89 protein-coding genes, 2 tRNA genes and 1 pseudogene are annotated in these 88296 nt (G+C 67.4%); 48 read left to right on the top strand and 44 right to left on the bottom strand.

The genetic code is table 11. The annotated features are described in order from the left end of the window. Positions 1 to 436 (bottom strand): 5-deoxy-glucuronate isomerase (locus ST3T6A_RS0118170; RefSeq protein WP_019834387.1); only part of this gene is annotated, 436 nt, incomplete at its 3' end. A gap of 305 nt (positions 437 to 741) precedes the next feature. On the opposite strand from ST3T6A_RS0118170, the gene ST3T6A_RS0118165 reads away from it, so the two are divergent. From ST3T6A_RS0118165 to ST3T6A_RS20595, 6 genes are all read left to right on the top strand, one after another. Next, positions 742 to 1539 carry a 2-keto-4-pentenoate hydratase gene (locus ST3T6A_RS0118165; RefSeq protein WP_019834386.1) on the top strand — a complete coding sequence of 266 codons (798 nt, stop codon included), beginning with the start codon at positions 742 to 744 and terminating at the stop codon, positions 1537 to 1539. A 25-nt stretch (positions 1540 to 1564) separates the two neighbouring features. After that, positions 1565 to 2851, top strand: a complete 1287-nt coding sequence (locus ST3T6A_RS0118160; protein WP_019834385.1) for an MFS transporter — start codon at positions 1565 to 1567, stop codon at positions 2849 to 2851. Between the two features lie 45 nt (positions 2852 to 2896). Beyond that, positions 2897 to 6661 (top strand): LamG-like jellyroll fold domain-containing protein, encoded by a 3765-nt coding sequence (locus ST3T6A_RS0118155; RefSeq protein WP_019834384.1) that lies wholly within the window; start codon positions 2897 to 2899, stop codon positions 6659 to 6661. Then, on the top strand, positions 6658 to 8100 hold the full coding sequence (locus ST3T6A_RS0118150) for a DUF885 family protein (protein WP_019834383.1): 1443 nt from the start codon (positions 6658 to 6660) through the stop codon (positions 8098 to 8100). Before ST3T6A_RS0118155 ends, ST3T6A_RS0118150 begins: the two co-directional genes overlap by 4 nt. Then, positions 8097 to 9692, top strand: a complete 1596-nt coding sequence (locus tag ST3T6A_RS0118145) for a family 43 glycosylhydrolase (protein ID WP_026359851.1) — start codon at positions 8097 to 8099, stop codon at positions 9690 to 9692. The genes ST3T6A_RS0118150 and ST3T6A_RS0118145 overlap by 4 nt, the downstream gene beginning before the upstream one ends. 345 nt (positions 9693 to 10037) lie before the next feature. After that, positions 10038 to 10535 (top strand): helix-turn-helix domain-containing protein, encoded by a 498-nt coding sequence (locus tag ST3T6A_RS20595; protein WP_162140547.1) that lies wholly within the window; start codon positions 10038 to 10040, stop codon positions 10533 to 10535. Between the two features lie 3 nt (positions 10536 to 10538). Here the strand turns inward: ST3T6A_RS20595 and ST3T6A_RS0118135 are convergent, their stop codons facing one another. After that, positions 10539 to 11459: a cupin domain-containing protein gene (locus ST3T6A_RS0118135; protein WP_019834380.1), complete on the bottom strand. Its 921-nt coding sequence runs from the start codon at positions 11457 to 11459 to the stop codon at positions 10539 to 10541. Positions 11460 to 11610: 151 nt separating this feature from the next. On the opposite strand from ST3T6A_RS0118135, the gene ST3T6A_RS0118130 reads away from it, so the two are divergent. Continuing rightward, positions 11611 to 13074, top strand: a complete 1464-nt coding sequence (locus ST3T6A_RS0118130; RefSeq protein ID WP_019834379.1) for a catalase — start codon at positions 11611 to 11613, stop codon at positions 13072 to 13074. Between the two features lie 54 nt (positions 13075 to 13128). Here ST3T6A_RS0118130 and ST3T6A_RS20590 read toward each other — a convergent pair whose 3' ends face one another. Further along, a complete protein-coding gene (locus ST3T6A_RS20590; protein WP_019834378.1) occupies positions 13129 to 14505 on the bottom strand; it encodes an aminotransferase-like domain-containing protein in 1377 nt (458 codons plus the stop codon). Between the two features lie 96 nt (positions 14506 to 14601). On the opposite strand from ST3T6A_RS20590, the gene ST3T6A_RS0118120 reads away from it, so the two are divergent. Continuing rightward, a complete protein-coding gene (locus ST3T6A_RS0118120) occupies positions 14602 to 15045 on the top strand; it encodes a DUF983 domain-containing protein (protein WP_019834377.1) in 444 nt (147 codons plus the stop codon). Position 15046: 1 nt separating this feature from the next. Then, the gene (locus ST3T6A_RS0118115; RefSeq protein ID WP_019834376.1) at positions 15047 to 15349 is read left to right on the top strand and encodes a hypothetical protein; all 303 of its coding nucleotides are present in this window, start codon (positions 15047 to 15049) and stop codon (positions 15347 to 15349) included. Between the two features lie 299 nt (positions 15350 to 15648). Here ST3T6A_RS0118115 and ST3T6A_RS0118105 read toward each other — a convergent pair whose 3' ends face one another. Next, on the bottom strand, positions 15649 to 16689 hold the full coding sequence (locus ST3T6A_RS0118105; protein WP_019834374.1) for a LacI family DNA-binding transcriptional regulator: 1041 nt from the start codon (positions 16687 to 16689) through the stop codon (positions 15649 to 15651). Here ST3T6A_RS0118105 and ST3T6A_RS22215 point away from each other — a divergent pair. Continuing rightward, a complete protein-coding gene (locus ST3T6A_RS22215) occupies positions 16646 to 17890 on the top strand; it encodes a MucR family transcriptional regulator (RefSeq protein WP_328285305.1) in 1245 nt (414 codons plus the stop codon). The genes ST3T6A_RS0118105 and ST3T6A_RS22215 overlap by 44 nt on opposite strands. A gap of 120 nt (positions 17891 to 18010) precedes the next feature. On the opposite strand, the gene ST3T6A_RS0118095 is transcribed toward ST3T6A_RS22215, so the two are convergent. Further along, positions 18011 to 18217, bottom strand: coding sequence for a hypothetical protein (locus tag ST3T6A_RS0118095; RefSeq protein ID WP_019834372.1), 207 nt, complete (start codon positions 18215 to 18217; stop codon positions 18011 to 18013). 272 nt (positions 18218 to 18489) lie between these two features. Between ST3T6A_RS0118095 and ST3T6A_RS0118090 the strand changes: the two genes are divergently transcribed. From ST3T6A_RS0118090 to ST3T6A_RS0118080, 3 genes are read left to right on the top strand one after another with little or no spacing between them, the layout of a single operon-like run. Next, on the top strand, positions 18490 to 18996 hold the full coding sequence (locus ST3T6A_RS0118090) for a DUF1993 domain-containing protein (RefSeq protein WP_019834371.1): 507 nt from the start codon (positions 18490 to 18492) through the stop codon (positions 18994 to 18996). A 12-nt stretch (positions 18997 to 19008) separates the two neighbouring features. Then, positions 19009 to 19473, top strand: coding sequence for a nuclear transport factor 2 family protein (locus tag ST3T6A_RS0118085; protein WP_019834370.1), 465 nt, complete (start codon positions 19009 to 19011; stop codon positions 19471 to 19473). A 56-nt stretch (positions 19474 to 19529) separates the two neighbouring features. Further along, positions 19530 to 19898, top strand: coding sequence for a hypothetical protein (locus tag ST3T6A_RS0118080; protein ID WP_019834369.1), 369 nt, complete (start codon positions 19530 to 19532; stop codon positions 19896 to 19898). Positions 19899 to 19907: 9 nt separating this feature from the next. On the opposite strand, the gene ST3T6A_RS20995 is transcribed toward ST3T6A_RS0118080, so the two are convergent. From ST3T6A_RS20995 to mgtE, 4 genes are all read right to left on the bottom strand, one after another. Next, complete coding sequence (locus ST3T6A_RS20995; RefSeq protein ID WP_019834368.1) at positions 19908 to 20834, bottom strand: class I SAM-dependent methyltransferase; 927 nt, start codon at positions 20832 to 20834, stop codon at positions 19908 to 19910. Positions 20835 to 20856: 22 nt separating this feature from the next. Beyond that, positions 20857 to 21042: a hypothetical protein gene (locus ST3T6A_RS21735; RefSeq protein WP_019834367.1), complete on the bottom strand. Its 186-nt coding sequence runs from the start codon at positions 21040 to 21042 to the stop codon at positions 20857 to 20859. Positions 21043 to 21054: 12 nt separating this feature from the next. Continuing rightward, positions 21055 to 21267, bottom strand: a complete 213-nt coding sequence (locus tag ST3T6A_RS20575; RefSeq protein ID WP_019834366.1) for a hypothetical protein — start codon at positions 21265 to 21267, stop codon at positions 21055 to 21057. A 121-nt stretch (positions 21268 to 21388) separates the two neighbouring features. Then, a complete protein-coding gene (mgtE, locus tag ST3T6A_RS0118060; RefSeq protein WP_019834365.1) occupies positions 21389 to 22756 on the bottom strand; it encodes a magnesium transporter in 1368 nt (455 codons plus the stop codon). 263 nt (positions 22757 to 23019) lie between these two features. On the opposite strand from mgtE, the gene ST3T6A_RS0118055 reads away from it, so the two are divergent. From ST3T6A_RS0118055 to ST3T6A_RS0118000, 11 genes are all read left to right on the top strand, one after another. Next, complete coding sequence (locus ST3T6A_RS0118055; protein WP_235785854.1) at positions 23020 to 23889, top strand: TorF family putative porin; 870 nt, start codon at positions 23020 to 23022, stop codon at positions 23887 to 23889. Between the two features lie 107 nt (positions 23890 to 23996). After that, the gene (gene kdpF / locus ST3T6A_RS20570; RefSeq protein WP_019834363.1) at positions 23997 to 24086 is read left to right on the top strand and encodes a K(+)-transporting ATPase subunit F; all 90 of its coding nucleotides are present in this window, start codon (positions 23997 to 23999) and stop codon (positions 24084 to 24086) included. Positions 24087 to 24099: 13 nt separating this feature from the next. Further along, positions 24100 to 25803 carry a potassium-transporting ATPase subunit KdpA gene (kdpA, locus tag ST3T6A_RS0118040; RefSeq protein ID WP_019834362.1) on the top strand — a complete coding sequence of 568 codons (1704 nt, stop codon included), beginning with the start codon at positions 24100 to 24102 and terminating at the stop codon, positions 25801 to 25803. A 14-nt stretch (positions 25804 to 25817) separates the two neighbouring features. Further along, a complete protein-coding gene (kdpB, locus tag ST3T6A_RS0118035) occupies positions 25818 to 27884 on the top strand; it encodes a potassium-transporting ATPase subunit KdpB (protein WP_019834361.1) in 2067 nt (688 codons plus the stop codon). A 10-nt stretch (positions 27885 to 27894) separates the two neighbouring features. Further along, positions 27895 to 28485 carry a potassium-transporting ATPase subunit KdpC gene (gene kdpC, locus ST3T6A_RS0118030; RefSeq protein ID WP_019834360.1) on the top strand — a complete coding sequence of 197 codons (591 nt, stop codon included), beginning with the start codon at positions 27895 to 27897 and terminating at the stop codon, positions 28483 to 28485. Further along, on the top strand, positions 28482 to 28889 hold the full coding sequence (locus tag ST3T6A_RS0118025; protein ID WP_157602971.1) for a hypothetical protein: 408 nt from the start codon (positions 28482 to 28484) through the stop codon (positions 28887 to 28889). Before kdpC ends, ST3T6A_RS0118025 begins: the two co-directional genes overlap by 4 nt. 68 nt (positions 28890 to 28957) lie before the next feature. Continuing rightward, entirely contained in the window at positions 28958 to 29281 is a 324-nt protein-coding gene (locus tag ST3T6A_RS0118020) for a polyhydroxyalkanoic acid system family protein (RefSeq protein WP_019834358.1), read from the top strand. A 302-nt stretch (positions 29282 to 29583) separates the two neighbouring features. Further along, a complete protein-coding gene (locus ST3T6A_RS0118015; protein WP_019834357.1) occupies positions 29584 to 32787 on the top strand; it encodes a TonB-dependent receptor in 3204 nt (1067 codons plus the stop codon). Between the two features lie 185 nt (positions 32788 to 32972). Beyond that, the gene (locus ST3T6A_RS0118010) at positions 32973 to 33731 is read left to right on the top strand and encodes a SapC family protein (protein WP_026359847.1); all 759 of its coding nucleotides are present in this window, start codon (positions 32973 to 32975) and stop codon (positions 33729 to 33731) included. Positions 33732 to 33735: 4 nt separating this feature from the next. After that, the gene (locus ST3T6A_RS0118005; RefSeq protein WP_019834355.1) at positions 33736 to 34767 is read left to right on the top strand and encodes a cupin-like domain-containing protein; all 1032 of its coding nucleotides are present in this window, start codon (positions 33736 to 33738) and stop codon (positions 34765 to 34767) included. 20 nt (positions 34768 to 34787) lie between these two features. Further along, a complete protein-coding gene (locus ST3T6A_RS0118000) occupies positions 34788 to 36272 on the top strand; it encodes a tryptophan halogenase family protein (RefSeq protein WP_026359845.1) in 1485 nt (494 codons plus the stop codon). Between the two features lie 61 nt (positions 36273 to 36333). On the opposite strand, the pseudogene ST3T6A_RS20565 reads toward ST3T6A_RS0118000, so the two are convergent. Further along, positions 36334 to 37035, bottom strand: a pseudogene (locus tag ST3T6A_RS20565) (UdgX family uracil-DNA binding protein); the annotation flags it as partial. 80 nt (positions 37036 to 37115) lie between these two features. Here ST3T6A_RS20565 and ST3T6A_RS21640 point away from each other — a divergent pair. The 3 genes from ST3T6A_RS21640 to ST3T6A_RS0117980 all read left to right on the top strand — a co-directional run bounded on the left by ST3T6A_RS21640 (position 37116) and on the right by ST3T6A_RS0117980 (position 38336). After that, entirely contained in the window at positions 37116 to 37280 is a 165-nt protein-coding gene (locus tag ST3T6A_RS21640) for a hypothetical protein (protein ID WP_019834352.1), read from the top strand. Positions 37281 to 37296: 16 nt separating this feature from the next. Further along, a complete protein-coding gene (locus tag ST3T6A_RS0117985) occupies positions 37297 to 37827 on the top strand; it encodes an MgtC/SapB family protein (RefSeq protein WP_019834351.1) in 531 nt (176 codons plus the stop codon). Positions 37828 to 37904: 77 nt separating this feature from the next. Beyond that, a complete protein-coding gene (locus ST3T6A_RS0117980; RefSeq protein ID WP_019834350.1) occupies positions 37905 to 38336 on the top strand; it encodes a low affinity iron permease family protein in 432 nt (143 codons plus the stop codon). A gap of 4 nt (positions 38337 to 38340) precedes the next feature. Here ST3T6A_RS0117980 and ST3T6A_RS21635 read toward each other — a convergent pair whose 3' ends face one another. The 7 genes from ST3T6A_RS21635 to cyoA (ST3T6A_RS20560) form a co-directional block, all read right to left on the bottom strand. Beyond that, positions 38341 to 38499 carry a hypothetical protein gene (locus tag ST3T6A_RS21635; protein ID WP_019834349.1) on the bottom strand — a complete coding sequence of 53 codons (159 nt, stop codon included), beginning with the start codon at positions 38497 to 38499 and terminating at the stop codon, positions 38341 to 38343. Positions 38500 to 38770: 271 nt separating this feature from the next. Beyond that, positions 38771 to 39490, bottom strand: a complete 720-nt coding sequence (locus ST3T6A_RS0117970) for an SURF1 family protein (protein WP_157602969.1) — start codon at positions 39488 to 39490, stop codon at positions 38771 to 38773. A gap of 17 nt (positions 39491 to 39507) precedes the next feature. Beyond that, complete coding sequence (cyoD, locus tag ST3T6A_RS0117965; RefSeq protein ID WP_019834347.1) at positions 39508 to 39876, bottom strand: cytochrome o ubiquinol oxidase subunit IV; 369 nt, start codon at positions 39874 to 39876, stop codon at positions 39508 to 39510. Next, the gene (gene cyoC, locus ST3T6A_RS0117960) at positions 39873 to 40511 is read right to left on the bottom strand and encodes a cytochrome o ubiquinol oxidase subunit III (RefSeq protein WP_019834346.1); all 639 of its coding nucleotides are present in this window, start codon (positions 40509 to 40511) and stop codon (positions 39873 to 39875) included. Before cyoC (ST3T6A_RS0117960) ends, cyoD (ST3T6A_RS0117965) begins: the two co-directional genes overlap by 4 nt. 1 nt (position 40512) lies before the next feature. Next, positions 40513 to 42510 (bottom strand): cytochrome o ubiquinol oxidase subunit I, encoded by a 1998-nt coding sequence (gene cyoB / locus ST3T6A_RS0117955; RefSeq protein WP_019834345.1) that lies wholly within the window; start codon positions 42508 to 42510, stop codon positions 40513 to 40515. A gap of 21 nt (positions 42511 to 42531) precedes the next feature. Further along, positions 42532 to 42894 carry a COX aromatic rich motif-containing protein gene (locus ST3T6A_RS22080; RefSeq protein WP_019834344.1) on the bottom strand — a complete coding sequence of 121 codons (363 nt, stop codon included), beginning with the start codon at positions 42892 to 42894 and terminating at the stop codon, positions 42532 to 42534. Beyond that, positions 42894 to 43709: a ubiquinol oxidase subunit II gene (cyoA, locus tag ST3T6A_RS20560; protein WP_235785853.1), complete on the bottom strand. Its 816-nt coding sequence runs from the start codon at positions 43707 to 43709 to the stop codon at positions 42894 to 42896. Before cyoA (ST3T6A_RS20560) ends, ST3T6A_RS22080 begins: the two co-directional genes overlap by 1 nt. A gap of 166 nt (positions 43710 to 43875) precedes the next feature. Here cyoA (ST3T6A_RS20560) and ST3T6A_RS0117945 point away from each other — a divergent pair, with 166 nt between their 5' ends. Next, the gene (locus ST3T6A_RS0117945; protein WP_019834343.1) at positions 43876 to 45207 is read left to right on the top strand and encodes an MFS transporter; all 1332 of its coding nucleotides are present in this window, start codon (positions 43876 to 43878) and stop codon (positions 45205 to 45207) included. Between the two features lie 49 nt (positions 45208 to 45256). Here the strand turns inward: ST3T6A_RS0117945 and ST3T6A_RS0117940 are convergent, their stop codons facing one another. Beyond that, positions 45257 to 45640, bottom strand: coding sequence for a hypothetical protein (locus ST3T6A_RS0117940; protein WP_019834342.1), 384 nt, complete (start codon positions 45638 to 45640; stop codon positions 45257 to 45259). A gap of 311 nt (positions 45641 to 45951) precedes the next feature. Here ST3T6A_RS0117940 and cynR point away from each other — a divergent pair, with 311 nt between their 5' ends. Then, positions 45952 to 46875, top strand: a complete 924-nt coding sequence (cynR, locus tag ST3T6A_RS0117935; RefSeq protein ID WP_019834341.1) for a transcriptional regulator CynR — start codon at positions 45952 to 45954, stop codon at positions 46873 to 46875. Between the two features lie 3 nt (positions 46876 to 46878). Here the strand turns inward: cynR and ST3T6A_RS0117930 are convergent, their stop codons facing one another. Further along, a complete protein-coding gene (locus ST3T6A_RS0117930) occupies positions 46879 to 47580 on the bottom strand; it encodes a Bax inhibitor-1/YccA family protein (RefSeq protein ID WP_019834340.1) in 702 nt (233 codons plus the stop codon). Between the two features lie 3 nt (positions 47581 to 47583). Further along, positions 47584 to 47820: a YdcH family protein gene (locus ST3T6A_RS20555; RefSeq protein ID WP_083937593.1), complete on the bottom strand. Its 237-nt coding sequence runs from the start codon at positions 47818 to 47820 to the stop codon at positions 47584 to 47586. Between the two features lie 304 nt (positions 47821 to 48124). Between ST3T6A_RS20555 and ahpC the strand changes: the two genes are divergently transcribed. After that, positions 48125 to 48688 carry an alkyl hydroperoxide reductase subunit C gene (gene ahpC / locus ST3T6A_RS0117920; protein WP_019834338.1) on the top strand — a complete coding sequence of 188 codons (564 nt, stop codon included), beginning with the start codon at positions 48125 to 48127 and terminating at the stop codon, positions 48686 to 48688. A 128-nt stretch (positions 48689 to 48816) separates the two neighbouring features. Next, positions 48817 to 50400, top strand: a complete 1584-nt coding sequence (gene ahpF / locus ST3T6A_RS0117915; protein WP_019834337.1) for an alkyl hydroperoxide reductase subunit F — start codon at positions 48817 to 48819, stop codon at positions 50398 to 50400. 106 nt (positions 50401 to 50506) lie between these two features. On the opposite strand, the gene ST3T6A_RS0117910 is transcribed toward ahpF, so the two are convergent. Together ST3T6A_RS0117910 and ST3T6A_RS20550 are read right to left on the bottom strand one after the other, a co-directional pair. After that, positions 50507 to 50581 (bottom strand) — tRNA-Gln (locus ST3T6A_RS0117910). A gap of 58 nt (positions 50582 to 50639) precedes the next feature. Beyond that, positions 50640 to 51347 (bottom strand): HAD family hydrolase, encoded by a 708-nt coding sequence (locus tag ST3T6A_RS20550; RefSeq protein WP_019834336.1) that lies wholly within the window; start codon positions 51345 to 51347, stop codon positions 50640 to 50642. 84 nt (positions 51348 to 51431) lie between these two features. Here ST3T6A_RS20550 and ST3T6A_RS0117900 point away from each other — a divergent pair, with 84 nt between their 5' ends. Together ST3T6A_RS0117900 and ST3T6A_RS21630 are read left to right on the top strand one after the other, a co-directional pair. Next, the gene (locus ST3T6A_RS0117900; protein WP_019834335.1) at positions 51432 to 51923 is read left to right on the top strand and encodes a MarR family winged helix-turn-helix transcriptional regulator; all 492 of its coding nucleotides are present in this window, start codon (positions 51432 to 51434) and stop codon (positions 51921 to 51923) included. A 140-nt stretch (positions 51924 to 52063) separates the two neighbouring features. Continuing rightward, positions 52064 to 52783 (top strand): hypothetical protein, encoded by a 720-nt coding sequence (locus ST3T6A_RS21630; RefSeq protein ID WP_157602968.1) that lies wholly within the window; start codon positions 52064 to 52066, stop codon positions 52781 to 52783. 552 nt (positions 52784 to 53335) lie between these two features. Here ST3T6A_RS21630 and proC read toward each other — a convergent pair. The 8 genes from proC to ST3T6A_RS0117845 form a co-directional block, all read right to left on the bottom strand. Then, the gene (gene proC / locus ST3T6A_RS0117885) at positions 53336 to 54151 is read right to left on the bottom strand and encodes a pyrroline-5-carboxylate reductase (RefSeq protein ID WP_019834332.1); all 816 of its coding nucleotides are present in this window, start codon (positions 54149 to 54151) and stop codon (positions 53336 to 53338) included. 25 nt (positions 54152 to 54176) lie between these two features. Beyond that, complete coding sequence (locus ST3T6A_RS0117880) at positions 54177 to 54689, bottom strand: YbjN domain-containing protein (protein ID WP_019834331.1); 513 nt, start codon at positions 54687 to 54689, stop codon at positions 54177 to 54179. A 102-nt stretch (positions 54690 to 54791) separates the two neighbouring features. Next, on the bottom strand, positions 54792 to 55052 hold the full coding sequence (locus ST3T6A_RS0117875) for an accessory factor UbiK family protein (protein WP_019834330.1): 261 nt from the start codon (positions 55050 to 55052) through the stop codon (positions 54792 to 54794). A 36-nt stretch (positions 55053 to 55088) separates the two neighbouring features. Beyond that, the gene (locus tag ST3T6A_RS0117870) at positions 55089 to 55643 is read right to left on the bottom strand and encodes a TspO/MBR family protein (RefSeq protein WP_037539059.1); all 555 of its coding nucleotides are present in this window, start codon (positions 55641 to 55643) and stop codon (positions 55089 to 55091) included. Positions 55644 to 55718: 75 nt separating this feature from the next. After that, complete coding sequence (locus tag ST3T6A_RS0117865) at positions 55719 to 56474, bottom strand: TlyA family RNA methyltransferase (RefSeq protein ID WP_019834328.1); 756 nt, start codon at positions 56472 to 56474, stop codon at positions 55719 to 55721. A gap of 405 nt (positions 56475 to 56879) precedes the next feature. Next, on the bottom strand, positions 56880 to 58808 hold the full coding sequence (gene dxs, locus ST3T6A_RS0117855) for a 1-deoxy-D-xylulose-5-phosphate synthase (RefSeq protein ID WP_019834327.1): 1929 nt from the start codon (positions 58806 to 58808) through the stop codon (positions 56880 to 56882). An 80-nt stretch (positions 58809 to 58888) separates the two neighbouring features. After that, complete coding sequence (locus ST3T6A_RS0117850) at positions 58889 to 59389, bottom strand: Fur family transcriptional regulator (RefSeq protein ID WP_083937589.1); 501 nt, start codon at positions 59387 to 59389, stop codon at positions 58889 to 58891. Positions 59390 to 59399: 10 nt separating this feature from the next. After that, on the bottom strand, positions 59400 to 59840 hold the full coding sequence (locus tag ST3T6A_RS0117845) for a MerC domain-containing protein (protein ID WP_235785852.1): 441 nt from the start codon (positions 59838 to 59840) through the stop codon (positions 59400 to 59402). A 132-nt stretch (positions 59841 to 59972) separates the two neighbouring features. On the opposite strand from ST3T6A_RS0117845, the gene ST3T6A_RS0117840 reads away from it, so the two are divergent. The 4 genes from ST3T6A_RS0117840 (at position 59973) to ST3T6A_RS0117825 (ending at position 62815) form a co-directional block, all read left to right on the top strand. Beyond that, positions 59973 to 61052, top strand: coding sequence for a COX15/CtaA family protein (locus ST3T6A_RS0117840; protein WP_019834324.1), 1080 nt, complete (start codon positions 59973 to 59975; stop codon positions 61050 to 61052). Between the two features lie 141 nt (positions 61053 to 61193). Beyond that, positions 61194 to 61673, top strand: a complete 480-nt coding sequence (rplM, locus tag ST3T6A_RS0117835) for a 50S ribosomal protein L13 (RefSeq protein ID WP_019834323.1) — start codon at positions 61194 to 61196, stop codon at positions 61671 to 61673. After that, complete coding sequence (gene rpsI / locus ST3T6A_RS0117830; protein WP_019834322.1) at positions 61673 to 62206, top strand: 30S ribosomal protein S9; 534 nt, start codon at positions 61673 to 61675, stop codon at positions 62204 to 62206. Before rplM ends, rpsI begins: the two co-directional genes overlap by 1 nt. Before the next feature lie 93 nt (positions 62207 to 62299). Next, complete coding sequence (locus ST3T6A_RS0117825; protein WP_019834321.1) at positions 62300 to 62815, top strand: GNAT family N-acetyltransferase; 516 nt, start codon at positions 62300 to 62302, stop codon at positions 62813 to 62815. A 6-nt stretch (positions 62816 to 62821) separates the two neighbouring features. Here the strand turns inward: ST3T6A_RS0117825 and ST3T6A_RS0117820 are convergent, their stop codons facing one another. From ST3T6A_RS0117820 to ST3T6A_RS0117790, 7 genes are all read right to left on the bottom strand, one after another. Next, positions 62822 to 63817 carry a DUF2279 domain-containing protein gene (locus ST3T6A_RS0117820; protein ID WP_019834320.1) on the bottom strand — a complete coding sequence of 332 codons (996 nt, stop codon included), beginning with the start codon at positions 63815 to 63817 and terminating at the stop codon, positions 62822 to 62824. 397 nt (positions 63818 to 64214) lie between these two features. Further along, the gene (locus tag ST3T6A_RS0117815; RefSeq protein ID WP_019834319.1) at positions 64215 to 65774 is read right to left on the bottom strand and encodes a peptide chain release factor 3; all 1560 of its coding nucleotides are present in this window, start codon (positions 65772 to 65774) and stop codon (positions 64215 to 64217) included. Beyond that, positions 65771 to 66946 carry a S41 family peptidase gene (locus tag ST3T6A_RS20990; RefSeq protein ID WP_019834318.1) on the bottom strand — a complete coding sequence of 392 codons (1176 nt, stop codon included), beginning with the start codon at positions 66944 to 66946 and terminating at the stop codon, positions 65771 to 65773. The genes ST3T6A_RS0117815 and ST3T6A_RS20990 overlap by 4 nt, the downstream gene beginning before the upstream one ends. Then, the gene (locus ST3T6A_RS0117805) at positions 66943 to 67845 is read right to left on the bottom strand and encodes a hypothetical protein (RefSeq protein ID WP_019834317.1); all 903 of its coding nucleotides are present in this window, start codon (positions 67843 to 67845) and stop codon (positions 66943 to 66945) included. The genes ST3T6A_RS20990 and ST3T6A_RS0117805 overlap by 4 nt, the downstream gene beginning before the upstream one ends. Positions 67846 to 67904: 59 nt before the next feature. Beyond that, positions 67905 to 69845, bottom strand: coding sequence for a M1 family metallopeptidase (locus tag ST3T6A_RS0117800; protein ID WP_026359840.1), 1941 nt, complete (start codon positions 69843 to 69845; stop codon positions 67905 to 67907). 91 nt (positions 69846 to 69936) lie between these two features. Further along, on the bottom strand, positions 69937 to 70689 hold the full coding sequence (locus ST3T6A_RS0117795; protein ID WP_019834315.1) for an HAD-IIB family hydrolase: 753 nt from the start codon (positions 70687 to 70689) through the stop codon (positions 69937 to 69939). Between the two features lie 23 nt (positions 70690 to 70712). Next, positions 70713 to 71486, bottom strand: coding sequence for a class II aldolase/adducin family protein (locus ST3T6A_RS0117790; protein WP_019834314.1), 774 nt, complete (start codon positions 71484 to 71486; stop codon positions 70713 to 70715). Between the two features lie 146 nt (positions 71487 to 71632). Between ST3T6A_RS0117790 and ST3T6A_RS0117785 the strand changes: the two genes are divergently transcribed. Genes ST3T6A_RS0117785 through ST3T6A_RS0117760 form a run of 6 tightly spaced genes read left to right on the top strand, consistent with a single transcriptional unit; the run spans position 71633 to position 78127 of the window. Beyond that, positions 71633 to 72742 (top strand): DUF47 family protein, encoded by a 1110-nt coding sequence (locus tag ST3T6A_RS0117785; RefSeq protein WP_026359839.1) that lies wholly within the window; start codon positions 71633 to 71635, stop codon positions 72740 to 72742. Between the two features lie 18 nt (positions 72743 to 72760). Continuing rightward, positions 72761 to 73765 (top strand): inorganic phosphate transporter, encoded by a 1005-nt coding sequence (locus ST3T6A_RS0117780; protein WP_019834312.1) that lies wholly within the window; start codon positions 72761 to 72763, stop codon positions 73763 to 73765. A 2-nt stretch (positions 73766 to 73767) separates the two neighbouring features. Then, the gene (locus ST3T6A_RS0117775; RefSeq protein WP_019834311.1) at positions 73768 to 74085 is read left to right on the top strand and encodes a DUF167 domain-containing protein; all 318 of its coding nucleotides are present in this window, start codon (positions 73768 to 73770) and stop codon (positions 74083 to 74085) included. An 11-nt stretch (positions 74086 to 74096) separates the two neighbouring features. After that, on the top strand, positions 74097 to 74951 hold the full coding sequence (locus tag ST3T6A_RS0117770) for a D-amino-acid transaminase (RefSeq protein WP_019834310.1): 855 nt from the start codon (positions 74097 to 74099) through the stop codon (positions 74949 to 74951). A 32-nt stretch (positions 74952 to 74983) separates the two neighbouring features. Beyond that, positions 74984 to 75778, top strand: coding sequence for a DODA-type extradiol aromatic ring-opening family dioxygenase (locus tag ST3T6A_RS0117765; RefSeq protein WP_019834309.1), 795 nt, complete (start codon positions 74984 to 74986; stop codon positions 75776 to 75778). 21 nt (positions 75779 to 75799) lie between these two features. Then, the gene (locus ST3T6A_RS0117760) at positions 75800 to 78127 is read left to right on the top strand and encodes a GH92 family glycosyl hydrolase (RefSeq protein WP_019834308.1); all 2328 of its coding nucleotides are present in this window, start codon (positions 75800 to 75802) and stop codon (positions 78125 to 78127) included. 118 nt (positions 78128 to 78245) lie between these two features. Here the strand turns inward: ST3T6A_RS0117760 and ST3T6A_RS0117755 are convergent, their stop codons facing one another. Then, complete coding sequence (locus tag ST3T6A_RS0117755) at positions 78246 to 79142, bottom strand: LysR family transcriptional regulator (protein WP_019834307.1); 897 nt, start codon at positions 79140 to 79142, stop codon at positions 78246 to 78248. Between the two features lie 112 nt (positions 79143 to 79254). On the opposite strand from ST3T6A_RS0117755, the gene ST3T6A_RS0117750 reads away from it, so the two are divergent. Then, positions 79255 to 80040, top strand: coding sequence for an SDR family NAD(P)-dependent oxidoreductase (locus ST3T6A_RS0117750; protein WP_019834306.1), 786 nt, complete (start codon positions 79255 to 79257; stop codon positions 80038 to 80040). A 76-nt stretch (positions 80041 to 80116) separates the two neighbouring features. Here the strand turns inward: ST3T6A_RS0117750 and cyoD (ST3T6A_RS0117745) are convergent, their stop codons facing one another. The 4 genes from cyoD (ST3T6A_RS0117745) to cyoA (ST3T6A_RS20540) are packed head-to-tail and all read right to left on the bottom strand — an operon-like array spanning position 80117 to position 83991. After that, positions 80117 to 80467, bottom strand: coding sequence for a cytochrome o ubiquinol oxidase subunit IV (gene cyoD / locus ST3T6A_RS0117745; RefSeq protein WP_019834305.1), 351 nt, complete (start codon positions 80465 to 80467; stop codon positions 80117 to 80119). Further along, positions 80464 to 81084: a cytochrome o ubiquinol oxidase subunit III gene (gene cyoC / locus ST3T6A_RS0117740; RefSeq protein WP_019834304.1), complete on the bottom strand. Its 621-nt coding sequence runs from the start codon at positions 81082 to 81084 to the stop codon at positions 80464 to 80466. Before cyoC (ST3T6A_RS0117740) ends, cyoD (ST3T6A_RS0117745) begins: the two co-directional genes overlap by 4 nt. 1 nt (position 81085) lies before the next feature. Continuing rightward, complete coding sequence (cyoB, locus tag ST3T6A_RS0117735; protein ID WP_019834303.1) at positions 81086 to 83068, bottom strand: cytochrome o ubiquinol oxidase subunit I; 1983 nt, start codon at positions 83066 to 83068, stop codon at positions 81086 to 81088. Positions 83069 to 83073: 5 nt separating this feature from the next. Next, positions 83074 to 83991: a ubiquinol oxidase subunit II gene (gene cyoA, locus ST3T6A_RS20540; protein WP_051103497.1), complete on the bottom strand. Its 918-nt coding sequence runs from the start codon at positions 83989 to 83991 to the stop codon at positions 83074 to 83076. A gap of 490 nt (positions 83992 to 84481) precedes the next feature. Here cyoA (ST3T6A_RS20540) and ST3T6A_RS21625 point away from each other — a divergent pair, with 490 nt between their 5' ends. After that, positions 84482 to 84745, top strand: a complete 264-nt coding sequence (locus ST3T6A_RS21625) for a hypothetical protein (RefSeq protein ID WP_157602966.1) — start codon at positions 84482 to 84484, stop codon at positions 84743 to 84745. Here the strand turns inward: ST3T6A_RS21625 and ST3T6A_RS0117725 are convergent. Continuing rightward, entirely contained in the window at positions 84713 to 85645 is a 933-nt protein-coding gene (locus ST3T6A_RS0117725; RefSeq protein WP_026359838.1) for a glucosamine inositolphosphorylceramide transferase family protein, read from the bottom strand. The genes ST3T6A_RS21625 and ST3T6A_RS0117725 overlap by 33 nt on opposite strands. 162 nt (positions 85646 to 85807) lie before the next feature. Here ST3T6A_RS0117725 and ST3T6A_RS0117720 point away from each other — a divergent pair. Then, positions 85808 to 85881, top strand: a tRNA-Gly gene (locus tag ST3T6A_RS0117720). 10 nt (positions 85882 to 85891) lie between these two features. Here the strand turns inward: ST3T6A_RS0117720 and ST3T6A_RS0117715 are convergent. Beyond that, positions 85892 to 86650, bottom strand: a complete 759-nt coding sequence (locus ST3T6A_RS0117715; RefSeq protein WP_019834300.1) for a competence/damage-inducible protein A — start codon at positions 86648 to 86650, stop codon at positions 85892 to 85894. Positions 86651 to 86698: 48 nt separating this feature from the next. On the opposite strand from ST3T6A_RS0117715, the gene map reads away from it, so the two are divergent. Together map and ST3T6A_RS0117705 are read left to right on the top strand one after the other, a co-directional pair. After that, positions 86699 to 87526: a type I methionyl aminopeptidase gene (gene map, locus ST3T6A_RS0117710; protein WP_019834299.1), complete on the top strand. Its 828-nt coding sequence runs from the start codon at positions 86699 to 86701 to the stop codon at positions 87524 to 87526. Positions 87527 to 87564: 38 nt separating this feature from the next. Then, positions 87565 to 88107 carry a peroxiredoxin gene (locus ST3T6A_RS0117705; RefSeq protein WP_019834298.1) on the top strand — a complete coding sequence of 181 codons (543 nt, stop codon included), beginning with the start codon at positions 87565 to 87567 and terminating at the stop codon, positions 88105 to 88107. Positions 88108 to 88296 lie beyond the last annotated feature (189 nt).

The raw sequence follows: 88296 nt of genomic DNA, 5'->3' as shown, positions 1-88296 counted from the left end.
CCGCGATCGACAGCTTGCGGGTCCGGAAGCCCTGATGCGCCGGGCAGGACGCCAGATAGAAGCGCGCGCCTTCACCGGAGAACAGCACCTCCTTCGCGCCCATCGTCACATAGAGGCAGTCCTTGTTGCCAAGGACGAACGCCTCGCCGTCGACCGTCACAATGCCTTCGACCCCGCCGACATTGACCACCGCCAGCTCGCGCCGCTCCAGGAAGGGATGGCCCACAGCCGACGCCGGCTCGCTCTGGTCGGGCAGCTTCACCGTGCTCCCCGCCACCTCGACCCCGCCGATCACGAAGCGGTCCGCGTGCGTGTAGTTCAGAACCACCTCGCCACGCCGGAACAGGCCCCCGATCAGATAACGGTCCCGCAGCTCCTCGTTCGACACGCACTCCATCATATCCGGATGCGTCGCGTAATACGTCCTCTCGAACATCTCTCTCGCCTCTCGAATCGCGGAGCGGCCATAGCGGTGAACGGCCATCATGCCAGTCTCGCGCCTGCAGCCTTTCCTCCGCCGTCACCACAATCGGTAACCGGTGTCAGATAGAAGTGCAAGACAGCCGGTGGAGCCGTTCCGATGCCACCTTATGCGATCAGGCGGAATATCCGCGAATAACGTCGACTTCCGCCACGCCTCCACCGCACCGCCAGCTCCGCCTTCGCATGGGATGATCTTGACACCGGTTTCCTCATGCGCTGGATAGCAGCGAGAACAAGCATTGGCCGGAGGGGCGTCGCGTGCAGCCTGACGACAAGGAAGAGAATTCAGCACGCATCGCCCGCGCTTTCGTCGGCGCGCGGCAGGCGGGGATCGCCCTGCCCGACTATCCGGGCGACATCCCGGCCGCGCTCGGGCAGGCCTACGCCGTGCAGGATGCCGCGATCGGCCTGACGGGAAGGCCTGTGGCCGGCTGGAAGGTCGGCAAGATCGAGCCTCCGGTCGAGGAGATGAACCGCCTCGCCGGCCCGATCTTCGCCGATCAGGTGGTCATCGCGACCGACACCGGCGACCTCGCCATGCCCGTGTTCGTCGACGGTTTCGCGGCCGCCGAGGCGGAGTTCCTGCTGCGCATCGGTGTCGCGCCCGACCCCTCGCAGCGCCACTTCACCATCGACGAGGCGCGCGCGCTGATCGATGCGGTGCATGTCGGCATCGAGATCGCGAGTTCGCCTTATCCCGGCATCAATTCCGGCGGGCCGACCGTCACCATCTCCGATTTCGGCAACAATAACGGGCTGGTCGTCGGCGCGCCGATCCCGGACTGGCGCGAGGCGGACATCTCGGGCTGGCCGATCGAGCTGTGGATCGAGGGCAAGCGGGCGGGCGCCGCCACCGCCGCGACCATGCTCGACGGCCCGTTCGGCGCGGCGCGCTTCCTGTTCGAGCATATGGCGGCACGCGGCATCGCACTTAGCCCCGGCCAGTGGATTTCGAGCGGCGCCGTCACCGGCGTCCATCCGGTGAAGCCCGGCGAACGGGTGGAAGCCCGCTTCGATGAACGCTACGCCGTCCGGTGCAGAATCACGGCCCTCTGAGAGGCCAACAGGACAGGAGAGGGGCATGGCGAAGATGCAGCAGCCCGAAATCATCGCGGCGGCCGAGCGGGTCGGGCGCTATCGCTGGGCAATCTGCGGGCTGCTCTTCGCCGCGACGGCGATCAACTATGTCGACCGCCAGATGATCGGGCTGCTGAAGCCGACCATCTCGCACGAACTCGGCTGGTCGGAAGAGACCTATGCCGACGTGATCTTCTGGTTTCAGGCGGCCTATGCGGTCGGCTATCTCGGCTTCGGGCGGATCGTCGACCGGCTGGGCGCACGCGTCGGTTATGCCATCGCCTTCCTGATCTGGACGGCGGGACACATGCTCTGCGGCTTCGTCCATTCGGCGACCCAATTCTCGATGGCGCGGGCCGTGCTCGGCATCGGCGAATCGGGCAACTTCCCCTCCGGCGTCAAGGCGGTGACCGAATGGTTCCCGGCTCGCGAGCGCGCGCTGGCCACCGGCCTGTTCAATGCCGGCTCGAACGTCGGCGCGATCGTGACGCCGCTGGTGGTGCCGGCGCTGACCGTCGCCTTCGGCTGGCGGATGGCCTTCGTCATCACCGGCATCGCCAGCCTCGCATGGCTGGTCGCGTGGATCGCGCTCTATCGCCGCCCGCGCGAGCATCGCCGCGTCTCGATGGCCGAGCTGGCGCTGATCGAGAGCGATCCGGCCGACCCCTCGCAGCCGATCGGCTGGCGCCGCATCCTCGGCTATCGCGAGACATGGGCGTTCGCGCTCGGCAAGTTCCTCATCGATCCGATCTGGTGGCTCTTCCTGTTCTGGACGCCGGATTTCCTCGCCAAGACCTATCATCTCGATCTGCTGAGCTTCGGCCCGCCGCTGGTGGCGATCTATCTGATCTCCGATCTCGGCAGCGTGGCGGGCGGCTGGGCATCCTCGCGGCTGATGCGGCGGGGGATGAGCGCGAACCTCGCGCGCAAGCTCACCATGCTCGTCTGCGCCTTTCTCGTGACGCCGATCTTCTTCGCCCAATATTGCAGCAATCTGTGGATGGCGGTGGCGATCGTCGGGCTGGCGACGGCGGCGCATCAGGCCTTCTCGTGCAATCTCTACACGCTGCCGTCGGACATGTTCCCGCGCGCGGCGGTGGGATCGGTGGTCGGCATCGGCGGCACGGTGGGCGCGATCGGGGGCATGATGATGGCCAAGTTCACCGGCTACATCCTCCAGACGACGGGCAGCTACACGCCGATCTTCGCGGTGGCGGGCAGCGTCTATCTGATCGCGGTGCTGGTGATCCACCTGCTCAGCCCCCGCCTCGCGCGGATCGACGCCGGCTGATCCGAAGACGGGCCTCAAGCCCGCGTCCATCAGGGAGAGTATGTCATGCGTTTGAGCTCGATCTCGATGCTGGCGATGGCGGCTGCGCTCGCGACATCGCCCGCCATGGCCGCGCCGGACGCGACGGGGCTGCTGTTCCGCGCCTCGGCGGACCATGACCTCACGGCCGATCATGCCAAGGGCGATCCCGTCCCCAACTTCCTGAGCGGCGTCACCATCACGCCCGACGGCGCGATGGGCGGGGCGGCGCGCTGGGCCGACGACGGCTATGTCGCTTGGAAGGCGCCGGGCAACATGCGGGCAGCGCGGGGCACGCTCTCCTTCTTCTGGCGGGCCCGGACGCCGGTGGGCGAAGCGCCGTTCTCGATCTTCCGCGCGGGCTTCGCCGATCATTCGAGCTGGGACATGGCGTTCCTGCGCATCGACTGGAACGGCCAAGGCTTCGACGCCTTCGTGACGGACGCCAACCTCTCGCGGGTGCGCGTGTCGTGGCGGATGGAGGCGCTCCCCGCGCCCGATGCGTGGCACCATATCGCCTTCGGCTGGGACGAGACGGCGGGTGTCCGCCTGTTCGTCGATGGGCGCGAGGTGGCGCGCAAGGACCAGAAGGCCGATCTCGACTCCGGCCTCGACCAGTTCGGCATGGCGGGGCGCGTGCTCTCCCCGCATCAGGTGCAGAGCCGCTATCACTTCATGCGCGGCAGCGATCTCGACGAGATCCGCGTCTACGATCACATGCTGGGCGCGAGCGACGTGGCGGCGCTGGCCGACAAGCGCGAGCCCGGCCCCGCGCCGGCCCCGGACGCCACCGCCGAGCGTATCGCATGGCTGCACCGCTATGGCTGGGACCACGCTTCCCCGCCCGTCCTCGACGCCGCCGTGACACGCGTGCGCAAGGTCGAGTTCGCCGATGCGCGCGACCTCAAGGAGCGGATGTGGAAGGGCACCGACGGCATCGCGGAGACGACATGGCCCGGCGTCTACAACCGCTCGCGCCTGCTCGGCCGGGACGATTATTTCGAGCTGCCGGACTGGAACGTCTATGTCGAGGGCGGCAGACGCTACGACCTCACCGTCCCGCCCGGCGAGCGCTTCAACCGCGTCGAAATCCGGGGCGCGGCCTATGGCCGGCTCGACTGGACGGGCGACGGCAAGCCCATCCCCCTCGCCCGCCGCCCGCAAGGCGTGGTGCGCAGCTTCGACACGGTCGGCGAACGACAGGGCGGCACGCTCAGCTTCACCAATGTGATGCAGGAGCAGCCGATCCAGGAAATCTGGGCCTATGACATCACCCCCGGCAGCGAGCCCGCAGGCAGCTTCAAGCTCTCCTACACGGTCGATACGAGCGCCTCGCCCAACATTGCGGCGCTGGATACGCTGAACGGCTTCATCGCCGGCCGCTACCCGCCCGACGAGCGCAGCACGGTGATCGCCATGCCCTCCTCCGGCGTGAAGGCCGCCATCGGTGCCGGAAGCGCGGGCGTAGGCGTGAAGGTGCAGCGTGCTCAGGGCGGCGCGCCGATCGTCCATATCCTCATCCCGTCGAGCTTCGGCCCCGCCCATGCGGACCAGCCCATCGCGCGGGCGTGGGATTATGGCTGGGAGAATGTGCATGACGGTCTCGACGGCATCGCGCTCGATATCCCCGCGCTCCATGCGAAGCCCAATGCGGCGGGGCTGATCCCGCTCGACATCCGCGTCAAAGACCCGATCTGGCCCGCGCGCGACATGATCGACCTCTCGGTCTCGGTCCGCCCCGGCGAGGCGCGGACCTTGTGGCTGGACCTGCGCGACCGCATCCTGCCCAACGACAGCCTCTATCTCAGCATTGCGTCGGCCGCGCCGGACTTCGACGCCGCATCGCTCGACGGCGCGCGCATCCGCCTCGTCTTCAAGCCGCGCGCCGAGGCGCTGAAGGAACATGTCGCCGACCGGCTCAACCAGGTGAAGGACAATTGGGCCTTCCTCGTCGAGGAGCATACCGCCTCGCGCCGGGCCGCGCTCTACCAGCGGCTCTATGGCGACATCACCGATCTGCTGCGCGTCGATCCCTACAATGCGGAGGCGCGCACCTATTGGGCGGATATCGATTACCGCCCCGAGAACCTGCCGCCCTTCACCCAGCCCAAGCCGCCCGCCGGCGTGCCGCTCTGGGCCTTCCGCCAGCTCGAAGACCTGAAGCTCGTCCGCCGGTTCGTCGACTGGTGGATCGACAAGAGGCAGGTGCCCTATGGCGATTTCGGCGGCGGCATCTCCGACGACACCGATCTCACCCAGCAATGGCCCGGCCTCGCGCTGATGGGGGTCGAGCCCGATCGCATCAACGCCTCGCTGCGCGCGCTGTCGGATGCGGTCTACAAGAACGACATGATCGTGAACGGCCTCGGATACATCACCACCGACGAGCTGCACGCCTATGAGGAGGGGCTCAATTCCAACGCCGAGCGGCTCTATCTGAACTGGGGCGAGCCCAAGACGGTCGAGCGCCTGATGGACAATGTGCGCGGGCTGCAACGGGTGATCCTGCGCAATCCCGCCGGCCATGTGCATTTCGCCAGCAACTGGTACGGCGGCCGCAAGATCTACCGCGAGGGGCCGTGGGAGTGGCAGAAGCCCTATGGCTATTCCGTGATGCACGTCCCGATCCTGATCGGCCTCTACAACGGCAATCCGGCGGCGCGCGGGCTGGTCACAGGGCTGATGGACGGCTGGCTCGCCCACGGCAAGCAAGGCGCGGACGGCCGCTGGAGCTTCCCCAACGAGATCAACTGGCGCACCGATGCCGAACGTCAGGGCGACGGCGGCGGGGCCACGCTGCCGCTCCAGACGGCATGGGCGGCGTGGCGCTTCACCGGCGACGCGCGCTATCTCCGCCCGATCGAGGCGCGGCTCGACAAGGCGGGGCCGGCGGCGCTCTCCGAGTTCAACGAGAATGGCTTCGCGGCGCTGCCCGACGGCGCTGCATGGCGTGCGAAGATCGGCCGGCCGGGCAATGCCTTCACCCGCTATGCCGCGTGGGACGGTAGCGGCGACAGGCACTGGCTGGAGGAACTCCACGCCGACGCCATCGCCGAGAAATCGCAGCGCATGGGGATGATGACTGAGGGCCATTGGTGGTCCGACCGGGTGGAGCAGCCCAACGAGATCCTCCAGCGCGAGCGTCTCGGCGGCATCGCCAACAGCCGCGGCCAGAGCTGGCCCGGCAACACGGTGAGCTGGCGCTTCGAGGAGCCCGACGCCGCCGAGGCGGTCGCGATCCTGATGCCGGGCGCGACGCCCGACCGGTTCCGCGTGATCGCCTACAACACCACCGGCCGCGTCCAGCGCGCGACGATGACGGGGTGGAGCGTCACCGCCGGCGAATGGGCGATGACCGGCGGCGCCGCGCCCCGGACGCTGACGCTGGAGCGCAGCGCCTCCACGGAGGTGGCGTTCCCGCCCGGCGAAACCACGCTCGACTTCGCGCTGACCAACGCCGCGACGCCGGTCGAGCAGCGGCCCGATCTCGGCATTGGCGCGGATGATATCGCGCTCGCCGGGCGGCGGGTGACGCTGACGGTCCACAGCCTCGGCGCGCAACCGACGACGGGCGGGCAGGCGATGCTCGTCGCCGCCGACGGGCGGCCTGTGGCAACCGCGCCCCTCCCCGCACTCGACGCGCCGACCGACCTGCTGCCCCGCACGACGACCGTGCGGCTGGCGATCCCGGCCGGTGTCGATCCCGCCACGCTGTCCGCCGAGGTGACGCTCCCCGGCGGAGCGGCGGAGGTGACGCGGCTCAACAACCGCATGGCGCTGCCCCGCCGATGAGGATCGCCCGGCGCGAGCTGCTGGCGGGGGCCGGCGCGGCGTGGTTCGCCACCGGGGTCGCGCGGGCCGCCTCGCCCGCCGATCTCCGCGCGGCGCTGGACGAGGCGGCGCATCTGCCGCCGGATGCCGCCCTCGCGAAGCTCGCGCCGTTCGAGGCCCCGACCGGGCCACTGCGTCTCGATCTGGAGGCCGCCCGCGCAGGCCTCGCGATCGACGTGGCGCTGCTCCGGCATATCCCGTCGGGTCGCCCCTATCGCGTCACGCCCCGATCCGGCGCATGGCGCTCGCCCCAGCCGAACGCCGACGCCATCGACGCCGACACCGCCGCCCTGCGCGCGGATGCTGACGCCGGCATCCTCCCGCCCCGCCCGCTGATCGAGCGGACCATGGCCGGCCTCGCCAAGACCCGCGCCGAGACGCCCGCCGCCGCCGCGCTCGACCGGCAGGCCGCCTTACTCGACGCGCTTCGCCCCAAGGCTCCCGCCGAAGCCGGTCTGGGCCGCCTGCCCGGAGGCGCCGAGGCCTATACGCTGCTGCTGCGCCGGACATCGGGCAACGCCGCCGACCCGCTCGTCCTCGAACACCGCCTCGTGGAGGAACGGGACGCGCTCCACGCCCGCGCCGCCCGGCTGTTTGATCGCATCGGCGTGGCAGACAACGAGATCGGCGCCCGCTATTCCACGCTCTGGCGCGACCCGCGCTGGCTCTATCCCGATGACGACACCGGCCGCGCACAAGCCGTCACCGACATGCGGCACATGCTCGCCAAGGCCCGCGCCCGCCTCCCCGCCGCCTTCGGCACGCTGCCGCCCTGGTGCGCGGATGTCGATGTCCGCGCGCTCAGCGCCGAGGAGATCGCAGCAGGCCGCAACGGCTATCGCGAGGTGCCCACGCCCACCCGGCGCGGCGCCTATATCGTCGATCTCAAGGCGATCCGCCGCCGCCCGCGCTGGACCTTGCCCTCGGTGGTCGCGCACGAACTGCTGCCGGGGCATATGGTGCAGCTCGGCCTTGAGGCGGAGACGCCGCCGCACCCGCTGCGGCTCACCTATGCGGCCGCCTTCGTCGAAGGCTGGGGCATCCATGCCGAGCAGCTTGCGGGCGAGGAAGGCGCCTTCGCCGATCCCCGCGACGAACTGGGCCATATCCACTGGCTGCTGTTCCGCGTCTGCCGCGCGCTCGCCGATATCGGCATCCACCTCCACGGCTGGACCCGCGCCGACACCCTGAAGCGCCTCGTCGCATGGCAGGGCGAGCCCGCTTATTTCGCCCCCTTCGCCACCGAACTCGACCGCATCGCCGTCGAGCCCGCCAGCCGCCTCGCCGAGGCGACGGTCTGGCTCGCCCTCGCCGACCGGATGCACGGACCCGACGACATCGCCCGCCACCGCGCCCTCCTCGACGGCGGCCGCATTCGCATGGAGCAATGGCCGATATGACGATGACCCGCCGCGAGGCCTTCGCCGCCACCGGAGCCGGAGCCGCCCTGCTCGTGCCGGGCGCGGCCTCTGCCGCCCCGACGCCACAGCCGGAAGCCTTCCCGTGGCGCCGCGGCCTGGATGGGCAGCGCATCGCCGATCTCGGCGACGGGCGCTTCCTCAACCCCGTCATGGCGGGCGATCGCCCCGATCCCGCCATCCTGAAGGACGGCGCGGATTATTACATGACCTTCTCCAGCTTCGATTCCTATCCGGGGCTGGTGATCTGGCACTCGCGCGATCTGGTGAGCTGGCGGCCGATCGGCCCGGCGCTCCACCGCAATATCGGCGCGGTGTGGGCCGTCTCGCTGGCGAAGCATGACGGCCGCTACTTCCTCTATATCCCGGTGAAGGCCGAGCCCAATTCGATCTTCGTCATCCACGCCGACCGCATCGAAGGCCCGTGGAGCGAGCCGGTCGACCTCGGCCTCCATCACCATATCGATCCCTGCCACGTCGTCGGCGAGGACGGGAGCCGCTGGCTGTTCCTCTCGGGCGGGGATCGGGTGCGGCTGGCCGACGACGGGCTCTCGACCGTGGGGCCGATCGAGCATGTCTATGATCCGTGGCATTATCCGGCGGACTGGGTGGTCGAGGGCTTCTCGCCGGAGGGGCCGAAGCTGGTCCGTCACGATGGCTGGTTCTATCTCATCACCGCCGTGGGCGGCACCGCCGGGCCGCCGACCGGCCATATGGTGATCGCGGCGCGCTCCCGCTCGATCCATGGCCCGTGGGAGAATTGCCCCGCCAACCCGCTCGTCCGCACCACGAGCAGCGCCGAGCGCTGGTGGTCGCGCGGCCATGCCTCGCTGGTCGAGGGGCCGGCGGGGGACTGGTGGGCGCTCTATCACGGCTATGAGGCAGGCTACTGGACGCTCGGGCGGCAAACGCTGCTCGATCGGGTCGAGTGGACGCCGGACGGCTGGTTCCGCATGACCGGCGGCGATCTCTCCCGCCCGCTCCCCAAGCCGCGCGGCGGGCAGGCGGTGCCGCACGGCATGGCGCTCTCCGATCCGTTCGACGGCCTAGACCTCGGCACACGCTGGAGCTTCTTCCGCCCCCGCCCCGACGAGGCCGCGCGCGCTCGGGTAGCAGGCGGAACGCTCCACCTCGCCGCGAGCGGCACCGCGCCGGTGGATTCCTCGCCCTTGCTCCAGATCGCGGGCGACACTGCCTATCGCTTCGAATGCGATATCGAGATCGATCCGGGCACGACCGCCGGCCTGCTGCTGTTCTACGACGACCGGCTCTATTGCGGGCTCGGCTTCGACGGCGAGCGCTTCGTCACTCACCAGTATGGGCAGGAGCGCGGCCGCCCCGCCAACCCGCACGGGCGGCGGATGCGGATGCGCGTCACCAACGATCGCCACATCGTCACTTTCGACACCAGCGGCGACGGCGGCCGGACATGGCGGCGCTTCGATCGTGGCATGGAGGTGTCGGGCTATCATCACAATGTGCGCGGCGGCTTCCTGATGCTGCGCCCCGGCCTCTACAGCGCCGGCCGGGGCGAGGCCCGCTTCCGCGATTTCCGCTATCGCGCGCTGGGCTGAGCGCCCGGCCGCCGCTTGCCCGACGTTACGGGGGCGGCACCCATACTAAAGTCTAGACCCGCTATACCCTGTGCCCGAGCACCCATACCAATGTTCGATAGAAGGCCTGTCCTCACTGACGCTATTGCTAACGCAGATCATCAGTTACGGTTCTCCTGTGTCATGGCGTTTCGATGTCTTTGCAAGGAGTTGGTCATGATATCGAGCACTGCCATCCTGGATCTGGAGAGCCGGAACGAAGCATCGGGCGGCCATATTTCATCCAGCCCGACCACTTTTTTCGGAAGCCCGCTTCCGATCATTTCCAATGATCATGGGCAGGCCACCGAACAGAAGCTCGCAACCTTGAAGCTCGTCCTGACCCAGGCGCAGCAAACCGTGTCGAGCGACCCGATGGGCGCCAAGCGCTTCGTCGATCGCGCCCTCGAACTCCTGTCCGCCATGGCCGGCAGGACTGTCGCGGATGACAGCGCTTACGACAGCGGCGGCCTTGCTTCGTGGCAGGTCCGCCGGGCCAAGTCGATGATCGAGGCGCGGCTGAGCGGCCGGCTCCTCGTTTCCGATCTCGCCTCCACGGTGCGGCTGAGCCCGAGCCATTTCGCGCGCGCCTTCAAGCGGACGATGGGCTGCTCGCCGCACCATTATCTGCTCAAGCGCCGGATCGAATGCGCCAAGGAGCGGATGCGGACGACCGACGAACCGCTCGCCCAGATCGCGCTCGCCTACGGCTTTTCGGATCAGGCCCATTTCACGCGCTGCTTCAAGCGCCACGAAGGGGAGACCCCGACCGCTTGGTATCGCCGCGTGACGAGCGAGAGCGCCCGCAGCCGGGTGCTGGCCTGACGCTCAGCCCGCGCCCAAGGCCCGGAGCGCGCCCGGCCGCACGCCATAATGGCGATGGAAGGCCCGGCTCAGCGCCGCTTCGGACTGATAGCCCACGTCGGCGGCGATCTGGGCGATGGTCGCCCGGCCGCCGAGAAGCTGCTGCCGCGCGAGGCCCAGCCGCAATTCGGTGAGGAAGGCGAGCGGCGCCAGCCCCGAGGCGGCGCGGAAGGCCCGCACCAGCGTCGCGCGGGACGACACGGCGCGTTCGGCCAGTTCCTCCAGGCTCCAGTCCCGCGCGGGCTCGCGCAGCATCGCCATCATCGCGCGCGACGTCGCCGGCTGGCCGAGCAGGCGCAGCACGCCCGACGAGGTGCCCGCCGCCTCCAGATGCCCGCGCAGCAGCATCATGAACAGCGCGCTGGCGAGATCCGTCGCAATCGCGGCGGCACCGGCGGCGTCGATATCCAGCTCGTCGCGGATGCCCTCCAGCATCGCATGGTGCCGCTCGGTCGCGCGGAGCACCACCACCTCGGGCAGCACCGCGACGATCAGGCTCTGCGGCGCCGCCTCGAAATGGAGGCGCCCGCAGACCAGCTCGGTATCCGTCTCGACGCCGGGGCTCCTCTTGATGCGGATGGCGTTGCGATATTCCACCACCGGCGCGCGCCGGCCGCCGCCGCTTCCCGTCCGCGCGCGCACGACATGCGGGTCGCCGTGGGCCAGCAGCAGCACGTCCCCGATCCCGAGGCGCAGCGCGCCATGGCCGGGGCGGTCCAGCAGGCACTCGCCCCGCGTGACGATGTGGAAATAGGCCCAACCGGGGCCGGCGGCATCGTGCGGCGCCGCCCAGTCGCCGCCGAAGCGGCAGAGATCGTCGAGAATGGGCCGCACCCTGAGCAACGGCGCCAGCACGCTCAGCGGATCGTCGATGCCGGCCTCCATCCCGTCCCGCCTCCCGTCATACGCCGCACTTTCCCGCCATTTGTCGAAAAGATGCTCGGCGTGCCGGATAAATTCAATACGTCTCCGAATCGGGTTAATAACGATCTGCCCTCAAGGGATTTGAGCTGCACCGTCTTCGAGGAGGTTGATGATGGACGATCGTAAGACAGGCCTGACGCACGCCACCGGTGCGCCCGTGGCCGACAACACCAACATCCTGACCGCTGGCCCGCGCGGCCCGGCGCTGCTTCAGGATGTGTGGCTGATCGAGAAGCTCGCCCATTTCGACCGCGAGGTGATCCCGGAGCGACGGATGCACGCCAAGGGCTGGGGCGCCTATGGCAGCTTCACCGTCACCCACGACATCACCCGCTACACCAAGGCGAAGATCTTCTCCGAAGTCGGCAAGAAGACCGATCTGTTCATGCGCTTCTCGACCGTCGCCGGCGAGCGCGGCGCGGCCGACGCCGAGCGCGACATCCGCGGCACGGCGATCAAATTCTACACCGAGGAAGGCAATTGGGACATCGTCGGCAACAACACGCCGGTGTTCTTCTTCCGCGATCCGATGCGCTTCCCGGACCTCAACCATGCCGTCAAGCGCGATCCGCGCACCGGCCTGCGCTCGGCCGACAACAATTGGGACTTCTGGTCGCTGCTGCCCGAGGCGCTGCACCAGGTGACGATCGTGATGTCGGATCGCGGCATCCCGAAAAGCTTCCGGCACATGCATCTGTTCGGTAGCCACACCTTCGCGATGATCAACGCCGCCCATGAGCGCGTCTGGGTCAAGTTCCACTTCCGCACCCGGCAGGGCATCGAGAACCTCTCCGACGCCGACGCCGCGCAGGTCGTGGCCGGCGACCGCGAGAGCCATGGCCGCGACCTGTTCGAGAGCATCGAGAAGGGCGACTTCCCGCAATGGACCCTCTTCATCCAGGTGATGACCGAGGAACAGGCCCGCACCCACAAGCACAACCCGTTCGACCTCACCAAGGTATGGCCGAAGGCGGACTATCCGCTGATCGAGGTCGGCGTGATGGAGCTGAACCGCAATCAGGACAACTACTTCGCCGAGGTCGAGCAGGCCGCCTTCTCGCCTGCCAACATCGTGCCGGGCATCGGCTTCTCGCCCGACAAGATGCTCCAGGCCCGCCTCTTCTCCTATGGCGATGCCCAGCGCTACCGCCTCGGCGTCAACTTCAACCATATCCCCGTCAACGCGCCCAAATGCCCGTTCCATTCCTATCACCGCGACGGCGCGATGCGGACGGACGGCAATCTCGGTGCGACGCTGAGCTATCATCCCAACAGCGCCGATCTCTGGGCCAACCAGCCCCAGTTCGCCGAGCCGCCGCTGGCGCTCGACGGCCAGCCCGCCGAGCATTGGGATCATCGCGTCGATGACGACCATTGGGAACAGCCGGGCAATCTGTTCCGCCTGATGTCGCCGGAGCAGCAGCAGGCGTTGTTCGACAACACGGCGCGCGGCATGGGCGACGCGGCACTCCACATCAAACAGCGCCACATCGCCAACTGCACCCGCGCCGACCCCGCTTATGGCGCGGGCGTCGCGGCGGCTCTCGGCCTCGCGCTGAGCGAAGCGGCGGAATAAGCCACGCGCGGGGGGCTCCGTTCGATCGAGCGGAGCCCCTCTTCTTCTTCCGCCTCAGACGAGCGGAGCGCTCTGCCCGCCCCGCGGGTGGAGCATCGCCTCCAGCAGGCGCAGGTTGCGCTCCAGCCGCTCGCGCCCCAGCCCGCCGCCGATCGAGACGCGCAGCCGCCGCTCGGCCAGCGGCTCCACCGCGAAGGCGTCGCCGGGCACCACCGACAGCCCTGCCGGGCGCAGCGCGTTGAGGATCTCGTGGATCATCACCCCATCCTCCAGCCGGAGCCAGAGGTGATAGCCCTCGGGGTGCGCGCGCCAGTCGATGCCGTCGAGGATATCCGCCGCCAGCCCCCGCCGCCACGCCGCCTCGGCGCGCACCTCTTCGATCAGGCGGGCATAGGTGCCGTTCTCCAGCCACGCGGTCACCAGCGCCGCGTTGAGGGGGGCGGCCATCACCGCCGTCGCGTGCAGATCGATCGCGGCGCGCATCGCGTCCTTCACCGAGGGCGCGCGCAGATGCGCGATGCGCAGGCTCGGCGAGAGGATCTTCGAGACGCTGGCGATATGCCATGTCCGCTCGGGCGCGAGCGCCGCGAGCGGCGGGAGAGGCTCGGCGGGAAGCTGGCCGTAGGCGTCGTCCTCGATGATCGCCAGATCGTGCCGGCGCGCGATCCCGGCGATGGCGCGGCGGCGTTCCGGCCCCAGCGTCGCGGTGGTGGGATTGTCGTTGGTCGGCACGACATAGATCGCCCGCACCCGCTCCGCCCGGCAGGCGGCGTCGAGCGCATCGGGATCGATCCCCTCCGCGTCGCCCGCCACCACGCGCAGCGTCAGCCCATAGGCCCGCGCCAGCGCGAGGAAGCCTGAATAGGCATAGCGCCCGACGCAGACGACATCGCCCGGCCGGAGCTGCGCCCGGATCGCGGCGTGGAGCGCGTGCTGACCGCCCGCCGTCACCAGCACCATGTCCGGCCCGGCCTCGACGCCGCGCGTCTCCAGCAGGCGCGCCGCCGCCTCGCGATCCTCCATCGCGCCGCCCGCCGGCTGATAATGGAGCCGTGACGCCGCCCCGTTCTGGAAGAGCATCGCCGTGCCCTGCGTCCACGCCTCGGCCAGCGCCGTGCGGGGGACGGGCGGCATGTTCATGCCGGTATCGGCGGGAACGGCGTCCTCCTCCCCTCCGAACGCGGCCGGGCGCGCGCGCACGAAGCTCCCGCGACGGCCGTCCGCCTCGATCAGGCCGCGCCGCCGCGCCTCGTCATAGGCGCGGGTGATCGTGGTGAGGTCCACGCCCAGCCGCTCGGCCAGCGCCCGCTGCGGCGGCAGGCGATCGCCCGGCGCCAGCCGCCCCGCCTCGACATCGCGCTCCAGCTCCGCCGTGATCGCCAGATATTTCGGCCCTTCCGCCTTCTCCAGATCGGGATGCCAGTTTTGCATACGGACATAACCTTGACTTTGCACGGCAACATATCCATACAAACAACCGTACAGAGTTGCAATGCTTTCCATACAGCATGAGTCGGGATTTTCGACATGACTGAGGACGCAGGCCGCGAATGGCCCAAACTGGAACCGATCCGCACCGGAATCCGCGGCCGCTGCCCCCGTTGCGGCAAGGGCCATCTGTTTCAGGGCTTCCTGAAGCTCCGCTCCCACTGCGAGTCCTGCGGGCTCAGCTATGACTTCGCGGACCCGGCGGATGGGCCGGCCTTCTTCGTGATCTGCTTCGGCTGCGTGCCCAGCGTGATCTTCGCGCTGATGCTCCAGATCCTCTACGATCCGCCCTTCTGGGTGCATCTGTTCACGACGCTGCCGATCCTGCTCCTCACCTGCGTGCTGCCGCTGCGCCCGCTGAAAGGCTGGCTGGTATGCAGCCAGTTCTTCTACAAGGCGCGCGAGGGCCGGCTGGCCGCGCCGTGGACGCCCTTCGCCGGCGGCGCCGAGGTGCCCGCGCCGACCCAGTTCCTGGATCGCTGACATGGACATCCGGAAGGCCCGGAAGGCCGCGGCCTCCTATCTTGCCGCGCAAGGCAAGGCGGTGGACGCCGAGATCGTGCGCAAGGGCGGCGGGGATGACTTCCCGGAGGTCGCCATCGCGGTGGCGCTGCTGCGTCAGGACGGGGACGAACTCGGGCGCTACGAACGCGCGCTGCGATCCTATGCCGACCCCGGCTTCTGGGATGCCGAGATCGCGGAGGCGGCGCTCGCCTATCACGATCAGGGCCTGATCGCGCGCGCCGCACTCGACGGGCGCGAGTTGTTCGCGATGCATCGCGACTAGGGCGCATTTCGCCCGGAAACGTCCAAAGCAGAGGGAGTCGTGCAATCTTCGGCGCGGATTCCGCTGCACCGTCACAGGCTTCCTCATGACGGGAGGCAGGCCCACCATGTCATTCCTGGGTATCGTCGGCAGCCGGCACGGCCCGGCATTATCCGCGTCCTCGCAGGAGCCCGACTTCAGCCTTTTCGTCACGCTCGGCCTGACGACCTTCTGTCACGTCCCAGAACGGGGATGGCGGGGGAACGATAATGCCGGGCGGCGCGGCGCCATGCTCAGCCTGGTGCCCTCCGCCGACTGACTCAGGCCCTCGGCGCCGCCACCGAAGCGCGGCGGATCAGCGAGGAGTGGAAGAGCGACGGCTCATCCTCCGCCCCGTCGCCGAAATCCCCGATCAGCTTGAGCGCGGCGGAGCGCGCCATCGTCGCGATCGGCCAGCGCACCGTCGTCAGCGGCGGCCAGATATGGGCCGCGACCGGCGTGTCGTCGAACCCGATGATCGACAGGTCGCCCGGAACGTCCAGCCCGCGCACCCGCGCCGCGTGGAGCACGCCCGCCGCCATCTCGTCGTTGGAGGCGAAGATCGCGGTCGGGCGCGGCAGCAGGTCGAGCAGCTTGTCGGCGGCGGCCACGCCGGATTCGAAGGTGTAGTTGCCCTCCACCACCAGCCCGCGCGGCAGCTTGATGCCGGCCTCCTGCAACGCCGCCTCGAACCCCGCGCGCCGCTCGGCGCCGGACCGGAAGCCCGATGGCCCGGTGACGAGCCCGATCCGCTTATGCCCCTGCGCGATCAGGAAATGCGTCGCCTCCTGCACGGCGTCGCGATCGTTGGAGGCGACCATATGGTCCGCATCGTCCAGCTCGGCCGAGCCCATGCGGACATAGCGGCAGTTCGCGTCGCGGCAGAGCTGCGCCAGCCGGTCGTCCTCCGAGATCGGCGGCAGCAGCACCACGCCATAGAGCCGGTGGCGCTGGAGGAAGGCGTGGATGTCGTCCAGCATCGTCCGCGAGCCGCGATCGACCGGGCGGACGATCAGCTCGAACTCGGTGTCGCGCAGCGCGTCGAGAATGCCCTGCTGGGCGTTCATCACCATCTGCGCGTTCGGATTGTCGTGGACGAGCCCGATCAGATAGTTGCGCCCCAGCGCCAGCGCGCGCGCCTGAGGATTGGGGATGTAACCCGTCTCGCGGATCACCTCCTCCACCCGCTTGCGCGTCTCTTCATTGAGCAGCGGCGAGCGGTTGATCACGCGACTGACCGTCTTCTTGGAGACGCCGGACAGCCGGGCGATGTCGTTGATGGTCGGTTTGACGGACGGCTTCGCGGACGCGTCGCGGATCATCGATATCCCCTTTCCCGCCGCTCTAGCGCCCTTCGCCGGATCACGCCAACATCCTTTCGCCGGTGCGATGCCACCGGTGACAGGAAAGGCTCCCCGCGCCCGACGCGGCACATCCGATGAAAGGAGCCGCGAGCGTCAACCGATTTGCCGCACCGCATCTTCCCGCGCGCCGATCTTCATTTGCCGCTTCAGAAAAGCGCCGGATGGAACGACGTTTTGCACTGCCGTCATATTATTGCCGGGGCCGACACACGGGAAAGAATATCGGCACAGATTTCCGGAGCCGCGCGGAGCACGCGCCGAAACAGCGCCCACGTCGAATCTGCTGTTCTATTTTGGGTCGATCGCAGGATGTCCGCGATCGTCATTTTTCGCGGTAGAACGGCTGAACATCGCTCGTTTCCGGCATGTCTGCATCAGCCGGAAATCGGGCGATCTCTCTCCCCATCCTGTCTTACGGATTTCTCGCGAGAGTATTAACGAATTGAGGCCTATTGACCGAGGGCTTGAACAATTCGATCAGCATATTAGTATTGATCTTCTTCCAACGCATCCGATCTCGGAGATACTCGTGAACGACAGCGATTTGATCGGCCTGACCGCAGATATTGTTTCGGCACATGTCAGCCACAACAATGTCGCGGCCACCGATGTGCCGCAACTGATCCGCAGCGTCTTCGAAGCGCTCGACAAGGTCGGCAAGCCCGTGGTCGTCGCCGAGCCGGAGCCCGAGCCCGCGGTGTCGATCCGCGCCAGCATCAAGCCCGATTATCTCGTCTGCCTGGAAGACGGGAAGAAGCTCAAGATGCTGAAGCGCTATCTGCGCACCAACTACAATATGTCGCCCGAAGAATATCGCGCGAAGTGGGGCCTGCCGAAGGATTATCCGATGGTCGCCCCCTCCTATCGCGAGACGCGGAGCGCGCTTGCGCACCAGATCGGCCTCGGCCGCAACAAGGTCGCCGCGCCGGCTGCGCCCGCCGCCAAGGCGCCGGCGAAGAAGGCCGCCGCGAAGCAGGCCCCGGCCGCAAAGGCCGCCGCTCCCGCCCCTGCGAAGAAAGCCGCGGCTCCCGCCAAGGCCGCCGGGAACGGAACGAAGAAGGCCGCCAAGACGACCGCCCCTGCCGCCGACGCCGCGCCGCGCAAGCGCCTCGGCATCCGCACCGCCAAGGCCGCCGCGAAGGCGCACCTGAACTCCTGATCCGCCCGAGGCGCCCGGCCGCATCGTCGTGCCGGGCGTCTCGTCGGATAGCGGTGTCTGGAAGGCGGACGTGCCTGCACGGCCATGGGGCCGCATTGCGCGGACAGCCATAGGACGCGATTAACGAGTTGCGTGGCGTTTCCGGATGCTTTCCGAGATTTCCCGCCAGATCTCGGATACGGCGACGACATTGCCCATGCTGATCTGGCGCTCGCTCACCTCCAGCGCGCGGTCGCCAAACAATTCCATCAGGGATATCGCCAGCCGGTCGACCTTTCCGGCGCGATCCTGCTCGCCCGGCTTCTCCGTCCCCCCGTCGGCCAGCATCTCTTCCCTCCAGATATTTCGGATGGCCAACAGGGCGGATCACCACATTTACTCGCGGCATCAGGCTATATCCGCCGTACATGTCCGTCCAGCTACCAACAAAGCGGGGTTCCGGCGTATCGTCGCAAGTTGAGACAGCTTAATCCGAAAGTAGGATGCATCCACCCGGCCGGCATTGATTTCGCGGTTCCGGGCGGGCGCGTCCGCGCTTGCGGGCGGACGGGCGGGCCGGGTACGATCGCGCGGTCTTCGTTCCGTATCCGGGAAATCCCATGGCCCTGTCCCTCTACGACGTCAGCGTTCCGGTCTTCATCCGCTCGCTCCGCAATCTGTCCGCGATCCTCGAAAAGGGCCGGCTTTACGCCGACGAGAATGGCCTGCCGCACGGCACGCTGCTCGACGCCCGGCTGATCGAGGACATGTCCGCCTTGCCCGCCCAGATCCAGCGCGCGAGCGACGCCGCCAAGTTCGTGGCGGTGCGCGTCGGCGGCCTCGCCCCGGTTGCGATGGAGGACAATGAGGCGAGCTTCGACGATCTCCAGGCGCGCATCGCCGCCACCATCGCGCTGCTGGAGCGCGTGCCCGGCGATGCGATGGACGGCCGCGAGGAGGACGACGTGACCGTCCAGACGCCCAAGCAGACGCTGCACTTCAAGGCGCGTGACTATGTGCTGCATTTCGCGCTGCCCAACTTCTTCTTCCATGTGACGACAGCGTACGACCTGCTGCGGCACAAGGGTGTGCCGATCGGCAAGATCGATTTCCTCGGCCGCCCCTGAAGGAGTCCGCTCATGTCCCGTCCCCCTCTCCCGCCCTTTACCCGCGAGACCGCGATCGAGAAGGTGCGCCTCGCCGAAGACGGCTGGAACAGCCGCGATCCCGAGAAGGTCGCGCTCGCCTACAGCGAGGACAGCCGCTGGCGGAACCGCGCCGAGTTCGCCACCGGCCGCGCCGAGATCATCGGCTTCCTCTCCCGCAAATGGGCGAAGGAACTAGATTATCGGCTCATCAAGGAGCTGTGGGCGTATGAGGGGAACCGCATCGCGGTGCGCTTCGCCTATGAATATCATGACGACAGCGGCAACTGGTTCCGCGCCTATGGCAACGAGAATTGGGAATTCGCCGCCGACGGGCTGATGATCCACCGCCATGCCAGCATCAACGAGCATCCGATCGCGGAGCGGGATCGCGCCTTCCACTGGCCGCTCGGCCGCCGGCCGGACGAGCATCCGGGGCTGAGCGACTTCGGCTTCTGAGCCCCTCCCCCGGAATTGCCGGTTCGGGAGCGGCGCGGCTGTGGCATGGTGCATCCATGCCGCGCCGCCCGCTCCTGCTCCTTCTCGCCGCCGGCCTCTGCGGGGCGAGCGCCCCGGCGGACAAGGCGCCAGCCCGCCATTTCGCGGCGCATTGCGAATCCGCGACCCTTCCGAATTTCGTGGTTCCGCTGAAGCGCATCGCGGGCCGGTCGAGCCTCGACTATGGCACCAGCACGCCCGATGCGTCGGGCACGCCGACGCTCGCCACGCTGGCGCGGCCCGGCATGCGGATCGAAACCCGCTTCGGGCAGCCGCGCGCCAATGACGTCGACGTAACCGAATATGGCAGCGCGCCGAACCATCAGGACGATGTCGCCTTCGGCCGGATCGTCGCGCTGTTCCGCTTCTGCGAGCCGGTGCGCTGAGCCGAAGCCTCAGCCCGTCCGCGCGTGGAGGAAGGCGTGGGCGGCGCGGTCGATCAGCAGCGGATCGTGGGCGCAGAGATGCTCCAGCCGATCGAGGCTGTCGCGGATGGCGAGCGTGGTGACGCCAGCCGGGTTCCACCCCGGATGCGGCGCGAAACGGCCGTGGAAGAGGTCCAGCCCGGCCAGCTCCGACACCCGGCAGCGCGGGAACAGCGCCACCAGCTCGCGGGCGGTGAAGAGGTGCGAGCTGAAGCCGATATGGCGTCCGTCCGCGAGATCGATGTCGAGCCGGTCCTGCTCATTGTCCTGCCGGAAGGCGCGCGCCGCGTGCAGGTCCGCGATGTAGATCGACGGCTGGCTCCCCACGGTGCGCACCGTCACGAACAGGTCGCCGTCGGTGACGCGGGTGAGCGCGGCGGCGGCCGTCTCGCGCTCCTCCGGTCCGAGATGGTTGAGCACGCCATAGAGGCAGAGCGTCAGGTCGAACGAGGCCTCTTCCTCCTGGTCGAGCGCGTCGAGCAGGTCGCCCACCTCGAAGGTCACGCCGATGTGCGGATCATCCGCGAGGTCGAGCCGCTCGCCCGCCAGCGCGATCATCTCGGGCGAGATGTCGATCCCGCGCGCGTCGATCGCGGTGAAGCCGAGGTCGCGCGCCCGCAGCACCAGCCGCAGCAGCCATGTTCCCGGCCCGCAGCCGGCGTCGAGGATGCGGATGGCGTGGCGGCCGCTGGTGCGCAGGCGGATCAGCGCGGCGTCGAGCCGCGCCCAGATCTCGCGGTCGGCGAAGGCATAGCCGCCGCTGAAATCGAACAGGGAGGCATGATCGCCGTCCGCATAAGCAAGATAATGCGCGCCCGCCGCGTCATAGGCGCCGGCGGCTTCGGGCGCGGTGCGCGGTGGCTTGGAGACGGGACGCAACTTGGCACGAAGGGCCATGGCGTTGTTCCTTGTGCAGGAGTCAGAGTGGCCGCGCGGGGTCGCGCAGGCCGGCGGTCGGGTCCGGCCGGTGGGTGCGGAGCGGGCGGAGCGGCGCATAGCCGGTCGGCTGCCGGTTCCGCCGGTAGCGTCCGCGGAACAGTCTCGCGCGGCCCGGCCGGGTGATGGCGATGACGACGAAGATGGCGGCGAGTGCGAGGAGCAGCATCGTCCCCTCCCCTCAAAGCCCGATGCGCGCGATGAGCGGCGCTTCAACAAGCTCGATGCGGCCATGGAAGAGATCGCATTCCGACTTTGCGAAGCCGAGTGCGGTCTCACGCGATCGGAAGCGGCCTTCCACGCGGCCGGCGGTGTCCTGAACCAGCCACCGCCCCCGCTCGTCCTGTCCGACGAGCAGGAGCGAGGACCAACTGTCGGGATCTTGAAGTTCCATAGGATGCCTGTCCCCTTGCCACCGATATGGCGGCGTGGAGATGGCGAAATAGGCGGGCGCGGCATTGGGATTCGAGAGGGCGGAAACCGCGCCCGCATTAGCTTCGCATAAGATCGGGCGCCTAGAGCAGCGTCCCCGACAGGATGACGAGCGCGATCGAGAAATAGATCACCAGCCCCGTCACATCGACCAATGTGGCCACGAACGGCGCCGACGCGCTCGCCGGATCGAAGCGCAGCCGCTGCAACAGGAAGGGCAGCATCGACCCCGCGAGTGACCCGAAGGTGACGATCCCGACCAGCCCCGCGCCCACCGTCGCCGCGATCAGCGGCCAGTGCGGTCCGTAATCGTAGAAGCCGAGATATTGCCACGCGCTGATCCGCACGACGCCCACCGTGCCGAGGATCGCGCCCAGCACCAGCCCCGCCGGCAGCTCGCGCAGCGCGACGCGCCACCAGTCCTTCAGCCGCACCTGCCCGAGCGCGAGCGCGCGGATGATGAGCGAGGTCGCCTGGCTGCCGCTATTGCCGCCCGAGCTCATGATGAGCGGGATGAAGAGCGTCAGCGTGATCGCCTTGGCCAGCTCCGACTCGAAATGCTGCATGGCGCTCGCCGTCAGCATCTCGGAGAGGAAGAGCGCGCAGAGCCAGCCCGCCCGCTTGCGGATCATCGCCAGGAAGCCGGTGTCCAGATAAGGCCGGTCGAGCGCCTCGACGCCGCCGAAGCGCTGCGCCTCCTCGGTATGCTTGTCGACGATCGCGTCGAGCACGTCGTCGACCGTGACGATGCCGAGCACGCGCTTGCCCGCATCCACCACCGGCACAGCGAGCAGGTCGTGCCGGCGGATCAGACGCGCGACGGCGCGGCGATCCATCTCGGGCGAGGCGACGACGGGATCGCGCTGGCGGGTCAGCTCCAGCACGGGCAGCGCGGGGTCGGCCGTCACCAGACGGCGCAGCGACACCGTGCCGACCAGCGCGTCCGTCTCGGGATCGACGATATAGATCGAATAGATCGTCTCGCGGCTGCGCTCGATCGTGCGGATATGGTCGAGCGTCTCGGCCACCGTCGCGGTCACGGGCACGGAGACGAACTCGGTCGTCATCATGCCGCCGGCGCTCTCGGGCGGATAGGCGAGCAGCCCGTCAAGCGTCGCGCGCGTCTCGCGGTCGAGCAGCGCGAGGATCGCCTCGCGCGGCGCGTCGTCCATCTCGCCCAGCACGTCGGCGGCGCGGTCGGCCGACATGGCGGCGACCAGAGGCACCGCCCGTTCGGGCCGCATCTCGGCGATCGCGGCCGAGGCGCCGAGAAATTCCGGCCGGTCGAGCACGATGACGGCGCGCGCTTCCGTCATGCGCGAGAGCGCACCGGCGGCGGCCTCCGGTTCGAGATGGCTCAGGGTTTCGGCCAGATCGGCGGCGCGCACATGGCGCAGATCGTCAGCCGGAGTCCGGGCGAAGCCGCCCGCTTTCACTTCTTCGTTCATCATTCACCTACCCGCCCGCACACCTGAGGCGGACAGCGGCAAGCGAATGCTTAGGCGGTCCCCCTCGGGCGTGCGGCGCTACTGGAACTGTCGCTGGACATGGGATCCTTCCCGAGGACGAACCGACGATAGCGCCGGTCCAAGGCCGCCCCTGAACCAGCCCGCACGGCCTGTCAACCAGGCGTCTTGCGATCGGGGGCCATGCTTATGGGAATCATATGCGAGCGGCGCACCGCGCTCTCGAATTCCAACGGCGGCGGCCCCTAATGGAGCGTCCTCGCGTGGGCATGGCGACCGGCATTCCGGCGTCCCCCGCGCACATGGGGACTATGATGACCAGCTTTCGAATGTTGCCGCTTGCCGCCTGCCTCCTCGCCTCGGCCCTCGCCGCGGCGCCCGCGCTGGCGGACGATGCGCCGGCCTCCACCTCGCCCTTCACCATCACCGGGTCGGCCGGCGTGTGGTCGCAATATCGCTTCCGCGGCATTTCCCAGTCCGACAACAAGCCCGTGTTTCAGGGTTCCGTAACGGTAGCGCACGCGTCCGGTTTCTATCTCTCGGCGTGGGGCTCGAGCGCGTCCTCTAACGACGCCGTCAACATCGGCGGCACCGAGATCGACGTCTATGGCGGCTACACCCACGCGCTCGGCAAGAGCGGCGTCACGGTCGACGGTGGCCTCTATGGCTACATCTATCCGGGCAGCAAGCGCGCGGTCGGGATCAGCGAGAACTATTATGAAGTCTACGGCTCGCTGGCCAAGACGCTCGGGCCGGTGACGGCGAAGGCGGGTGTGAACTGGGCGCCGAAGCAGGCCTATTTCGACGATTTCGCTACGGCCAGCCGGTACAATATGTACGTCTATGGCGAACTCGGCTTCGCGCTGAAGAGCCTGCCGGTCTCGTTCCACAGCCATGTCGGCCATACCGGCGGCGGGCTCGATTATGCCGGCCACGACTATGTCGATTACGCGGTCGGCGCGACCTACAAGTGGAAGGCGCTCGCCTTCGACCTCTCGGTCACCGGCACCAACCTGTCGAAGAGCGACACCCGCCCCTTCGACCTCGCCCTCAACACCGATGACTTCCACCGCGCGGCCAAGGCCGTGCTGGTCGGCTCGGTGAGCGCCTCCTTCTGACGGGAGCCTACCCATGCAGGACCTTCTCTGGATCGCACTCATGCTGGGGCTGGTGGGCATCACGCTCGCTTACGTCAGCCTCTGCGACAACACGTGAGGACAAGCCCATGACGCTCGACCTCTGGCTCGCCGCGATCACCGCGATCGGCCTTCTCTTCTATCTGGTCGCAGTGCTGCTGCGGCCCGAGCGCTTCTGACCGGAGCCCCGCCATGACCATCCAGGGATGGACCCTCATCATCGCCTTCTTCGGCGTTCTGCTCGCGCTCACCAAGCCTGTCGGCTTGTGGCTGCACGCGCTCTACGAAGGCCGCCGCACGCCGCTCCACGCCGTCCTCGGGCCGGTGGAGACGGGCTTCTACAAGCTCGCCGGCATCAACCCCAACGAAGAGCAGAGCTGGCGCCGCTACGCGATCCACATGATCGTGTTCAACGCCGTGCTGATGGCCTTCACCTATCTGATCCTGCGCGCGCAGTTCTTCCTGCCGCTCAACCAGAACCATTTCGCCGGAATGCCCGAGCACCTCGCCTTCAACACGGCGGTGAGCTTCACGACCAACACCAACTGGCAGAGCTATGCCGGTGAATCGACGCTGTCGAACCTGTCGCAGATGCTCGGCCTCACGATCCACAACTTCCTCTCGGCGGCGACGGGCATCGCGCTCGCCTTCGCGCTGTTCCGCGGCTTCGCGCGGCGCGAGACGACCGGCCTCGGCAATTTCTGGGCGGATGCCACGCGCATCACCCTCTATCTGCTGCTGCCGGTCTCGGTGGTGGTGGCACTCGTCTTCGTGGCGTGCGGCGTTCCGCAGACGCTGGCGGCGTCCACCGACATCACCACGCTCGAAGGCGTGAAGCAGACGCTCGCGCTCGGCCCGGTGGCGACGCAGGAAGTCATCAAGATGGTCGGCACCAATGGTGGCGGCTTCTTCAACGCCAACTCGGCGCACCCGTTCGAGAATCCGAGCGCCTTCACCAACTTCCTCCAGATGCTGATGATCCTGTGCCTCGGCTCGGGCCTGACCTGGTGCTTCGGCAAGGCGGTCGGCAACACCAAGCAGGGCTGGGCGATCCTCTCGGCGATGCTCATCATGCTGATGGCGGGCGTGGCCGTCTGCTACAGCCAGGAAGCGGCCGGCAATCCGGTGCTCCATCATCTGGGCCTCGGCGGCGCCAATATGGAGGGCAAGGAAGTCCGCTTCGGCGCGGCGGCCTCAGCCCTGTTCGCAGTGGTGACGACGGCGGCCTCGTGCGGCGCGGTCAATGCGATGCATGACAGCTTCACGGCGCTGGGCGGCCTCATCCCGCTGTTCAACATGCAGCTTGGCGAGGTCATCATCGGCGGCGTCGGCGCGGGCATCTACGGCTTCCTGCTCTTCGCCATCCTCGCGGTGTTCGTCGCTGGGCTCATGGTGGGCCGCACGCCCGAATATGTCGGCAAGAAGATCGAGGCCCGCGAGGTGAAGCTCTCGGTGCTGGCGATCGCGGTGCTGCCGCTCATCATCCTGGGCATGACCGCGATCAGCTCGGTGCTGCCGGGCGGCCTTGCGGGGCCGCTCAACAAGGGGCCGCACGGCTTCTCGGAGATCCTCTACGCCTTCACCAGCGGCGTCGCGAACAACGGCTCGGCCTTCGCCGGGCTCACCGCCTCCACGCCTTATTATGACGGCATGCTGGGCATCGCGATGTGGCTCGGCCGCTTCTTCATCATCGTGCCGATGCTGGCGGTCGCCGGCTCGCTCGCCGCGAAGAAGTACACCCCCGAGACCGCCGGTTCCTTCCCGACGACCGGTCCGCTCTGGGTCGGCCTGCTGGTCGGCATCGTGCTGATCCTCGGCGGGCTCACCTTCCTGCCCAGCCTCGCGCTCGGGCCCATCGCTGATCATCTCGCGATGATCCGCGGTCAACTCTTCTGACAGGACGACGCCCCATGGCTCGCACCGACAAGAAATCGCTGTTCACGGCGGACCTGATCCTGCCCGCGATCGGAGATGCCTTCCGCAAGCTCAACCCGAAGGAGCTGATCCGCAACCCGGTGATGTTCGTGACCGCCTGCGTGGCGGCGCTGCTCACCATCCTGCTCGTCGTCGGGCATGACAATCTGACGACCGGCTTCAAGCTGCAACTGGTCGTGTGGCTGTGGCTGACGGTGCTGTTCGGCACCTTCGCCGAAGCCCTCGCCGAAGGGCGCGGCAAGGCGCAGGCGGCATCGCTCCGCGCCACCAAAGCCGAACTGACCGCCAAGCGCGTCAAGGGGAGCGGCGTCGAAGCCGTCCCCGCCAGCGCGCTCCGCGTCGGCGACGTGGTGGTCGTGCAGACCAACGACCTCATCCCCTCCGACGGCGAGGTGATCGAAGGCGTCGCCTCGGTGAACGAAGCGGCCATCACCGGCGAGTCCGCGCCGGTGATCCGCGAGGCGGGCGGCGACCGCTCGGCCGTCACCGCCGGCACGCGCGTCATCTCGGACGAGATCAAGGTGCGCGTCACGGTGAACCCCGGCCAGGGCTTCCTCGATCGCATGATCGCGCTGGTCGAAGGCGCCGAGCGGCAGAAGACGCCCAACGAGATCGCGCTCACCATCCTGCTCGTCGGGCTGACGATCATCTTCCTGATCGCGGTCGGCACCATTCCGGGCTTCACCTCCTATGCGGGCGGCGCTGTGCCGATCGCGATCCTGGCGGCGCTGCTCATCACGCTGATCCCGACGACCATCGCGGCGCTTCTCTCCGCGATCGGCATCGCCGGCATGGACCGCCTCGTCCGCTTCAACGTGCTCGCCAAGTCGGGCCGCGCGGTGGAGGCGGCGGGCGACGTCGACACGCTGCTCCTCGACAAGACCGGCACGATCACCATCGGCGATCGCGCCGCGACCGAGTTCCGTCCCCTCGCCGGCGTCCGCGCGGAGGAGCTGGCCGAGGCCGCGCTCCTCGCCAGCCTCGCCGACGAGACGCCCGAAGGCCGCTCCATCGTGGCGCTGGCGCGCGAGAAGTTCCGTATCGCCGCGTCCGCTCTGCCAAGCGATGCGGAGGTGATCCCCTTCACCGCCCAGACCCGCATCTCGGGCGTGAAGATCGGCGCCACCGCCATCACCAAGGGCGCGGTGGACTCGATCCTGAAAGCCCTCCACCGCGAGCTGGTGGCGGCCAATGGCGACGACGCCGTCGACAAGCACGACGAGCGGGCGGAGCAGGAACTGCGCCGCACCACCGACGAGATCGCCCGCGCCGGCGGCACCCCGCTCGCAGTGGCGCGCGACGGCAAGCTGCTCGGCGCGATCTACCTCAAGGACATCGTCAAGGCCGGCATCCGCGAGCGCTTCGGCGAGCTGCGCAAGATGGGCATCCGCACGGTGATGATCACCGGCGACAATCCCCTCACCGCCGCCGCCATCGCGGCCGAGGCAGGCGTGGACGACTTCCTCGCGCAGGCGACGCCCGAGGACAAGCTGGCGCTGATCCGTCAGGAGCAGCAGGGCGGCAAGCTCGTCGCGATGTGCGGCGACGGCACCAACGACGCCCCTGCCCTCGCGCAGGCCGATGTCGGCGTGGCGATGAACACCGGCACGCAGGCCGCGCGCGAGGCCGGCAACATGGTCGATCTCGACAGCGATCCGACCAAGCTCATCGAGATCGTGGGCCTCGGCAAGCAGCTCCTGATGACGCGCGGCGCGCTCACCACCTTCTCGGTGGCGAACGACGTGGCCAAATATTTCGCGATCATCCCGGCGATGTTCATCGCGATCTATCCGGGCCTCGCGGTGCTCAACGTGATGGGCCTCAGGACGCCGCAATCGGCGATCCTCTCGGCGATCATCTTCAACGCGATCATCATCCCGATGCTGGTGCCACTGGCATTGAAGGGCGTGAAATACCGTCCGATCGGGGCCGGGCCGCTGCTCCGCCGCAACCTCGCCATCTATGGCCTCGGCGGCATCCTCGTCCCCTTCGTCGGCATCAAGCTCATCGACCTGGCCGTGAGCGGCCTCGGTCTCGCCTGAGGATTTCATCATGGCCAAGGACTTCACCACCTCATTGCGCCCCGCCTTCACGATGACCGCCGGTTTCGCGGTGCTGTTGGGGCTCGTCTATCCGCTGGCGATCACCGGCGTCGCGCAGGCCGTCTTCCCCCACCAGGCCAATGGCAGCCTGGTGACGGACAAGGCCGGCAAGGCCATCGGCTCCGAGCTGATCGGCCAGGCCTTCGCTTCCGATCGCTACTTCCACCCCCGCCCGTCGGCGGCGGGCAAGGGCTATGACGGCACGGCCTCGTCCGGCTCAAACTACGGCCCGACGAGTCAGCCGCTCGCCGACCGCGTGAAAGGCGACGTCACGAAGCTCTCCACCGAAGCCCCCGGCCGCGCGATCCCCGCCGACCTCGCGACCGCCTCGGGATCAGGCCTCGACCCGGACATCTCACCGGACGCCGCCTTCTTCCAGGTCGACCGCGTGGCGAAGGCGCGCGGCCTCGGCGTCGACGTGGTGCGCCAGCTCGTCACGCGCAGCATCGATACGCCGGCGATCTCCTTCCTCGGAGACCCCCGCGTGAACGTGCTGGCGCTCAACCGCGCACTCGATGCGCTCGGCCACCCCGAGCCGTGACGCGCCTGCCGCCCCTGCTTCGCGCGGGGGCGGCGTTCCGCCCGGCAGCCTGGGAACGGATGATGGACCAGAAGAACAAGCGCCTCCTGCGCTGGACGCTGCGACCGTTCGGCCTACTCCTGCTGGCGGCGGCCTATGGCGTCGGCCACATCCTCGTCGCGATCAGCGCGCCCGTTCCCGCAGAGCAGCCACCGCTGGTCTATCTTCTGTCACTGGTTGCCTTCGCGCTGGGCAGTGCCGGCGCCGCATTGCTTCTGGAAGGGCATCACCTGTTCGACCGGGTCCGCATCTCCGAGCGCTGGATCTCGCGCGCGCCGGCCGCGCTTGAGGAATCCCGCTGGTCGTCCGACGATCCTCCGGTCGATCCCGAACCAGCCGCCCCCCATGGCCGGATGACCGCCTGAGCCCCGGAACCGTCGCCTCGCCCCGCCTGTTTCAGCAGTGATACGATCAACCCGAAAGGCGAGGCGCCATGGCCAGCGGGCCGACGATCGAAATTCCCCATACGCTCGGCCGGCAGGAAGTGCGCCGGCGGCTCGCGAACCGGATCGGGGAACTGCCGCAGCACATCCCCGGAGGCGTCGCGCAGATGACGACCGCCTGGCCGGGCGAAGATCGCATGACCGTCCACATCGTGGCGCTCGGGCAATCCGCGAACGCGACGATCGATATCGAAGACCGAATCGTGCGCGTTGGTCTCATTCTACCACCGATTCTTTCCTTCATGTCCGGAGCCATCTCGGCAGCGATTCAGCGTGGGGGAGAGGAGCTGCTGCTGCCCGATCATTCGGGGTAAGCCTGCTGGCGCGTGTCCGGATGTTGCAGCGCCCACCTCTTCCCGGACCCCGATTTTCGCGATCAACGCGCCTCGGAAGTACGGCTCAATGCGGTTTTCCGAGTATTGATGTGATAAATTAAGAACAGGTCAAAACAGGCCAAGTCATGGTGCTGTTGCACAGATGCACATCCTAGGATTTTAGCGGATGACAGCATTGACAATTGGTGTCTGGATGGTAGCCCTACCATCGGGCGGCGTAAGATTGCCCGAGTGAAAAATGAGGCCGGTATCAGGGACCGGCGCCAGATGGAGGGGGTTTCATGAAGGGCTTCGGGCTCTTGCCGACGCTTGCGCGTTCGGCATCGACGATTGCTGTCGCCACCGGTCTTGCGATACCGGGCGTCGCGATGGCGCAGACGGCCTCGGGGCCGTCGGACGCAGCGGCACCCACGCTCGCCGCACCACAAACCGCCGCCGGTCCGCAAAGTGACGCCGCCACCGCAGGCGTCGGCAGCGAGATCGTCGTCACCGGCATCCGCGCCTCGCTGGAACGCTCGATCGCGATCAAGCGCAACACGCTCGGCATCGTCGACGCGATTTCGGCGGAAGATATCGGCAAGTTCCCCGATACGAACCTCGCGGAATCCCTCCAGCGCATTCCCGGCGTGTCGATCGACCGCGTCAACGGCGAAGGCGCGCAGGTCACCGTTCGCGGCTTCGGCCCGAGCTACAACCTCGTGACGTTGAACGGCCGCACGCTGGCGTCCTCCTACGACCAGACGGTCGGCGGCGACGAAAGCGGCGACGGTTCGCGCGGCGTCACCCGCTCGTTCGACTTCTCGAACATCGCGACCGAAGGCGTCAAGACGCTGGAAGTCTACAAGACCGGCCGCGCGGCCGTTCCCTCGGGCGGCATCGGCGCCACGATCAACGTCGTAACCCGCTCGCCGCTCGACGCCAAGGATCCGGGCTTCAACGGCTCGATCGGCGCCAAGGCCAACTGGGACACCAGCGCCGACGACTGCGTCCATTGCGGCTCGAAGGTCACGCCCGACATCACCGGCGTCCTCAACTGGAGCAATCCGGATCAGACCTTCGGCGTCTCGCTGTTCGGCAACTATTCGCAGCGCCATTTCTCGACCGTCGCCGCCACGTCGAACGACTGGAACATCCGTACTCTTTCGGACTTCCTCGATCCGGCCAACGGCTTCGTGAAGAGCGACGGCACGACCAAGATCAACAACATGCCGTCGAACCCGAACGAGCTGGTCTCGGTCCCGAACGACAGCCGCTATCACTTCTCGGACGACAAGTATGAGCGCTTCAACACGCGCGGCGTCGTGCAGTGGAAGCCGGTCGACACGCTGACGCTGACGGCGGATGCCCTCTACGTCCAGACCAAGCAGAAGGAAATCCGTTCGGACGAATCCAACTGGTTCAACCGTCCGTTCGACGAAGTCACCTTCGACAACAACCCGACCGTCGCGACCACGACCTACCTGCATGAAACCATCGCAGGCGTGAAGGACGTCGACTTCGAACAGCAGGCTCGCGCCCAGAAGAACACGCTTCAGGATTACGGCCTGAACGCGAAGTGGGACGTCACCGACCGCTTCACCTTCTCGGTCGACGGCCACTACGGCAAGTCGTCGGTTCTGCCGGACAACAAGAACGGCACCAGCTCGACCCTCGTCGGCCTCGGCGCCAACGTGATCGCCGCGCACTCGGTCGATTACAGCGGCCCGATCCCCGTCCAGGACGAGACGATCGACGATTCCCAGAAGGGCAACAACAACGGCGTGCTCGACGTGGGCGACGTCGGTTCGTCGATCGGCCGCACCTTCACCACCAGCCAGCGCCAGACGGTCAAGGAAATCCGCGCCGACGGCGGCTGGGATCTGGGTGGCGGCAGCCGCTTCGACTTCGGCGGCCTGTATCGCGACACCAAGACCAACGAGAAGCTGCTGGCGACCCAGCAGACGCTCGGCAACTGGTCGGTCGACAATCCCGGCGACGTCGAGGCGATGTCGCCCGGCACGCTTCATGACTTCTGCCTGCTCTGCAAGTTCAACTCCTATGATCCGCACGCCACGGGCGCGAACCTGATCGCCTTCCGCGGCGATCCGCTGACGCTCTACAACGATCTGTCGCAGGGTTATCTTGCGGTCGACTCCGCCAACGGCACGGACGGCCACCAGGTCGCCATCACCAACAACGAGAACAACACCGTCCGCGAGAAGATCTGGGCCGTCTATGGCCAGGTCACCTGGAAGGGCCAGCTCGCCGGCATGGACGCCAACCTCGTCGCGGGTGCCCGTTACGAGCACACCGAAGAGCAGGCGACCTCGCTCGAAGCCGTGCCGACCGCCATCACCTGGGTGTCGGACAACGACTTCACGGTGAAGGTGTCCAACACGCCGACGGTGCTGCGCAACACCGGCCACTACGACAACCTGCTGCCGGCGTTCGACTTCTCGCTCAACCTGAAGTCGAACCTGATCGCCCGCTTCTCGGCGAGCCGCACGATCGCGCGTCCGAACTACGACACGCTGTTCGCGTCGACCGCCGTGTCGGGCCCGCCGCGTCCGACGGCGATCGGCGGCGTCCCGACCGCGACCACCGGCAACACCAACCTCGCGCCGCTGATCTCGGACAACTTCGACGTGTCGTTCGAGTGGTATTACAAGCGCGACAGCTACATCTCGGTCGGTTTCTTCGACAAGCGCGTGCACAACTTCCTGGGCACGGGCGAGACGACCGGACCGCTGTTCGGCCTGAAGGATCCCACTTCGGGCGCTCCCGGCACCCGTTCGGGCGATGCCAAGGCCGCGCTCCAGGGTCTGGGCGCCGACATCAGCGACGTGAACCTGTTCACCTATGCGGCCCTCATCCAGCGGGATGGCGCGGCCGCGGCGGCGACCGAGTTCGGGGCGCACTACAACCCGGCGACGCACACCGTCGACCAGGCCTTCGTCAACGACGTCCTGTCGGCGGTCGACATCGACGGCAATGCGGACGACCCGGATTACCAGTTTTCCATCTCCAAGCCGATCAACAATCGGGATGCGCAGATCTGGGGCTTCGAACTTCAGGGCCAGCATTTCTTCGGGAATACGGGCATTGGCGTCGCGGCGAGCTTCACCTACGTCCATGGCGACGTCGGCTTCGACAATGGCGGCGATCCGAACGTCGACCAGTTCGCGCTGACGGGCCTCAGCAACTCGGCCAACGCCACGCTGATCTACGACAAGAACGGCATCTCCGCCCGCCTGTCGTACAACTGGCGCGACAAGTTCCTGTCGTCGCTCAACCGCGACAGCTATCGTAACCCGGTCAACACCAAGGCTTACGGTCAGCTCGATGCGAACATCAGCTACGACATCACGCCGCGTATCGGCGTGACGGTGGAAGCCATCAACCTCACCAACGAGAGCCTGCGTACCTATGGCCGCTCGGTGAGCAACGTGTGGTTCGCGCAGGAACTGCAGCGCCGCTTCCTTTTCGGGGCGCGCTACAAGTTCTGAGCCTGAACGAGCTTACGGACGAAGGAGGGGCCGCCGCTTTCGGGTGGCGGCCCTTTTCCTTGGGGTTGAAACGGGGCCTGACTTGGCTCCATGCTGATGCGGGTCCCGCTCGATCGGGGCGCTGACGCTTCTTCGGAAACGGCGGCGCGGCCGACGGGCCAGCGACAAGCTCTCGGGATTTTCGCATGACGAACATAATGCTGCTGAACAATGTCGAGCATCATGATCTCCGGGTCATGCTCGGCCATGCCGCCGCTTTCGGCGACGCCGTCAACCAGACGCTGATCTTCCCCACCGAATTCGAGGAAGCGCAGCGGGAATATCCGATCCTGTTCCAGCGGGCCGAGGATGGCCGCTATCAGGCGGTGGTGCTGCTCGGCCTCGATCGCGACGAGAATCTCTATCTCGAACAGAATGGCTGGACCGGCCGCTACGTCCCCGCCATCCACCAGCGCGGCCCCTTCCTGATCGGCTTTCAGGAGCGCGAGGTGGAGGGCGAGCGCATCCGCGAGCCGATGATCCATGTCGATCTCGACCACCCCCGCATCCGGCGCGGCGGCGAGGAGGAAGGCAGCCAGCCGCTCTTCCTGGCCCAGGGCGGCCATGCCCCCTATCTCGACCATGAGATCCGTATCCTGCGCGTCATCCATGACGGGCTGGAGGTCGGCCAGGCGATGTACGAGGCCTTTGCCGAGCATGGGCTGATCGAGCCGGTGCGCCTCCAGATATCGCTCGACGAGACGACGCGCTACGACCTGCCCGATTATCACACGGTCAGCGCCGAGAAGCTCCAGCAGCTCGACGGCGCGGCGCTGGAGAAGCTGCACCGTGCGGGCTTCCTGCGGGCGGCGTTCAACGTGGTTCAGTCGATGGGCAATATCAGCCGCCTGATCGACATGAAGAACCGCAAGCGCGAGGCCGGGCGCGTGCCCGAGATAGCCTGATCCCATGCTGGACACGGTGCCGCCCGTCGAAACCGTGACCGGCCGGACGGCGGCCGACATCGACCTCGCCGCGCTGCTGCAAGGCCAGCAGCCGGTGCTGTTCAAGGGCCTCGCCCGCGACTGGCCGCTGGTCCGCGCAGGCGCCGGGGGGGCGGATGCGGCGATGGCCTATCTCAAGGGCTTCTATCGGGGGCGTCCGGTCGCGGGCTATACGGGCGCGCCCGAGATCAAGGGGCGCTTCTTCTATAACGACGATGTGACGGCCATGAACTTCCGGGCCGAAAGCGTCGCGTTGGACGCCTTCCTCGATCGCATCCGCGGGCATCTCGACGATCCCGAGGCGCCCTCCTTCTACGTGGGGTCGACCGATCTCGATTCCTATCTGCCGGGCCTGCGCGCCGAGAACGGACTTGCGCTCGACGAGGCGGCCTTCGGGGCGAGCCCGCCGCTGGTCAGCATCTGGATCGGCAATCGCACCACCGCCGCCACCCATTACGACATGTCGAACAACATCGCCTGCTGCATGGTCGGCCGGCGGCGGTTCACCCTCTTCCCGCCCGAGCAGGTCCACAATCTCTACCCCGGCCCGCTGGAGCCGACGCCCGGCGGGCAGGTGGTCAGCATGGTCGATCTCCACGCGCCCGATCTCGATCGCTTTCCCCGCTTCGCACAGGCGCTCGCCGCCGCGCGGGTGGTCGAGATGGAGCCGGGCGACGTGCTCTTCTATCCCGCGCTCTGGTGGCATCAGGTCGATGCGCTCGATGCCTTCAACGCCATGATCAACTATTGGTGGACCGGCGCGCCGCGCTTCCTGGATTCTCCCCAGAACACGCTGCTCCACGGCCTGCTGAGCCTCCGCGACCGGCCGGAGAGCGAGAAGCGGGCGTGGCGCGAGCTGTTCGACTATTACATCTTCGGCCCCGCCGATCGCGCCGCCGCCCATCTGCCCGAGCATGCGCAAGGCCCGCTCGGCCCGCTCGACGAGATGAAGGCGCGGCGGCTGCGCGCCCTCCTCCTCAACCGCCTCAACCGATAACCTTGAACCCGGAGCCCGATGTGAGCACGCAGACCGTGAAGCGAGTGGTGATTGCAGGGGGCGGAACCGCCGGCTGGATCGCGGCGGCGGCCCTCTCCCGCCATCTGGGGCCGCTCCTCGACATCACGCTGGTCGAGTCCGACGAGATCGGCACGGTCGGCGTGGGCGAATCCACCATCCCCACGGCGCGCACCTTCCACCGCCTGCTCGGCCTCGACGAGCGCGGCTTCATGCGGGCCGCCAAGGCGAGCTTCAAGCTCGGCGTCACCTTCGAGAACTGGGGCGGCATCGGCGACCGCTACATCCACTCCTTCGGGCAGGTGGGCCATTCGACGTGGATGGGCGGCTTCCAGCATCTGTGGATGCAGGCGGCGGCGCAGGGTTTCGGCGGCGAGATCGGCGATTATTGCTTCGAGCTTCAGGCGGCCAAGGCCGAGCGCTTCGCCACATCCGACAAGGCGAACATCAACTACGCCTATCATCTCGACGCCGGGCTCTATGCCGGCTTCCTGCGCGCCTTCAGCGAGGCGCACGGGGCCAAGCGCGTCGAGGGCAAGATCGCCGAGGTCCGCCAGAACGGCGAGACGGGCTATATCGAGAGCCTCCTGCTCAGCGACGGCCGCGTGCTGGAAGGCGATCTGTTCATCGACTGCACGGGCTTCCGCGGCCTGCTGATCGAGCAGACGCTCAAGGCCGGCTTCGAGGACTGGCGCCACTGGCTGCCGACCGACAGCGCCATCGCCGCGCAGACGCCCTCCACCAAGCCCGCCTCCCCCTATACGCTGGCGAGCGCGCACGAGGCCGGCTGGCAGTGGCGCATCCCGCTCCAGCACCGGATGGGCAACGGCTTCGTCTATTGCAGCGAGCATATGTCGGACGAGGAGGCCCGCGCCCGCTTCCTCGCCAAGCTGGACGGCGAGCCGATCGCCGAGCCGCGCCTGATCCGCTACCGCGCCGGCACGCGCAAGACGGTGTGGGAGAAGAACTGCATCGCGCTCGGCCTCGCCTCGGGCTTCGTCGAGCCGCTGGAGTCGACCAGCATCCACCTCATCATGCTGGGCGCGACGCATCTGGTGCAGAACTTCCCGTTCAACGGGATGAACCCGGCGCTGGTCCGCCGCTACAACCAGCAGTCGCGCGCCGAGCTGGAGCGGGTGCGCGACTTCGTGATCCTGCATTATCACCAGACCGAGCGCGATGACTCGCCCTTCTGGGATTATTGCCGCACCATGGAGGTGCCCGAGTCGCTGGCCGAGCGCGTCGCGCTGTTCCGCGAGGATGGGCATCTCGTCCAGGATGCGGACGATCTGTTCCGCGTCGATAGCTGGCTCCAGGTGATGCTCGGCCAGCGCGTGCGGCCGAAGGGGCACCACCAGATGGGCCGCCTGCTCCCGCCCGAGGAGCTTCGGGAAGCGCTCGTCAACCTCAAGGGCAATATCGCGAAGGCGGTGGCGAACCTGCCCCGCCATCAGGATTTCCTCGACCAATATTGCTCGGCCGCCTGACGCCTGTCGGGGCTCTACCGGCCTGCGCCGCGACGGAGGACGCGGCCTGCCGGCATCGGCCTCACAGCGCCGCCAGACGCTCCCGCACGCGTTCCAGATCGGCGACGAAGAGGCGATATTCCTCCGCGCGCCGATCCTCGCCCGGCACGCGCAGCAGGAAGCTCGGATGCACCGTCACCCAGAGTTCCGAGCCGTCCTCCAGCGCGATCGCCCGGCCCCGGCTGCCCGAGATGGTGGTGCTCCGCCCGAGCAGCGATTGCGCCGCCGTCGCCCCCAGCGCGACCGTCACATGCGGCCGCACGATCGCGCGCTCCCGATCGAGCCACCAGCGGCAGGCCTCGGTCTCCGATGCGTTGGGCTTGGAATGGATGCGGCGCTTGCCGCGCGGCTCGAACTTGAAATGCTTGACCGCATTGGTGACGTAGATGGCGGCGCGATCGATCCCGGCCTCCGCCAGCGCGCGATCGAGCAACTGCCCGGCCGGGCCGACGAAGGGATGGCCCGCCCGATCCTCCTGATCGCCCGGCTGCTCGCCCACGAACAGCAGGCGCGCGTCGGCCGGGCCTTCGCCGAACACGGTCTGCGTGGCGGGCTTCCAGAGCGGGCAGCGGCGGCACCCCGTCGCTTCCTCGCGCAGCGCGTCGAGCGCGCTGCGGGCGTTGCTCCCCGTTCGGGCGGCGGCTTTCGCGACCATCGGCATCTCCCGTAGCTCCGCACCCGGCACCAACGCGGCTCCGGGCATGTCTTTCCTTCCCCGCCCCGGCGCCGATCCTTCGGAACAGGCAGGGAAAGGCCTTCGTTTCCCTTCCGGGAGGGGACACAGCAGTCCGGCAGGAGAAAGACATGGCCAAGCCGCCCCCATCCGGCCCGTCATCGGATATCGAAGGCGCCGACCAGACCGCGCACGAGCATCGCAAACCGGATCCTGCCAAGGGAACGGCCCGGGAGATCGAAAAGGCCCGCAAGGAGGCGAAGGGCCGCCCGAAGGGCGACAGCCAGCGCTACTGAGGAAGGTGCCGCGGCGATGCTCGATCCTTCCGACTGGGCGGCGATGCTCCTCCGCCTCGGGGTGGCGACGCTGATCGGGCTGGTGCTCGGGCTGGAGCGCGAATGGCACCGGCACGACGCGGGGCTGCGCACCCATGCGCTCGTCTCGCTCAGTTCCGCGATGATCACCATCTCCTCGCTGCTGCTGTTCGACACGCTGCGGCGGGAGGGGGGCCATAGCGATCCGCTGCGCGTCATCCAGGGGCTCGCGCAGGCGATCGGCTTCATCGCCGGCGGGCTCATCTTCATTCGCGGCGGCGGCGTCCGCAACATGACCACCGCCGCCAGCCTGTGGACCGCCGCCGCCGCCGGCATCGGCGCGGGCGCGGGGCAATATCTCCTCGTCGGGCTGGCATCGGCGATGGCGGCGCTGCTGTTGCTGCTCGACCGGTGGGTGAAGCGCTGGCTCCCCGCGCATCGCCACACAAGGGCCGGCGACGAGCCGGACAGGCTCCCCAATCGCCGGGGCAGCACGCGGATGACGGCCTCGCGGGAGAGCGACCGCTAGACGCACCCGCCGGAGCAAAGAACCATCAGGCTCGTTTCGGAAATCCGGGCGCCCGCCGCCCCCGAACGGAGACCAGAATGGACCGATTCTTCGCGAATATCTCAGGCCGTATCGCCGCTTTCGCGGGGCAACCGCTCGCCTTCGTGCTGGCGGCGATGCTGATCGTCCTGTGGGGCGTGTCCGGCCCGCTGTTCCATTATTCCGACACCTGGCAGCTCGTGGTGAACACCGCGACCACGATCGTCACCTTCCTGATGGTCTTCCTCATCCAGAACAGCCAGAATCGCGACGCGGCCGCGATGCAGGCCAAGCTCGACGAGCTGATCCGCGCGCTCGACGGCGCGCGCGGACACTTCATCGCGATCGAGCATCTGACGGACCGGCAGATCGAACGGATACGGGCCGCGATCGAGAAGGAGGCGGAGGAAGCGGGAGAAGAATCCGATTCCCGTCAGGACAAGAGCGAGACGGTGCAGACCAGCATGGCGAAGCTGATCGAACGAAGCTGACCGCCTAGCGGGAGGGCGAGCTATCGACGACGTGCGTGGGGAAGGTGCGCAGCACCTCGGTCACCACGAAGACGCCCGCGGCCAGAAGCAAGAGCGCGGCCACGACCCAGACGGCGAAGGCGCGCTTTTCCTTGCGGGGTTCGATTTCGGGCTTGTGCGGCAAGAGGGGCTCCTTTGCATGGCGGATGCCGATGCAGGAACCAACCGCCCGTCCGCACGGGGAGTTCCACCGCCTCTCCGGCGGCAGGCCCGCCCCGCCGCGACGGACGGGCAGCCGCGCGAGCAGGGATTTTTCCAACGGCGCCGAAACTTTTGGGCCGGTGCGGGATTGGACCTTGCGTGAACCGAGCCGCTGATCGGTTCCGCGCCCCGGCGGGTCATTCCCTGTCCGCCGGGGCGCTTTTTCCGGCCGTTCGGCGCAGCAGCCCTGCCCGCTACGCCTTCTCCCGCCAGAACATCACCGCGCCATAGGCCGAGAGCAGCGCCAGGCTGAACCAGGTGATCGCGTAGACGAGATGGTTGTTGGGGAAGGAGATAACCGTCAGCCCGCCCAGCGGCCATCCGCCGGGGTTCGGCGCCGCATCCGCATCGATGAAATAAGGGGCCGTGGTTCCCAGCCCCCGCGCCCTCGCGATCGCCGCGACATCGCGCGAGAACCAGCGCCCCTGCGCTGGCTCGTTCGGCTCGAAGATGCGGCCCTTGGGCTCCGTGATGCGCAGCAGGCCCGTGATCCGCACCGGGCCGGCGGGCTGGCCGCTCGCGCGCGATCGGGGATCGGCCTGCTTCTCGGGAACATAGCCCCGGTTGATGAGGACGGTATATCCCGCAGGCGTCTGCAACGGCGTCAGCACCCAATAGCCGGGGCCCTGCTCGGTGAGCGCCTGCACCAGCGTCTCCCGGTCGTTCAGCAGCCGGCCTTCGACCGTGACGTGCCGATACTGGTCGCGCGCCGCCGAGACTCTCGGCCAGTCCGCAGGCCCGGGAGTGGGCGTCGCGGCTGCGTGGACACGCTTGTCGACGGCGTCGATGAGCGCCAGCTTCCACGCGCGCCGCTCGATCTGCCACACGCACAGCGCCCCGAACAGCGCGACGCAGAGCATCGCGAAGCCGGCGAGCGCCATACGTTTGCCCCGGCTGGGGACGTCTTCTTCCATAAGGCCTTCCCGAACGATCAGTGCATCGGGACGGTCGGCATCGGCATCATGTTGGTGTTGAGATGGAACATGACCCAAACCGAGCCCCCGATGGTGAGCACCACGATCACCGTCGTGAACAGGAAGGACAGCAGCGTCCACCCGCCCTCCGATCGCGTGTCCAGATGCAGGAAGCAGATCACATGGACGACGATCTGGACGAGCGCGAGCGCAAAGATGAGCGCGGCGGTCAATCCCGGGCTGGGCAGCGGCCTCGCCATCACCAGCCAGAAGGGCAGCACCGTCAGCAGGATCGCCAGCGCCGCCCCGATCCGATAGCTGCGCGGGCTGCCGTGGCCGGGCTCGCCGCTATGGGCGTGATGCGCGTCGGTGTGGGAGGTGCTCAACGGACCACTCCATAGAGATAGACGAAGGTGAACACGCCGATCCAGATGATGTCGAGGAAGTGCCAGAACATCGACAGGCACATCAGCCGCCGCTTCATGTCGTGCGTCAGCCCGCGCTGGCCGAGCTGCACGAGCATGGTGACGATCCAGATGAGGCCGCAGGTGACGTGCGCGCCGTGCGTGCCCACCAGCGTGAAGAAGGCCGAGAGGAAGGCGCTGCGCTGCGGGCCGGCGCCTTCCGCCACGAGATGGGCGAACTCGGACAGCTCCACCCCGATGAAGGCCGCGCCGAGCAGGCCCGTCACCGCCAGCCAGAGGCGCGTCGGGCCGACGCGGCCCGCCTCGATATAGGGGATCGCCTGCCCGAAGGTGATCGAGGAGGCGAGCAGGAAGGCAGTGTTCAGCGCGACCAGCGGCAGATCGAAGATCTCCCGCGGGGTCGGCCCGCCCGCATAGCTGCTGCTCACCACGCCGAACATCGCGAACAGCGAGGCGAAGATGAGCGCGTCGCTCATCAGGTAGATCCAGAAGCCCAGGATCGTGGCGCCCCCGCCGCCATGATCGTGGTGCTCCTCCTCCACCTGATGCCAGGTGATGGCGCCGCTCTCGCCGGGTTCCAAAGCGCGATCGGTCATGTCAGGCCCTCGCCTCCAGCGGTTGCGGTCGGCTGCTCTCCGTCCGGGTGACTTCCTCGGCGGGGATGAAATAGTCCCGGTTGAAGTTGAACGTGTGACCGATCGCGACCACGAACAGGCCGACGAAGCTGATCGCCGCCAGCCACCACATGTACCAGATCATGCCGAAGCCGAGCGTGAAGGCGAGCCCCGCCAGGATCACGCCCGCGCCGGTGTTGCGCGGCATGTGGATCGGGCGGAAGCCGTCCGCCGGCCGCTCATAGCCGCGCGTCTTCATGTCGTACCACGCGTCGAGATCGTGGATGACCGGCGTCAGCGCGAAATTATAGGGCGGCGGCGGCGACGTGGTCGACCATTCGAGCGTGCGGCCGTTCCACGGATCGCCGGTGGTGTCGCGAAGCTGGTCGCGCTTCACGATGCCCATGACGATGCTCATCACGAAGCCGATGATGCCGATGAAGATCACCACCGCGCCGATCGCCGCGACGACGAAATAGGGCTGGAGCGACAGGTCGTCGAAATGGTGGACGCGCCGCGTCGTGCCCATCAGGCCGACGATGTAGATCGGCGCCCAGGCGATCCAGAAACCGACCGTCCAGCCCCAGAAGGCGACATGGCCCCAGAAGGGATCGAGCTTGAAGCCGAACGCCTTGGGAAACCAGTAGACCATCCCCGCGAACAGCCCGAACACCACGCCGCCGATGATGACGTTGTGGAAGTGCGCGACGAGGAACAGCGAGTTGTGCAGCACGAAGTCCGCCGGCGGAATGGCGAGCAGCACGCCGGTCATGCCACCGATCACGAAGGTGAGCATGAAGGCCACCACCCACATCATCGGCAGCTCGAAGCGGATGTCGCCCCGGTACATGGTGAACAGCCAGTTGAAGATCTTGGCCCCCGTGGGGATCGAGATCACCATCGTGGCGATGCCGAAGAAGCTGTTCACGCTCGGCCCTGCGCCCATGGTGAAGAAATGGTGCAGCCAGACCAGATAGGACAGGATGGTGATGACCACGGTCGCGTAGACCATCGACGAATAGCCGAAGAGGCGCTTGCCCGTGAAGGTCGACGTGATCTCGGAGAAGATGCCGAACGCCGGCAGGACGAGGACGTAGACCTCCGGGTGCCCCCAGATCCACACCATGTTCCAGTACATCATCGGCGCGCCGCCGAGCTGGTTGGTGAAGAAGTGGGTGCCGGCGTAGCGATCGAGGAGGAGCAGCAGGAAAGCCGCGGTGAGCGCGGGGAAGATGGCGACCGCCAGCGCGTTGGAGCAGAGCGCCGTCCAGCAGAACACCGGCATCTTCATCATCGTCATGCCCGGCGCGCGCATCCTGATGATGGTGGCGACCATGTTGATCGCCGACAGCGTGGTGCCGACGCCGGCTATCTGCAACGACCAGAGATAATAATCGACGCCCGTGTCGGGGCTGTAATCCAGCTCGGAGAGCGGCGCATAGCCGAGCCAGCCGGTGCGGGCGAACTCGCCGACGAACAGCGAGAGCATCACCAGGATCGCGCCCGCCACCGTCAGCCAGAAGCTCAGATTGTTGAGGAAGGGGAAGGCGACGTCGCGCGCGCCGATCTGCAACGGCATCACGAAATTGACGATGCCCACCACCAGCGGGATCGCCACGAAGAAGATCATGATCGTCCCGTGCGCGGTGAATATCTGGTCGTAATGGTGCGACGGCAGATAGCCCTGGTCCGCCCCGAACGCGACCGCCTGCTGCCCGCGCATCATCAGCGCGTCCGAGAAGCCGCGCAGCAGCATGATGATGCCCAGCACCAGATACATGATGCCGATCCGCTTGTGATCGACGCTGGTGAACCATTCCTTCCAGAGATAGCCCCAGAGGCGATAGCGCGTGATCGCCGCCAGCACCGCCAGCCCTCCCAGGGCCACGACGACGAAGGTGATGACGAGGATCGGCTCGTGGATCGGGAGGGCCTCCAGTGTCAGCCGTCCGAAGATCATCTTGGTGAGCGTGTCGGTCATAGCTGTTCCGCTGGCACGAGATCAGGCGTGACCGGCGCGCACCGCGCCGGGGGCGAGGGAGGGATCGGCCCGCGTCATGTCGCGGTTGCGCGGATCGCCGGGCGTGCGCTGGCCGGGCGTGCCGGGCTGCACCGTCCTGGTCACGTTCGGGCCGGAGCCTTTCTCCTGCGGAGTCTTCTCCAGCGCGGGCACGGGCTGCCCGCCGGGGACCGGCGCCGACTCGCGTCCGGGCGCCATGCCGGCCCCCATCTGCGGGTTTTCGGGGTTGCCGCCCGCCCGCTGCATGTCCCGCCGCATGACGTCGACCGCACACGGTTTGCCGGGCTCGACGCAGCGGTTGACGATCCGCTCGAACAGCCCCGGCTGCACCGCGGCGAAGTGCATCACCGGCACCCGCTCGCTCGGCTGGGCGAGCGCGATGTAGGTCTGCGTCGCGAGGCCACCCCCGCCCCCTTCACGCCGGCCACCCAGCGATCGAAGTCCGCCGGCGACAGGCCGTGCAGCTTGAACTGCATGTCCGAGAAGCCGCGGCCCGTATAGTTGCCCGAATAGCCCGTGGTCTCGACCGGCCGGTTGAGCACCGCGTTCAGCTCGGAGCGCATGTTGGGCATGGCATAGATCATGCCCGCCAGCGTCGGCGCGTAGAAGGTGTTGAACTGGTCGGTCGAGGTGATCGAGAAATGGACCGGCACGTTGGTCGGCAGCGCCAGTTCGTTGACCGTCGCGACGCCCAGATCCGGATAGATGAACAGCCATTTCCAGTCGAGACCGACGACCTGCACCTCCAGCGGCTTGGTGCCGGGCGGAACCGGCTTGCCCGGCGCGATCCGCGCCAGCGGCCGGAAGGGATCGAGCAGATGCGTGCTCGTCCAGGTGACGGCGCTCAAGGCGATGATGATGAACAGCGGGCAGGCCCAGATGACCAGTTCGAGCGTGGTCGAATGATCGAAGCCCGGATCGTAGGTCTTGTTGGGATTGCCGCGCCTGTAACGCCAGGCGAAGAGGACGATGAGCACCATCACCGGCACGATGATGAGCAGCATCACGAGCGTGGCGAAAAGGATCAGATTGCGTTGCTGGAGGGCGATATCCCCTGCGGGGTTCATGACGTCCCGGCTGCATCCGCCGAGGAGCGCGGACAGGGCCAGGAGGCTGAAGCGCAGGCCGTTGCCGATGGGGTTGGGTGCTTGTCTCCGCATGCGTCCCGCGAGCCCTCCCTTGTCCGATTCGATCGCTCGATCAGAGCCCCGCTATAGTGGACCGCCGGATGAACAAACAGCAAGAGAGTATCGTTGCGTCCCCGTCGTTGGCAAAGTACCGTGGCAATCAAAATTGCTCTTCGATGAATCGAGGGAGGCGAACGGGATGGCGGCAGGCACGCTGGACACGGCGAACTCGACTCCGCTGGAGCGCGACGCCCGGCTGATCAACGCCCGCGAGCATCAGATCCGGCCAGGCGACATCGCGGTGGGCGTCATCATCGGGCGCTCGACGGAGTTCTTCGATTTCTTCGTCTACGCGATCGCTTCCGTCTTGGTCTTTCCGGCGCTGATCTTCCCCTATGTCAACGCGCTGACCGGAACGCTCTACTCCTTCGCGATCTTCGCCCTGTCCTTCGCCGCGCGCCCGTTCGGCGCCCTCGTCTTCATGTGGCTGGACCGGCGGCACGGGCGCGGGGTGAAGCTCACCATCGCCATGTTCCTGCTCGGCGGATCGACAGCGGCGATGGCCTTCCTGCCGGGCTATGCCGAAGCGGGCGGCATGGCCGTCGTGCTGCTCGCGCTCTTCCGCCTCGGCCAGGGCTTCGCGCAGGGCGGGACGTGGGACGGGCTGCCGTCGCTCCTGTCGCTCGCCGCGCCGGCCGGGCGGCGCGGCTGGTTCGCGATGATCCCGCAGCTCGGGGCGCCGATCGGCCTGTTCGTGGCGGCCGCCGTGTTCACCTTCCTGCTGAACACCCTCCCCCCCGCGGACTTCCTCGACTGGGGCTGGCGCTATCCCTTCTTCGTCGCCTTCGTCATCAACGTCGTGGCCCTGTTCGCCCGCCTGCGCCTGATCTCCACGCCGGAGTTCCAGGAGCTGTTCGAGAGCCGCGAGTTGCAGCCCTCCCCGGTCACGGAAATGTTCCAGGAGGAAGGGCGCACCGTGATCCTCGGCGCCTTCGCGCCGCTCGCCAGCTTCGCGCTCTTCCATCTGGTGACGGTGTTCCCGCTGTCCTGGGTGGTGCTGTCCGGCGAGAAGCCGGTCCGCTTCCTGGCGATCGAGATGGTGGGCGCGGCCGTCGGCCTGCTGGCGGTCACCTTGTCCGGCGCGATCGCGGACAAGGTCGGGCGCCGCACGCTGCTGGGCAGCTCGGCGGTCCTGATCGGCGCGTACAGCGGCTTCGCCCCGCAGCTTCTGGGGCGCGGCACGGCCGGCGAATGGGCCTATATGATGCTGGGCTTCGTCCTTCTGGGCCTGTCCTTCGGCCAGGCTTCCGGTGCGACCAACAGCAGCTTCTCGCCCAAGCATCGCTATACCGGCGCCGGCACGACGGCGACCGCCTCCTGGTTCATCGGGGCCGGCTTCGCGCCGCTGGCCGCCCTGCTGCTCGCCAGCAATTTCGGGCTGATCTCGGTGGGTGCCTATCTTCTCTCGGGCGCGGTCTGCACGCTGGTGGCGCTCGGCCTGAACCGGGAATGGGGCCGCAAGACGGACTGAGAGGGAATGTCCGGGAGAGAAGGTTCCCTCCCGGACCGGTGGACTTCGCTCAGTTGCCGCTGTGCGTATCGACCACCCGCTCGACGGTCAGATCGGTGACGACGCCATCGGCGGTGTGCAGGTGCGTCGTATAGCGGATGTCGTCGAAATTCTCGTCGGTGGCGGCCATCTCGTTATAGAGGCAGCGGATCGTGTTGGCCTCGTGGCGGCTGGGGCGGCAGGACGCGCCGGCATCTTTCAGCACCGCCTGCGCCTGCGCGATCGGGGTGCCCGCCGGGATGGCGCCGCCCAGCGCATTCTGCGCCTCGGCCGTGCGGTCCCCCGCATTATACTCGATCGAGCGGAAGCTGACCGCCGGGTGCGCCGCATAAGCCGCCGGAGCCGCGACGAGGGTGGCACCGGCCAGAACGGCACCGAACAGAGCAGAACGCATATCTTGTCCTTTCGAGAAATCCAGGCGCGCGCAAACCACGACGGGGCGCCGCGCTTCAGGGGTTCAGAGGGGTGAGGTGGCGGCGTGCCTCATGCGGCCGGGCGTCGAGCCGGGCGGCGTTCGAGGAGGCACGGGGCCGGAACATCCGGTTCAGGGCGGCGAGAGCGTTCTTCCCGACGCGCCCGGAAATGGCCGGTTTGCCCTTTCCATGTGAGATCTCCGTCTCAATTGCGTTGAGAACCATCTGGGCGCTTGCGTCATAATTTTCTAAGACTGATTTCTTACAACCGCGATAAGCAGGACTTATAGGCATGCTGCTTCGACACATCCGCTACCTGCTGGCTGTCGCCGAGCAGGGCAGCTTCACCCGCGCGGCGCTGACGCTGCATGTGTCGCAGCCCGCGCTCTCGCAGCAGATCCGTCAGCTCGAAGACCAGATGGGCACCCAGTTGCTGGACCGGAGCGGCCGGACGGTGCGGCCGACCGACGCGGGGGATGCCTTCCTCGCCTATGCGCGCCGCGCGCTCGCCGAGCTGGAGGCGGGCAGCCGGGCCGTGCGCGATGTCCGCGATCTGTCGAGCGGCACGCTGCGCATCGCCTGCGCGCCCAGCTTCTCCGCCTATCTGATGGCGCCGCTCGCCCAGCATTTCCACGATCGCCATCCCGGCATCACGCTGTGGCTGGAAGAGATGGCGCAGGAGGAGATCGAGGCGGCGCTGGGCGCGGACCGGATCGATCTCGGCATCGCCACCAGCGACGTCCATGCCGAGGACGTCGAATGGCAACCGCTCCATGAGGAGCGCCTCGGCCTGATCGTGGGGAAGCAGCATCCGATCGCCGCGCTCGGCCACGCGGTCGGGACGACGATGCTGGAGAGCCTGCCGCTGGTGCTGCTGAGCGCGCAATATGCGACGCGGATGAAGATCGACAGCCACTTCCGCCACCATGGCATCCGCCCGACGGTGGCGATGGAAGCGGATTCGATGGAGACGATCATCGAGATCGTGCGCAAGGGGCGTCTGGCGACGATCCTTCCCAATGCCGTGGTGCACAACCGGCCGAGCCTGCGCGCCGCGGCGCTGGCGCCGGTGATCGAGACCCGCCAGGTCGCGCTGCTCCAGCGACGGGGCGGCTATCGGAGCGCCGCCGCGCGGGCCTTCGTCGCGCTGGCGGAGGAGGAGAAGCATCTGTTCGCCGACGGCGACCGGGCACCGCCCGACCGCCGTTCGGCCTGAGCCTCAATTCTCCCGTTCGCCGCCCAGATTGAGCAGGAGCTGGAAGAGGTTGATGAGGTTCAGATACAGGCTGAGCGCGCTCATCACCTGGAGCTTCTCGGCCTGTTCCGAGCCCGCATAAGCGAGATATTCGGATTTGGCGCGCTGCGTGTCCCACGCGGTCAGGCCCGTGAAGACCGCCACGCCGGCAAGCGACACCAGCGTCTGGATCGCGCTCGACCCGACGAAGATGTTGATCAGCGACGTCGCGACGACGCCGATCAGGCCCATCATCAGGAAGGTCGACCAGCGGGAAAGGTCCCGCCCCGTGGTATAGCCCCACAGGCTGATCCCCGCGAACATCGTCGCCGCCACGAGGAACATCTGCGCGATGCTCGTCGCGGTGAAGACGAGGAAGATGCTCGCCATCGACACGCCCATCAGCGCCGCGAAGCCATAGAAGGCCAGCCGCGCCGACGCCGTCGTCATCCGCTCGATGCGGAAGGTGAAGAGCATCACGAAAGCCAGCGGCGCCAGCATCGCCACCCATTTGAGTGGCGTGCCGAAGATCGCCGCCGCGAGAGCGGGCGAACTCGCCACTCCGAACGCCACGGCCGCCGTCACCAGCAGGCCGAGCGCCATCACGCGATAGATGCCGATCATGTGCCGGCGCAGGCCCGCGTCATGAGCGGGCGTCGCCAGCGGTTTCAGGAGAACGCGTTCCATGGCTCAGGCCTCCTGCGCGGCAAGGCGGCGGGCCCGCAGCGAGCCCAGCAGGCGCCGCGCCGCGCGCCGGAATTCGGCGGCGTCGGGGATATGCCGGACAAGCTGGTCCTTGGTCGCCAGCCGCAGCTTCTTGAGCTGCTTCAGTCGCAATTCATCGGGCGCCAGCCGGGCGCGCTCGCGGCGGATCTCGCCGTTCAGGCGGCGGTGGCTGGCGATCAGGCGCTCGATCAGAGCGTTCATACGTTCCTCCATCGAAGTGTCTTCGATCGAGGCCTCGGTGTGGGGGAAAGGCATTTGCCGAACCTGCACCGAGCGCGCTCGATGCGGTCCGACATCACGGGGCTTGGGGTAAGCCGCCGCCAGAGGGGCCCGGTCCGCAGAGACAGGGATATCGGCCCGAAGCTGAACCCCCGATGAGCGGGAGCGGCGAAGGAACTGATCGATTTCCTCGATCTATGGGTTCGATATAAGTGACTTGGCGATTTGCTGCGGCGCACTATGTTCGCCCGGCAACCTGCCTTGCAACCTGCCTTAAGGAGCTCACATGTCGCTTATCGGAACGACCATCAAGCCGTTCGAAACCCAGGCCTACAAGGAAGGCAAGTTCGTCACCGTCACGGATGCCGACACCAAGGGCAAGTGGGCGGTGTTCTTCTTCTATCCGGCCGACTTCACCTTCGTCTGCCCGACGGAGCTGGAAGACCTCGCCGACATCTACCCGACCCTTCAGAAGCTGGGCGTCGAGGTCTATTCGGTGTCGACCGACACCCATTTCAGCCACAAGGCGTGGCACGACACCTCGCCCGCCATCGGCAAGATCAACTATTACATGCTGGGTGACCAGAACCACAGCATCAGCAACAATTTCGACATCCTGCGCGCCGGCCAGGGCCTGGCCGATCGCGGCACCTTCGTCGTCGATCCCGAGGGCGTGATCCAGCTCGTCGAGGTCACCTCCGAGGGCGTGGGCCGCAACGCCGCCGAGCTGCTGCGCAAGATCAAGGCCGCCCAGTACATTGCCGCCCATCCGGGCGAAGTGTGCCCGGCCAAGTGGGAAGAAGGCGAGACCACCCTCGCCCCGTCGCTCGATCTGGTCGGCAAGATCTGATCGGCCGTGGAGCCGGCTCCGGCCGGCTCCACCCCCCTCACCCCCCGTCCGCTGCCTTCCCGTCAGCCGTGGCCGCGCGCGCCACGGCTATCGCGAAAACAGTCCCGCATTTCCCGGAGGAGGGCACCATGCTCGACGCCAATCTGAAGACGCAGTTGAAGGGCTATCTGGCCAACATCAAGCAGCCGATCGAGCTGGTCGCCTCGGCCGACGAGTCGCCCAAGTCCCGCGAGATGCTGGCGCTGCTGGCCGAGATCGCCGAGCTTTCGGAGAGCGTCGACGTCGTCCGCACCGACGACGACCAGCGCCGCCCCTCCTTCCTGATCCGCCGCAAGGGCACCGACATCGGCGTGCGCTTCGCCGGCATCCCGATGGGCCACGAGTTCACCTCGCTGGTGCTGGCGCTGCTCCAGGTCGGCGGGCACCCCTCCAAGCTCGCGCAGGAGGTGATCGAGCAGGTGCAGGCGCTCGACGGTGACTACCAGTTCGAGAGCTATTTCTCGCTCACCTGCCAGAATTGCCCGGACGTGGTGCAGGCGCTCAACCTGATGAGCGTGCTCAACCCGCGCATCCGCCACGTCGCGATCGAAGGCGGCGCCTTCCAGAACGAGGTCGAGGCGCGGCAGATCATGTCGGTGCCGGCGATTTACCTCAACGGCGAGCCCTTCGGTCAGGGCCGCATGAACGTCGAGCAGATCCTCGCCAAGCTCGACACCGGCGCCTCGGCCCGCGCGGCCGAGAAGATCGCCGCCAAGGAGCCGTTCGAGGTTCTGGTGGTCGGCGGCGGCCCCGCTGGTGCGGCGGCCGCGATCTATGCGGCGCGCAAGGGCATCCGCACCGGCATCGCGGCGGAACGCTTCGGCGGTCAGGTGCTCGACACCATGGCGATCGAGAACTTCATCTCGGTGAAGCACACCGAAGGCCCGCAGCTCGCCACCGCGCTGGAGCAGCATGTCGCCGACTATGAGGTCGACGTGATGAACCTCCAGAAGGCGACGAAGCTCGTCCCCGCCAAGACGGTCGGCGGCCTCCACGAAGTCACGCTGGAAAGCGGCGCGACGCTGAAGGCGCGCACCGTCATCCTCTCCACCGGCGCGCGCTGGCGGCAGATGAACGTGCCGGGCGAGGACGCCTATCGCAACAAGGGCGTCACTTACTGCCCACACTGCGACGGCCCGCTCTTCAAGGGCAAGCGCGTGGCGGTGATCGGCGGCGGCAATTCGGGCGTCGAGGCGGCGATCGACCTCGCCGGCATCGTGGCGCACGTCACGCTGATCGAGTTCGACCGCGACCTGCGCGCCGACGCGGTGTTGCAGCGCAAGCTCGCCAGCCTGCCCAACGTCAAGGTCATCACCTCGGCGCTCACCACCGAGGTGAAGGGCGATGGCGAGAAGGTGACGTCGCTCACCTACAAGGATCGCAACCACGACACCGTCCACGAGATCGAGCTGGAGGGCATCTTCGTCCAGATCGGCCTGGTGCCGAACACCGAGTGGATGAAGGACGCGGTCGCGCTCTCCAACCGCGGCGAGATCGAGGTCGATCATCGCGGCGAGACCTCGCAGCCGGGCATCTTCGCGGCGGGCGACTGCACGACCGTGCCCTACAAGCAGATCGTGATCGCGATGGGCGAAGGCTCCAAGGCGTCGCTGGCGGCGTTCGACTATCTCATCCGCCTGCCGGCCGAGACCGAGATCGCCGAAGCGGCCTGACGATCGCCGCTGCCCGGCGACGGGCGACCAAAGAGCCGGATGGGTTTCGAAAGACCCGTCCGGCTTTTTCTTTTTCCGGAATGAATTGCAGCGCGCGGATCGCGACTGGCTGGGGCGGCAGGATTCGAACCTGCGAATGCCGGTACCAAAAACCGGTGCCTTACCGCTTGGCGACGCCCCAATGTGCGCGCTCCCCTAGCGGAGCTTCGCGCCCGTGAAAAGCCCGGCCGCGCATCCTGTCAGATCCTGTGCGGCGACCGCCCGATCAAAGCCCCCACCGCCGCCAGATCGGGCAGCACCGCCGTCGCCAGCGCCTCGGTCTCGGCGGTCGGCGGGATCAGGTCGGGCACCAGCAGCGCCATCATCCCCGCCGCCGCGGCCGCGCGCAGGCCGTTGGGCGAATCCTCCACCGCCACGCAGTCTCGCGGGTCGAGCCGGAGGCGCGTGGCCGCCAGAATATAGGGCTCGGCGTCCGGCTTGGGCCGCGTCACGTCGCTGCGCGTCACCACCGTCTCGAAGACATCGAGGATGCCGGAATGCGTCAGCCGCTCCTCGGCGAAGGGACTGGCGGTGGAGGTCGCGACCGCCAGCGGCAGGCCGGCCGCCTTCAGCGCCTCCAGCAATTCCCGCGCACCGGGACGGAAGGGCACGCCCGCGCGCCACATCGCATCGAAGCGCTCGTCGCCGTCGCGATAAAATTCCTCCATCGGGAAGTCGGGGCCGAAATGGGCGAGCAGCGTCTGCGTGTTCACGTCGCGATGAACGCCGACCAGCTCGCGGAACAGCGCATCGCTCAGCGTATGGCCGAGCGCGTCGGCCGCCGCCTGCATCGTGACGCGGTGCACCGCCTCGGTGTCGAGCAGCGTGCCGTCCATGTCGAACACCACGGCGGAGACGGCCCGCGGCAGGGGGGCAAGCGGAACGGCGGACGGGGCAAGCGCGATCAAGATCCGGCTCCTGATGAGGAGGCGCGGCCGGCCGGGCGGCTGACCGCTTGCGCACAGCTAGGGAGCGCGCCTAGGCAGGTCAACATGCCCGTTTCGCCGAGCCCCGCCTCCCCGCTCTTCCTGCGCGAAGCCGAGATCCGCCGCGGCGTCGAGCTGCTGTTCTTCGGCTATGGCCATCTGCTCCAGGCGGTCGACGAGCGGCTGGCGGCGGACGGGCTCGGCCGGGCGCACCATCGCGCGCTCTATTTCATCGCGCGCCAACCGGGGCTGACGGTGAGCATGCTGCTTTCCCTGCTGGGGATCACCAAGCAGTCGCTCGGCCGCGCGCTGGGCGAGCTGACCACGCGCGGGCTGGTCGAGACGCAGGTGGGCCGCGACGATCGCCGGCAGAGGCTGCTCAGGCTGACGCCCGCCGGCACCGCGCTGGAGGCCGAGCTGTTCGGGATGCTGCGCGCACGCCTCTCCGCCGCTTATGCCGAGGCGGGGCCGCCGGCGGTGGCGGGATTCTGGCAGGTTCTGGAAGGGCTGGTGCCGCCTGCCGACCGGCCGATGCTGATGAAGCTGCGTGGGGGGTAAGTGGCGGGCGTGGGAGGGCGGGTTTCGCCCCGATGCGGCTATTCCGGGCGCTGCTCGTAGCGCCTCAAAGCGGTTGCAATGCTGGTTGCTGGGAGGTTAAGCAGCATTCTAAGCAACGACAAACTACCGTGGGAGCGTGGATGACATATCGCGTGGCTTTCGTCCGGTTCTCTGATGGGGGAGAAGAATATCCGGTCAATTGCCATCGCTCAGATATGAAATCAGGCGATCGCGTGATCGTTTTCTTGCCAAATCTTGAGAAAAATACGAAACTTGCCGATGTGGTGCGCGTCGAATTCCTTGACTGGAATTGCGCCAACACGCTTGTTTGTCGCCAGTCCGAATATCGAGGCCGTGAGGGCGAAGTCTGGTATATCGAACGGGATGGGCCTGAGCCTAAGGTGCCTGAGACACCGCTTTCGCTCGCTCAATGGTTCGATAAGAGAGGGTGGCGTGCTTATCGAACGCGATCCAGCGTCTGGAAAGTCGTCTTCATCAAGGAAATAGGCTCCCAAAAGGGGCTTGTCTTCTTCCGGTCGAGAGGGATCGACGTACAAATCCTGAATGGCGACGTGAATCTAAGCGCGGATGGTGATTATATCTCTGCCGCAACCAGAGAGGGGATGTTTGTTCGGAATCACTACTTTAATTCAGGTGTGGATCTGCTTGAATACACAATGAACTTTGCGCTCGCTTTTGAAGAAGGGTTAGCAAGCCATCCGCCCGTTTCGCGCGGCGAATCACGTCGCGGAACCAGAGTAAAAGATACCAACGAAGGTAACGACGACGATCTTGCCGCGCTCAGGCGTGTGATAGGAGATGGCGGTCCCGTTTATCTTTGCGACGGCGTGTGGATTTAAGCAGGCAAGCTTCTCCCCCGGCATCATTAATGCAAACATATACCTTGGACGCCTTATCGCGGAGAAACCGGGGCAGCTATCCGCCTCTCCCGCCTGAAAACCGCAAGACCGTTTTCCACCGATCCCCGCCACACCAGACTTGCTCTAACCATCGCCTACGCGGGCACCACCTGTGCAAACCGCTGCGATAGCAGCACCCTTGACACAAAAATCCAAATAGGTTACAAGATGCCCGTCTCCTGCACCTCCGGCCATGGTGTGGTGGACGAGGTTCGGCGAGACGTTCGCGTCTTTCCGGGCGGCCGGCGCGAAGTCATCCGGTTCAGCCGAAGCTTCGCAACTTTCCCTCAACGGCCACCGTGCAGGCTCCGTCCCGCCAACAGGACGTCCCCGGCACGGCCGCCTAACCCCAAGGGCGCACCGACGGGCGTGGACTTCACGCTCCTCACGCTGCCCGACCCCCGCCGGGTGCATTGGCGAAGGACGCGCCGGTCGCTTCCCCCTTTTCGTCGGAAAATCGCGGGAGAATTGCGCCCGCAAATCCTACAGCGCTCAGCGCGCCGCGGCGGCCATTTCCTCGTTGCGGTCGAAGGAGGCCTTGAGCACCGACGCCATCAGCCGGTCGAGCGCCGCGCCTTCGTCGATGACGTTGAGGCCCGCCCGGGTCGAGCCGCCGGGGCTGGCCACCCGGTCCGCAAGCTTCGCCGGGCTCTCGTCCGATCCAGCCGCGAGCAGTGCCGCGCCCTCCACCGTCGCCAGCGCCAGCCGCGCGGCCTGAGCCTCGTCGAGGCCGAGCGCCGCGCCCGCCTTCGCCATCGCGTCGATGAAGCGGAACAGGAAGGCCGGGCCGCAGCCGGAGAGCGCCGTCGCCGCCCCGAACAGCGTCTCGTCGGGAATCCATTCGGTGAGGCCGAGCGGGCGGGCGAGTTCCTCCGCCTCCGCGCGGGTCGCCGCATCGGTGCCGGCATCGGCGTGGAGCAGCGCCACGCCCTTGCCGATCGCGACCGGCGTGTTGGGCATGACGCGCACGATGCCGCGATGCTTCGGGAAGCGCCTGGCCAGCGACGCCACCTCGACGCCCGCCAGCACCGAGACGATCAGCGTCCCCTCGCCCACCAGCGGCGCCAGCGCGGGGACGGCCTCGTCGAGCTTCTGCGGCTTCATCGCGAGCACGAGCACGGCGGGCATCTCGCCATCCGGCGGCGGGCTCTTCAGCACCTGCACGCTGCCATCCACCAGCGCGCCCGAGGGCCGGATGACGAGGATGCGCTCCGCCTCGACGCCCGCGCCGAGCCAGCCGCGCAGCATCGCCCCGCCCATATTGCCGGCGCCCGCCAGCCAGATCGGGCCGTTCCCAGCGATGCTCATCGATTCTCTCCTGAAGGCGGGGCGCTCAAGCCTCGCCGCGCGTCTCGATCAGCGCGGCCGCGATCGCGTCGGCCGGCGACTTGTTGCCCCACAGCACGAACTGGAACACCGGGTAGAAGCGCTCGCACTCGTCGATGGCGGTCTCGATCAGCGTCTCGGCCTGGTCGAGCGACAGCACGCTCTCGCCATCGCCTTCGACCAGCGTGGCGTTGCGATAGAGCGCGAGGCCCGACGCCGCCCACAGCTCGAAATGGCCGAGCCAGAGCTGCTCGTTGATGAGGCCGATCGTCTCGTAGACCGCCAGCCGCTTGTCGGCGGGCACGCGGATGTCGGGCATGGCGAGGAACTGGAGCACGCGGTCCTCGGGGCGCCACACGCCGCGAAGCTCGTACTGTGTCCAGCTTCCCTGCACGGTCGCGACGATCTCGTCGTCGCCCATGCGCTCGCACGTCCAGCCATGCGCCTGGAAATAGCTTTCCAGCATGTCGATCGGCGCACTCGCGTCGTTGTGCGCGTCCTCGAGATCGTCGAGATTCATCCTGGCCCCGCCCCTACCGCATCCACTGCGGAACGCCAAGCTGTGACCGTGTGCGCGGCCTACGGCAAGGGGCGGCTCCCACGAAAACTGTGGAGAAAAGGATCAGGCGCTTGCCCCGCCGGCGAGCTTCGCCTCCAGCGCGTCGAGCCGGGCCTTGAGCGCATCGGCCTCGTCGCGGGCGGCGGCGGCCATCGCCTTCACGGCGTCGAACTCTTCGCGGCTAACGAAGTCCATGCCGCCGAAGAAGCCCTTGGCCTTCTCGCGGAACTGCGCCTCGGCCTCGCGGCCGGCGCCGGCGACGGTGCCCGCGACGCCGTTCATCAGCTTCACGACATCATCGAAGAAACGATTCTCGGACTGCATCTCAATTCTCCCCGTGGGGCGCATCCGCCCCGAGTGTCAGAGCTGCACTTGGGCGCTCGACGCCGCCGGTGCAAGCGTTCCGGCCTGAGGATTGAGCGTCTCGATCTCATGATTGAGCCACGCCGCGAAGCAGAGCCACGCCAGATAAGGCAGCATCAGCGCCGCCGCCCGCGGCCGGACGCGCGCGAAGGCGAGCACCGTCGCCACCGTCAGCACGATCATCAGCAAGATGACGGCGAAGGCGATCGTCACCTTGTGCGCGGCGAAGAAGGTCGGCGACCAGGCGAGGTTCAGCGCGAACTGGAGGACGAACAGGATGATCGCCACCGGCCGCCCGCCGGCACCCCGCGCCGCGAGGATCATCGAGAGCGCCAGCCCGATCAGGATGTAGAGCAGCGTCCACGCCACCGGGAACACCCAGCCCGGCGGCATCAGCGACGGCTTGGCCAGCGCCGCGAACCACGGGTTGCCGTAGCCCGATCCGGCCGCCACGCCCGACAGGATGCCGAGGAACAGAATCGTCGGCACCGTGATGAGCGCCACGCGCACGAACGACATTCGAAGCTGCCCCGGCAGCGCCAGCTCACTCATCTCGTCACCCCTGGCCGCGCAGAGCGGCATATGCCCCGTTTCGGGACCATGGAGGTATCGACTTGGGACGCGCCGTCAACTGTCGCTGTCTTGAACCTGTTTCATTGCGGCAACCAGGAACTCGACATTGCCCTCCGGCCCGGTGATCGGGCTGGTGGTGACGCCGAGCACCGACCAGCCGATCGAGCCGAGCCACTCCACCGTCTCATCGCACACCCGCTGATGGACGACGGGATCGCGCACGACGCCGCCCTTGCCCACTTCCTCGCGCCCCGCCTCGAACTGTGGCTTGATGAGCGCCGCGAGCCGCGCCCCCGGCCCCGCCAGATCGAGCGCGGCGGCCAGCACCTTGGAGAGCGCGATGAAGCTCGCGTCGCACACCACGAGATCGATCGGATCGGGAATATGCTCGGCGGTGAGGTGGCGGGCGTTGGTCCGCTCCAGAACGACCACGCGCTCGTCGGAGCGGAGCTTCCACGCAAGCTGCCCATGCCCGACATCCACGGCATAGACCTTCGCTGCACCGCGCGTCAGCAGCACGTCGGTGAAGCCCCCGGTCGAAGCGCCGACATCCACCGCGACGAGGCCGGTCACGTCCCAGCCGAAATGTGTGAGCGCATGATCGAGCTTGAGCCCGCCGCGCGACACCCAGGGATGATCGCGCCCCTTCACCTCCAGCGGCGCGTCGGGCGCGAGGGGCTGGCCCGCCTTCTCCACCTTGCGGTCGCCCGTATAGACGAGTCCGGCCAGGATGAGCGCCTGCGCGCGGGTCCGGCTCTCGGCGAGGCCGCGGTCGGTGACGAGCTGATCGGCGCGGACATTGCGGCTCATGAACCGGCAAACTCCCAGAAATGCAGTTCACGCAATCGCGCGAACCTTACTCACACTTGTAATAAAGTTTCGTCCCGCTTATCTGTCGTTTCGTCGCAGGGCAACGCTGCTCCCCCCTCCCCTAGCCGTTGCCCTGCGCGTCCTACACAAGGAAAATATCCCATGCGTATGCTTGAAGGCGCGGCTTTGCTCGCGGCGATGGTTGGCGCTCAGGCGCTGGCGATCGGGACGATCCTGATCCACTGATCGCACCGATGACAAGGGACGCATAGCAGCTCCCTCCCGGCTTCGGCCGGATGTCCAAGCCGTCGTGGCCTCCCGGCCCCGGCGGCTTTTTCATGCCCGCCGTCCCTATGGGGAAGCCCGGCCCGCCGTCCCATATCCGGGAGGCGGGCCGGAGGATCGTCAGGCGCGAACCTCGCCGACGACGACGCCCACCGAATTGTGGCGCAGCGCCTTCAGCACCGTGTCCACCATCGCATCGGCATCGAGGCCGGCCTCGGCATATTGCTTCTCGGGCTTGTCCTGCGCCTGGAAGATATCCGGCAGGCGCAGCGTGCGGATCTTCAGGCCCGCATCGATCAGCCCCTCGTCGGACGCCAGCGTCAGCACATGCGCGCCGAGGCCGCCGACCGAGCCCTCTTCCACGGTGAGGATCACCTCATGCGTGGCGCAGAGCTTGCGGATCAGCTTGGCGTCGAGCGGCTTGGCGAAACGCAGGTCGGCCACCGTGGTGGAGAGGCCCTGCGCGTCGAGACGATCGGCCGCCTTCAGCGCCTCTTCGAGACGCGTGCCGAGCGACAGGATCGCCACCTTCTTGCCCTCGCGGACGATGCGGCCCTTGCCGATCTCCAGCTTCTGCGGGACGGCCGGCAGTTCGACGCCGACACCGTTGCCGCGCGGATAGCGCAGCGCGATGGGGCCGTTGTCGTAGAGCGCGGCGGTGTGGACCATGTGGACCAGCTCCGCCTCGTCCGCCGCCGCCATCACCACCATGTTGGGCAGCGTGGCGAGATAGGTGATGTCGAACGAGCCCGCATGGGTCGAGCCGTCGGCGCCGACCAGACCGGCGCGGTCGATCGCGAAGCGGACCGGCAGGTTCTGGATCGCGACGTCGTGGACCACCTGGTCATAGGCGCGCTGGAGGAAGGTCGAGTAGATCGCGCAGAACGGGCGCTGCCCCTGCGCGGCCAGACCGGCGGCGAAGGTGACGGCGTGCTGCTCCGCGATGCCCACGTCGAACAGGCGATCCGGGAACTTCTGCTGGAACTTGTCGAGGCCGGTGCCCGACGGCATAGCCGCGGTGATCGCGCAGATCGTGCTGTCGCGCTCGGCCTCGGCGACCAGCGCCTTGGCGAAGACGGCGGTGTAGCTCGGCGGGCCGGCGGGGCCCTTCACCTGTTCGCCGGTGATGACGTCGAACTTCTGGACGCCATGATATTTGTCCGGCGCCTTTTCGGCAGGCGCGTAGCCATGGCCCTTCTTGGTGACGACGTGGATCAGGATCGGGCCCTCGGCCGCGTCGCGCACATTCTCGAGCACCGGGATCAGGTGGTCGAGATTATGGCCGTCGATCGGGCCGACATAATAGAAGCCCAGCTCCTCGAAGAGCGTGCCGCCGATGGCCATGCCGCGGGCGAACTCGTCGGTCTTGCGCGCGGCGTCCGCGAGCGGGCGCGGCAGGCGTCTGGCCAGCTTCTTGGCGAGATCGCGCAGGTTGAGGAACGGCGCCGACGAGACGATCCGCGCCAGATAGGCCGAAAGCCCACCCACCGGCGGCGCGATCGACATATCGTTGTCGTTGAGGATGACGACCAGACGGTTGCCCGCCTGCTCGGCATTGTTCATCGCCTCATAGGCCATGCCGGCCGACATCGAGCCGTCGCCGATGACCGCGATCGCCTTGCCCGACTTGCCGGCGAGCTTGTTCGCCACCGCGAAGCCCAGCGCCGCCGAGATCGACGTCGACGAGTGCGCCGCACCGAACGGATCATATTCGCTCTCGGCCCGCTGCGTAAATCCGGAGAGGCCCCCGCCCTGCCGGAGCGTACGAATGCGGTCCCGACGGCCGGTCAGGATCTTGTGGGGATAGGCCTGGTGGCCCACGTCCCAGATGAGCTTGTCATCGGGCGTGTTGAATACATAGTGTAGCGCGGTGGTCAGCTCCACCACGCCAAGGCCGGAGCCAAGATGACCACCCGTCACGCCGACGACCGAGATCATCTCGGCGCGCAGCTCGTCCGCAAGCTGCCGGAGCTGCTCGGGCTTCAGGCGGCGCAGGTCGGCCGGGGTATCAACTTTGTCCAGTAGGGGGGTCACGGGGCGATCGGACACGAATAGCTCTCCTTGGACCGCACCGCTTACGCCAAGCGGCGCGTCCTGTCGAACGGTGAAGAAACCTTAATATGCGGGTTTTAGGCGAGTGTTGCCGCCGCGCACGCCGCGCAGCGCCCGCGAACCTCGATCACGGGACGCTCGGGAACGAAGCCAACCTTTTGAGCTGCCTCGCGAACCGGGCCGGCCGCGGCGTCGTTGTCGACGTGGATCGCCTGCCCGCAACGGTCGCAGACGAGGAAGATGCAGTCGTGCATGCAGCCGGGATGCGGATTGGCGATATAGGCGTTGGCGCTCTCGATCCGCTGGGCGAGGTTGGTCGCCACGAACAGGTCGAGGATGCGGTAGACGCTGTTGGCGGCGACGCGCCGCTCCTGCTCGCGGGAGAGGAGTTCGGTGATGTCATAGGCCGAGGCCGGCCGCTCCAGCCGACTCAGCACGCCGAACACGGCCGAGCGGAGCGCGGTCCATTGCTCGCCCTTCGATTCCAGCGTCGCCTGGGCGGCGGACGCCAGAGCCGCGCCGTGATGATGCGCATGTTTGTGCACGCGCGGGGTAGTGGTGGCATGGGTTCCGGCCATGCCCGCCAAACTAGGCGTGACGATGCCCCGCGACAAGGCCGTGGGCGTGCGCCCCACGCCGCGCATTGAGGCGATGCGCGAAGGCGAGCAGCACGACGCCCGCCATGGTGCTGGCGATTTCGGGCAGCCCCTCGGCCCGGATCAGGCCGACCGCCATCAGCGCCAGCCCCGCCCCGCCGAGCAGCAGCGGCCGCCAGTCACGATGCGCGAGATAACCGCGCCCCAGCGCCACGCCGCCGATCAGGATGGCGAGCGTGAAGCCCGCCTCGTGCCAGCGCGGATTGGCCAGCGCCGCCCCCGCCGATGCCAGCGTCGCCGCGAGCAGGACGGTCGCCACGCAATGGATGAGGCACAGGCTGGAAAGCCCGATCGCCATGCGGTCGAGCCGGTCGATGCTGCGTTCGCGCTCCATGCCGGAGTCGGGCGGGGAATCGGAGGGGGAAGTCGCCATGGCCGGCGATATGGCACCATCGTCACGATGATACAATATCTCATTTCCTCCCTTCGTCTCATCGGCGTCGCGAAAGGACGGAGGCCAACAGCGGCATTGTCGACAGCCCCGGCCGCGCGGTAAGGCCTCGCCATGTCCGAAGCCCTGCCCAGCCCGCCCGCCCTGAAGCTGCCCGGCCGCCCCGCCATCCCCCGCCCCGCCCCACGGGCCTTCGGGGGCTGGCTGCTCGTCGTGGCGGCGCTGGTGCTGGCGATCGTGATCGTCGGCGGCATCACGCGGCTCACCGAGAGCGGCCTGTCGATCGTCGAATGGAAGCCGATCCGCGGCATCATCCCGCCCATCGGCGAGGCGCAGTGGCAGGCCGAGTTCGACAACTACAAGCACATCCCCCAATATGAGCAGTTCAACCGGGGCATGACGGTCGAGGGCTTCAAGCACATCTATTTCTGGGAATATCTCCACCGCCTGATCGCGCGCGGGATCGGCACGGTGCTGCTGGCGGTGCTGGCGGTCTTCTGGTGGCGGCGAGCGATTCCCGAAGGCTATGGCGCCCGCGCGGTGCTGATCTTCGCGCTGGGCGGGCTTCAGGGCGTGGTCGGCTGGTGGATGGTGTCTTCCGGCCTCGTCTACCGCAGCGAGGTGAGCCATATCCGGCTGGCCATCCATCTGCTGACGGCGCTTCTTATATACAGCTACCTGATCTGGACGGCGCTGGACCTGTTCGCTCTCGCTCGCGATCCCTCCGCCAGGCCTGCGAAGCTGACCGGCCTGCCGGCCGTGGCGATCGTGATCCTCGCGATCCAGATCATGCTCGGCGCCTTCACGGCCGGCCTGCGCGCGGGATACGCGTTCGCGACATGGCCGAAGATGGGGGAGGAATGGTTCCCCGCCGGCGGCTGGAATGCAGGGCAGAGCACGCTCCACAATCTCGTCTACAACCCGATCGCCGTGCAGTTCGTCCATCGCTGGTGGGCGTGGGTGGCGCTCGTCGCCGTGGTGATGGTCGCGCGCTTCGCCCGTCAGGCCGGCAACCGCCGGGCGGCCGCCGCCATTGTCGTGGCGGTGGTGGCGCAGATCCTGCTCGGCATCGCCACGCTGCTGACCGGCGTCGATATCCCGATCGCGGTGACGCATCAGGCCGTCGCCACCATCCTGCTCGGCACGCTCATCTGGGGCGGCCACGCGCTCGGGCAGGAGCCGCAAGCGGCTTGATGCAGTATGGTATTATAATACCACTCTAAAAACCCCCGCATTGCTTGACTTTTTCGGGGTGATTCGCCATTAGCCCTCTCCGTAGCGCCGCTCAGCGATGGGCGGCGCGCTGCGTTTCTCGCATATTCGGAGTTTGGGGCCATGAAGGCGCTCATGAAGACCACCAAGTCGGCGACGCCGTACACGGTGGAAAAGAAGTGGCATCTGATCGATGCCGACGGCCTGGTGGTCGGGCGCCTTGCCTCGATCGTCGCCAACATCCTGCGCGGCAAGCACAAGCCGAGCTTCACCCCGCACATCGATTGTGGTGACAATGTCATCATCATCAATGCCGACAAGGTGAAGTTCACCGGCAAGAAGCTGACCGACAAGATCTATTACAAGCACACCGGCTATGCCGGCGGCATCAAGGAAACGACCCCGGCCAAGGTGCTGGAAGGCCGCTTCCCCGAGCGCGTGCTCGAGAAGGCCGTGGAGCGCATGATCCCGCGCGGTCCGCTGGGCCGTCAGCAGATGCGCAACCTGCGCATCTTCGCCGGCGCCGAGCATGACCATGCCGCGCAGAACCCGGAAGTCCTCGACGTCGCGGCGATGAACCGCAAGAACAAGGTGGGCGCGTAATGTCCGACAATCGCCAGTCCCTTTCCGACCTCGCGTCGCTGACCGGCGCCGAGACTCCGGCCGCCGCTGTCGCCGCTCCGACCGGCACCGAGGGTTTCGTCCCCGCCGCCCCGACCGCTCCGCTCCGCGAGAAGCAGGTCGACGCGCAGGGCCGCGCCTATGCCACCGGCCGTCGTAAGGACGCCGTGGCCCGCGTGTGGCTGAAGCCGGGCACCGGCAAGATCATCGTCAACGGCCGCGATCAGGAAATCTATTTCGCCCGTCCGACGCTGCGTCTCGTCATCAACCAGCCGTTCGGCGTCGCCGGCCGTGAGGGCCAGTACGACGTGATCGCCACCGTCAAGGGCGGCGGTCTGTCGGGTCAGGCCGGTGCGGTGAAGCACGGCATCGCCCAGGCGCTGACCCGCTTCGAGCCGATCCTGCGCACGCCTGTGAAGCAGGCCGGCTTCCTCACCCGCGACAGCCGCGCGGTCGAGCGTAAGAAGTACGGCAAGGCGAAGGCCCGTCGTAGCTTCCAGTTCTCGAAGCGCTAATCCGCTTTCGGAGCTGTTTGCCCGAGACAAGGGGCGGTCCGGCTTCGGTCGGGCCGCCCTTTTCTTTTGTCCTTCTTTCCCGATGGAATGCCCATGACGACCGACACCGTCCTCATCCGCCTCGCCGCCGCGGCCGATCTCGGGCCGCTCCATGCGCTGGTGCAGCGCGCCTATCGCGGCGACAGTGCGCGGGCGGGCTGGACGCATGAGGCCGATCTGGTCGAAGGGCAGCGGATCGAGCCGGAGGCGCTCGCCGCGATCCTGGCCCAGCCGGGCGAGCATCTGCTGGTGGCGACCCGCGACGGCGTGCCGATCGGCTGCGTGCAGGTGACCGACCGGGGCGAGGGCGTCGGCTATCTGGGCCTGCTGGCCGTCGATCCGGGCTTGCAGGCGGCCGGCCTCGGCAAGCTCCTGATCGCGGCGGCCGAGCGCGAGGCCGCGACCCGCTTCGGCGCGCATACTATGGAGATGTCGGTCATCGAGCAGCGCGCCGAGTTGCTCGCTTATTACGAGCGGCGCGGCTATGTGCGCACCGGCGAGTACCGCCCCTTCCCCATCCCGATGACGCCGCCGCTCCGCCTGATGGTGCTGGCCAAGCCGCTCGGCTGAACCGCCTTATTCGGATCGCACCGACGTGTAGGGAAGCTGGATATAGGTGAGCACCGAATGTGCCGCCTTCTCCGGCCAGTTGTCGGGATGCTTGAAGAGCAGCTCGTTCACGTTGAGGCCCAGCCCGACGAAGGGATGCCGTCGCGGCTCGTCTCCTCGTGCCCGCTCGCGGGGGGTGAAGCCGCTGGCATAATAGCCCACCTCCAGATCGACGAAGCGCAGCGGCGAGCGCTGGAAGGTCTCGAAGCCGCCCAGCTTCAGCGCGAACAGGAATTTCTGCTGCCGGTAATGCTCCTTGCCTTCATAGGAATAGAAATGACGGTTGGGGGTGAGAAGCAGGCGGAAATCCACCTTGTCGGCAAGGCCGGGGATGGAGTTCCGCAGCACCGAGAAGCCCGCACCCGCAATGTCGAACATCACGTCCTGCATTGACCAGCCGCTGCTGTCTTCGAAGCCGTCGTAAATCTCTCCATAAGCCTCGGCCGCGAGCGACAGCACGCCGGCCGTGAGCGCCGTCTGGAAGCCGGGACCGGCTTTCCGCCTCAGACGCGAATAGAAGATGTCGGCGTAGAGATAGCTGTTGAAGGCATGATCCGTCTTGTCGACGCCGACATTGTCGGTGTCGTGCCCGAACAGCCCCTCGTCGTGGAAGTGGAAGGACGAGCCGTGGTGGAAATCCTTGGGCAGATTCACGGCCGTCAGGAGCGCGATGGCGGTCGCGAACTCCCACTTCACCGCGCCGACACGCTTGCCGAACGTGTTGTAGCGTTCCGGATCGTAGGTGGGTCGCTTGGGCGGGCGGCTGTCCGCGGGGCCGTAGAGCGTGATGCCGTCGGCAGAAGCGGTCTCGGCGCTGGCCAGCGCGATCCGGCGATCGAGCGCGGTCCAGTCGTTGTGGGCGATAGCCTCCGGCGCGGGAGTGATGCTCAGCGGAGCGGGCGGGCTCTCGTCAGGCGGCACGATCTGCGCGTGGAGTGGGGCGGATATCGCCATCCCCAGCATGGCGAGGGGGAGGCAGAGGCTCCGCCTGCCGATCAATCCACTGCCACGATGATAGCCAAGACCCTTCGACCGCCCTTTCACCATAGACGCACCCCGTCGATCCGAACTCCCATCCCCCCGGTTCATTCAGATGGTCGGGAATCCTTGCGCGGAACGCCGCGCATGCACCCAATTCACCCGAATTGAGTCAGAATGTAGCAAGAGTTTCACATAAGTATCGAGGGACTTTGTCCCGTTAATCCCTCGGGATAGGGCTATCTCCCTCACCGAACAGGGTCAGGCCGGCTGGTGCCGCCGGGGATTGCCGCGAAGAAGCGCCGGTGATCTCGCGACAAAGCCGATCGCCCGGCAGCGGCGCCAACGCCTCCACCGGGATCGATCGGGCCGCTACGCGCCGTCAGGCAGACGCCCGCTCGCGCGTCGCGGAGAAGCGCACGTTGGGCGAGCGCTCCGCCACATAGTTCACTTCCCACGCATCGCGGGCGAGGAAGACGGGCGCGCCGTCACGATCCTCGGCCATGGCGGAGGAGCGGCCCTCCATGAAGGCCTTGAGATCGGCGGGGTTCTCGGCCGAGATCCAGCGCGCCGTCTCGAAGGGCGCGGGCTCGAACTCGGCGGCGACGTTGTATTCCGCCTGAAGCCTGGAGATCAGCACTTCGAGCTGGAGCTGGCCCACCACGCCGACGATCCACTGCGAGCCGACCAGCGGCTTGAAGAGCTGGGTCACACCCTCCTCGGCCATGTCGACGAGCGCGGTGCGGAGCTGCTTGGTCTTGGTCGGATCGAGCAGACGGATGCGGCGCAGGATTTCGGGCGCGAAGTTGGGGATGCCGGTGAAGGTCAGCGCCTCGCCCTCGGTCAGCGTGTCGCCGACGCGCAGCACGCCATGGTTGGGGATGCCGATGATGTCGCCGGGGAGCGCCGTCTCGGCCAGCTCGCGGTCCTGCGCGAAGAAGAAGATCGGCGAGTTGATCGCGATCGTCTTGCCGGTCTGCACCTGCTTGAGCTTCATGCCGCGCTTGAACTTGCCCGAGCAGACGCGGAGGAAGGCGATGCGGTCGCGGTGCTGCGGGTTCATGTTCGCCTGCACCTTGAAGATGAAGCCGGACACGTTCGGCTCATCGGGGGTGACGGGGCGCGGGTTCGCCGGCTGCTCGCGCGGCGGGGGCGCGTGCTCGCCGATCGCGCCGATCAGCGCGTCGACGCCATATTCGCGCAGCGCCGAACCGAAGAAAACCGGCGTCTGGTCGCCATGGCGATAGGCCTTGAGGTCGAAATGGCCATAGCCGCCGAGCGCCAGCTCCGCCTCCTCGCGCAGCCGCGCCGCGCCCTCGGGCGAGACCAGCGTATCGAGGCGCGGATCGTCGAGGCCGGTGAGCTGCTCGTCCGCCTTCTCGGGGCGCGAGAGGACGTTGGTGCGCAGGTCGTAGAGGCCCTCATAGAGGCCGCCCATGCCGACCGGCCAGTTCATCGGCGTCACGTCGAGCGCGAGCTTGTCGGCCACCTCGTCGAGCAGGACGAAGGGATCGAGCCCTTCGCGGTCCACCTTGTTGACGAAGGTGACGATCGGCACCGAACGCAGGCGGCACACCTCGAACAGCTTGCGCGTCTGCGCCTCGATGCCGCGCGCCGCGTCGATCACCATGACGGCGGAGTCGACGGCGGTGAGCGTGCGGTAGGTGTCCTCCGAGAAATCCTCGTGGCCCGGCGTGTCGAGCAGGTTGAAGGTCAACCCGTTGCGCTCGAAGGTCATCACCGAGGACGTGACCGAGATGCCGCGCTGCTGCTCGATCTTCATCCAGTCCGAGCGGGCGCGGCGGTTGGCGCCGCGTGCACGGACCTCACCGGCGAGATGGATCGCGCCACCGGCCAGCAGGAGCTTTTCGGTAAGCGTGGTCTTGCCCGCGTCGGGGTGGGAGATGATGGCGAAGGTGCGGCGGCTGGCGGAGGGATTCATGGGCGCGCATGTAGCGTCTCGCGCGCCGAAAGCGAAGGGGCGGCCACAAGATGCAGCGCGGCGGCGAGAACGGGGTCGCGGCCGGCCTCCATCTCGGCGGGCGTGGTGCGCACGAAATGGGCGGGCGTGAAGCCCACGCCCTCAATCCTGCGGCCACCCGGCGTGCGGACATCGAAATCGGCGAGGCTCAACTGGCCGCCGTCGGGCAAGTCCTCGATGGAAGCGCCGGTGAGCGCGCCGGACGTCCGTTCGCCGACGCTTTCCGCCCGCCCCGATTCCGAGAGCAGCGCCGCCAGCGCCTCCGCCGCGCTCGCGCTCCTCGGGCCGACCAGCACCGCCATCGGCCCGGTGTAGCTCCGCCCGCCAGCGCCCTCGATCGGCACCTTGTCCTCGCGCTTGCGGTCGATGCGGCGGAGCAGCGTGTGCTTCTCGGCGAAGAACAGGCCGGCGACGCGGGCGGCCGTCTCCTCCTCGCCGCCGTCATTGTCGCGCAGGTCGAGGATGACGGCGGCGGGCTCGGGGCCATTGCGGAGTTCGGCAGCGATGGGACGATCCTCGCGCGAGTCGAAGCCGTCGAGCGTGACGAGCAGGATGTCGCCCGCCAGCCGGTGGAAGCGCACGGGCTCGTCCGGAGGTGCGGAGGCAGCGACCAGATCGAACGCGCGCGGACGGCCCGCCACATCGTCGAACACCAGCCGCGCCCGCTCGCCCTCGCTCGGATGGCGATCGACATCCACCGGCCGCCCGTCGATCGAGATCAGCCGCCAGCCGGGCTTCACTCCCGCCCGTGCCGCAGCACTTCCCGGCGTCACCGCATAGACCAGCCAGCCGCCCTCCTCCTCATAGGAGGCGAAACCGAAGCTCGCCTGCGCCTCGCCCGCGTCGCGCGAGGCTTGATAACGGACCTCCGATGGCGGGATCGCGAAGACATGGCTGTCGTGGAGCAGGCCCAGCATATGATTGAGCACGGCGTAGAGCGCACCTCCGCCCTGCGCGGCCAGCGCCTGCGGCCGGAAGCGATCCCGCGCCGCCTCCCAGTCGACGCCGTGGAGCGCCGGGTCCCAGTATCGGCGCTGGACGTCGGCCCACACCTTGTCGAACACCACGCCGTTGTCCGGCGGCGGCGCGCCTGCCAGCAGGGCCAGCGCGGCAAGCGCGCGCCATCCCCTCATGCGGGCTTGCAGACGAGGCCGATCGCTCCCTCGTCCCGATAAACGCTGATGACCGGGCAGCGGCCCAGCAGGTCGCGCCCGAGGATGAGCGCCGGCCAGCCATGCTGCGGCGCCGGCGGCGCGTGACGGACGAGGATGCCGCCGTCGGCCTTCTCCTGCGGCAGCTTGCCGCTCCCCTCGAAGTCCGCGAGCCGCACCGCCACGCGATCGAGCCTGAGCCCCAGTGGCATCGCGGCCCGGCTCAGCACCATGTCGCGGACCTGGCGATTGACCCCGAAGGCGATCACCGCCTGCCGCGCCTGCCCCTCGAAATGACCGCCATAGGTGCCCGCGAGGACCGCCGCCGCCGAGGCGGTCGCCAGCGTCTCCGGCGCATCGGGCGCGAGGACGATGTGGACCGTCGACCTGCCCACGCGCCACGGAACGCTGAGCCCGCTCTGGGCGTCGTTCTCCGCCGGGAAGCGCTGCTCGCCCGCTCCGCCTTCCTGCCCGAAGCGCACCACGGACCAGGGCAGCTCCGCCGCCCCGATCGCGCCATCATGGCCCCGGCAACAGGGGCCGTCATGCACCGAGAGCGCCCTTGGCGTCGTGATACCCGCGATGCTCACTTCGCCCGCCGCCTGCCGGAAGGGCACACGAACGCGGCCGACCTCCTCATAGCCGCCCGGCTTCCACGGCAGCGGCACCTTCTCGGCGAAAGGCGGCGCCAGATAGACGCCCTGATCCAGCACCACCGCCAGCTTCGCCGACACACCCGCCACGGTCGCGTCGACGACCGGGTCCATGCGATCGAGCGTCACCGTCCCGAGATCGGGCGGAGGCGGCGGCGGGCGGCGCGCGCCGAGCGGCGTCGCGAGCAGGAAGGCGGCAAAGATGAACGGACGCGCCGGACCAAGCATGACAGCCCCAACGCACGAAGCGCGATATGGGCGCAGCCTTCCCGCCGCGCCCATGCGGATCATGGCTGCGCGGTCATCCGATTGTTGCTCCGGTCATGATCGGGGAGCTTGTGGTCGGGATCGAGTTCCGCCGCGACGACGCGCTTGCCGGCGGGCACCGGCACCTCGTTCGAGGCCTTGCGAATCCATGTCTCGGCGGGGAGGCGGATGTCCCGATGGCCGCCATCGGCGAAGCTCACGCGCAGTGTCACCGGCATCACCAGCGGATCGTGATTCTCGACCGTCACCAGCGTCCGGCCGTCCTTGGCGGGCGCGATCTTCGTCACCGCGACGTCGTAGGTGGAGTTGGTGGCGTACCAGCCCCGCCACCACCAGCTCAGATCCTCGCCCGTCTCGCTTTCCATGAAGCGGAAGAAGTCGGCGGGCTTGGGATGCCTGAATTCCCACGTCGCGATGAAGCGGCGGAAGGCGGGATCGAAGCGCTCCGGCCCGAGAATTTCCTCGCGCAACAGCACGAGGCCCAGCGCCGATTTGAAATAGGTGACGGGGTGGCGATATTTCTCGATCACCGTATCGGCACGGCTCAGGATCGGCGGAGCATTGGGATCGGCAAGGACGGGCAGAATCTCGTCCACCGGATTGCCGCCGCCGGGCGCATATTCGCTGTCGCGCTTGGGCGCGAACTCGCCGTGATTGAAATCCTCGCTCTCGAAGATGTCGATGAAGGTGTTGAAGCCCTCGTCCATCCACGCGTCGCGGCGCTCGTCGAAGCCGACCATCATCGGGAACCAGCTATGCCCGATCTCGTGCGCGGTGATCCAGAAGAGCGGCGCATCCTTGTCCTCGATGCCGTCGAAGACGATGCCGGGATATTCCATGCCCGACGCCGGCCCCGCGATGTTGATCGCCGCCGGCCACGGATAGGGATGCCAGCGCGCCGACATCTTCTCGACCGTGTCCTTCACATATTGGGTCGAGCGGTCCCACGCCTTGGGGCCAACGCTCTCGGCCGGATAATAGGACATGGCGAGCGACGTCTTGCCGCCCGGCAGGTTGATCCGCGCGGCATCCCACGCGAACGCGTCCGACGCCGAGAAGGCGACGTCGCGGGTGTTCTCCATGCGATAGTGCCAGGTCCTGGTGCCTGCCCTGGGGCGTTCGGCGGCGATCTCCGAGGGCGCGACGATCTTCACCGTCGCGTCGCTGGCGGCGGCCTTGGCGAGCCGCTGCTTCTCGCGGGGCGTCAGCACCTCGTCGGGGTTCTGGAGCGCGCCGGAGCCCGCCACGATCATCGAGGACGGCACCGTCACCCAATAATCGAAATCGCCATATTCGAGGTAGAATTCCTGCGCGAGGTAAGGGAGCGTGTCCCACCCGCGGATGTCGTCATAGACGGCCATGCGTGGATACCATTGGGCGAGGTCGTAGATTTCTCCGCCCTTCACCTTGCCCCACGCCATCCGCCCGCCGAACGCGCCGGGAATGGCGAAGCGATAGCGGACGTGCAGTGTCAGCTTGCCGCCATGCCCGGCGAGCGCGGACGGCAGGCGGACCTGAAGGCGGGTGTCGCTCTCCACTGTCTGGGCGACGACGCGGTGGCCGTCCTGCTCCACCTCGACGCTCTCGATCGTGTAGCCGTCGGTCGAGCCCTCTCCTTTCCGCAGCGAGGCGCCATCGGCCGCGTGGCTGCGCGAGTTCGGGCGGTACATGTTCTGGTCGAGCTGGAGCCAGAGCACGTCCAGCGTGTCCGGGCTGTTGTTGGTGTAGGCGATCGCCGCCTCGCCCGAGAGGCTGTGCGCCTTTGGATCGAGCGTGGCGTGTATCTGATAGTCGGCGCGGTTCTGCCAATAGGACAGCCCCGGCTGGCCGCTGCCCGAGCGATAAGCGTTCACCGGCGTCGGAAGCGTCAGCGGCGCGAAGGCGGCGTGGGGATCATAGCCGGCGGCCAGCGCCGACGAACCCAGCAACGCAACAGACAGCAACGGCAACGACCTGCGCATGAACCACCCCTCCGCAACGAACCGCACGCTCGTGCAACAGGATTGTCACGGATGCGAGGGGAAAATCCGATAAGGCGCGGAGAAGGCCTGCTTATGTGAGGCAAAAGATACAGGCCTCAATCGCACGCTTGGTCTCCGCGATCGAGCCGACCGCCACTGTGTCCACCTTCGCCTTGTCGGGCACGGGCCAGTCATTGCCGCCGGGGTAGACGGCGTCGCCCATGAAGAGCATGTCGGCCTTTGCGATGCCGGACGCCTCGGCCAGCTTCCCGATGCCATAGGCCTTGTCGACGCCCTTGTGGGTGACGTCGATCGAGGTCGAGCCGCCGATGTTGATCGAGAGGTTGGGCAATTCCCTCTGGGCGGCTTGCTGCATCGTCTCACGCTTGCGGCGATCCGAGTCCCACGCCTTCTTGGCGTCGAGCGGCGCCTCCTGCCCCAGCCCCGAGAAGGTGATCTGGCTGCCGCGATCCTCGATCTGCTCGCCCCAGGTCCTCTCGCCCTTGAAGCCGGCCTCCTCCACCGCCCTGTCGAGCGCCTTCAGGATGCGGTCGCGCTCTTCCGGCGAGAAATCCTCCGCGTAGATCGCCGTCCACGCCCCCTCGATGAAACGATAGAGCTTGGTGCCCGAGGTCGGCATGATCCACAGCCGCTCCAGCCGCGCGTCGGCGGGGAGCCGGTCGACCACCTGCGTCCTGAACTGCGGCCAGTCGCCGCCCGAGATCACGCAGACCTCCGCCACGCCCGTCAGGCGGGCAAGCAGCCCCGCCATCTCGGCATCGATCGCCTGCTTGCTCTCGGCCAGCGTGCCGTCGAGATCGAACGCGACCAGTCTCTTCGTCATGGCAGCCCTCCGTCTGGAGGCGACTACTCCCGAAAGGACGGATCGATCCGATCCAGCTTCCGAAGCAGCGCCGGCCACGCCAGCATGTCGGCCCCCATGCGCGTGGTCTGGGGATTGGTCTGCTGCGCCACCTTCTCGGGCGTGCCCTGCGGAGGATTGCAGAGCCTGTCCCGCCCGGCCGACAGCATGTGCACCTGCGCCTCGCACGCGCGCTCCAGGAAATACATGCGCAGGAAGGCGTGACCGATCGTCTCGCCGACGGTCAGCGTGCCGTGGTTGCGCAGGATCATCGCGCATTTGCCGCCAAGGTCCGCGACCAGCCGCTCGCGCTCCTCCAGATCGGTCGCGATGCCCTCATACTCGTGATAGGCGAGTTCATGCGCCGCGATCATCGCGGTCTGGGTATGGGGCAGCAGCCCATCCGCCATCGCCGACACCGCCTGCCCGTAAGGCGTGTGGAGATGGAGCACTGCCTTCGCATCGTCGCGCGCCATGTGGATCGCGGAATGGATCACGAAGCCTGCCGCGTTCACCATCGCCGGGCCCATCACCGGCTTGCCGTCCATATCGATCTTCACGAGCGAGGAGGCGCTGATTTCCTCGAACATCAGATTGTACGGATTGATGAGGAAATGATGCTCCGGCCCCGGCACGCGGGCGGAGAGGTGGGTGAAGATCAGATCGTCCCACCCATAGTGCGCGACCAGTCGGTATGCCGCCGCCAGATCGACTCGGATCGCCCATTCCTCAGGCGAAACCTGATCGCGAACAGAATGCTGCACGGCTGCCGTCGCCATTTCGCTCTCCTTTTCGGGCCGGTCTTCGCCGGTGGTGACCCATCATAGGATCGCAGGGCGGCACATCAAACCATTGATGGGCTTGCTTCATGCACGCACATATTGTTTGAGCCCCGCGTTACAGTTTCGTGTCCTGGAGACAGACGATCCGTCAGGTAGCCGCCCTTCCCTATCGCCCCGAGGCCGATGGCAACATCCGCGTCATGCTCATCACCTCGCGTGAGACGCAGCGCTGGGTGCTGCCCAAGGGCAATCTGATCAAGGGCCTGCGCGCGCACGAGGCAGCCGCGCAGGAAGCATATGAGGAAGCCGGCGTGGAGGGCATCGCCTGCCCCACGCTGATCGGCAGCTACACCTATGCCAAGCGCCGCAAGACGGGGCTGGCGCGCACCGTGGCGGTGGATGTCTTCCCCTTCGCAGTGACGGGCCAGGCCGACGAATGGCCCGAGCAGGACGAGCGGACCACCGCCTGGTTCACGCTCCCCAACGCGGCGGCGGCGGTCGACGAGCCGGAACTGAAGGCCATCATCGCAGGCTTCCGGGACCCTCTCCCCGCGCCCGGTCTGACCGACCGCGTGCCCGCGATGCGAGAGGAAATCGGAAGGAAAATCCCCGTGCTACGCTGGTTCCAGTCGCTTATGCCCAAGCAGGGCCGCTTCTTCGAACTGTTCGAGGCCCATTCGCAGACGCTGGTCGCCGGCGCCGACGCGCTCGCCCGCCTGATGCAGGGCGGCGCCGATCTCCACGCGCATATCCGCGAGATCGTGATGCAGGAGGATCGCGCCGACGATATCGCGCGCGACGTGCTCCAGGATGTCCGCCGCACCTTCGTCACGCCGTTCGACCGTTCGGCCATCACCGGCCTCATCGGCGTGATGGACGACGCCATCGACCAGATGAACCAGACCGCCAAGGCGGTCGCGCTGTTCGAGGTGCAGGAATTCGCTCCTCACATGCGCGACATGTCGGGCATCATCGTCGAGGCCGCGCGCGTCACCGCCGAGGCGATCCCGCTGCTGCGCTCGCTCGCCCCGAATGCAGGCCGTCTGCACACGCTGACAGAGCGGCTGATCGAACTCGAAGGCCATGCCGACGAGATCCACGACGCTGGCCTGAAGACGCTGTTCAGGACGTGTCGCGAGCACCCCATGGACTTCGTCGTGGGGCAGGAAATCTACGGCCATCTCGAAAAGATCGTCGACCGTTTCGAGGATGTCGCGAACGAGATCCAGGGTCTCGTGATCGACCACGCCTGAGCGGGCCGGCTTCTCCCGATGCATATCGCCACGCTGTCCTTTCCCGTGCTGGTCGCGCTGATCGTCGTCGCGCTCGCGTTCGACCTGCTGAACGGCCTGCACGACGCCGCCAACTCGATCGCCACCGTGGTGTCGACGCGCGTGCTGAAGCCGCATTATGCCGTCGCCTGGGCGGCCTTCTTCAACTTCATCGCCTTCCTCTTCTTCGGCACGCATGTCGCGACGACGGTGGGCACCGGCATCGTCGGATCGAACATCATCGACGCGCAGGTGATCTTCGGCGCGCTGATGGGCGCGATCATCTGGAACATCATCACCTGGGTGATGGGCATCCCCTCCTCGTCGAGCCATGCGCTGGTCGGCGGGCTGATCGGCGCGGGCACGGCCAAGGCGGGCCTGTCCGCCGTGGTGTGGGGCGGCGTCGTCAACACCGCGCTCGGCATCGTGCTGTCACCGGCGCTGGGCCTCGTGCTAGCGCTGCTGCTGGTGCTGATCGTGGCGTGGGCCTCGATCCGCTCGACCCCGCTTCAGGTGGACCGCCGCTTCCGCAAGCTCCAGCTCGTCTCGGCCTCGCTCTATTCGCTCGGCCATGGCGGCAACGACGCGCAGAAGACGATGGGGATCATCGCCGTGCTGCTCTATTCGCAGGGGATGCTCGGCCCGACCTTCCATGTGCCCTTGTGGGTCGTGCTCTCCTGTCAGGCGGCGATGGGGATCGGCACGATGGCGGGCGGGTGGAGGATCGTCCACACCATGGGCTCGAAGATCACGCGCCTCACCCCGCCGCAGGGTTTCTGCGCGGAAACCGGCGGCGCACTGACTCTCTTCATGGCGACGCATCTCGGCATCCCGGTCTCGACCACGCACACCATCACCGGCGCGATCGTCGGCGTCGGCGCGTCGCGGCGGCTTTCGGCGGTCCGGTGGAACGTCGCGTCCAGCATCGTGGTGGCATGGGTGGTGACGATCCCGGCTGCCGCGCTGGTCGGCGCGCTGTTCTACGGACTGACGCAGCTCTTCTGAGCATGACGCCCGCGCCCTTCTCCGCCGATACGGAGGGCGTCACGCTCGCGGTGCGGCTGACCCCCAAGGCCGCGGGGGATGCCTTCGGCGAGGTGCTGGCGCTCCCTGACGGACGCTCCGCGCTGGCCGTCCGCATCGCCGCGCCGCCGGTGGAGGGCGCCGCCAACACCGCGCTGATCGCCTTCCTCGCGAAGTCGCTCGGCGTCAGGAAGGCCGATGTCGCGATCCGCTCCGGGGAGGCTTCGCGACTCAAGATCATCCGGGTTAGAGGCGACGGCCCCGCGCTCGCCGCGCGGCTCCAGTTGCTTTGCTCCGCCTGAAAGGATCGACCATGCCCCGCATCGCCTATGTGAACGGCGCCTACCTGCCGCTCGACGAGGCGCGCATCTCGGTGCTGGATCGCGGCTTCCTGTTCGCGGACGGCATCTATGAGGTGACGGCGGTGCTGGATGGCCGGCTGGTCGACAACGCCTCGCACCTCGCGCGGCTGGAGCGCTCCTGCGCGGAGATCGGCCTGACGCTGCCGGTGAGGATCGAGGAGATCACCGCGATCCAGCACGAGCTGATCGCCCGCAACGGCCTCACCGAGGGCGCCGTCTATCTCCAGGTGACGCGCGGCGCCGCCGATCGCGATTTCGTCGCGGCCGAGGGCATGACGCCAACGCTGGTGCTCTTCACGCAGACCAAGCGGATCACGGACTCGCCGGCCGCCGCGAAGGGCGTCGCGGTCTGCACGCTGCCCGACATCCGCTGGGCGCGCCGCGACATCAAGAGCGTCGCCCTCCTCGCGCAGGTGCTCGCCAAGCAGGAGGCCCATGCGCGCGGCTGCTTCGAGGCGTGGATGCTGGAGGACGGGCTCGTCACCGAAGGCTCCTCCTCGACCGCGTGGATTCTGACCGCTGACAACCGTCTCGTCACTCGCCCGCGCAGCCACAAGACGCTGCCCGGCTGCACCGCGCTCGCCATCGCCGCACTCGCCGCCGAGACGGGGATCGTGATCGAGGAACGCCCCTTCTCGCTCGACGAGGCGCTCGCCGCCCGCGAGGCTTTCATGAGCAGCGCCTCCACCTTGGTGCTGCCCATCGTTCGGATCGACGGCGCGCCCATCGGCGACGGGACGCCCGGCCCGGTCGCCACGCGACTGCGTCAGCTCTATCTTGAATTCGCGCGCCGCACCGCCACCTGAGGGCCTCCCGTACGCGTATCGGAGGAAGACCGATGACCGATCTTCGCCAGCCCAGCCTCTACATCCCGCACGGCGGCGGCCCCTGCTTCTTCATGGACGACCCGCGCGGCACATGGACCGGCATGGAGACCTTCCTCCGCACCCTCGCCGAGCGCCTGCCCGAACGGCCCAAGGCGATCCTGATCGTGTCCGGCCATTGGGAGACCGATGGCTTCGCCTTCACCGGCGGCGAGCGGCCCGAGCTGATCTACGACTATTACGGCTTCCCCCCGCACACCTATGAGCTGCGCTACGACGTGCCGGGCAGTCCGGCGCTTGCCGCCCATGCCGCCGCGCTGCTGCGCGAGGCAGGACTGCCCGCCGGCCTCGATTCCGCGCGCGGGCTGGATCATGGCGTGTTCGTGCCGCTGAAGGTCGCCTTCCCGGATGCGGACATCCCCGTCGTCGAGATGTCGGTGGACCGCAGCCTTGACCCCGCACTCCACATCGCGGCGGGCCGAGCGCTTGCCCCCCTGCGCGACGCGGGCGTGCTGATCGTGGGCGCAGGCATGAGCTTCCACAACATGCGCGGCTATGGCGATCCCCGCGCGACCGAACCCTCGCGCCGCTTCGACGCCTGGCTGGCCGACGCCGCGACCGGCACTGGCGTCGCACGCGAGGCCGCGCTGATCCGATGGAAGGACGCCCCCGATGCCGCCTATTCGCATCCGCGCGAGGAGCATCTCCTGCCGCTCATGGTTGCATCCGGCGCGAGCGAGGCTCACGGCGAGCATATTTATTCCGAGATCGTGATGCAGACGGCAATATCCGGCTTCCGCTTCGCCTGACCGGCTGCTCTAAAGGCGGGCATGTCGCTTGCCCGTCTCCCGCGCCTCGCGGCGCTCGCTTCCGCCCTTGCCCTCATCACCGCGACGCCCGCGCTGGCGTCGCCCGCCTATGACGCGGTCGATCCGATGATCGGCACGGGCGGCGAAGGCCATACCTTCCCCGGCGCCGTCGCCCCCTTCGGCATGGTACAGCTCTCGCCCGACACGGACACGACCTGCGAGATCCGCGCCTGCTACGGCCATGCCGCGGGCTATCGCTATTCGGACCCGACGATCCAGGGCTTCAGCCACACCCATTTCTCGGGCGCGGGGCATTCGGATCTCGGCGACTTCCTCGTCATGCCCGTCTCCGGCGACACCGTGGCCCTGGAGCCCGGCGACGCGACCAAGCCCGGCTCCGGCTACCGCTCGCGCTTCGACCATGCGACCGAGGTGGCACAGCCCGGCTATTACGCCGTGACGCTCGCCGGTCCGGGCGTGCGCGCCGAGATGACGGCGGGCACCCGCGTCGGCGTCCACCGCTATACCTTCCCCAAGGGCAAGGCGGCGCATCTGGTGCTCGACCTGCGCACCTCGCTCTACAATTATCCGGGCAAGGTGCTGTGGTCCTCGGTCCGCCTGCGGCCGGACGGCACCATCACCGGCGCGCGCGAGACGCGCGGCTGGGCGCCCGATCGCAAGCTCTATTTCGCGATACGCTTCTCCGCGCCGCTGAAGGATCATGCCTTCCTCAACACGGAAGAGAATATCCCCTACAAGGGCTTCCAGGGTCCGGGCCGTGGTAGCGATGCGCTCGCCGAGAAGCTGGGCAAGGCACTCGTCGCCCGCCTCGACTTCGGCCAACTCGACCAGCCGCTGGAAGTGAAGGTCGGCATCTCCTCGGTCGACGAGGCGGGCGCCATCGCCAATCTCGAGTCCGAGCCGGGCGACTTCGACGCCATCCGCGCCAAGACCAAGGCGGCATGGGAGCAGGCGCTCAACGCCGTCGATCTCGACGCCCCCGCGCCCATGAAGAAGAGCCTCTACACCGCGCTCTATCACTCGCTGATCGCGCCGTCGGTCGCGGGCGACGCGGACGGGCGCTGGCGCGGGCCGGACAATCAGGTCCATCAGGCGGACGGCTTCACCTTCCATTCGAGCTTCTCGCTGTGGGATACGTTCCGGGCCGAGCATCCGCTGCTCACCATCATCGAGCCCAAGCAGACCAACACCGACTTCATCCGCTCGCTAATCGAGAGCCAGAAGGTCAGCCCCGACGGCATCCTGCCCGTCTGGCAGTTCCAGGGCCGCGAGACGTGGTGCATGATCGGCTACCACGCCGTGCCCGTGATCGCCGACGCCTATCTCAAGGGCATCGACGGCTTCGATGTGGGCGATGCGCTGAAGGCCATGACCGCGAGCGCCACCTATGCGCCCTATGGGGGCCTCGGCGACTATATGAAGCTCGGCTACGTCCCCATCGACAAGGAGCCGGAAGCCGCCTCCAAGACGGTGGAATATGCCTTCGACGACTGGACCATCGCGCAGATGGCCAGGAAGGCCGGTCGCGCCGACATCGCCGCCACCTTCGACAAGCGCGCGCAGAACTGGCGCAATGGCTTCGACGCCAAGACCGGCTGGGTCCGCGCCCGCCTCTCCAACGGCAAGTTCCGCGAGCCCTTCGACCCGGTATCGATCAAGTACGGGTCGGACTACACCGAGGGCAATGCGTGGCAATATAGCTGGTTCATGCCGCAGGACGAGGGCGGGATGATCCGTCTGCTCGGCGGCGATGCGAAGACCGTCGCCAAGCTCGACGCCATGTTCGCCTATGACAATTCCAAGCTCGATTATTCGGGCTCGGAGGACATCGCCGGCCTCATCGGCCAGTATATCCATGGCAATGAGCCCAGCCACCACGTCGCTTATCTCTATAGCTATGCGGGCGCCCCGTGGCGGACGCAGGAACGGCTGAAGCAGATCGTCGACAGCCAGTACAAGCCCACCGAGGACGGCCTCGCCGGCAATGACGATCTGGGCCAGATGTCGGCCTGGCTCGTGTTCACGGGGCTCGGCTTCTATCCGGTGACGCCGGGCAGCCTCGAATATGTGATCGGCCGGCCGTTCGTGGATCATGCGACGCTGAACCTCCCCAACGGCAAGCAATTCAGCATCGTCACCGAGGGCCTGGGCGATGCGCATCCCTATATCGGCAAGGTGCTGCTGAACGGGCAGCCGCTCGCCAAGGGCTTCATCACCCACGCCCAGATCGAGGCGGGCGGCGAGCTGCGCTTCGTCATGTCCGCCACGCCCAACAAGACATGGGCCACGAAGAAAGCCGACCGCCCCTATTCGATGACGGGCTACTGAGCCTCGCCCGCGCGGCGAAGTTGACGCGAGTGACGCGCGATTTCGCCGCGCAGGGCGGGCCGGATCGACGCTGAGAAGGATCGAGCCGGCCGACCCTGACGGACGAAATCCCACATTGCTAGGCGGGCAGATGCAGGTGCGCCTCAAGGAAATCTAGGAACGCCCGCACCCGGAGCGACAGCCGTTCGTGCCCGACATAGAGGGCGTGGATGTCCTCCCCGTCCCCGGCGTTAAAGGCGTCGAGCACCGAGACCAGCCGTCCGGCCGCAAGGTCGGGGGCGGCATGGAAGCGCCCCACCCGCGCAATGCCTCCGCCCGCCAGCGCCATCAGCCGCACCGCCTCGCCTGAGTTGCCGAGAAAGGCGCCTTCCACCGGCCGCTGCACCACCTTGCCGCCGATGCGGAAAGGCCAGCTATCCAGAGAGCGGCGGAAGCTGAAGGTGAGCAGCCGATGCCGATCGAGATCGTCCGGGTGGCGCGGCTCGCCGGCCTTTGCGAGATATTCCGGGCTCGCGACCAGCACCATCGCGCTCCGGCCCAGCTTCTTCGCCTTAAGCCGCGTGTCGCGCAACGGCCCGATGCGGATCGCGATGTCCGCCCGCTCCTCGACCAGATCGACCAGCGCGTCGTTCAGCGCCAGCTCCAGCGTCACCGCCGGATAGGCCTCCATGAAACGCGGCAGGATCGGGATCAGGTAGAGCGACCCGAACGGCACCGAGGCGTTGACCCGGAGCTTGCCGCGTGGCCCCTCCTGCGCATGGCCGATGCTCCGCTCGATCTCGTCGATCTCCGCCACCAGCCCGGCCACGCGGTCGCGATAGGCCTCGCCCTCCGCCGTCAGCGCCAGCGCACGGGTCGTCCGGCGGATCAGCACCACGCCCAGCCGCGCCTCCAGCCGCGCGATCGCCCGGCTGACGGCGGAGGGGGTCAGCCGCATCAGCCTGGCCGCCGTCGCGAAGCTGCCGCCCCGCGCCACCGCGAGGAAGGTCTCCATCTCGCCGATGCGATTGTCCATGCGCGCCCCGATCCGTGAATCCGATGCAATTCTATAGTGTGTTTCGACAGTCTAATCATCAATGCCGATCGAGCCCACTTTCGGCGACGAAACGAAGCAAGGAGCATCCCCCATGGATCTGCAATTGAAGGGCAAGACCGCGATCGTCACCGGCTCGACCGCCGGCATCGGCCTCGCCATCGCCGAGCGCCTCGCCGCCGAGGGCGTGGAGGTCACCATCACTGGCCGCAACCGGGCCAAGCTGGACGAGGCGGCCGCCCAGATCGCCAAGGTCGGCAAGGTGAACCCCGTGCTCGCCGATCCCGCCACCGCCGAGGGCGCCGCGACGCTGATCGCCGCCGTCCCGGACACCGACATCCTCGTCAACAATCTCGGCATCTACGAGGCCAAGGCCTTCACCGACATCACCGACGCCGACTGGCACCACTTCTTCGAGGTGAACGTCGTCTCGGGCGCCCGCCTCTCCCGCCACTACTTCCCCAAGATGCTGGAGAAGAACTGGGGCCGCGTGATCTTCATCTCGTCGGAAAGCTCGCTGATGATCCCGGCCGAGATGATCCACTACGGCATGACCAAGACCGCCCAGCTCTCGATCTCGCGCGGCCTCGCCGCCCAGACCACCGGCACCGGCGTGACGGTCAACTCGGTGTTGCCGGGGCCGACGCGCTCGGAGGGCATCGTCGACTTCATGCGCTCCACCGTCTCGAACGGCGATGCGCCGCAGGACGAAGTCGAGCAGCAGTTCTTCGAGGAGCTGCGTCCGCTCTCGCTGATCCGCCGCCTGATCGAGGCCGAGGAGATCGGCAACATGGTGGCCTTCCTCGCGAGCCCGCTGGCGGCCGTCACCAACGGCGCCGCGATCCGTGCCGAGGGTGGCATCGTCCCGACGATCGCCTGATCGCCACACACGAAAAGGGCCTCGCTCCGGTTTGGAGCGAGGCCCTTTTTTTTGCGCCTTGATGATCGAAGGGCGATCAGTCGCCCATCGGCATCGCCATCGAGGCCGGCATCATGTTGGCGTTCATGTTGTGCATGACCCAGAGCGAGCCGCCGAGAACGATGCCCAGCACGAAGATGGTGAAGACCAGCGCCTGGAAGGTCCAGCGGTCGGTCTTGCCGTTGATGTGCAGGAAGTAGCGCAGGTGGACCAGGATCTGGATCACCGCCGCGCCCATGATGAGCGCCACGGCCTGCGAGCCATGGACCAGCCCCTTCATCACCGCGCCGAACGGGATGACCGTCAGCACCACCGCCAGCACGAAGCCGACGAGGTAGGAGCCGGCGCCCCCATGATCGTGGGAAGCGTGCGAGTTGTGCGCGCTCATGCCGAAACTCCCATCAGATAGACGAGGCTGAAGACGCCGATCCACACGACGTCGAGGAAGTGCCAGAACAGCGACAGGCAGGTCAGGCGACGGATGTTCGTCTCGGTCAGACCACGACGGGCAACCTGGACGAGCATCACCGTCATCCAGACGAGGCCCGAGGTGACGTGCAGCCCGTGCGTGCCGACCAGCGCGAAGAAGGACGACAGCCAGCCCGAACGCTGCGGGCCGGCGCCCTCGGCGATCAGCTTGGCGAACTCATGCACTTCCATGCCGATGAAGCCGAGGCCGAACAGCGCGGTGACAACCAGCCAGCCCATGGCCGCGCCCTTGTTGCCCCTGTGCGCGCCGATCATGGCGAAGCCATAGGTGATCGACGAGAAGAGCAGCAGCGCCGTCTCGACCGCCACATAGGGCAGGTCGAAGATGGTCTGCGGGGTCGGGCCGCCGGCGAAGGCGGTCGACATCACGGCGTAGGTCGCGAACAGGCCGGAGAAGATCACGCAGTCCGACATCAGGTACAGCCAGAAACCAAGCTGGACCGTACCGAACTGGTCGTGATGCTCCTCGTGGTGGTCGTGATGACCACCGTGGGCGGTGATGGTGGCGCTGGTCATGTCAGGCAGCCTTGGCGATGGCGTGGCGACCTTCGATCTCCGCCACTTCCTCGGCGGGGACGTAATAGTCGCGATCCTCGTTGAACGAATGGACGATGGCGCAGCCGACAATGCTCAGGAAGCTCAGCGCGGCGAGCCACCAGATATGCCAGATCAGCGCGAAGCCCAGCGGGATGGTCATGATCCCGATCACGAAACCCGCCCAGGTGTTGCGCGGCATGTGGATCGGCTGGAACACCTCCGGCAGCGGCGAGATGCCCTTCTTCTTCATGTCGAGCCAGGCGTCGAGAGCCTCGACCTTCGGCGTCTTCGCGAAGTTGTAGAAGGGCGGCGGCGACGAGGTCGCCCACTCGAGCGTGCGGCCGTTCCACGGATCGCCGGTCAGGTCACGGTTCTGCTCGCGGTCGCGGATCGAGACGACAAGCTGCGTGATCTGGAAGACGATGCCGAGCAGGATCAGCCCCGCGCCGGCGCAAGCGACGACGAAGTAGGGCTGCCAGGCCAGGTCCGCATAATGCTGGAGGCGACGGGTCGCACCCATGAAGCCCAGCGCATAGATCGGCATGAACGCGACGTAGAAGCCGACGATCCAGCACCAGAAGGCGGCCTTGCCGAGCTTCTCGTTGAGGTGGAAGCCAAAGGCCTTCGGGAACCAGTAGTTCATCGCCGCGAAGCAGCCGAACACCACGCCGCCAATGATCACGTTATGGAAGTGCGCGATCAGGAACAGCGAGTTGTGGAGCACGAAGTCCGCGCCCGGGAGCGCGAGCATCACGCCGGTCATGCCGCCGATGACGAAGGTGAGCATGAAGCCGATCGTCCACATCACGGGCACGGTCATGCGGACGCGGCCCTTGTACATGGTGAACAGCCAGTTGAAGATCTTCACGCCCGTCGGGATCGAGATCAGCATCGTGGTGATGCCGAAGAACGCATTGACGTTCGCGCCCGAGCCCATGGTGAAGAAGTGGTGCAGCCACACGAGGAAGCTGGCGCCGGCGATACCCATGGTCGCGAAGACCATGCCCTTGTAGCCGAACAGCGGTTTGCCCGAGAAGGTCGCGACGATTTCCGAGAACGCACCAAAGGCCGGGATGACGAGGATGTACACCTCGGGGTGACCCCACATCCAGATCAGGTTGATGTAGTTCATGGGGTTGCCGCCCATGTCGTTCGTGAAGAAGTGGAAGCCGAGGTAACGGTCGAGCGACAGCAGCGCGAGGCAGACGGTCAGGATCGGGAACGCCGCGATGATCAGCATGTTGGTGCAGAGCGTCGTCCAGGTGAACACCGGCATCTTCATCAGATCCATGCCCGGGGCACGCATCTTGAGGATGGTCGCGATGAAGTTCACGCCGGCGAGCGTCGTGCCGATGCCCGAGATCTGGAGCGCCCAGATATAATAATCGACGCCCACGCCCGGCGAGAAGCTCAGCTCCGACAGCGGCGGATAGGCGAGCCAGCCGGTGCGCGCGAACTCACCGATGGCGAGCGAGGCGTTGACCAGCATCGCACCCGACACGGTCAGCCAGAAGCTGAGCGAGTTCAAGTACGGGAAGGCCACGTCGCGCGCGCCGATCTGGAGCGGCACCACCACGTTCATCAGGCCGATGACGAAGGGCATCGCCATGAAGAAGATCATGATGACGCCGTGCGCCGTGAACACCTGGTCGAAGTGCGACGGGGGCAGATAGCCATGCGCGCCGCCGGCGGCGAGCGCCTGCTGGCTGCGCATCATCAGCGCGTCCGCGAAGCCGCGCAGCAGCATCACCATCGCGAGGATGATGTACATGATGCCGATCTTCTTGTGGTCGACCGACGTCAGCCAGTCGCGCCACAGCGGCAGCCAGAAGTTGGTCTTGTGGATGGCATAGACCACCGCAAGGCCGGTGAGGCCCATGAAGGCCGTCGCACCCATGATGATGGGTTCGTGGAGGGGCAGCGACTCAAGCGTCAGCCTGCCGAAAAGGAGACTCATATCCATCGGGATCAATCCTGCTGCGCCGGGGACGGCATCTGCATGGAGCTCATCTGCGCGGTGGCCTCGCCGGCCTTGTGCGCATTGCCGTGCATGTCCTGCATCACCACGGCGTCGAACAGCTTGGGCGCCACCATGCCGTACAGACGGACGGGGTCGGCCTCGCTGGGCTTTTCCAGGGCGGCGTAACCGGCGGCGTCGAGGCGGGCCGGGCTCGCCTTGGCGCTGTCGATCCACTTCTGGAAGCCGGCGGCGTCCAACGCCTTCGCCTGGAAGCGCATGTCGGCGAAACCGTCACCGGAGAAGTTGGCCGAGATGCCCTTATAGGTGCCCGGCCGGTCGGCGATGAGGTTGAGCTGGGTCTGCATCCCCGCCATCGAGTAGATCTGGCTACCGAGCTGCGGGATGAAGAAGCTGTTCATCACCGAGGAAGAGGTGATCTTGAAGTGGACGGGGCGGCCCACCGGCATGGCCATCTCGTTCACCGAGGCGACGCCATATTCCGGGTAGATGAACAGCCACTTCCAATCCATCGAGACGACCTCGACCTCGACCGCCTTCTGGTTCGAAGCGATCGGGCGATAGGGGTCCAGCGTGTGGCTCGTGCGCCAGCAGATCACCGCGAGCGTGGCGACGATCAGCGCCGGGATCGTCCACACGACGATCTCGATCTTGGTCGAGTGCGACCACTCGGGCGCATAATCGGCCGCGAGGTTGGTCGAGCGGTAGCGCCACGCAAAGGCGACGATCATAATCATCACGGGGATGACCACGATCAGCATGAACATGGTCGCCCATGCCAGCGTGGAAAGGTTCTGGACGCCGATGCTGCCGGCGGGATCGAGCACGTCCCAGGAGCATCCGCTCAGCATCGTCATGGGGGCGAGCAACGCCAGCCCTGCAAGCCTGCGCAAAGTGCGTTCGTTCATGTCCACTATCTACAGAAGCGTTGATGGGGAAGGACGAGGCGCTTGCGCGCGCGTCCGGGTGGCGACTCCAAGGTCGTTGCCGCGAACGAGCGCGCAGCTATGGCGCGGCGAGCATCTTGCCCGCGGCGCAACTCTGACGCACTTGGTCCATGGGCCGCGCCCGTGGGCCTTCTCCATCGAAATTTCAATTCACCTTTCTGCATTGCAGCGTGCGCAATTTGCACTTGCCAGTACGGCATCGTGCATTTGGCCCGATCCATTCGACGGGAACGCTCCGGAAAATTTCCGCCGTCCGCCGATCGGGAGACAACGGTGACATTTTTGCCTGTGCAAATCGCGTTCGAACTGATTCGCGACGGGGCCGGAACAGCTTTTGGCTGATTCACGCCATTTGTGACGGAGGTGACAGTCATCACGAATTAGCAGACACTTCGATGTGGGTAGACGACCCCGAAAAATCGGTCGCACCCACAGAGGAGAGGAGAAGAACGTGGGTCGAAGGACTAACACCAACGTTCAACTGTCCGCCGTTCTGCTGGTCGGATTGGGATTCATTGTTGCAGGTGCGTTCGTCCCCGACGAGGAAACCATCGCTTTGGGGCTATTCCTGATGCTGGCGGCCTCGGCTGTGCTGATGGGTCTCAACTGGCCGAAACCGCGCCCGTCCAATCTCGTCTCGATGGCCGCCTTCCGGCAGGCTCGTCAGCGACAAAACCCGCCTTCACCGGATCGGCGCACCGCCCTGATCGGGTAAGGCCCGCCGGATCAGCCTGCGCGCTTCGCGGGCCAGTTCGATCGACAGGCCGTGCGCCGAAAGCTCGGTGCGCTTGACGTCGATCAGCGTGATCTCGCCGGCCGCCGCCAGCGTGTGCATCCCCTCCCCGTAAGGCGCGAAGCCCGCGGGGATGGGGATCGCATCGCCGGCACGCGTCTCCACGCGCTCCGTGTCGAGCCGGTCGAAGAAGAGCGGCCGGATCGCACCGCCATAGGTGTGCGTGCAGTCCTGCACCGGCAGCATCGGCACGCCGCCGACCAGCGCCACTGCCCCGCCCGGCCGCGCGCTCGCCCGGTCCTGTCGCACGGGGTTGCCGGGATGCATCCGCCATGGCCCGGCCAGCCGCTCGGTGAAGGCGATGTGGAGCCGGCCCACCTTGTCTGCCGCGTTCGTCGCCGGGCAGTAGAAGAGCCACCACAGGCCGCCGTGGAAGAAGGGTGTGGCGTCCACCGGCACATGGTCCAGCTCGATCCGGTGCGCGGGCTCCCAGCGATGGGGGAACTCCGCTGCACGATAGAGGGTCAGCCCGCCCGATCGATGCGCCTCGGGCAGCATCCACGTCTCGCCGTCCGCCTCCCACGCGATCGGATAGGAGAGATGCCAGGGCTCGACCAGCGCGGGCCCGCGATCGATCAGGCTGAGGTCCCGCGAATAGGTCAGCACCTCGATCGCGCCGATACGGTCGCGATAATCATAGGTCTCGACAAAGACATGCAGCCGGTCGTTGCGCCACAGTCCGAACGGATCGGCGAGGAAGCGGAACGCCCCCGTCGGCGGCAGCCAGGTGACCGGCAGCCCCTCGATCGAGCCTCGCGTCACGATCTCCGCGATCGGTGCGCCGACGATCGCCGGCCGCCAGATATCCTTGCGCAAACCCACCGCACATCCTCCTGCCGCCTGCGCCTACACCGGGGGACGGGCGTCGGCCATGCCTTGCCAAGCCGGCGCCCCCGCAAATTCGGCGTTGACGATGTCGCTCCGACCGTGGCACTTGGCCCGCGAGCCGAGAGGCTTCTCCGGCGGTGCCGAGGCGCCGCTGTCGCGGGTGTAGCTCAATGGTAGAGCAGAAGCTTCCCAAGCTTACGACGAGGGTTCGATTCCCTTCACCCGCTCCACGGCCGACGCCTAAATCCCGCCGATAACCGCCTGATAGCTCTCCTCGCCGAGCGCCGTGACCAATGCCTCGGCGCAGCGGTCGAGCAGTTCCTGCTCGGTCGAGCGGATGACGAAATTGGCGCCCACTTTCCCCTCGCGGAAGAAGGGATAGCTGCCGATCTGGCAGCCGGCATGGCCGCGCTCCGTCTCGCGGAGCAACTCGGCCACCTCGCTCTCCGGCACCCAGCAGCCGATCACGGTCGAGAGCAGCGGGCGACCGCCCTCCAGCGTGCCGGTCAGCGCGTCGATCATCTGGGCGGCGATATGCGGCACGCCGGCAAGGATGAAGATGTTGCCGAGCCGGATGCCCGGCGCGCCCGACATGCGGTTCTCGATCAGCTCGGCCCCCGCCGGCACGCGCGCCATGCGCAGCCGCGCCTCGGTCAGCCCGCCGCGGGTGGCATAATACTCCTCCAGCACGGCGCGGGCGCGGGGATGGATCACCACCTCCAGCCCGAGAGCCGCCGCGATCGCCTCGACCGTGATGTCGTCGTGCGTCGGGCCGATGCCGCCCGTCGTGAAGAGATAATCGTGCCGCGCCTTGAGCGCCGTCACCGCCTCGCCGATCGCCGCCATATCGTCCGCCACGATGCGGACCTCGGCCAGCCGGATGCCCTGGAGGTTCAGCCACAGCCCGATCTGCGCGACGTTGCGATCCGGCGTGCGGCCCGACAGGATCTCGTCGCCGATCACCACGAGGCCGGCGGTCCAGATGCGCGTATCGTCCATCGCGGCACGGCATAGCGCTTGGGCGTCCCAAGCGCTATATGGGGCCTCATGACCAGCTATGTTTCCGTGACCGCCGACGACTTCATCGAACGAGACGGCGCCATCAAGCTCTACGACGCCACAGGCTTCGAGGGCATGCGCAAGGCAGGCCGCCTGGCCGCCGAAATCCTCGACGCGCTCGTGCCGCATGTCGTCCCCGGCGTCACCACCGAGGCGCTCGACGACATCGTTCGCCGCATGACGCTGGACGGCGGTGCCGTGCCCGCGACACTCGGCTATCGCGGCTATACCAAGAGCTGCTGCATCTCGATCAACCATGTCGTCTGCCATGGCATTCCCGGCCCGAAGGCGCTCAAGGAAGGCGACATCATCAACATCGACGTGACGCCGATGCTCGACGGCTGGCACGGCGACACGAGCCGCATGTTTCTGGTGGGCGACGTGCCGATCAAGGCGAAGCGCCTCGTCGACGTGACCTATGAGTCGCTGATGCTCGGCATCGAGCAGGCGAAGCCCGGCAACCATCTCGGCGACGTCAGCCACGCGATCCAGACCCATGCCGAGAAGCACCGCTACGGCGTGGTCCGCGATTTCTGCGGGCACGGCGTCGGCCGCGTCTTCCACGATGCGCCGGAAGTGGTGCATGTCGGCAAGCCCGGCACCGGCCCGGAGCTGAAGCCCGGCATGATCTTCACCATCGAGCCGATGATCAACATCGGCCGCCCGGACGTGAAGATGCTCGACGACGGCTGGACGGCGGTGACGCGCGATCGCACGCTGTCGGCGCAATTCGAACATTCGATCGGCATCACTGAAACCGGATGCGAGATTTTCACGAAGAGTCCTGCGGGGCTGGATCATCCGCCCTACGCCTGATCCGCGTTCGTCGTCTTGCCAACAGGAGTTTCCGCGTCATGAAGCTGTCGCTCGTCCCGGCGCTTGCCGCTCTCGCCCTCTGCACCGCGCCGGCCTTCGCCGCGCTGTCGGTGGGTGCTGCGGCTCCGACCTTCTCCACGCAGGCGAGCCTCGCCGGCAAGGAAATGCCCTTCGATCTCGCCAAGGCGCTGAAGAAGGGGCCGGTCGTGCTCTATTTCTATCCGGCGGCCTTCACCACCGGCTGCACGATCGAGGCGCATGACTTCGCGGAGGCCACCGACGGCTTCAAGAAGCTCGGCGCGACCGTGATCGGCGTGTCGGCGGACCCGATCGAGGTGCTCGACAAATTCTCGGTGAGCGAGTGCCGCAACAAGTTCGCGGTCGCCTCGGCGACGCCGCAGATGATCGCGGACTATGACGTGAAGCTCGCCACCTCGGCGCGCTCGAACCGCACGTCCTATGTGATCGCGCCCGACGGCAAGATCATCTTCGCCTACTCGGCGATGGACCCGGCCGGCCATGTCCAGAAGACGATGGATGCCGTGAAGGCCTGGAAGGCCGCCCACCCGAAGAAGAGCTGACCTCTGACATCCTCCCCGGTTCGCCGGGGAGGGGGACCAGCCGAAGGCTGGTGGAGGGGTTTTCGCGCGGGCCCTGCCNCNCNCNCNCGCGCGCCGCCGCCGCCGCCGCCGCGCGCGCGCGCGCGCGCGCGCGCGCGCGCGCGCGCGCGCGCGCGCGCGCGCGCGCGCGCGCGCGCGCGCGCGCGCGCG

This window comes from Sphingomonas sp. PR090111-T3T-6A (assembly GCF_000383095.1).
Taxonomy (GTDB): domain Bacteria; phylum Pseudomonadota; class Alphaproteobacteria; order Sphingomonadales; family Sphingomonadaceae; genus Solisphingomonas.
This window is presented reverse-complemented; position numbering and strand designations above follow the sequence as displayed.

Coding starts and splice junctions, on each gene's coding strand:
- ST3T6A_RS22080 (WP_019834344.1), bottom strand. CDS start 42,894: ATGCACTTCGCCGCGGTGCAGCCGGGGCTGTTCGAGCGGATCGTCAAC.
- ST3T6A_RS0117805 (WP_019834317.1), bottom strand. CDS start 67,845: ATGCTTGGTCCGGCGCGTCCGTTCATCTTTGCCGCCTTCCTGCTCGCG.
- ST3T6A_RS0118150 (WP_019834383.1), top strand. CDS start 6,658: ATGAGGATCGCCCGGCGCGAGCTGCTGGCGGGGGCCGGCGCGGCGTGG.
- ST3T6A_RS0118155 (WP_019834384.1), top strand. CDS start 2,897: ATGCGTTTGAGCTCGATCTCGATGCTGGCGATGGCGGCTGCGCTCGCG.
- ST3T6A_RS0117775 (WP_019834311.1), top strand. CDS start 73,768: ATGACGCCCGCGCCCTTCTCCGCCGATACGGAGGGCGTCACGCTCGCG.
- cyoC (WP_019834304.1), bottom strand. CDS start 81,084: ATGACCAGCGCCACCATCACCGCCCACGGTGGTCATCACGACCACCAC.
- ST3T6A_RS0117940 (WP_019834342.1), bottom strand. CDS start 45,640: ATGCGTTCTGCTCTGTTCGGTGCCGTTCTGGCCGGTGCCACCCTCGTC.
- ST3T6A_RS0118160 (WP_019834385.1), top strand. CDS start 1,565: ATGGCGAAGATGCAGCAGCCCGAAATCATCGCGGCGGCCGAGCGGGTC.
- ST3T6A_RS20590 (WP_019834378.1), bottom strand. CDS start 14,505: ATGCAAAACTGGCATCCCGATCTGGAGAAGGCGGAAGGGCCGAAATAT.
- ST3T6A_RS0118015 (WP_019834357.1), top strand. CDS start 29,584: ATGAAGGGCTTCGGGCTCTTGCCGACGCTTGCGCGTTCGGCATCGACG.
- ST3T6A_RS0117815 (WP_019834319.1), bottom strand. CDS start 65,774: ATGAATCCCTCCGCCAGCCGCCGCACCTTCGCCATCATCTCCCACCCC.
- ST3T6A_RS0118055 (WP_235785854.1), top strand. CDS start 23,020: ATGGAGCGTCCTCGCGTGGGCATGGCGACCGGCATTCCGGCGTCCCCC.
- ST3T6A_RS0118090 (WP_019834371.1), top strand. CDS start 18,490: ATGGCCCTGTCCCTCTACGACGTCAGCGTTCCGGTCTTCATCCGCTCG.
- cyoB (WP_019834303.1), bottom strand. CDS start 83,068: ATGGATATGAGTCTCCTTTTCGGCAGGCTGACGCTTGAGTCGCTGCCC.
- ST3T6A_RS20555 (WP_083937593.1), bottom strand. CDS start 47,820: ATGAACGCTCTGATCGAGCGCCTGATCGCCAGCCACCGCCGCCTGAAC.
- ST3T6A_RS0117970 (WP_157602969.1), bottom strand. CDS start 39,490: ATGGAAGAAGACGTCCCCAGCCGGGGCAAACGTATGGCGCTCGCCGGC.
- kdpB (WP_019834361.1), top strand. CDS start 25,818: ATGGCTCGCACCGACAAGAAATCGCTGTTCACGGCGGACCTGATCCTG.
- ST3T6A_RS0118145 (WP_026359851.1), top strand. CDS start 8,097: ATGACGATGACCCGCCGCGAGGCCTTCGCCGCCACCGGAGCCGGAGCC.
- ST3T6A_RS0117765 (WP_019834309.1), top strand. CDS start 74,984: ATGACCGATCTTCGCCAGCCCAGCCTCTACATCCCGCACGGCGGCGGC.
- ST3T6A_RS0117930 (WP_019834340.1), bottom strand. CDS start 47,580: ATGGAACGCGTTCTCCTGAAACCGCTGGCGACGCCCGCTCATGACGCG.
- kdpA (WP_019834362.1), top strand. CDS start 24,100: ATGACCATCCAGGGATGGACCCTCATCATCGCCTTCTTCGGCGTTCTG.
- ST3T6A_RS0117945 (WP_019834343.1), top strand. CDS start 43,876: ATGGCGGCAGGCACGCTGGACACGGCGAACTCGACTCCGCTGGAGCGC.
- cyoC (WP_019834346.1), bottom strand. CDS start 40,511: ATGACCGATCGCGCTTTGGAACCCGGCGAGAGCGGCGCCATCACCTGG.
- ST3T6A_RS0117755 (WP_019834307.1), bottom strand. CDS start 79,142: ATGGACAATCGCATCGGCGAGATGGAGACCTTCCTCGCGGTGGCGCGG.
- ST3T6A_RS0117870 (WP_037539059.1), bottom strand. CDS start 55,643: ATGAGTGAGCTGGCGCTGCCGGGGCAGCTTCGAATGTCGTTCGTGCGC.
- ST3T6A_RS0117820 (WP_019834320.1), bottom strand. CDS start 63,817: ATGCTGGGGATGGCGATATCCGCCCCACTCCACGCGCAGATCGTGCCG.
- ST3T6A_RS0117790 (WP_019834314.1), bottom strand. CDS start 71,486: ATGGCGACGGCAGCCGTGCAGCATTCTGTTCGCGATCAGGTTTCGCCT.
- mgtE (WP_019834365.1), bottom strand. CDS start 22,756: ATGATGAACGAAGAAGTGAAAGCGGGCGGCTTCGCCCGGACTCCGGCT.
- ST3T6A_RS0117705 (WP_019834298.1), top strand. CDS start 87,565: ATGAAGCTGTCGCTCGTCCCGGCGCTTGCCGCTCTCGCCCTCTGCACC.
- ST3T6A_RS20575 (WP_019834366.1), bottom strand. CDS start 21,267: ATGGAACTTCAAGATCCCGACAGTTGGTCCTCGCTCCTGCTCGTCGGA.
- ST3T6A_RS0117760 (WP_019834308.1), top strand. CDS start 75,800: ATGTCGCTTGCCCGTCTCCCGCGCCTCGCGGCGCTCGCTTCCGCCCTT.
- ST3T6A_RS0117780 (WP_019834312.1), top strand. CDS start 72,761: ATGCATATCGCCACGCTGTCCTTTCCCGTGCTGGTCGCGCTGATCGTC.
- ST3T6A_RS0117715 (WP_019834300.1), bottom strand. CDS start 86,650: ATGGACGATACGCGCATCTGGACCGCCGGCCTCGTGGTGATCGGCGAC.
- proC (WP_019834332.1), bottom strand. CDS start 54,151: ATGAGCATCGCTGGGAACGGCCCGATCTGGCTGGCGGGCGCCGGCAAT.
- ST3T6A_RS0118130 (WP_019834379.1), top strand. CDS start 11,611: ATGGACGATCGTAAGACAGGCCTGACGCACGCCACCGGTGCGCCCGTG.
- ST3T6A_RS21630 (WP_157602968.1), top strand. CDS start 52,064: ATGACATATCGCGTGGCTTTCGTCCGGTTCTCTGATGGGGGAGAAGAA.
- ST3T6A_RS0117795 (WP_019834315.1), bottom strand. CDS start 70,689: ATGACGAAGAGACTGGTCGCGTTCGATCTCGACGGCACGCTGGCCGAG.
- ST3T6A_RS0118115 (WP_019834376.1), top strand. CDS start 15,047: ATGGACATCCGGAAGGCCCGGAAGGCCGCGGCCTCCTATCTTGCCGCG.
- ST3T6A_RS0117800 (WP_026359840.1), bottom strand. CDS start 69,845: ATGCGCAGGTCGTTGCCGTTGCTGTCTGTTGCGTTGCTGGGTTCGTCG.
- cyoA (WP_235785853.1), bottom strand. CDS start 43,709: ATGCGGAGACAAGCACCCAACCCCATCGGCAACGGCCTGCGCTTCAGC.
- ST3T6A_RS0117865 (WP_019834328.1), bottom strand. CDS start 56,474: ATGAGCCGCAATGTCCGCGCCGATCAGCTCGTCACCGACCGCGGCCTC.
- ST3T6A_RS0118105 (WP_019834374.1), bottom strand. CDS start 16,689: ATGATCCGCGACGCGTCCGCGAAGCCGTCCGTCAAACCGACCATCAAC.
- ST3T6A_RS0118120 (WP_019834377.1), top strand. CDS start 14,602: ATGACTGAGGACGCAGGCCGCGAATGGCCCAAACTGGAACCGATCCGC.
- ST3T6A_RS0117875 (WP_019834330.1), bottom strand. CDS start 55,052: ATGCAGTCCGAGAATCGTTTCTTCGATGATGTCGTGAAGCTGATGAAC.
- ST3T6A_RS0117900 (WP_019834335.1), top strand. CDS start 51,432: ATGCCCGTTTCGCCGAGCCCCGCCTCCCCGCTCTTCCTGCGCGAAGCC.
- ST3T6A_RS0117880 (WP_019834331.1), bottom strand. CDS start 54,689: ATGAATCTCGACGATCTCGAGGACGCGCACAACGACGCGAGTGCGCCG.
- ST3T6A_RS20995 (WP_019834368.1), bottom strand. CDS start 20,834: ATGGCCCTTCGTGCCAAGTTGCGTCCCGTCTCCAAGCCACCGCGCACC.
- kdpC (WP_019834360.1), top strand. CDS start 27,895: ATGGCCAAGGACTTCACCACCTCATTGCGCCCCGCCTTCACGATGACC.
- cyoD (WP_019834305.1), bottom strand. CDS start 80,467: ATGAGCGCGCACAACTCGCACGCTTCCCACGATCATGGGGGCGCCGGC.
- ST3T6A_RS0118080 (WP_019834369.1), top strand. CDS start 19,530: ATGCCGCGCCGCCCGCTCCTGCTCCTTCTCGCCGCCGGCCTCTGCGGG.
- map (WP_019834299.1), top strand. CDS start 86,699: ATGACCAGCTATGTTTCCGTGACCGCCGACGACTTCATCGAACGAGAC.
- rpsI (WP_019834322.1), top strand. CDS start 61,673: ATGTCCGACAATCGCCAGTCCCTTTCCGACCTCGCGTCGCTGACCGGC.
- ST3T6A_RS0117770 (WP_019834310.1), top strand. CDS start 74,097: ATGCCCCGCATCGCCTATGTGAACGGCGCCTACCTGCCGCTCGACGAG.
- ahpC (WP_019834338.1), top strand. CDS start 48,125: ATGTCGCTTATCGGAACGACCATCAAGCCGTTCGAAACCCAGGCCTAC.
- ST3T6A_RS0118010 (WP_026359847.1), top strand. CDS start 32,973: ATGACGAACATAATGCTGCTGAACAATGTCGAGCATCATGATCTCCGG.
- ST3T6A_RS0118095 (WP_019834372.1), bottom strand. CDS start 18,217: ATGCTGGCCGACGGGGGGACGGAGAAGCCGGGCGAGCAGGATCGCGCC.
- cyoA (WP_051103497.1), bottom strand. CDS start 83,991: ATGAACGAACGCACTTTGCGCAGGCTTGCAGGGCTGGCGTTGCTCGCC.
- cyoB (WP_019834345.1), bottom strand. CDS start 42,510: ATGACCGACACGCTCACCAAGATGATCTTCGGACGGCTGACACTGGAG.
- ST3T6A_RS0118020 (WP_019834358.1), top strand. CDS start 28,958: ATGGCCAGCGGGCCGACGATCGAAATTCCCCATACGCTCGGCCGGCAG.
- ahpF (WP_019834337.1), top strand. CDS start 48,817: ATGCTCGACGCCAATCTGAAGACGCAGTTGAAGGGCTATCTGGCCAAC.
- ST3T6A_RS0117825 (WP_019834321.1), top strand. CDS start 62,300: ATGACGACCGACACCGTCCTCATCCGCCTCGCCGCCGCGGCCGATCTC.
- ST3T6A_RS0117845 (WP_235785852.1), bottom strand. CDS start 59,840: ATGGCGACTTCCCCCTCCGATTCCCCGCCCGACTCCGGCATGGAGCGC.
- cynR (WP_019834341.1), top strand. CDS start 45,952: ATGCTGCTTCGACACATCCGCTACCTGCTGGCTGTCGCCGAGCAGGGC.
- ST3T6A_RS0117985 (WP_019834351.1), top strand. CDS start 37,297: ATGCTCGATCCTTCCGACTGGGCGGCGATGCTCCTCCGCCTCGGGGTG.
- ST3T6A_RS21640 (WP_019834352.1), top strand. CDS start 37,116: ATGGCCAAGCCGCCCCCATCCGGCCCGTCATCGGATATCGAAGGCGCC.
- ST3T6A_RS0117840 (WP_019834324.1), top strand. CDS start 59,973: ATGTCCGAAGCCCTGCCCAGCCCGCCCGCCCTGAAGCTGCCCGGCCGC.
- ST3T6A_RS0117750 (WP_019834306.1), top strand. CDS start 79,255: ATGGATCTGCAATTGAAGGGCAAGACCGCGATCGTCACCGGCTCGACC.
- ST3T6A_RS0118085 (WP_019834370.1), top strand. CDS start 19,009: ATGTCCCGTCCCCCTCTCCCGCCCTTTACCCGCGAGACCGCGATCGAG.
- ST3T6A_RS21735 (WP_019834367.1), bottom strand. CDS start 21,042: ATGCTGCTCCTCGCACTCGCCGCCATCTTCGTCGTCATCGCCATCACC.
- ST3T6A_RS0118135 (WP_019834380.1), bottom strand. CDS start 11,459: ATGGAGGCCGGCATCGACGATCCGCTGAGCGTGCTGGCGCCGTTGCTC.
- kdpF (WP_019834363.1), top strand. CDS start 23,997: ATGACGCTCGACCTCTGGCTCGCCGCGATCACCGCGATCGGCCTTCTC.
- ST3T6A_RS0117850 (WP_083937589.1), bottom strand. CDS start 59,389: ATGGCCGGAACCCATGCCACCACTACCCCGCGCGTGCACAAACATGCG.
- ST3T6A_RS22215 (WP_328285305.1), top strand. CDS start 16,646: ATGGTCGGTTTGACGGACGGCTTCGCGGACGCGTCGCGGATCATCGAT.
- ST3T6A_RS20990 (WP_019834318.1), bottom strand. CDS start 66,946: ATGAGGGGATGGCGCGCGCTTGCCGCGCTGGCCCTGCTGGCAGGCGCG.
- ST3T6A_RS0118005 (WP_019834355.1), top strand. CDS start 33,736: ATGCTGGACACGGTGCCGCCCGTCGAAACCGTGACCGGCCGGACGGCG.
- rplM (WP_019834323.1), top strand. CDS start 61,194: ATGAAGGCGCTCATGAAGACCACCAAGTCGGCGACGCCGTACACGGTG.
- ST3T6A_RS0117980 (WP_019834350.1), top strand. CDS start 37,905: ATGGACCGATTCTTCGCGAATATCTCAGGCCGTATCGCCGCTTTCGCG.